Origin of the sequence: Shewanella sp. SM55 (assembly GCF_025654025.1) — a bacterium.
GTDB lineage: Bacteria > Pseudomonadota > Gammaproteobacteria > Enterobacterales > Shewanellaceae > Shewanella > Shewanella oncorhynchi.
Genome location: NZ_JAKKRS010000002.1, coordinates 287,125 through 402,467, shown reverse-complemented (window position 1 = coordinate 402,467; position 115,343 = coordinate 287,125). Strand labels below are relative to the sequence as shown.

General features: G+C 45.5%; 108 protein-coding genes, 11 tRNA genes, 1 other RNA gene and 1 riboswitch (1 of these 121 running past the window's edge). Of the genes, 79 read left to right on the top strand and 41 right to left on the bottom strand.

Annotation, left to right across the window (positions count from 1 at the left end):
- Positions 1–365 precede the first annotated feature (365 nt).
- The 3 genes from L5L91_RS05085 to L5L91_RS05075 form a co-directional block, all read right to left on the bottom strand.
- On the bottom strand, positions 366–2,078 hold the full coding sequence (locus L5L91_RS05085) for an FAD-dependent oxidoreductase (RefSeq protein WP_263235807.1): 1,713 nt from the start codon (positions 2,076–2,078) through the stop codon (positions 366–368).
- 32 nt (positions 2,079–2,110) lie between these two features.
- A complete protein-coding gene (locus tag L5L91_RS05080; protein WP_263235805.1) occupies positions 2,111–2,953 on the bottom strand; it encodes a PRC-barrel domain-containing protein in 843 nt (280 codons plus the stop codon).
- 290 nt (positions 2,954–3,243) lie between these two features.
- On the bottom strand, positions 3,244–3,699 hold the full coding sequence (locus tag L5L91_RS05075; protein WP_317630163.1) for an OsmC family peroxiredoxin: 456 nt from the start codon (positions 3,697–3,699) through the stop codon (positions 3,244–3,246).
- Between the two features lie 1,374 nt (positions 3,700–5,073).
- On the opposite strand from L5L91_RS05075, the gene L5L91_RS05070 reads away from it, so the two are divergent.
- Both L5L91_RS05070 and L5L91_RS05065 read left to right on the top strand, forming a co-directional pair.
- Positions 5,074–6,048, top strand: coding sequence for a DUF1852 domain-containing protein (locus L5L91_RS05070; protein WP_263235803.1), 975 nt, complete (start codon positions 5,074–5,076; stop codon positions 6,046–6,048).
- A gap of 55 nt (positions 6,049–6,103) precedes the next feature.
- On the top strand, positions 6,104–7,168 hold the full coding sequence (locus tag L5L91_RS05065) for a methionine synthase (protein WP_263181213.1): 1,065 nt from the start codon (positions 6,104–6,106) through the stop codon (positions 7,166–7,168).
- A 180-nt stretch (positions 7,169–7,348) separates the two neighbouring features.
- Here the strand turns inward: L5L91_RS05065 and L5L91_RS05060 are convergent, their stop codons facing one another.
- Positions 7,349–9,055: an amidase gene (locus tag L5L91_RS05060; protein ID WP_263235802.1), complete on the bottom strand. Its 1,707-nt coding sequence runs from the start codon at positions 9,053–9,055 to the stop codon at positions 7,349–7,351.
- A 73-nt stretch (positions 9,056–9,128) separates the two neighbouring features.
- A complete protein-coding gene (aguA, locus tag L5L91_RS05055) occupies positions 9,129–10,241 on the bottom strand; it encodes an agmatine deiminase (RefSeq protein WP_263235801.1) in 1,113 nt (370 codons plus the stop codon).
- 542 nt (positions 10,242–10,783) lie between these two features.
- Here aguA and mazG point away from each other — a divergent pair.
- The 11 genes from mazG to rpoS all read left to right on the top strand — a co-directional run bounded on the left by mazG (position 10,784) and on the right by rpoS (position 21,257).
- Positions 10,784–11,680 carry a nucleoside triphosphate pyrophosphohydrolase gene (gene mazG / locus L5L91_RS05050; protein WP_263235800.1) on the top strand — a complete coding sequence of 299 codons (897 nt, stop codon included), beginning with the start codon at positions 10,784–10,786 and terminating at the stop codon, positions 11,678–11,680.
- A 116-nt stretch (positions 11,681–11,796) separates the two neighbouring features.
- A complete protein-coding gene (locus L5L91_RS05045) occupies positions 11,797–13,434 on the top strand; it encodes a CTP synthase (RefSeq protein WP_012587102.1) in 1,638 nt (545 codons plus the stop codon).
- 229 nt (positions 13,435–13,663) lie between these two features.
- Positions 13,664–14,959, top strand: a complete 1,296-nt coding sequence (gene eno / locus L5L91_RS05040) for a phosphopyruvate hydratase (protein WP_105251763.1) — start codon at positions 13,664–13,666, stop codon at positions 14,957–14,959.
- Between the two features lie 99 nt (positions 14,960–15,058).
- Positions 15,059–15,358 carry a cell division protein FtsB gene (gene ftsB, locus L5L91_RS05035; protein ID WP_105253074.1) on the top strand — a complete coding sequence of 100 codons (300 nt, stop codon included), beginning with the start codon at positions 15,059–15,061 and terminating at the stop codon, positions 15,356–15,358.
- 12 nt (positions 15,359–15,370) lie between these two features.
- Positions 15,371–16,162, top strand: coding sequence for a 2-C-methyl-D-erythritol 4-phosphate cytidylyltransferase (gene ispD, locus L5L91_RS05030; RefSeq protein WP_212601489.1), 792 nt, complete (start codon positions 15,371–15,373; stop codon positions 16,160–16,162).
- 37 nt (positions 16,163–16,199) lie between these two features.
- Positions 16,200–16,685 (top strand): 2-C-methyl-D-erythritol 2,4-cyclodiphosphate synthase, encoded by a 486-nt coding sequence (ispF, locus tag L5L91_RS05025; RefSeq protein WP_263162037.1) that lies wholly within the window; start codon positions 16,200–16,202, stop codon positions 16,683–16,685.
- Between the two features lie 20 nt (positions 16,686–16,705).
- On the top strand, positions 16,706–17,821 hold the full coding sequence (gene truD / locus L5L91_RS05020) for a tRNA pseudouridine(13) synthase TruD (RefSeq protein WP_263162039.1): 1,116 nt from the start codon (positions 16,706–16,708) through the stop codon (positions 17,819–17,821).
- Complete coding sequence (gene surE, locus L5L91_RS05015) at positions 17,818–18,567, top strand: 5'/3'-nucleotidase SurE (protein WP_105251808.1); 750 nt, start codon at positions 17,818–17,820, stop codon at positions 18,565–18,567. The genes truD and surE overlap by 4 nt, the downstream gene beginning before the upstream one ends.
- Entirely contained in the window at positions 18,564–19,199 is a 636-nt protein-coding gene (locus L5L91_RS05010; RefSeq protein ID WP_028761363.1) for a protein-L-isoaspartate(D-aspartate) O-methyltransferase, read from the top strand. The genes surE and L5L91_RS05010 overlap by 4 nt, the downstream gene beginning before the upstream one ends.
- Before the next feature lie 100 nt (positions 19,200–19,299).
- Complete coding sequence (locus L5L91_RS05005; RefSeq protein ID WP_263235798.1) at positions 19,300–20,196, top strand: peptidoglycan DD-metalloendopeptidase family protein; 897 nt, start codon at positions 19,300–19,302, stop codon at positions 20,194–20,196.
- Between the two features lie 80 nt (positions 20,197–20,276).
- Positions 20,277–21,257 (top strand): RNA polymerase sigma factor RpoS, encoded by a 981-nt coding sequence (gene rpoS, locus L5L91_RS05000; RefSeq protein WP_028761361.1) that lies wholly within the window; start codon positions 20,277–20,279, stop codon positions 21,255–21,257.
- A 132-nt stretch (positions 21,258–21,389) separates the two neighbouring features.
- On the opposite strand, the gene mutS is transcribed toward rpoS, so the two are convergent.
- Positions 21,390–23,960: a DNA mismatch repair protein MutS gene (gene mutS / locus L5L91_RS04995; RefSeq protein ID WP_263162043.1), complete on the bottom strand. Its 2,571-nt coding sequence runs from the start codon at positions 23,958–23,960 to the stop codon at positions 21,390–21,392.
- A gap of 402 nt (positions 23,961–24,362) precedes the next feature.
- Here mutS and recA point away from each other — a divergent pair, with 402 nt between their 5' ends.
- The 12 genes from recA to L5L91_RS04935 all read left to right on the top strand — a co-directional run bounded on the left by recA (position 24,363) and on the right by L5L91_RS04935 (position 31,530).
- Positions 24,363–25,430 carry a recombinase RecA gene (gene recA, locus L5L91_RS04990; protein ID WP_198572895.1) on the top strand — a complete coding sequence of 356 codons (1,068 nt, stop codon included), beginning with the start codon at positions 24,363–24,365 and terminating at the stop codon, positions 25,428–25,430.
- A 17-nt stretch (positions 25,431–25,447) separates the two neighbouring features.
- On the top strand, positions 25,448–25,918 hold the full coding sequence (locus tag L5L91_RS04985) for a regulatory protein RecX (protein WP_411568902.1): 471 nt from the start codon (positions 25,448–25,450) through the stop codon (positions 25,916–25,918).
- 321 nt (positions 25,919–26,239) lie between these two features.
- Positions 26,240–28,864, top strand: coding sequence for an alanine--tRNA ligase (gene alaS / locus L5L91_RS04980; RefSeq protein WP_263162048.1), 2,625 nt, complete (start codon positions 26,240–26,242; stop codon positions 28,862–28,864).
- A 9-nt stretch (positions 28,865–28,873) separates the two neighbouring features.
- Positions 28,874–30,130: an aspartate kinase gene (locus L5L91_RS04975; RefSeq protein ID WP_006082603.1), complete on the top strand. Its 1,257-nt coding sequence runs from the start codon at positions 28,874–28,876 to the stop codon at positions 30,128–30,130.
- Between the two features lie 118 nt (positions 30,131–30,248).
- A complete protein-coding gene (gene csrA, locus L5L91_RS04970; RefSeq protein WP_006082602.1) occupies positions 30,249–30,446 on the top strand; it encodes a carbon storage regulator CsrA in 198 nt (65 codons plus the stop codon).
- Positions 30,447–30,651: 205 nt separating this feature from the next.
- A tRNA-Ser gene (locus L5L91_RS04965) sits at positions 30,652–30,743 on the top strand.
- 22 nt (positions 30,744–30,765) lie between these two features.
- Positions 30,766–30,842, top strand: a tRNA-Arg gene (locus L5L91_RS04960).
- A gap of 44 nt (positions 30,843–30,886) precedes the next feature.
- Positions 30,887–30,963: transfer RNA gene (locus L5L91_RS04955), tRNA-Arg, on the top strand.
- A gap of 49 nt (positions 30,964–31,012) precedes the next feature.
- Positions 31,013–31,089 (top strand) — tRNA-Arg (locus L5L91_RS04950).
- Between the two features lie 49 nt (positions 31,090–31,138).
- Positions 31,139–31,215, top strand: a tRNA-Arg gene (locus L5L91_RS04945).
- 45 nt (positions 31,216–31,260) lie between these two features.
- Positions 31,261–31,352, top strand: a tRNA-Ser gene (locus L5L91_RS04940).
- A gap of 101 nt (positions 31,353–31,453) precedes the next feature.
- A tRNA-Arg gene (locus L5L91_RS04935) sits at positions 31,454–31,530 on the top strand.
- 604 nt (positions 31,531–32,134) lie between these two features.
- Here the strand turns inward: L5L91_RS04935 and L5L91_RS04930 are convergent.
- From L5L91_RS04930 to pepA, 3 genes are all read right to left on the bottom strand, one after another.
- A complete protein-coding gene (locus L5L91_RS04930) occupies positions 32,135–35,011 on the bottom strand; it encodes a valine--tRNA ligase (protein WP_263162050.1) in 2,877 nt (958 codons plus the stop codon).
- A gap of 20 nt (positions 35,012–35,031) precedes the next feature.
- Positions 35,032–35,535, bottom strand: a complete 504-nt coding sequence (locus L5L91_RS04925; protein WP_263140268.1) for a DNA polymerase III subunit chi — start codon at positions 35,533–35,535, stop codon at positions 35,032–35,034.
- A 343-nt stretch (positions 35,536–35,878) separates the two neighbouring features.
- Positions 35,879–37,387 (bottom strand): leucyl aminopeptidase, encoded by a 1,509-nt coding sequence (gene pepA / locus L5L91_RS04920; RefSeq protein WP_006082597.1) that lies wholly within the window; start codon positions 37,385–37,387, stop codon positions 35,879–35,881.
- 243 nt (positions 37,388–37,630) lie between these two features.
- Between pepA and lptF the strand changes: the two genes are divergently transcribed.
- Both lptF and lptG read left to right on the top strand, forming a co-directional pair.
- A complete protein-coding gene (lptF, locus tag L5L91_RS04915; RefSeq protein ID WP_113939369.1) occupies positions 37,631–38,743 on the top strand; it encodes an LPS export ABC transporter permease LptF in 1,113 nt (370 codons plus the stop codon).
- On the top strand, positions 38,740–39,798 hold the full coding sequence (gene lptG, locus L5L91_RS04910; protein ID WP_105251819.1) for an LPS export ABC transporter permease LptG: 1,059 nt from the start codon (positions 38,740–38,742) through the stop codon (positions 39,796–39,798). Before lptF ends, lptG begins: the two co-directional genes overlap by 4 nt.
- A gap of 107 nt (positions 39,799–39,905) precedes the next feature.
- On the opposite strand, the gene L5L91_RS04905 is transcribed toward lptG, so the two are convergent.
- From L5L91_RS04905 to L5L91_RS04885, 5 genes are all read right to left on the bottom strand, one after another.
- A complete protein-coding gene (locus tag L5L91_RS04905) occupies positions 39,906–40,415 on the bottom strand; it encodes an RDD family protein (protein WP_131523600.1) in 510 nt (169 codons plus the stop codon).
- 59 nt (positions 40,416–40,474) lie between these two features.
- Complete coding sequence (locus L5L91_RS04900) at positions 40,475–40,732, bottom strand: DUF2960 domain-containing protein (RefSeq protein WP_006082593.1); 258 nt, start codon at positions 40,730–40,732, stop codon at positions 40,475–40,477.
- A 29-nt stretch (positions 40,733–40,761) separates the two neighbouring features.
- Positions 40,762–41,112, bottom strand: coding sequence for a DMT family protein (locus tag L5L91_RS04895; RefSeq protein WP_006082592.1), 351 nt, complete (start codon positions 41,110–41,112; stop codon positions 40,762–40,764).
- Complete coding sequence (locus tag L5L91_RS04890; RefSeq protein WP_113939489.1) at positions 41,109–41,606, bottom strand: GNAT family N-acetyltransferase; 498 nt, start codon at positions 41,604–41,606, stop codon at positions 41,109–41,111. The genes L5L91_RS04895 and L5L91_RS04890 overlap by 4 nt, the downstream gene beginning before the upstream one ends.
- 443 nt (positions 41,607–42,049) lie before the next feature.
- On the bottom strand, positions 42,050–43,555 hold the full coding sequence (locus L5L91_RS04885) for a carboxypeptidase M32 (RefSeq protein ID WP_263162056.1): 1,506 nt from the start codon (positions 43,553–43,555) through the stop codon (positions 42,050–42,052).
- A gap of 439 nt (positions 43,556–43,994) precedes the next feature.
- Between L5L91_RS04885 and L5L91_RS04880 the strand changes: the two genes are divergently transcribed.
- A complete protein-coding gene (locus tag L5L91_RS04880) occupies positions 43,995–44,630 on the top strand; it encodes a YqiJ family protein (protein WP_028761348.1) in 636 nt (211 codons plus the stop codon).
- Positions 44,631–44,666: 36 nt separating this feature from the next.
- Positions 44,667–46,445, top strand: coding sequence for a flotillin family protein (locus tag L5L91_RS04875; protein WP_263148861.1), 1,779 nt, complete (start codon positions 44,667–44,669; stop codon positions 46,443–46,445).
- Positions 46,446–46,600: 155 nt separating this feature from the next.
- Here L5L91_RS04875 and L5L91_RS04870 read toward each other — a convergent pair whose 3' ends face one another.
- Positions 46,601–48,970 (bottom strand): OmcA/MtrC family decaheme c-type cytochrome, encoded by a 2,370-nt coding sequence (locus L5L91_RS04870; RefSeq protein WP_263235796.1) that lies wholly within the window; start codon positions 48,968–48,970, stop codon positions 46,601–46,603.
- Between the two features lie 355 nt (positions 48,971–49,325).
- Here L5L91_RS04870 and L5L91_RS04865 point away from each other — a divergent pair, with 355 nt between their 5' ends.
- The 3 genes from L5L91_RS04865 to L5L91_RS04855 are packed head-to-tail and all read left to right on the top strand — an operon-like array spanning position 49,326 to position 52,650.
- Complete coding sequence (locus tag L5L91_RS04865) at positions 49,326–49,970, top strand: 4Fe-4S dicluster domain-containing protein (RefSeq protein ID WP_105251824.1); 645 nt, start codon at positions 49,326–49,328, stop codon at positions 49,968–49,970.
- A gap of 16 nt (positions 49,971–49,986) precedes the next feature.
- Positions 49,987–52,110: an aldehyde ferredoxin oxidoreductase gene (locus tag L5L91_RS04860; RefSeq protein WP_263148864.1), complete on the top strand. Its 2,124-nt coding sequence runs from the start codon at positions 49,987–49,989 to the stop codon at positions 52,108–52,110.
- A gap of 18 nt (positions 52,111–52,128) precedes the next feature.
- Positions 52,129–52,650, top strand: coding sequence for a hypothetical protein (locus L5L91_RS04855; RefSeq protein ID WP_028761343.1), 522 nt, complete (start codon positions 52,129–52,131; stop codon positions 52,648–52,650).
- A gap of 80 nt (positions 52,651–52,730) precedes the next feature.
- Here L5L91_RS04855 and L5L91_RS04850 read toward each other — a convergent pair whose 3' ends face one another.
- The 3 genes from L5L91_RS04850 to L5L91_RS04840 all read right to left on the bottom strand — a co-directional run bounded on the left by L5L91_RS04850 (position 52,731) and on the right by L5L91_RS04840 (position 55,321).
- Entirely contained in the window at positions 52,731–53,483 is a 753-nt protein-coding gene (locus L5L91_RS04850) for a substrate-binding periplasmic protein (RefSeq protein ID WP_113939376.1), read from the bottom strand.
- A 422-nt stretch (positions 53,484–53,905) separates the two neighbouring features.
- The gene (locus tag L5L91_RS04845) at positions 53,906–54,541 is read right to left on the bottom strand and encodes a DUF2913 family protein (RefSeq protein ID WP_263148865.1); all 636 of its coding nucleotides are present in this window, start codon (positions 54,539–54,541) and stop codon (positions 53,906–53,908) included.
- 132 nt (positions 54,542–54,673) lie between these two features.
- Positions 54,674–55,321: a peroxiredoxin-like family protein gene (locus L5L91_RS04840; protein ID WP_219254075.1), complete on the bottom strand. Its 648-nt coding sequence runs from the start codon at positions 55,319–55,321 to the stop codon at positions 54,674–54,676.
- 361 nt (positions 55,322–55,682) lie between these two features.
- Between L5L91_RS04840 and L5L91_RS04835 the strand changes: the two genes are divergently transcribed.
- Entirely contained in the window at positions 55,683–56,573 is an 891-nt protein-coding gene (locus L5L91_RS04835) for a hypothetical protein (protein ID WP_263162065.1), read from the top strand.
- Positions 56,574–56,774: 201 nt separating this feature from the next.
- Here the strand turns inward: L5L91_RS04835 and L5L91_RS04830 are convergent, their stop codons facing one another.
- Together L5L91_RS04830 and L5L91_RS04825 are read right to left on the bottom strand one after the other, a co-directional pair.
- The gene (locus L5L91_RS04830; protein WP_028761337.1) at positions 56,775–58,076 is read right to left on the bottom strand and encodes a DEAD/DEAH box helicase; all 1,302 of its coding nucleotides are present in this window, start codon (positions 58,074–58,076) and stop codon (positions 56,775–56,777) included.
- A 361-nt stretch (positions 58,077–58,437) separates the two neighbouring features.
- A complete protein-coding gene (locus tag L5L91_RS04825; protein ID WP_113939382.1) occupies positions 58,438–60,006 on the bottom strand; it encodes a methyl-accepting chemotaxis protein in 1,569 nt (522 codons plus the stop codon).
- Between the two features lie 531 nt (positions 60,007–60,537).
- Between L5L91_RS04825 and L5L91_RS04820 the strand changes: the two genes are divergently transcribed.
- The gene (locus tag L5L91_RS04820) at positions 60,538–61,803 is read left to right on the top strand and encodes an HD-GYP domain-containing protein (RefSeq protein WP_168822982.1); all 1,266 of its coding nucleotides are present in this window, start codon (positions 60,538–60,540) and stop codon (positions 61,801–61,803) included.
- Positions 61,804–61,976: 173 nt separating this feature from the next.
- Here L5L91_RS04820 and L5L91_RS04815 read toward each other — a convergent pair whose 3' ends face one another.
- Positions 61,977–63,764 (bottom strand): aminopeptidase P family protein, encoded by a 1,788-nt coding sequence (locus tag L5L91_RS04815; protein WP_263185719.1) that lies wholly within the window; start codon positions 63,762–63,764, stop codon positions 61,977–61,979.
- A 393-nt stretch (positions 63,765–64,157) separates the two neighbouring features.
- On the opposite strand from L5L91_RS04815, the gene L5L91_RS04810 reads away from it, so the two are divergent.
- A complete protein-coding gene (locus L5L91_RS04810) occupies positions 64,158–64,943 on the top strand; it encodes an ROK family protein (protein ID WP_028761333.1) in 786 nt (261 codons plus the stop codon).
- A gap of 349 nt (positions 64,944–65,292) precedes the next feature.
- Positions 65,293–65,381, top strand: a riboswitch (cyclic di-GMP riboswitch).
- A gap of 113 nt (positions 65,382–65,494) precedes the next feature.
- Positions 65,495–68,101, top strand: coding sequence for a glycosyl hydrolase family 18 protein (locus L5L91_RS04805; protein WP_263235794.1), 2,607 nt, complete (start codon positions 65,495–65,497; stop codon positions 68,099–68,101).
- 132 nt (positions 68,102–68,233) lie between these two features.
- On the opposite strand, the gene L5L91_RS04800 is transcribed toward L5L91_RS04805, so the two are convergent.
- Positions 68,234–68,704, bottom strand: coding sequence for an FKBP-type peptidyl-prolyl cis-trans isomerase (locus L5L91_RS04800; RefSeq protein WP_173497559.1), 471 nt, complete (start codon positions 68,702–68,704; stop codon positions 68,234–68,236).
- A 250-nt stretch (positions 68,705–68,954) separates the two neighbouring features.
- Between L5L91_RS04800 and L5L91_RS04795 the strand changes: the two genes are divergently transcribed.
- The gene (locus tag L5L91_RS04795; RefSeq protein ID WP_263235793.1) at positions 68,955–70,310 is read left to right on the top strand and encodes a short-chain fatty acid transporter; all 1,356 of its coding nucleotides are present in this window, start codon (positions 68,955–68,957) and stop codon (positions 70,308–70,310) included.
- Between the two features lie 74 nt (positions 70,311–70,384).
- Here the strand turns inward: L5L91_RS04795 and L5L91_RS04790 are convergent, their stop codons facing one another.
- From L5L91_RS04790 to L5L91_RS04770, 5 genes are all read right to left on the bottom strand, one after another.
- Positions 70,385–70,852, bottom strand: a complete 468-nt coding sequence (locus L5L91_RS04790; protein WP_263235792.1) for an Sbal_3080 family lipoprotein — start codon at positions 70,850–70,852, stop codon at positions 70,385–70,387.
- A gap of 82 nt (positions 70,853–70,934) precedes the next feature.
- The gene (locus tag L5L91_RS04785) at positions 70,935–71,441 is read right to left on the bottom strand and encodes a DUF1294 domain-containing protein (RefSeq protein ID WP_263162080.1); all 507 of its coding nucleotides are present in this window, start codon (positions 71,439–71,441) and stop codon (positions 70,935–70,937) included.
- Positions 71,442–71,470: 29 nt separating this feature from the next.
- Positions 71,471–72,676: a DUF418 domain-containing protein gene (locus L5L91_RS04780; protein WP_263149049.1), complete on the bottom strand. Its 1,206-nt coding sequence runs from the start codon at positions 72,674–72,676 to the stop codon at positions 71,471–71,473.
- Positions 72,677–72,875: 199 nt separating this feature from the next.
- Complete coding sequence (locus L5L91_RS04775; RefSeq protein WP_028761325.1) at positions 72,876–73,313, bottom strand: nucleoside deaminase; 438 nt, start codon at positions 73,311–73,313, stop codon at positions 72,876–72,878.
- Between the two features lie 65 nt (positions 73,314–73,378).
- Entirely contained in the window at positions 73,379–74,296 is a 918-nt protein-coding gene (locus L5L91_RS04770) for a LysR family transcriptional regulator (protein ID WP_263162083.1), read from the bottom strand.
- 135 nt (positions 74,297–74,431) lie between these two features.
- On the opposite strand from L5L91_RS04770, the gene xapA reads away from it, so the two are divergent.
- Positions 74,432–75,259 carry a xanthosine phosphorylase gene (gene xapA / locus L5L91_RS04765; RefSeq protein ID WP_263235791.1) on the top strand — a complete coding sequence of 276 codons (828 nt, stop codon included), beginning with the start codon at positions 74,432–74,434 and terminating at the stop codon, positions 75,257–75,259.
- A gap of 212 nt (positions 75,260–75,471) precedes the next feature.
- Here the strand turns inward: xapA and L5L91_RS04760 are convergent, their stop codons facing one another.
- The gene (locus L5L91_RS04760; RefSeq protein WP_198573750.1) at positions 75,472–75,972 is read right to left on the bottom strand and encodes a hotdog fold domain-containing protein; all 501 of its coding nucleotides are present in this window, start codon (positions 75,970–75,972) and stop codon (positions 75,472–75,474) included.
- Positions 75,973–76,196: 224 nt separating this feature from the next.
- On the opposite strand from L5L91_RS04760, the gene L5L91_RS04755 reads away from it, so the two are divergent.
- Positions 76,197–77,111 carry a DUF368 domain-containing protein gene (locus tag L5L91_RS04755; protein WP_028761321.1) on the top strand — a complete coding sequence of 305 codons (915 nt, stop codon included), beginning with the start codon at positions 76,197–76,199 and terminating at the stop codon, positions 77,109–77,111.
- 227 nt (positions 77,112–77,338) lie between these two features.
- Positions 77,339–78,913, top strand: a complete 1,575-nt coding sequence (locus tag L5L91_RS04750) for a hypothetical protein (RefSeq protein WP_173497566.1) — start codon at positions 77,339–77,341, stop codon at positions 78,911–78,913.
- Between the two features lie 92 nt (positions 78,914–79,005).
- On the opposite strand, the gene L5L91_RS04745 is transcribed toward L5L91_RS04750, so the two are convergent.
- The 3 genes from L5L91_RS04745 to L5L91_RS04735 are packed head-to-tail and all read right to left on the bottom strand — an operon-like array spanning position 79,006 to position 81,398.
- Entirely contained in the window at positions 79,006–79,665 is a 660-nt protein-coding gene (locus L5L91_RS04745; RefSeq protein WP_113939392.1) for a transcriptional regulator, read from the bottom strand.
- A 50-nt stretch (positions 79,666–79,715) separates the two neighbouring features.
- Positions 79,716–80,990, bottom strand: a complete 1,275-nt coding sequence (locus L5L91_RS04740; protein WP_105251844.1) for a serine dehydratase subunit alpha family protein — start codon at positions 80,988–80,990, stop codon at positions 79,716–79,718.
- A gap of 24 nt (positions 80,991–81,014) precedes the next feature.
- Entirely contained in the window at positions 81,015–81,398 is a 384-nt protein-coding gene (locus L5L91_RS04735; RefSeq protein WP_131523623.1) for a RidA family protein, read from the bottom strand.
- 256 nt (positions 81,399–81,654) lie between these two features.
- On the opposite strand from L5L91_RS04735, the gene L5L91_RS04730 reads away from it, so the two are divergent.
- Entirely contained in the window at positions 81,655–82,926 is a 1,272-nt protein-coding gene (locus L5L91_RS04730) for an amino acid permease (RefSeq protein ID WP_028761316.1), read from the top strand.
- A 112-nt stretch (positions 82,927–83,038) separates the two neighbouring features.
- On the opposite strand, the gene L5L91_RS04725 is transcribed toward L5L91_RS04730, so the two are convergent.
- Genes L5L91_RS04725 through L5L91_RS04715 form a run of 3 tightly spaced genes read right to left on the bottom strand, consistent with a single transcriptional unit; the run spans position 83,039 to position 86,199 of the window.
- Positions 83,039–84,658, bottom strand: a complete 1,620-nt coding sequence (locus L5L91_RS04725; protein WP_168823013.1) for a methyl-accepting chemotaxis protein — start codon at positions 84,656–84,658, stop codon at positions 83,039–83,041.
- A 44-nt stretch (positions 84,659–84,702) separates the two neighbouring features.
- On the bottom strand, positions 84,703–85,113 hold the full coding sequence (locus L5L91_RS04720; RefSeq protein ID WP_105251847.1) for a phosphate ABC transporter substrate-binding protein: 411 nt from the start codon (positions 85,111–85,113) through the stop codon (positions 84,703–84,705).
- A 9-nt stretch (positions 85,114–85,122) separates the two neighbouring features.
- Positions 85,123–86,199 carry a porin gene (locus L5L91_RS04715; RefSeq protein ID WP_263162092.1) on the bottom strand — a complete coding sequence of 359 codons (1,077 nt, stop codon included), beginning with the start codon at positions 86,197–86,199 and terminating at the stop codon, positions 85,123–85,125.
- A gap of 575 nt (positions 86,200–86,774) precedes the next feature.
- Between L5L91_RS04715 and L5L91_RS04710 the strand changes: the two genes are divergently transcribed.
- Genes L5L91_RS04710 through L5L91_RS04700 form a run of 3 tightly spaced genes read left to right on the top strand, consistent with a single transcriptional unit; the run spans position 86,775 to position 88,532 of the window.
- Positions 86,775–87,917 carry a transglutaminase-like domain-containing protein gene (locus L5L91_RS04710; protein WP_263235790.1) on the top strand — a complete coding sequence of 381 codons (1,143 nt, stop codon included), beginning with the start codon at positions 86,775–86,777 and terminating at the stop codon, positions 87,915–87,917.
- Positions 87,918–87,933: 16 nt separating this feature from the next.
- Positions 87,934–88,251, top strand: a complete 318-nt coding sequence (locus L5L91_RS04705) for a mercuric transporter MerT family protein (protein WP_317630165.1) — start codon at positions 87,934–87,936, stop codon at positions 88,249–88,251.
- Complete coding sequence (locus L5L91_RS04700; RefSeq protein ID WP_028761311.1) at positions 88,248–88,532, top strand: heavy-metal-associated domain-containing protein; 285 nt, start codon at positions 88,248–88,250, stop codon at positions 88,530–88,532. The genes L5L91_RS04705 and L5L91_RS04700 overlap by 4 nt, the downstream gene beginning before the upstream one ends.
- 153 nt (positions 88,533–88,685) lie before the next feature.
- Here L5L91_RS04700 and L5L91_RS04695 read toward each other — a convergent pair whose 3' ends face one another.
- Positions 88,686–89,210: a hypothetical protein gene (locus L5L91_RS04695; RefSeq protein ID WP_263235788.1), complete on the bottom strand. Its 525-nt coding sequence runs from the start codon at positions 89,208–89,210 to the stop codon at positions 88,686–88,688.
- Positions 89,211–89,483: 273 nt separating this feature from the next.
- Here L5L91_RS04695 and L5L91_RS04690 point away from each other — a divergent pair, with 273 nt between their 5' ends.
- From L5L91_RS04690 to L5L91_RS04635, 12 genes are all read left to right on the top strand, one after another.
- Positions 89,484–90,437 (top strand): YbgA family protein, encoded by a 954-nt coding sequence (locus tag L5L91_RS04690; RefSeq protein ID WP_198573745.1) that lies wholly within the window; start codon positions 89,484–89,486, stop codon positions 90,435–90,437.
- Between the two features lie 60 nt (positions 90,438–90,497).
- A complete protein-coding gene (locus L5L91_RS04685; RefSeq protein ID WP_198573744.1) occupies positions 90,498–91,529 on the top strand; it encodes a MerR family transcriptional regulator in 1,032 nt (343 codons plus the stop codon).
- Entirely contained in the window at positions 91,516–93,018 is a 1,503-nt protein-coding gene (gene phrB / locus L5L91_RS04680) for a deoxyribodipyrimidine photo-lyase (protein ID WP_263235786.1), read from the top strand. Before L5L91_RS04685 ends, phrB begins: the two co-directional genes overlap by 14 nt.
- Positions 93,019–93,041: 23 nt before the next feature.
- Entirely contained in the window at positions 93,042–93,488 is a 447-nt protein-coding gene (locus tag L5L91_RS04675) for a nuclear transport factor 2 family protein (protein WP_173243599.1), read from the top strand.
- Positions 93,488–94,288: an SDR family NAD(P)-dependent oxidoreductase gene (locus L5L91_RS04670; protein WP_173497571.1), complete on the top strand. Its 801-nt coding sequence runs from the start codon at positions 93,488–93,490 to the stop codon at positions 94,286–94,288. Before L5L91_RS04675 ends, L5L91_RS04670 begins: the two co-directional genes overlap by 1 nt.
- Positions 94,285–95,535, top strand: a complete 1,251-nt coding sequence (locus L5L91_RS04665) for an NAD(P)/FAD-dependent oxidoreductase (protein ID WP_263235785.1) — start codon at positions 94,285–94,287, stop codon at positions 95,533–95,535. Before L5L91_RS04670 ends, L5L91_RS04665 begins: the two co-directional genes overlap by 4 nt.
- Positions 95,532–96,356: a DUF1365 domain-containing protein gene (locus L5L91_RS04660; RefSeq protein ID WP_263162101.1), complete on the top strand. Its 825-nt coding sequence runs from the start codon at positions 95,532–95,534 to the stop codon at positions 96,354–96,356. Before L5L91_RS04665 ends, L5L91_RS04660 begins: the two co-directional genes overlap by 4 nt.
- A 1-nt stretch (position 96,357) precedes the next feature.
- The gene (locus L5L91_RS04655) at positions 96,358–97,632 is read left to right on the top strand and encodes an SAM-dependent methyltransferase (protein WP_263162105.1); all 1,275 of its coding nucleotides are present in this window, start codon (positions 96,358–96,360) and stop codon (positions 97,630–97,632) included.
- Between the two features lie 91 nt (positions 97,633–97,723).
- Positions 97,724–98,305, top strand: coding sequence for a DUF2878 domain-containing protein (locus L5L91_RS04650; RefSeq protein WP_263235784.1), 582 nt, complete (start codon positions 97,724–97,726; stop codon positions 98,303–98,305).
- Between the two features lie 94 nt (positions 98,306–98,399).
- Positions 98,400–99,014 carry a chalcone isomerase family protein gene (locus L5L91_RS04645; RefSeq protein WP_263235782.1) on the top strand — a complete coding sequence of 205 codons (615 nt, stop codon included), beginning with the start codon at positions 98,400–98,402 and terminating at the stop codon, positions 99,012–99,014.
- Positions 99,002–99,547, top strand: coding sequence for a DUF3833 domain-containing protein (locus L5L91_RS04640; RefSeq protein WP_263162114.1), 546 nt, complete (start codon positions 99,002–99,004; stop codon positions 99,545–99,547). Before L5L91_RS04645 ends, L5L91_RS04640 begins: the two co-directional genes overlap by 13 nt.
- A gap of 282 nt (positions 99,548–99,829) precedes the next feature.
- Positions 99,830–100,057 carry a hypothetical protein gene (locus L5L91_RS04635; protein ID WP_131523646.1) on the top strand — a complete coding sequence of 76 codons (228 nt, stop codon included), beginning with the start codon at positions 99,830–99,832 and terminating at the stop codon, positions 100,055–100,057.
- Positions 100,058–100,140: 83 nt separating this feature from the next.
- Here L5L91_RS04635 and L5L91_RS04630 read toward each other — a convergent pair whose 3' ends face one another.
- Positions 100,141–100,485 carry a DUF3634 family protein gene (locus tag L5L91_RS04630; protein ID WP_105251862.1) on the bottom strand — a complete coding sequence of 115 codons (345 nt, stop codon included), beginning with the start codon at positions 100,483–100,485 and terminating at the stop codon, positions 100,141–100,143.
- A 153-nt stretch (positions 100,486–100,638) separates the two neighbouring features.
- Here L5L91_RS04630 and L5L91_RS04625 point away from each other — a divergent pair, with 153 nt between their 5' ends.
- Positions 100,639–100,824 (top strand): hypothetical protein, encoded by a 186-nt coding sequence (locus tag L5L91_RS04625; protein ID WP_105251863.1) that lies wholly within the window; start codon positions 100,639–100,641, stop codon positions 100,822–100,824.
- Positions 100,825–101,261: 437 nt separating this feature from the next.
- On the opposite strand, the gene L5L91_RS04620 is transcribed toward L5L91_RS04625, so the two are convergent.
- The 4 genes from L5L91_RS04620 to L5L91_RS04605 form a co-directional block, all read right to left on the bottom strand.
- Positions 101,262–101,337 (bottom strand) — tRNA-Thr (locus L5L91_RS04620).
- A 34-nt stretch (positions 101,338–101,371) separates the two neighbouring features.
- Positions 101,372–101,447: transfer RNA gene (locus L5L91_RS04615), tRNA-Phe, on the bottom strand.
- Positions 101,448–102,151: 704 nt separating this feature from the next.
- Positions 102,152–102,227 (bottom strand) — tRNA-Thr (locus L5L91_RS04610).
- Positions 102,228–102,261: 34 nt separating this feature from the next.
- Positions 102,262–102,337, bottom strand: a tRNA-Phe gene (locus tag L5L91_RS04605).
- A gap of 389 nt (positions 102,338–102,726) precedes the next feature.
- Here L5L91_RS04605 and L5L91_RS04600 point away from each other — a divergent pair.
- Both L5L91_RS04600 and L5L91_RS04595 read left to right on the top strand, forming a co-directional pair.
- The gene (locus L5L91_RS04600) at positions 102,727–103,278 is read left to right on the top strand and encodes a cytochrome b (RefSeq protein WP_263235781.1); all 552 of its coding nucleotides are present in this window, start codon (positions 102,727–102,729) and stop codon (positions 103,276–103,278) included.
- A gap of 4 nt (positions 103,279–103,282) precedes the next feature.
- Positions 103,283–103,858 carry a YceI family protein gene (locus L5L91_RS04595; RefSeq protein WP_028761297.1) on the top strand — a complete coding sequence of 192 codons (576 nt, stop codon included), beginning with the start codon at positions 103,283–103,285 and terminating at the stop codon, positions 103,856–103,858.
- Positions 103,859–104,122: 264 nt separating this feature from the next.
- On the opposite strand, the gene L5L91_RS04590 is transcribed toward L5L91_RS04595, so the two are convergent.
- Entirely contained in the window at positions 104,123–104,845 is a 723-nt protein-coding gene (locus L5L91_RS04590) for a helix-turn-helix transcriptional regulator (protein ID WP_263235780.1), read from the bottom strand.
- A 186-nt stretch (positions 104,846–105,031) separates the two neighbouring features.
- On the opposite strand from L5L91_RS04590, the gene L5L91_RS04585 reads away from it, so the two are divergent.
- From L5L91_RS04585 to L5L91_RS04490, 20 genes are all read left to right on the top strand, one after another.
- The gene (locus L5L91_RS04585) at positions 105,032–105,259 is read left to right on the top strand and encodes a Mu phage regulator Ner (protein WP_011070967.1); all 228 of its coding nucleotides are present in this window, start codon (positions 105,032–105,034) and stop codon (positions 105,257–105,259) included.
- The gene (locus L5L91_RS04580) at positions 105,252–107,411 is read left to right on the top strand and encodes a DNA-binding protein (protein WP_263235779.1); all 2,160 of its coding nucleotides are present in this window, start codon (positions 105,252–105,254) and stop codon (positions 107,409–107,411) included. The genes L5L91_RS04585 and L5L91_RS04580 overlap by 8 nt, the downstream gene beginning before the upstream one ends.
- Positions 107,412–107,481: 70 nt before the next feature.
- Complete coding sequence (locus L5L91_RS04575) at positions 107,482–108,201, top strand: AAA family ATPase (RefSeq protein ID WP_173497580.1); 720 nt, start codon at positions 107,482–107,484, stop codon at positions 108,199–108,201.
- Between the two features lie 55 nt (positions 108,202–108,256).
- Positions 108,257–108,823: a hypothetical protein gene (locus tag L5L91_RS04570; protein WP_212600758.1), complete on the top strand. Its 567-nt coding sequence runs from the start codon at positions 108,257–108,259 to the stop codon at positions 108,821–108,823.
- The gene (locus L5L91_RS04565; RefSeq protein ID WP_212600757.1) at positions 108,810–109,304 is read left to right on the top strand and encodes a helix-turn-helix domain-containing protein; all 495 of its coding nucleotides are present in this window, start codon (positions 108,810–108,812) and stop codon (positions 109,302–109,304) included. The genes L5L91_RS04570 and L5L91_RS04565 overlap by 14 nt, the downstream gene beginning before the upstream one ends.
- Positions 109,304–109,522 (top strand): hypothetical protein, encoded by a 219-nt coding sequence (locus tag L5L91_RS04560; RefSeq protein ID WP_263235776.1) that lies wholly within the window; start codon positions 109,304–109,306, stop codon positions 109,520–109,522. Before L5L91_RS04565 ends, L5L91_RS04560 begins: the two co-directional genes overlap by 1 nt.
- Before the next feature lies 1 nt (position 109,523).
- Positions 109,524–110,159: a DUF3164 family protein gene (locus L5L91_RS04555; protein ID WP_263235774.1), complete on the top strand. Its 636-nt coding sequence runs from the start codon at positions 109,524–109,526 to the stop codon at positions 110,157–110,159.
- A gap of 19 nt (positions 110,160–110,178) precedes the next feature.
- The gene (locus L5L91_RS04550; protein WP_263235773.1) at positions 110,179–110,487 is read left to right on the top strand and encodes a hypothetical protein; all 309 of its coding nucleotides are present in this window, start codon (positions 110,179–110,181) and stop codon (positions 110,485–110,487) included.
- A gap of 2 nt (positions 110,488–110,489) precedes the next feature.
- Positions 110,490–110,562: hammerhead ribozyme type II (locus L5L91_RS04545), an RNA gene on the top strand.
- Positions 110,563–110,577: 15 nt separating this feature from the next.
- Positions 110,578–110,799 carry a hypothetical protein gene (locus tag L5L91_RS04540; RefSeq protein ID WP_263235771.1) on the top strand — a complete coding sequence of 74 codons (222 nt, stop codon included), beginning with the start codon at positions 110,578–110,580 and terminating at the stop codon, positions 110,797–110,799.
- A complete protein-coding gene (locus L5L91_RS04535; protein WP_263235770.1) occupies positions 110,793–111,428 on the top strand; it encodes a gp16 family protein in 636 nt (211 codons plus the stop codon). The genes L5L91_RS04540 and L5L91_RS04535 overlap by 7 nt, the downstream gene beginning before the upstream one ends.
- Positions 111,421–111,876 (top strand): Mor transcription activator family protein, encoded by a 456-nt coding sequence (locus tag L5L91_RS04530; protein ID WP_219233598.1) that lies wholly within the window; start codon positions 111,421–111,423, stop codon positions 111,874–111,876. The genes L5L91_RS04535 and L5L91_RS04530 overlap by 8 nt, the downstream gene beginning before the upstream one ends.
- Positions 111,877–111,928: 52 nt before the next feature.
- Positions 111,929–112,459, top strand: coding sequence for a hypothetical protein (locus L5L91_RS04525; protein WP_263235769.1), 531 nt, complete (start codon positions 111,929–111,931; stop codon positions 112,457–112,459).
- A gap of 47 nt (positions 112,460–112,506) precedes the next feature.
- Positions 112,507–112,938, top strand: coding sequence for a hypothetical protein (locus L5L91_RS04520; protein ID WP_263176018.1), 432 nt, complete (start codon positions 112,507–112,509; stop codon positions 112,936–112,938).
- Positions 112,939–112,967: 29 nt separating this feature from the next.
- Positions 112,968–113,381, top strand: coding sequence for a hypothetical protein (locus L5L91_RS04515; protein WP_263235768.1), 414 nt, complete (start codon positions 112,968–112,970; stop codon positions 113,379–113,381).
- Between the two features lie 97 nt (positions 113,382–113,478).
- Positions 113,479–113,775, top strand: a complete 297-nt coding sequence (locus L5L91_RS04510) for a hypothetical protein (protein WP_263235767.1) — start codon at positions 113,479–113,481, stop codon at positions 113,773–113,775.
- Positions 113,765–114,346, top strand: a complete 582-nt coding sequence (locus L5L91_RS04505; protein ID WP_263235765.1) for a lysozyme — start codon at positions 113,765–113,767, stop codon at positions 114,344–114,346. The genes L5L91_RS04510 and L5L91_RS04505 overlap by 11 nt, the downstream gene beginning before the upstream one ends.
- Positions 114,343–114,912 carry a hypothetical protein gene (locus tag L5L91_RS04500; RefSeq protein ID WP_263235764.1) on the top strand — a complete coding sequence of 190 codons (570 nt, stop codon included), beginning with the start codon at positions 114,343–114,345 and terminating at the stop codon, positions 114,910–114,912. Before L5L91_RS04505 ends, L5L91_RS04500 begins: the two co-directional genes overlap by 4 nt.
- A gap of 96 nt (positions 114,913–115,008) precedes the next feature.
- A complete protein-coding gene (locus tag L5L91_RS04495) occupies positions 115,009–115,233 on the top strand; it encodes a hypothetical protein (RefSeq protein WP_263235763.1) in 225 nt (74 codons plus the stop codon).
- On the top strand, positions 115,230–115,343 hold the beginning of the coding sequence (locus tag L5L91_RS04490; protein ID WP_263235762.1) for a DUF2730 domain-containing protein. Its footprint extends 222 nt past the window's final position; only the first 114 of its 336 coding nucleotides appear in the window; it begins with the start codon at positions 115,230–115,232; the stop codon falls past the right edge of the window. The genes L5L91_RS04495 and L5L91_RS04490 overlap by 4 nt, the downstream gene beginning before the upstream one ends.

Sequence of the window (115,343 nt, the reverse complement as noted above, 5' to 3'; positions counted from 1 at the left end):
TGCATGACTTGTTAGTTCAGCTGCGGTGTTCTTAGTGTTAGCCTGACATCACCCATACAGGTGTGCCATGGCATTCACTCTCCGACACTGTGGATAGAAGCCTAGTGATTCTAAGCTTATGAACGAGCTATGGAGGGCGAATATTTCGAGTGAACCAAAGTAATTAAGAAAGGGACTCCTTGCACCCACTTGATTTTGGAGATGACGCATAGATCGTCATGTCCACAAGCAGAAAAAGGTGATGAGGATGGCCCAATCCACGTCAGGAATCGCTGTTGGGCAATTCACTTCTACCTTGTCAGCCAGCATTCTCCTCATGGTCATTCATACACCCTGCTTTATTTGTCTTTTACATAAGCAAGGCTTTATCCGGCAATCCCAAAGGCGATGGCGCTCACAGATAACAAAACTATTAATACCAAGCCAACATCCAACACGTTAGGCAGTTTGAAGTAATAAAGCACATCATCAATTTTCCCAAGGATGGTCAACACCAGAAAGTTCGACTGTGGAATGACCTGAAGTTGCGGCTCAAAAACCTTTACCGCAAGCTTGCCACTCTCGACCGCGGCCTCAATGCTCCACACATCCGCCGTCGTTTGGGTGTGAGCGCCTGCTAGAACAAGGTTGGATATTGATGTCTTTTGTTGTGGCATATATTGCTGGGTGTGGGTCGAATTCACCCATTTGGGCTGCGCCGATGTTATGCCTTCGGGAGAAAACGCCCATTCATGCCAAACTTTGATTTTTACAATGGAAAAATCTTGCCAGCTTTTGCCGCCGTTAGCCTTTTTCACCAGTTCATCTAGGGCATCACACTGCTTTAATTGAAATAACACTTCATCAAGGAATTGCTCCTCAGTGCATTGTTCCAAACAAAGGCCATGAACTGGGCCTAGGGTTGTTGAAACATAAGCGGTGACAGTCCACAGTGATTGGATCTCTTCTCCCAGATAACTCGACTCTCCCCACGCTTGTTCCTGAGCAAAAAGTGTCAGGTTAAAAGCGGAGTCTGAAATAACCAGCGCGCATCGCTTTCGCGGCCAAGACATTTTTTCTTTGAAGCCAATTCTAAAGGACACTTGGGTATGCGGCCCCTGTTGTACCAAGGATTTAAAAAGATTGAGTTGCGGTTGATTTTGAAGAAGCGGGGTTCTGTCTAGAATATCTGCCGCAGAAAAGGGATTCAGTGCGAGGACATAGATATCGGCCTGAACGGTTTCGCCATTGTCCAGTTCTGCTGCTGTTATGCGGTTATTTTCAAAACTCAAACGATGAAGTGGGGTCTGCCAATAAAACTCAACCTGCTTTTGCTTCAGGTCATCGACCCACTTATCAAACCAAACCTCACTGCTGGGCCCGTTCAGAAGCAGCCATCCCGTACGGGCCTTGTGTTCCCATGACCCGCCTTCACTGTCTGCTTGATGACGATAGCAATACTTAGTGACCAATTGCTTACGGAAAAAATGCGCCACATGATGGAAAGAAACATGACACCAGTCAGAGCCCACCCAAGGGCCAAAAGTGGAACTCCAGGTACTCAGTGTTGAAGCTGCTAAATAAGGTCGCCAAGCTTCTTTAGCGTTGATGTTGCTGTACTTTTGGCTACTTCGCGTATTTGAACACCATGCTTTTCCCATCAGCCAACACCAAAGCCATTTTTCTTTGGTCGTCATACTAAACAGGTTCTCCAAATCGACATTGCTGGAGTGAGAGTCACCAAAGTGAGCCGAACCTGAGTTAGGCGCCAAGCCGAATACGACTGGCCGAGAAAGAATGTTGTCATAGAGACTGGAATGCTCATCAAAGGGGATCTCCTTGATGAGTTCGAAAAAATTGTTATACCAAGGGCCCATTCCATGCCAAGAGTATTCAGAAGGCATACCCTGATCTTCTTTTCTTCTGGCACTTCTAAAAAAACCACCTGCATCCGCATTCGCCTCGAATATCTTCACTTTATACCCAAGTTTTGCAAATTCATGCGCTGCCGTTAGCCCGGCAATACCACTACCAAAAATAGCGACACTTTTCGCTTCTGTAGATGATTCTGTGGATTTAGAGATAGCTTCAACTAACATTTAGCACCTCTTAACATGATCGTCGTTTGTGTCTAACGTGCTTTTAGGGGGGATTTTATGCTTTCATGTTTCTTGTCATCCAGCCAATAACTGGGGCGACCATAATGATGGTAAATATGCATTTCTGTCTTACGGTCCACTGGCACCGTTGGGTTATACGGCGGAGCGTCTTTCACTGCCTGTCGTGTCAGATTGACAGACGCCTTGGCATCGGGCCAACTCACATCTTCGATCCAATCAGCAGGAATCAGCACTTGATGACCTAGCCACCAGTTACTCGTATTCACTATCAGGTATCGAATGGCCCAAGTTTCTTCATCGATAAGCAGGTCCTGTATGTGGCCAATGTCACCATCGGTCGCATGAATGCGGTAGTCGATTACTGCCTGACAACTACGCAGATGAATGTCGTCATCTTGGTGTTGCTCGGCTTTAGTTTGTGCATTAGTCTTAGCCACTTCTGGATGTTCGACATCAGGTGGAGACGCTAAGCCGACATAGCCCGTTAACATCATATTCGGATACACACCCCCGCCCCACATCCCGTCACCGCCCCAATAATAGGGATAGCCGTAGTACTCAAGTAAGCGAATTTCTTGCTGTCGAGAGACAGGTTTTTGGGTGCTGATGTCGGGGCTGTTCTCGACTTGAACTTTTGTGATAGAGACGGGCAGCAGTTTGTCCACCCAATTAGCTTGGCCTATCGAGATAGGCGAAATCAGTACTTTTCTACTGGAAAGCCAAGTGCCAGTGTCAACAACGAGATAGCGAATGCACCAAGTTTCGTCATCGAAATAGACATCTTTAACATGACCAATGTTGCCATCTGTAGCACTGATGACATAGTCCTCCATATTCTTAACTGTGCGTAACATAAGCACTGTCTCCTTCGAATGTTTGTTTTCCTAGAGGGTCGATATACCTATGTAGTATGCAAAAGCGGCGACGCTGTCCGTACGCTATCTAACGTCAGTATCATTTTTATGGAAGTGACGAACTGCCAGATGCCTAAGTCGCCGAGTTCGCAGCCAAATCCAAACTATTAGTGGGTGCGTGAACACACTGACCGCCAATTAAAAAATGAATTTTAGCGGCAGATCTGGCGGCTGGTGTTAGTACAGCTTAGCCACATAGCGCTGGCTGATACCGTGTCTCAGGAGATGAGTTATTTCAGTGTCGCTTGCAGGGTAATCTCTTCAACACCAGCAAGGGCCTTCGATACTGGGCAGTCACACTTTGCCGCAGCCGCAATCTCTTGGAATTTCGCTTCGTCGATGCCCGCAACCTCTGCGCTCATCGTCAACGCGATGCGGTCTATAACAAAACCTTCGCCTTGTTTAGCGAGACGCACACTTGCCTTGGTATCGATATTGGCGGTGATAAACCCTGCCTTGTCGCAGGCGAATGAAAACGCCATCGTAAAACACGCGGCATGGGCGGCAGCTAGTATCTCTTCAGGGTTCGTGCCACGACGGTCATCCTCGAAGCGGCTACCGAAGCCGTAAGGATATTGCTTCAGTGCACCGGTCTCGGTACTTATTTTACCTTGGCCTTTCTTACCTTGACCTTGCCATTGGATAGTTGCGATTTTTTCAATCATGGTGTGTCTCCTAAATATCAAAATTGCTCAAGAAGGGTTTCATTTTCGACGCTAATGATTGGGCAAATTGAGACGACTTATATTGCCAACCTATGCCAGTCTGGACTTGACCATAGGTATCCGTCTGTACGGTATGCAACAGTAGATCAGGCCACCCATTTTAAATTAGCGACCTAATGTACTTTCGGTTTGCCTACAACCTGTTCTGGCTAAAGTGGTTTGAATGAGAGTCATCAAAAGTAGCTGGACTGCATCTGAGGCAAAAAACGTGCTAATTCATTTAAAAATGGTGTATTTCAGACATGCTAACTCCCACCCATTATACGAATGGGCAGTGACTGGGGTGATCGCTATTTAAGGTTGGGTGTCTATGTTCTTTAGTCTCAACTTCCTAGCTATAGTCCAGCAAGATCCATAAACGGTGATTCATCAAACACACTGAGCGACTTTAGTAGGCTTAGTTTTTACGCCAACGTTCCATTTTATCAACTAGTCCAGAATACCGAACTGATACAATGTAAATTGATGGCAATATGAAAATAATTACACAGCCGAGTTCGACTATTGCCTTTTTAAGTTCAGAAAATTCGAGAACATAAGTGGTATCCCATAACTTCTGCATAAAAAACACTGCGAACAATGCAAGAGGAATTGTAAGGAAATAGTGCATAACTAAACTAAATGTGCTTTTTGTCTTTGCAATGATTTTTATTTGGATACGACAATGAATTTCTACAATCAGCGTAGAAATCATAGTAAAAATGAACATCATAATTATAAGATTAATCATAGCTACTTATACTCATAACTTTAAAATGTGAGACTAAAACGAAGCAAAATTTGCGGACGCTCAGGCTTAATGTGTGTAGTTCATTTACGGACACTTGGTATCATTACTAATTTTAGGTCAACTAGTGAACACTCGACGAAGCTATCTTTCTGTCTCGAAATACACTATGGGCAAGTGTGCAAGCGGCAATATTACGAACTGGCTCTAGGGAGGGCTAACTCGAAAATAGATAAATATATGACTGTCGCTGCTTTTCTACTTTTTACTTTCCTGCTTTCCTGCTTTCCTGCTTTCCTGCTTTCCTGCTTTTCCCAATCCCTAGTTCAGGTTAATCAACAACGCCATGTTAATTGATCATGAATATGGCTCATGTTCTATGTGAAATAAAACCGTTTTTGTTCATGTGCCGAACCACGTATAAATGACTCCAAGCGAAATATTAGACAAGCTTGAAGTTGCACCCTAGCTGAGCCATCAGGACTTAAGTCATCGGCACTTAAGTTAAATAGAACCTCAGACAGAACACGAATAATGTCGGGTCTAGAAGCTAGAAGCGCAGGGCATAAACTCAGGTTTGAAATCAGGCAATGGGATACTGGATCACTATGAATAAGCATTTTACATTTACGATTAACAGCATTTGTCTTGATGAAAATTATCATCCCTCAGACAAGACGCGTATCACGACCAACTTTGCTAATTTGGCCAGAGGAAGTGATCGCCAAGCGAACTTACGCAACGCGTTAAAGATGATTGATAACAGTTTTAATGCCTTAGCGCACTGGGATAACCCTAAAGGCGATCGTTATACTGTCGAGCTTGAAATTATCTCCGTTAATTTGGATATTGACGGCAGTGGCCAAACCTTCCCATCGATTGAAGTATTGAAAACCAATATTATTGATCATAAAACCAATAAACGTATTGAAGGCATTGTCGGCAATAACTTTTCATCTTACGTACGCGATTATGACTTTAGTGTATTACTGGCAGAACATAATAAGGGCCAAGCCAAATTTAGTATTCCAGATGATTTTGGTGGACTACATGGCAAGCTATTTCAGTCTTTTGTTAATTCTGATGCTTACAAACAGAATTTTAATAAACCACCGGTTATCTGCCTCAGTGTGTCGGATAATAAAACCTACCATAGAATTGAGAATCAGCATCCCGTATTAGGGGTTGAATATCAGCCAAATGAATCGTCTTTAACTGAGCAATATTTCAAAAAAATGGGCTTACAGGTGCGCTATTTTATGCCACCAAATAGTGTGGCGCCTTTAGCTTTTTATTTCTTTGGTGATTTACTCAATGATTACACCCATCTTGAGTTGATAAGCACCATCAGCACTATGGGAACTTTTCAAAAAATCTATCGCCCTGAGATTTATAATGCCAATGCTGTTGCAGGGAAATGCTATCAACCTAATTTGAAAAATCTGGATCATTCACTGACTCAAATTGTTTATGATCGAGCTGAACGTAGCCAATTGGCGAATGAGCAAGGCAAATTTGCAGCGGAGCACTTTATCAAACCCTATCAAACGTTTTTTGAACAATGGTCTGCTAATTACCTTTAGTCGCTCTGCGCCTAATTGTCACGCTCATTAATTAATCCAATACGGCATCATTATTATGACAACACGACTTAATAAAACATCGCTTAACCAGACACTGTTACCGACTTCAACTGCGGGCAGTTTGCCTAAACCTTTATGGCTTGCAGAGCCTGAAACACTTTGGTCTCCATGGAAATTGCAAGGAGAGGAATTAATTACCGGTAAACACGATGCACTGCGTTTGTCATTACAGGATCAACAGCTAGCAGGGATTGATATTGTCAGTGATGGCGAGCAAACGCGGCAACATTTTGTCACTACCTTTATTGAGCACCTCAACGGCGTTGATTTTTCAAAACGTAAAATCGTTAAAATTCGTGATCGCTATGATGCGAGCGTGCCCACGGTTGTTGGCCCTGTGAGTCGCCAAAAGTCGGTGTTTGTTGAAGATGCCAAATTTTTACGCAAGCAAACTACGCAACCGATTAAATGGGCTCTGCCCGGCCCTATGACCATGATAGATACGCTTTTTGATGACCATTATAAAAGTCGCGAAAAGCTCGCTTGGGAATTTGCCAAAATTCTTAATGAGGAAGCCAAAGAATTAGAAGCTGCGGGTGTTGATATTATCCAATTTGATGAGCCTGCCTTTAATGTGTTTTTTGATGAGGTAAACGATTGGGGTATTGCGTGTTTAGAAAGAGCCATTGAAGGGCTTAAATGCGAAACGGCGGTGCATATTTGTTATGGTTACGGCATCAAAGCCAATACCGATTGGAAAAAAACCTTGGGCTCAGAGTGGCGCCAATATGAAGAAGTGTTTCCTAAACTGCAAAAGTCTAATATCGATATTATCTCGCTAGAATGTCACAACTCCCATGTGCCAATGGAGCTACTTGAACTCATTCGCGGTAAGAAAGTCATGGTCGGCGCGATTGATGTCGCCACCGACACGATTGAAACCGCAGAGGAAGTGGCTGACACCCTACGAAAAGCCCTTAAATTTGTCGATGCCGACAAGCTCTATCCTTGTACCAACTGTGGCATGACGCCTTTATCCCATCAAGTCGCAAGAGGCAAACTCAACGCCTTAAGTGCAGGCGCAGAGATCGTCAGAAAAGAACTCTTGGCATTAAGATAAGACGCGTTAAGTGTTGCTGTCTGTTTTACAGCAGCATGTTTTATAGCAGCATGAGTCTAGCTTTGTTGAAAAGGTATCGACGTCGGTATTAAAAAAACGGGATTGGCATTCTGATGCCAATCCCGTTTTCATTTTTAAGCTCATACATTTAGTGCTTGGGCTTATGCATTGTCTTAGCGCTTATTGGCCAAGCTTTGGTGTGCGCGGCGGGATCATGCGCCTGTCACCTGTCGACTCAAATGCACCTGCAAATTTAAGCAGGTTATTATCGTCATAGGCGCGGCCTGCAAAGGTCAAACCGACTGGCATACCAATATCGGCCATCACGCCCATAGGTACAGTCACAGTTGGTACCCCTAAGTGACGAATTGCGAGGTTACCGTTAGCGACCCAAACTCCGTTGCTCCAAGCGATATCGGCTGAAGCCGGATTCACATGGGCATCGGCAGGGCCCACATCTGCCACGGTTGGGAACAGCACGGCATCAAGCTTTAGCTCGTCCATCCAGTCTTCGAGATCTAGCTTACGCGTCTTCTCTAAGCCACGCAGACCATCGGGAATGCTGTCGATCTGGTCATAGGATTTAAGACCACGCTTAGCCATGTTGACGTACTCTTCCATGCCTGCCGCTAAGTCACCTTCACGGTTAGGCAGGGTGCCTAAGTCGTGTGGGAAAATCAGATAGCCGTTAACATTTTCAAGCTTGTTGAGTTTAGGGTCATTGTTAGCACGCAGGAATTCATCGAACGCCCAACCTGAGAGTTCCCATAATTCATCATGGAGGAATTGAGGCGAGACGATACCGCGGTTAAACACTGTCGGCGCACCTGGGCGGTCGCCTTCACAATTTGATACCAGCGGAAAATCAACTTCAATCACTTCGGCGCCGGCAGTTTCTAAGGCTTTGCGTGCCGCTTCCCATAGATCGATAACCGATTGGCGGGTATGAATACGTTGACCCGTTGGGCCACCGATACCTGGATTTTCGCTAGTGCCCGCCAATTCATCTTTATTGATGTACATGCGCGGCACGCCAAAACGCTTACCTTTGAGCATATCGGCGCTAGCGGCCAGCGCCAGATAAGATTCTGGGCGAACTGTCGATGCTTTAGGGATTTGGACCCAAGGTTGCAGACGCCAGAGATCGCCACGGGTGATAGGATCGTCGGCCACAATAACATCCAGCACTTCAAGCATATCGGCCATAGTGCGGGTATAAGGCACGACCACATCCATGGTCGGGGTTAACGGCCAGTTACCACGCACGGAAATCACGCCGCGAGACGGAGTATAGGCACATAAACCGTTATTGGACGCAGGACCTCGACCGCTCGACCAAGTTTCTTCGGCAAGACCGAAAGCCGAATAACTTGCCGCTGTACCTGTGCCCGCCCCATTAGAAGAGCCCGAAGCAAACGGTGCAGTAAGATAATCAGCATTGTACGGGCTTTCAGCGCGGCCATAGTGACCACGCTGCATGCCGCCATTGGCCATAGGTGGCATATTGGTTTTGCCTAGGCAAATGGCACCCGCGGCGCGTAGGCGCTCAACGGCAAAGGCATCGTACTGGGCCACTAAATCTTTAAATGCTGGGCTGCCAGACGCCGCCGTCAGTCCCTTCACCAAATAGCTATCCTTGGCGGTATACGTAATACCCTCAAGTGGGCTCAGTGTTTCACCACGGGCGCGGCGCGCATCTGACGCCTCGGCTTCTTTGAGCGCATTGGGATTGTGGACTACTAACGCATTAAGCTTGGTCTTTGTCGCAGGGCCGTCATAAGCCTCAACCCGTGCGAGATAAGACTTCACCAGCTCCACTGCGGTGGTGCGGCCTGATTCGAGTGCTGCACGCAGCTCGGCAATAGAAACTTCAGTGACTTCAAACATCTTATGCCCTCCCGCAGAAAGCCAATTGTGGTGTAATAACAGTGACATCAATCGTCATGCTGTTCTCCTTGGGTTACTTTCCAGCAGGGATTTGCTGAGTAATACAATGGATATTGCCGCCACCTAATAAAATCTCACGGGCTGGCACACCCACAATTTCATGCTCGGGGAAGATTTCCTGTAGTTTTTCGGCTGCGATATCATCGGTTGCAGGATCAAGCAACGGGAATACGATGCGATTATTGGTGATTAAAAAGTTCACATAAGAACCGGCTAAACGCTCACCCGCCGTGCGTGGCACGCCAGTGCCTTCAGCCACACCTTTTGATTCTTCTTCGGTGCAATACAGCGGCCCCGGTTGTGGCAACAGATGGATTTTTAACTTACGGCCTTTGGCATCTACGGTATTTTGCAACACCTCTAGCGCCGCTTTTGAGCGTGGATACTGGGGATCAGTCTCATCATCGGTCCAGTGCAGAATGACTTCACCAGGACGGGCGAAACAGCACATATTGTCGATATGACCATCGGTCTCATCCATGTACACGCCATCTTGCAACCAGATAAACTGCTTAACATTCAAATAGTCACGCAGTAAGTCTTCAATCTGTTCTTTTGTCAGTTCAGGGTTACGGTTGGCGTTGAGTAAACATTCTGCACTTGTCATACAGGTGCCTTCACCATCGACATGGATGGAGCCACCTTCGAGGATCAGCGGCGCGCTGTAACGGGCAAATCCATGTTGCTTAAGCATTTGCTGTGCGACTTGCTCGTCCTTATCCCATGGGAAGTACAAACCACCGTTATGGCCGCCCCAAGCATTAAAACCCCAGTCAACACCACGGCATTCGCCATTGTCATTCACAACTACGGTTGGCCCAGTATCGCGAGCCCAGCAATCGTTACTGTCCATTTCAACCAAGGTAACGTGGGATGGCATTACCGTTTTGGCTTCGGCTAAAAAGGCTTTAGGAACACCCATATACACGGGCGTTGCACCACCAATGGCATCGGCCACTTTAGCAAAGGTTGCTTGAGCATAAGCCCCAGCAGAGCGCCAATTATCGGGACGATATGGCCAAATCATCCATACGGCTTGCTGCGCCGCCCATTCGGCGGGCATATAAAAACCATCTTGTGATGGCTTAGTCGTTAACGGCGTGGCATCCACATTCGCGTTTGTCATGAATTTTGTCTCCAGTAATGCTCAAATCTATAAGGGAGTACGCCCCATTTTGGGCGACAGAATAGAAATACACCTAACATAATCAAATAAATCGAATGACCGTATTTATCACGCTGCGCTCATTACGAGCATTTATCACATGCATTCATCACATGTATAGTTAGGCCGAAATTGTTAGGTCTTCACTCAGTGAGTTTTAGCTTCATTGAAATATTGCTGCGTATCTTATCATTTAAGATGGCTTGCGCTAAATACTTGTATGCAGGACATAGATGAGAATTTGTTGGGTCGTTAAATCGTCGATTTATTGCTCTTTGGGTGAATTTCACCACTACATGGCGCGAATGCACTTTTAGTTAAAATAAGACCTATTAAATAAGAATCCTAAGATCTGATCTCAGCATCAAAATAGCGCTTTTATTTTACCTCGCTTATCATCGCGTTATTATAGCCTTTTACTAACAAGCACTGCTGAGGCGTATTCTTTTTGTTCATCCTCAGTATTTAGCCTGTTTTAGCATTTATCTTTAAAGGAGGTAAGCATGACTTCCCACACTGCGCCATTAACTTCATTTTCAACCACGGAACCTTCTACAACGGGATTTTCTATAACAGATGTTGAGCCGCTGCTTAACATTATGGAAAAACTGCGTGATCCGCACACGGGTTGCCCGTGGGATAAAGCACAAACCTTTCAAACCATAGTGCCTTTTACTTTAGAGGAAGCCTATGAAGTTGCCGATACCATAGAGCGTTTAGCCTGGGATGAGTTGCCCGATGAACTTGGGGATTTATTATTTCAAATCGTATTTTATTGTCAGCTCGGTAAAGAGCAGGGGCTGTTTGATTTTGCCACAGTGATTGAGAAAATCAGCGACAAGTTGACCCGCCGTCATCCCCATGTGTTTGGCGAACAAAATCCGCAAATAGGCGATAGTGCCCAAGCAATGAAAGCCAATTGGGAGGCGATAAAAGCGACTGAGCGTGAACAAAAGGCCCAGCAAGTGGCGGGTAAAACCCAAACTGATACAGTGGTTTCTGCGTTAGACAATATTCCGCGTACCCAACCTGCGCTGTCGCGCTCAATCAAAATTCAGCAAAGGGTGGCGCGAGTCGGTTTCGATTGGGCCGAACTTGAGCCCGTGGTCGCTAAAATCCACGAAGAAATCGATGAAGTCTTGCATGAAGTGAACCAAGACGAGCAAGACCAAGCGAAAGTGCAGTCCGAAATGGGCGATTTGCTGTTTGCCGTGGTGAATTTAGCTCGACATCTTAAGGTCGATCCAGAACAAGCGTTGCGCCAAGCCAATCTTAAATTTGAACGCCGTTTTCGCGGCGTTGAGCAGTTAGCCAGTGACAGCGGTAAAAGCATGGAAGAGCACACATTAATGGAGCTCGATGCCTATTGGGACCAAGTAAAAGCGACAGAGACGAGATAAACGGCAAATTATCCCGATTGGTGTTTGTCGAATCGCGCCGCCTTTGGTATACTACTGCCCCGTCCTAGTGCTTTCTTACAAGCACGTATTTTCAAACTCATTTTCTCAGGTTCAGCATGACTACAAGGTATATCTTCGTTACTGGTGGCGTTGTTTCATCACTAGGTAAAGGCATTGCAGCAGCATCATTAGCTGCAATTTTAGAGGCCCGCGGTCTCAATGTAACCATCATGAAACTGGACCCTTACATTAACGTTGATCCGGGTACCATGAGCCCAACCCAACATGGCGAAGTATTTGTTACTGAAGACGGTGCAGAAACAGATCTCGACTTGGGTCACTACGAGCGTTTCATCCGTACTAAGATGAATCGCCGTAATAACTTCACTACCGGTCGTATTTACGAAGAAGTATTACGTAAAGAACGTCGTGGCGATTATTTGGGCGCAACCATTCAGGTTATACCACACATCACTAATGCGATTAAAGAAAAAGTATTAGCAGGTGGCGAAGGCCATGATGTCGCTATCGTCGAAATCGGCGGTACTGTGGGTGATATCGAATCCTTGCCGTTCCTAGAGTCTATCCGTCAGCTCGGTGTTGAGCTGGGTCGTGATCGTACTCTGTTCATGCATTTAACCTTAGTGCCTTTCTTAGGTGCTGCAGGCGAAGTGAAAACTAAGCCAACTCAACACTCAGTGAAAGAGCTGCGTTCTATCGGTATTGCACCAGATGTGCTGGTTTGCCGTGGTGATCGTGCGATTCCTGCTAATGAAAAAGCCAAAATTTCGCTGTTCTGTAACGTCGAAGAGCGTGCGGTTATTTCATTAAAAGATGTTGATAGTATTTATAAAATTCCAGCTTTGTTACGTTCACAAGGTTTGGATGACTTAGTGGTTAAGCGTTTCGGTTTAGAATGCCGTGAAGCGGATCTGTCTGAGTGGGAAAATGTGATTTATCAAGAAGCTAATCCAAACGGCGAAGTCGTTATTGGTATGGTGGGTAAATACATTGAACTGCCAGATGCCTATAAGTCAGTCAACGAAGCATTAAAACACGCAGGCCTTAAAAACCGCGTATCAGTGACCATCAAGTATATTGATTCACAAACCGTAGAAGCTAAAGGCGAAGAAGTCTTACAGGGCTTAGACGGTATCTTAGTACCAGGCGGTTTTGGCGAGCGTGGTGTTGAAGGTAAGATACTGGCGGCAAAATTTGCCCGTGAAAACAATTTACCGTATTTCGGTATTTGTTTAGGTATGCAAGTTGCCTTGATTGAATTTGCGCGTAATGTTGCAGGTATGGCTGATGCACATTCAACTGAATTCAATAAAGAAACACCGTTCCCAGTGGTGGGTTTGATCACTGAATGGATTGACGAAGAAGGTAATGTTGAGCAGCGCCATGAGGCGTCTGACTTAGGTGGCACTATGCGTTTAGGCGCTCAATTGTGTCATTTACTCGAGGGTTCAAAAGCGGCTCAAGCCTACAAAGGCAACAGCTGTGTAGAACGTCACCGTCACCGTTACGAAGTGAACAACAAATACAGAGAGCGTTTAGAGCAAGCTGGCATGATCTTCAGCGGTTTGTCTTCTGATCGTAAACTGGTGGAAATGATCGAATTAAAAGATCACCCATGGTTTGTTGCAGGTCAATTCCATCCTGAATTCACCTCAACTCCGCGCGATGGTCACCCATTGTTCGAAGGGTTTATTGCTGCGGCAAGTGCGCATCAAAAACGTGATCTGAAGTAAGAATATTTGAGGCCGGACCCGCGACAGTGGGGCCGGCCTTTTGTTACACTCATCAGACTTGAAACATAAGAACTTAATACCTCTGGGTATAAACAGCATGCGTACTAGTTGCATCTGTATGGACGCAAACCGTAAATGGAATTTTGTTATTTTCCGCGGTATGTGACTTCCATTTATTCCCATAGGTATTGGTTTTTTCTTTTATCTTTAAACTTAAATCGAGGGTGTTATGGCTAAGATTATTAACGTGATTGGTCGCGAGATTATGGATTCTCGTGGTAACCCAACTGTTGAAGCCGAAGTGCATTTAGAAGGTGGTTTTGTGGGTATGGCTGCGGCGCCTTCTGGCGCATCTACCGGTAGCCGCGAAGCGTTAGAATTACGTGATGGCGATAAGAGCCGTTATTTAGGCAAAGGCGTATTAACCGCTGTTGCTAACGTAAACGGTGTCATCCGCGCTGCATTATTAGGCAAAGATGCGACGGCACAAGCTGAGCTTGATCAAATCATGATCGACTTAGATGGCACAGAAAACAAAGACAAGTTAGGCGCAAACGCGATTCTGGCTGTGTCTTTAGCGGCTGCTAAAGCAGCTGCAGCATCTAAAGGTATTCCTTTATACGCGCATATCGCTGAATTAAACGGTACACCAGGCCAATATTCTATGCCTGTGCCTATGATGAACATCTTAAACGGTGGCGAGCACGCGGATAACAACGTTGATATCCAAGAATTCATGGTGCAACCTGTTGGCGCGAAAACTTTCCGTGAAGCACTGCGCATGGGCGCTGAAATTTTCCATACGCTGAAAAAAGTATTGCACGACAAAGGCCTAAGCACTTCTGTGGGTGACGAAGGTGGTTTTGCACCTAACTTAGCGTCAAACGCTGATGCGTTAGCCATTATCAAAGAAGCGGTTGAACTGGCTGGTTACAAGTTAGGTACTGATGTGACGTTAGCGCTGGATTGCGCTGCATCTGAATTCTACAAAGACGGCAAATACGATTTAGCGGGCGAAGGCAAAGTCTTCGACTCGAATGGTTTCTCTGATTTCTTAAAATCATTGGCTGACCAATACCCAATCGTGTCTATCGAAGATGGCTTAGACGAATCAGATTGGGATGGTTGGGCTTACCAAACTCAAATCATGGGCGACAAGATCCAATTAGTGGGCGACGATTTATTCGTTACTAACACTAAAATCTTAACCCGTGGTATTGAAAACGGTATTGCTAACTCAATCCTTATCAAGTTTAACCAAATTGGTTCATTGACTGAGACTTTAGCGGCTATTCGTATGGCGAAAGAAGCGGGTTATACCGCCGTGATTTCACACCGTAGTGGTGAGACTGAAGATTCAACCATTGCTGACTTAGCCGTGGGTACTGCTGCTGGTCAAATCAAAACCGGTTCACTGTGTCGTTCTGACCGTGTCGCTAAATACAACCAATTGCTGCGCATCGAAGAGCAATTAGGTGAAAAAGCCCCATACCGTGGTTTGAAAGAGATCAAAGGTCAGGCGTAATTTAATATTTGATGTAAAAAGGCCACCACTTGGTGGCCTTTTTTGTTGTACTATCTGCTGTATATTTTTTTAATCCAAGATACTGACGCTAATTCCTCCATGAAATTTTTTGTCATTGCACTCATAGTGCTACTCGGTGTACTGCAATTCCGTCTTTGGTCGGGAGGTAATAGTCTTCCTGAATATTTCGTTCTGCAAAAACAAATTGCCGCCCAGCAAGAAGGTAACGCCAAACTCAATGAGCGTAACCAAGTGCTGAAGGAAGAAATCATCGATCTGAAAAGTGGTACAGAAGCCATCGAAGAGCGCGCACGTAACGAACTTGGCATGGTTAAAGAAGGCGAGACCTTCTATCGCGTCGTGGGTGGTGAGCGCTCGGTATCGAGTCCATCTCAGTAATATGGAGTTAGGATGACAGAGCTAGGACATTTAGATCTTGGATTAAATGAACAATCCAATCCCGATAGCCAATCTGATCTGGTAACACAAATTGAATTGCAGCGCCAAGCTGAGCATGTCACTCAAGCTGTGGTTGCCATCGTTCCAGCTGCGGGCATAGGTAGCCGTATGGGCGCCGACAGACCTAAGCAATATCTTGAGGTGTGCGGCCAGAGTATTCTTGCTCATACCTTAGATAAGCTCTTGTCCCATCCGCACATTTCTCAAGTGATCGTCGCCTTACATTCGAACGATACTATCTTCGATACCTTGCCACAGGCCGTGCACCCCAAATTGATTACAGTATTAGGTGGCGGTGAGCGCGCTGATTCTGTGTTGGCGGCGCTGCAAATTGCGCCCGAGCACAGTTGGGCCTTAGTGCATGATGCGGCAAGACCTTGTTTAACCGCGACAGATATCGACAAGTTACTCGCATCCAGAGTGCAATTTCCCCAAGGTGCTATTTTGGCAATGCCTGTACGCGATACCATGAAGCGCGCGAATAAACAGGGTGAAATCAGTGCCACTGTGTGTCGCGATAATTTATGGCATGCATTGACGCCGCAGTTATTTCCAGCGCAGCAATTAAAAAATTACCTCAATGCGGCTCTGGCTGCAGGTGCGGTAGTCACAGATGAGGCTTCGGCGATGGAATGGGCGGGGATATCACCCGGACTCGTTTCGGGCCGTGCTGATAATATAAAAGTAACGCATCCCGACGATTTAGGGCTAGCCGAACTGTTTTTGATGCGTGCCGTTAAATAGTCATAATCAAAGTAAAATAATACGTTAGGAATATTAAATGAAAATCCGTATCGGCCATGGTTTCGATGTGCATAAATTTGGTGCGGCGCGGCCATTGATCCTTTGTGGCGTGGAAGTACCCTATGAAACAGGCCTAGTCGCACATTCAGATGGTGATGTGGTACTGCATGCGATTTCCGATGCCATCCTCGGTGCTTTAGCGCTCGGTGACATAGGAAAACATTTCCCCGATACCGATGCCGCCTATAAGGGTGCCGATAGCCGCGTATTGCTGCGTCATTGCTATGCTTTAGCGAGGGAGAAAGGCTTTTTGCTCGGCAATCTTGACGTCACTATCATAGCCCAAGCTCCTAAAATGGCACCGCACATAGAGGCAATGCGCCAGATATTAGCCGCTGATTTAACCGCGGAACTTGACGATATTAATGTCAAAGCGACCACGACTGAACAACTTGGATTTACCGGGCGTAAAGAAGGTATTGCGGTAGAAGCCGTGGTACTTATGGCCCGCAAACACGATTAACTTAAGAGTAAAAAAGTCCCATGAGCGAATTACATTATCTGTATGGTAAGCCTTTAGGTACAGCAGATCTAAGAACCCAAAATAGCGATTTTATCGTGAAAGAGATTTTGCCTTTTAGCCCGACGGGTGAAGGTGAACATCATATGCTGCATGTACGCAAAGAAGGGCTAAATACAGTACAAGTCGCTGAAATGATCGCTAAGTTTGCTAAGGTGCATCCAAAGGAAGTGACCTACGCTGGGCAAAAAGATAAAAATGCCATCACAGAACAATGGTTCGGTGTGCGTATTCCTGGTAAAGAAACGCCTACTTGGAAGGAGCTCAATAGCGATCGTTTGACCATATTGTCGAGCAGCCGCCACAGCAAGAAACTGCGAATTGGTGCCTTAGTCGGTAACCGCTTTATTCTTACCCTGAGAAATGTCACCCAAGTGGAAGACATTATCAGTCGTATCGAAAAGGTCGCTCAAGTGGGCGTGCCCAATTACTTTGGTGAGCAGCGCTTTGGTCACGATGGCAAAAACTTAGTCTTTGGTCGCCAAATGATGGCGGGTAAAAAAGTCAAAGACAGAAATAAGCGCAGCATGTATTTGTCTGCCGTGCGCTCAAATCTGTTTAACACTGTGGTGTCATATCGTTTAGCCAACCATGGCACTAAGCCTTTAGCGGGTGATTGTGTGATGTTAGCGGGCAGCAAAAGCTTCTTCGTGACGCCTGAATGGGATCTCATCGTATTGAAGCGTTTGATTGAAAAAGACATTCAACTTTCTGCACCATTGTGGGGGCGCGGCATGATGTTACCCCAAGGTGAAGCTGCTGCGGTGGAAACCTTAGCTATGAGTGAGTTAGCTGACGATTGCTATGGTTTAGAGCACGCCGGATTAGAGCAAGAACGCCGTCCGTTATTGCTTGAGCCCCAAGGCCTTAAATACGAACAAACCGCCGATGGCTTAGTGCTGGAGTTTGTGTTGCCTGCGGGCAGTTTTGCAACATCGTTATTGAGAGAGTTGGTTAATTATCAAGATGTTAAAGAGCAGCAATGGCAAGCGACATTGGTGCAGGAGCCTGCGCTTGAGGTAATTAACGCTAACGTAGTGGCTAACACTGATACTGTTAAGACTGAAGCAGAGTCATGATCCGTATCCTTGTTAGCAATGACGATGGGATTAATGCTCCAGGTATCAAAGCCTTATCTGAGGCTTTGGCTGAAATAGCGACTGTGCTGACTGTTGGGCCGGATCGAAATTGCTCTGGTGCGAGCAACTCATTAACCTTGACTAATCCATTAAGAATTAATAGGTTAGATAATGGCTATATTTCCGTTCACGGTACACCGACAGATTGCGTTCATTTGGCTATCCGAGAATTATGTGATGGCGAACCTGATATGGTGGTGTCTGGCATCAATGCGGGGGCAAATATGGGTGATGACACCTTATATTCGGGGACAGTTGCCGCCGCGATGGAAGGACGCTTTTTAGGTTTTCCTGCAATAGCGATTTCGCTTAATGGCCGTAAATTCGAACATTATCAATCGGCTGCTGTTTATGCTCGGCGGATAGTTCAAGGTTTGTTGGCCCAGCCTTTGGCAAAAGATCAGATCTTAAATGTGAATGTGCCTGACTTGCCACTTGATCAAATTAAAGGCATCAAAGTGACTCGCCTCGGCGCTCGTCATAAGGCCGAAGGCATAGTGCGAACGCAAGATCCTGCCGGACGTGAAATCTTCTGGCTTGGTCCACCGGGACAAGAGCAGGATGCCACAGAGGGCACTGATTTTCATGCTATTGCCAATGGCTATGTTTCAATTACGCCCTTGACGGTTGATTTAACCGCCTACGGACAACTAACGGCATTGCAAAATTGGGTAGATAAAATATGACTCGAGTTGCCTTAACATCGGCGGTGAATTTAGCTAAAAAGCTTCAAGATGCGGGGATCCGTAATCAAGCCGTGTTAAAGGCGATATCGCATACGCCGCGAGAAATGTTTCTTGATAATGCGCTAGCCCATAAAGCCTATGAAAATACGGCTCTGCCAATTGGACAAGGGCAAACCATTTCGCAGCCTTATATCGTTGCCCGTATGAGCGAACTCTTACTGCACAAGATGCCACAGCGAGTGTTAGAAGTGGGGACTGGATCGGGCTATCAGGCAGCCATTTTGGCTCAATTGGTGCCTCAGCTTTGTACTATTGAACGGATCAAAGGTTTACAAATTCAAGCAAGACAGCGTTTAAAACGATTAGATTTGCATAATGTGTCGTTTAAATATGGTGATGGTTGGTTGGGATGGGCTAATCGTAGTCCGTTCGATGCCATTATGGTGACTGCGGCGGCGGCGACTATACCAGAAGCTTTGCTGTCTCAGTTGGCTGATGGAGGGGTGTTAGTCTTACCTGTGGGAGAGGATACTCAGCAATTGATGCGTATTACGCGCACTGCTGACCGCTTTAGTTCTGAAACCATTGAAACGGTTAAATTTGTACCTTTAATTAATGGAGAGTTAGCTTAACCTTGTGTTGTGCTACTGTGTTAAGCGAAGTGCTTGTTTTGCACAGAAGGCGTCATTTTCTCATCATAAACAGTAATACAACCTTACCAAGGAGTTTTTATTGTTGAATGCGGGTTTACTCTTAAACCTTTGTTTTATATTTCTGCTTGTAGGCTGTAGCTTTCAGGCCAGCAGACCCGCACCCGTCGAAAATATTTCCCATAGCTACTCTAAAAATAGCAAAGGCCACATTAAATCGAATTCATATAAAGTTAAAAAAGGCGACACTCTCTACTCAATTTCTTGGGCTGCAGGGAAAGACTTTTCTGAAATAGCTAAACTTAATCAATTAGATAACCCTTATACAATTTACCCTGGACAGATTTTATATTTAACTAATGCTAAATCTAGTAACCAATCAAAATCTACGACTTTAGATGGAAATATAACGGGTAATTCAGATGCAAACTCAAGTAAAAGTGATAAAAAACAATTAGATGATAAGCTTTATCAGTCTAATGCTAAGTCAAGTAACGATATGAAAAAAACACTTGATCAGAAAGCTAAGCCCGCGTACATTGTAACAAGTTCCCAACAAAATATTAACCAACCAATGGTTCCACCCACCTCAACACTGCCAGCCAGTGTGAGTCAGTGGCAGTGGCCAGTAAGAGGGAAGTTAATCGGAACTTATTCTGCCAATGAGCAGGGAAATAAAGGTATTAAGATCGCGGGAAATCGGGGAGATATCATCAAAGCTGCTGCAGATGGGCGGGTGGTATACGCAGGAAGTGCTCTTAGGGGTTACGGTAATTTAGTGATTATTAAACATAGTGACGATTACCTTAGTGCTTATGCTCATACGGACAAGATCTTAGTCAAAGAAAAGCAACATGTCCTCGCAGGGCAGACTGTTGCAAAAATGGGCAATACAGGTGCCAATCGGGTAATGTTACATTTTGAAATTCGTTACCATGGACAGTCTGTAAACCCACTTACTTATTTACCTAAACAATGATTGTTTGGGGCCTTGTTGGCAAATGGAGGATAGGAAATTGCACTAATTCAGCAGTTTAATTAGGTTTGGGAGATTTGATCATGAGCCGCATAAATAGCACTGCCGCAGAAGCACTAGTAGATTTTTCCGTAGAAACCGTAGACTTTGATCTTGAAAAAGAAGAAGTTGCCACCGATCTAGTCCAAGAGCTAGGAATAGAACAACAGGTCCAAGATGACCTGCAAAAAAATCTTGATGCCACTCAACTTTATCTAGGTGAGATTGGTTTTTCCCCACTGCTTAGCGCAGAAGAAGAAGTTTACTTTTCCCGTAAGGCCTTAAAAGGTTGTGCAAAATCCCGTAATCGCATGATCGAAAGTAATTTACGTCTCGTCGTAAAAATTGCACGTCGTTACAATAACCGCGGCTTAGCACTGCTCGATCTTATCGAAGAGGGTAATTTAGGTCTAATTCGTGCCGTAGAAAAGTTTGACCCAGAAAGGGGGTTCCGTTTTTCAACCTATGCGACTTGGTGGATCAGACAGACGATTGAACGCGCTATCATGAATCAAACTCGTACTATTCGTTTGCCGATTCATGTTGTTAAAGAACTCAACGTATACTTGCGCACAGCCCGCGAATTAGCACAAAAACTGGATCATGAACCTACAGCGGAAGAAATTGCTGAAAAACTGCAAGTTTCTAGCTCTGATGTGAGCCGCATGCTTAAGCTGAATGAAAAAATTACCTCTGTTGATACGCCTTTGGGGGGCGATAACGAGAAAGCATTATTAGATGTACTGGCCGATGATGATAGTGTTGGCCCTGACTATAAAGTGCAAGATGAAGACATCTCTAACTCGGTGGTGAAATGGCTTAACGAGTTGAACACAAAACAAAGAGAAGTATTAGCCCGTCGTTTTGGTTTGTTAGGTTATGAACCTTCTACGCTTGAAGATGTGGGGGCTGAAATTGGTTTAACCCGTGAACGTGTTCGTCAAATCCAAGTGGAAGCATTAAAACGCTTACGTGATTTATTGGGTTCTCAAGGTTTATCTGTTGAAGCTTTATTTAGAAACTAATATCGGTCTTCTGGTGTCTTTCAGAGAAGCTATCCAGAAAATGTACTTAGTGTGAGATCACGTCATAAAGTAAAACGCCCACTATAGAGTGGGCGTTGTTATTTTTAGGCTTTTATTTAGATCACCTGATGTCTAGCTCAAGCGTTTTAGTTCATAGAGCAAATCAAGCGCCTGTTTTGGCGTTAAGTTATCGGGATTAATGCTACTTAATTTAGTCAAAGCTGGATTTTCAACCGGTTCAGGTAAAGCGAGTAAGCTTTGAATGGGCGTCCTCGTTCCTTCTGGTTGGTGATCGCGACTCTCCAATTGCTGCAATTTATGTTTCGCTGCTTTAATCACTTTGTTTGGCACGCCGGCAAGCGCCGCAACTTGTAAGCCGTAGCTTTTACTGGCGGCGCCTTCTTGTACTGCATGCATAAAGGCGATGGTATCATCGTGCTCTATGGCATCAAGGTGCACATTGTAAACACCTGCCATTAAGTCAGGTAATTGAGTTAGCTCAAAATAATGGGTGGCGAATAGGGTCATAGCCCCGACTTGCTGGGCTAAATACTCTGCTGCCGACCAAGCTAGCGATAAACCATCATAGGTGGATGTTCCACGGCCGATTTCATCCATTAACACTAAACTACTGGCAGTGGCATTGTGCAGAATGTTGGCAGTTTCAGTCATTTCTACCATAAAGGTTGAGCGGCCAGAGGCCAGATCGTCTGCTGCGCCAATACGGGTAAAGATACGATCAATCGGGCCAATCAGGGCGCGATCTGCTGGAACAAAACAACCAATATGGGCCATCAGTGTAATCAAGGCGACTTGACGCATATAGGTCGATTTACCGCCCATGTTAGGTCCAGTCACAATCAACATACGTCTTTGATTATGTAAGATTACTGGGTTAGCGATAAACGGCGTTTGGCTAACACGCTCCACCACTGGATGGCGACCTGCGTCTATTTGTACGCCGATATCTTGGCTCAGCTCTGGACAAGTATAGCCTAAGGTCTCGGCACGCTCGGCAAAGTTACTCAGTACATCAAGTTCAGCCGCAGCTCTAGCAAAGGCTTGTAACTCATGCAATTTGGGCAGAATAAGATCGAACAACTGTTCCCATAACTGCTTTTCGAGTGCCAGCGCTTTACCTTGGCTCGAGAGGACTTTTTCTTCGTATTCCTTAAGTTCGGGCGTGATATAACGCTCCATATTCTTAAGTGTTTGGCGTCGTTGATAATTGAGCGGTACTTGTGAGGATTGCAGACGGCTCACTTCGATGTAATAGCCGTGTACGCGGTTATAGCCAACTTTAAGTGTATTGATGCCAGTACGTTCTTTTTCTCTGGCTTCAAGTTGTACTAAGTAATCACTCGCTCCTTCGCTCAGGCCGCGCCATTCATCTAGTTCGCTGTTGTAGCCTTCACGGATCACTCCGCCATCGCGGATAAGCATGGGAGGATTATCGACTATCGCGCGCTCAAGTAGGGCTTGCTCAGCGGGGAACTCGCCTAAGTGTTGACGCAATTGAGTCGTGTGCGGCGCGCTCAGTGTACTTAAACTCTGTTGTAATTCAGGCAATAAGCCCAGAGCTTGACGTAAACGGGCAAAGTCTCTTGGGCGAGCGGTACGCAGCGCGAGTCTTGCCATGATACGTTCGATATCGCCAAGTGCCTTTAACTGCTCATGCAAATCTTCGTGGGCTGCGGTATCGAGGAGTTCAGTCACCGCCTGTTGGCGCGCCTTGATTTGCTTAGGATCTCGCAGAGGCTGATGGATCCAGCGTTGTAACATACGACTGCCCATAGGCGTTGCCGTGTTATCTAATACTGCGGCTAAGGTATTATCGCGGCCACCGGCAAGGTTTTGAGTTAATTCTAAATTACGGCGAGTTGCCGCATCGAGTACTATGCTATCGGTTTGATTGAAGCGGATAATGGCATTGATATGAGGCAGTGCCGTGCGCTGTGTGTCTTTGACATATTGCATCAAGCAACCCGCAGCCTGCAGTGATAAACGTGCATCTGCGATGCCAAAACCATGTAAGTCTTTCGTGCCAAACTGGGCCAGTAGTAACTTGATACTCGTATCGTAATCAAATTCCCACTCGGGGCGACGGCGTTTGCCTTTAAAACCGTTAAGTAGCCCAAGTTCACCAAAGTCTTCACTGTAGAGAATTTCAACGGGATTAGTGCGTTGCAATTCCGCTTCTAATGACTCTCGGGTGTCGAGCTCTGCAATCACAAAACGTCCGGATGAAACATCTAATGTGGCATAACCAAAACCGACTTTACCTTGATAAACCGCGGCTAACAGATTGTCTTGGCGTTCTTGTAGCAACGCTTCGTCGGTTAAGGTGCCAGGTGTGACAATTCGCACCACTTTACGTTCTACGGGCCCTTTAGATGTCGCGGGATCGCCAATCTGTTCGCAAATCGCAACTGATTGACCAATTTGAACTAATTTTGCAAGATAGCCTTCCACAGCATGGTAAGGAAGTCCCGCCATCGGAATAGGATCGCCACCACTTTTACCGCGCGCAGTGAGTGAAATGCCTAACAGCTCAGAAGCGCGTTTAGCATCGTCATAAAACAACTCGTAGAAGTCACCCATGCGATAAAACAGCAACATATCGTGATGTTCTGCTTTCATCGTCAAGTACTGACGCATCATAGGAGTATGTTTTTCTAAATCATCGGTATCAATTACATTCATTAAATCGTTATCGTCCGTTGTGACTGCCTAAAGGCGATACAGTTTGTGTGGTTAAGGGTGATTAAGCGCTATGGAAGCGGAAGACTGCTGTACAATTTTCAGCTAAAAAGACCACGCAAAATTTGTTGCGCCAATCTTAGCAATAATTTAGCGAAAATTGAGCCCTTAACGATGGATATTGATCAAAGGGAGCTATTATCTGATTTGATCTTCGCTAAAACCTTGGCCATATTAAAAATCCTATCAGCTAAAAATAATTCAGTCACAGGTCTTGATACTGTATGATTGTACAGTATACTAGTCAGCAGAATTAAGACAAAAAGCGCGGCTTTTTGAATTACCCGTTTGTAAATTGAATATCACTTTTGACAGCTTAATGCTTGTCTTGATGAGGGAACAGGAATGAAGGTCGATCCAAATAAAGAGAAAGCACTTGCTGCGGTATTGATCCAAATTGAGAAACAATTTGGTAAAGGCTCCATCATGAAGCTGGGCGAAGATCGCTCTATGGATGTTGAGACCATTTCTACCGGTTCTCTGTCTCTGGACGTTGCTTTAGGTGCTGGCGGTTTGCCAATGGGTCGTATCGTTGAGATCTATGGTCCTGAATCATCAGGTAAAACAACACTGACTTTAGAAGTGATTGCGGCAGCGCAACGTGAAGGCAAAACCTGTGCCTTTATCGATGCAGAGCATGCACTAGACCCTATTTATGCTAAAAAATTGGGCGTAGATATTGATAACCTGCTGTGTTCGCAACCGGATACCGGCGAGCAAGCGCTTGAGATTTGTGATGCTTTAACTCGTTCAGGCGCTGTTGACGTTATCGTAGTCGACTCCGTGGCGGCATTAACGCCTAAAGCTGAAATCGAAGGCGAAATTGGTGATTCTCACATGGGCCTAGCGGCGCGTATGATGAGCCAAGCCATGCGTAAACTTGCGGGTAACTTAAAGCAATCTAACACCTTACTTATCTTCATCAACCAAATCCGGATGAAGATTGGTGTGATGTTCGGTAACCCAGAAACTACAACCGGTGGTAACGCGCTGAAGTTTTATGCTTCTGTTCGTTTAGACATTCGCCGCACTGGTGCCATTAAAGACGGCGATGAAGTGGTCGGTAACGAAACTCGCGTTAAAGTGGTGAAAAACAAGGTTGCAGCGCCGTTTAAGCAGGCTGAGTTCCAAATCCTTTATGGCCAAGGTATTAACCGTACTGGTGAGTTAGTAGACTTAGGCGTAGCCCATAAGTTGATTGAAAAAGCGGGCGCTTGGTACAGCTATAAAGGTGATAAAATCGGCCAAGGTCGTGCTAATGCTGGCAAATATCTGACTGAAAACCCAGCTATTGCTGCTGAAATTGACAAGACGCTACGTGAGTTGCTTTTGAGCAATCCTAGTGCCTTGGCTGCCAAAGCTGATGATAGCATTGAGGATAATATTGATTTAGAGACAGGCGAAGTATTCTGAGTCAGTCAGCCCATCAAATTGCGGTCGCGCTGTTAGCGCGCCGCGATTATTCCCGTTTACAAATCCGCGATAAATTGCTCGAAAAAGGTGTCGAACTTAACGATATCGAACCTGTACTCGATGCTTGCGAATCCTCCGGTTTTATTAATGATGCTCGTTATGCCGAACTGTTAGTGCGTAGCCACATCAGTCGAGGTCACGGTGCAATACGCATCCGCCAAGCAATCGCACAGAAAGGCTTATCTAAAGATTGTATTGAAGCCGCTTTGGTTAATTGTGATTGTGACTGGTTTGAGCTAGCAAAAGATAAAGCCACCAAAAAGTATGGCGTTCCCCGTGTGACAGAAGTGAAGGGCTCTAAAGCTCGGGATCTCATCGCAAAGGAAAAGGCCAAACGAGTGCGTTTTTTAATGGGCCAAGGCTTTAGCTACGATCAAATCACTTACGCACTAGATTCAGATCCCAATGATCTCGATGAAGATTATTAAATTTGAAGCTAATACTGTAAAAGCTCATCTAAATATCATCAATGAGTCTTGTCCATTTCGTACTTCACATTAGACTCAAGCTTGCTTAAATATTGTCCATTCCGCGATAAACTTACGCCGTCTTTATTTGTGCTTTATCCTATCGTTTTGCTTCTAGTGACTCAGGTGTGGGCGATTCACGCTAAAATATTAAATTCCTGATGTGTATATCACCAATCAAGACTGGTCGTCCTTCCTTAGTCTGCTTATAATGCTGGGCAAATAGAAATACGGCTAGCCTAAGGCGTAGCTGGTAATGCTTACCCAATTCAGGATGATTTCATGTATCAAACTACAGCAGAGCTCAGAAGCGCTTTCCTCGAATTTTTCCGCAGCAATGGTCATCAAGTTGTGGACAGTAGTTCATTAGTGCCAGGCAACGATCCCACACTTTTATTTACCAATGCAGGCATGAACCAGTTCAAGGACGTGTTTCTTGGCATGGACAAACGCAATTATACGCGTGCGACCACTGCTCAACGTTGTGTACGCGCCGGTGGTAAACATAACGATTTGGATAACGTTGGCTACACAGCACGTCATCACACCTTTTTCGAAATGCTAGGTAACTTCAGTTTTGGAGATTATTTCAAAGAAGAAGCGATTCGTTTGGGTTGGACTTTTTTAACTGAAACGTTAAAGCTGCCGAAGGAACGTCTGTGCGTCACTATTTATCAGACAGATGATGAAGCCTTTGAAATCTGGAATAAAAAAATTGGTGTCGCTGCCGAGAACATCATACGTATCGGTGACAATAAAGGTGCTGCCTTTGCGTCAGATAACTTCTGGCAAATGGGTGATACCGGTCCTTGTGGTCCATGTACTGAGATTTTTTATGACCATGGTGATCATATTTGGGGCGGACGTCCAGGCAGTCCTGAAGAAGATGGCGACCGTTTCATCGAAATCTGGAACATCGTTTTCATGCAGTACAACCGTCAAGCATCGGGTGAAATGTTACCTTTGCCTAAGCCCTCGGTTGATACAGGCATGGGGATTGAGCGTATTGCTGCGATTATGCAGGGCGTACATTCTAACTACGAAATCGATATTTTCCGTACTTTGATTGCTAAAGCCGCAGAGGTCATTGGTGTTAGTGACTTATCTGAAAAGTCGCTGCGAGTCATTGCCGATCATATCCGTTCATGTGCATTTTTAATTGCCGATGGCGTTATGCCGTCGAACGAAGGCCGTGGTTATGTGCTGCGCCGTATTATTCGCCGCGCAGTTCGCCATGGTAACAAGTTAGGTGCGACCGAAGCTTTCTTCTACAAGCTGGTTCCGTCTTTGATTGCGGTGATGGGCGATGCAGCAAAAGGGTTAGCTGAGACTCAAGCGATTGTTGAAAAAGCACTGAAAGCGGAAGAAGAGCAATTTGCTCGTACGCTTGAACGTGGTTTAGGCATTTTAGATACTGCCTTAAACGAGTTGAAAGGTGACACCTTAGACGGTGAAACCGTATTTAAGCTGTATGACACCTATGGCTTCCCAATGGATTTGACCGCTGATGTCTGCCGTGAGCGCAACATCATTGTCGATGAAGCAGGTTTTGAAGTCGCCATGGCTGAGCAACGTAGCCGCGCACAAGCTGCCGGTAACTTTGGTGCAGATTATAACGCTGCGCTGAAAATTGATGCTGAAACTGCATTTAGTGGTTACACCGAATTAGCGGGTCAAGCTAAGGTCACCGCGATTTATCAAAATGGTGAGTCAGTGACGGCGATCAAAGCGGGTGATGAAGCCGTTGTCGTGCTCGATGTAACCCCTTTCTACGCGGAATCTGGCGGTCAAGTAGGCGATAAGGGCCAATTGGTTGCGAACGGTATTGAGTTTACGGTAAACGATACGCAAAAGTATGGTCAAGCAACGGGCCATCAAGGTGTTTTGGCTACTGGTAGCTTGAGTGTTGGCCAAGTTGTTGAAGCGAAAGTGGACAAAAAACTGCGTCACCGTACTCAGTTAAACCATTCTGTTACGCATTTACTGCATGCCGCACTGCGTCAAGTGCTCGGTACTCATGTTTCGCAAAAAGGTTCTTTGGTTGATCCTGAGCGTTTACGTTTTGACTTCTCCCATTTCGAAGGTGTAAAAGCTGCTGAATTAAAAGAAGTTGAAGAATTAGTTAACACTCAAATTCGTCGTAACCATGAGCTAAAAACCGCTGAAATGGGCATAGATGAAGCTAAAGAGAAAGGCGCTATGGCACTCTTTGGTGAGAAATATGATTCACAAGTGCGTGTTGTGACTATGGGCGATTTCTCTATCGAATTGTGTGGCGGTACACATGTCGGTCGCACTGGCGATATCGGCTTATTTAAAATCACCTCTGAAGCGGGTATTGCAGCGGGTGTACGTCGCATCGAAGCCGTGACTGGTGCTGCAGCTATGGCTTATGTGGCGCAGCAACAAGCTGAACTGGAAGAAGCTGCAGCCTTATTGAAAGGCGATGCCAACTCAGTGGTGGCTAAGTTAAAAGCGCAGCTCGATAAGATGAAGCAACTCGAAAAAGAAATGGCGCAGCTGAAAGATAAGCTCGCGGCGGCAGCGAGTGCAGACTTAGTGGGCGATGCCGTTGTAGTTAATGGTGTTAACGTACTGATCAAAAAATTAGACGGCGTTGAGGCAAGTTCACTACGCGGCTTGCAAGATGAATTAAAACAGAAATTGAAATCGGCCATTATCGTGCTTGGCACTGCGCAGGAAGGGAAAGTTAACCTGATCGCGGGTGTGAGTAACGATCTGATCGGTAAAGTCAAAGCGGGTGAGCTCGTCGCTATGGTCGCTGCACAAGTGGGCGGTAAAGGCGGTGGTCGTCCTGATATGGCTCAAGCGGGCGGTAGCCAGCCAGAAAATCTGGATGCGGCATTGGCTCAAGTATTACCTTGGATTACTGAGCGTCTAGCTTAAGAGGTTGCTGTGCCCCAAAAACGAAAGCTTAGTGGTAGCAAGCTTTTTGTGAAAAAGTTCGGCGGCACTTCGGTGGGTTCTATTGAACGTATCGAAGCGGTCGCTGAGCAGATTACAAAGTCAGCTCACAATGGTGAGCAGCAAGTCTTAGTTTTATCCGCGATGGCGGGTGAGACGAATCGCCTGTTTGCACTTGCAGCACAAATTAATCCGCGCGCCTCGGCGCGCGAGTTAGACATGCTAGTATCGACGGGTGAGCAAGTGAGTATTGCTTTGATGTCGATGGCGCTACAACGTCGCGGCATAAAAGCAAAATCCCTTACGGGCGATCAAGTGCAAATTCATACAAATAGTCAATTTGGCCGCGCCAGCATTGAGCGAGTTGATACTGAATATTTGCAGTCTTTGCTTGCCGATGGTGTTGTGCCGATCGTTGCAGGGTTTCAGGGCATCGATCCTCAAGGCGAAGTGACCACCTTAGGACGCGGTGGTTCAGATACCACTGCAGTAGCCTTAGCGGCAGCGTTAGAAGCCGATGAATGCCAGATTTTTACCGATGTGGCTGGGGTATTTACCACAGATCCGAATATTGATAGCAGTGCACGTCGCCTCGATGTGATTGGGTTTGATGTGATGCTCGAAATGGCAAAGCTCGGCGCTAAAGTATTGCATCCCGATTCTGTTGAATACGCCGAGCGTTTTCGCGTACCGCTGCGAGTATTGTCGAGCTTTGAAGCTGGGCAGGGGACGTTAATCCAGTTTGGCGACGAGTCGGAATTAACGATTGCCTCGTTAGTGCAAGGTATCGCGATTAATAAGGCACTGGCAACGCTGACGATTGAAGGGCTGTTTACCACCAGTGAACGCTATCAAGCGTTGTTAGGCTGCTTAACTCGATTGGAAATCGATGTGGAATTTATTTCTCCATTGAGGATCCATGAGGATGATCCTTCGGGTCGCGTCAGTTTTATGCTCGCTGAGGCTAAGGTCGATACTCTACTTAATGAGCTCGAAGGCTTAAGTGAAAGCCTCGCACTCGGGCCATTGATTATCGAACGTCAACGTGCAAAAGTATCTTTAGTTGGCAAAGGTTTACAGGCAAAAATGGGATTATTGACTAAGATGTTAGAAGTCTTGGGTAATGAAACTATTCATGCTAAGTTACTCACGACGTCAGAGAGTAAATTATCAACCGTTATCGATGAAAGGGACTTACACAAGGCGGTTCGGGCGTTACATCACGCTTTCGAGCTAAATAAGGTGTAATTAAATAACCGTTTGAGTATTGAATACTATTAATTTGTACTAAGCTGACCTTATAATAAGCCCATCTACCGGATGAGTGCCGTGTGTAAGCTGAATTAAGAAATAAAGGAGCTATCGAATGCTGATTTTGACTCGTCGTGTTGGCGAAACACTGATGATTGGTGATGAAGTCACAGTTACAGTGCTAGGGGTAAAAGGCAATCAAGTGCGTATTGGTGTGAATGCACCAAAAGAGGTTTCTGTTCATCGCGAAGAAATCTACCAACGCATTCAATCTGAAAAATCAGGTACACCATCGGAAGGTGGTAACTTTTAGTACCTTGTTTTGGCAAGCGTACTACGGCAACAGAAGAGTCAGTTTTTTAACTGGCTTTTTTATTTTTCAGACCGAAAGATTGGCGTAAATCAATACATTGGCTTGATATAACAGCAATGTGATTAAAAACAGTTCAAATGGAATCTGTTTCGGAAAAAGGGTTTGACTTATTTTCGTCAAACAGTAATATGTGCGCCAAGAAAACGGAGAGGTGGCCGAGTGGCCGAAGGCGCTCCCCTGCTAAGGGAGTATGGGCTTTAACTCCCATCGAGGGTTCGAATCCCTCCTTCTCCGCCATTTCTTAAAGATAGAAAACAGTGCGCGTGTAGCTCAGCTGGATAGAGTACCTGGCTACGAACCAGGCGGTCGGAGGTTCGACTCCTTCCACGCGCACCATTTTTTATTAGTGTTTGATGTAAAAGTAAATTTAGATACAAGTCGCGCGTGTAGCTCAGCTGGATAGAGTACCTGGCTACGAACCAGGCGGTCGGAGGTTCGACTCCTTCCACGCGCACCAATTTAAATTAATATGATTTAAATCGTATTAATGTTTTACCGTTTAACATGCGCGTGTAGCTCAGCTGGATAGAGTACCTGGCTACGAACCAGGCGGTCGGAGGTTCGACTCCTTCCACGCGCACCAATTTAAATTAATATGATTTAGGTCGTATTAGTGTTTTACCGTTTAACATGCGCGTGTAGCTCAGCTGGATAGAGTACCTGGCTACGAACCAGGCGGTCGGAGGTTCGACTCCTTCCACGCGCACCAATATAGTTAACGAGATACGTCTTGTTGATTTAAAGCGTTAAACGCGGAGAGGTGGCCGAGTGGCCGAAGGCGCTCCCCTGCTAAGGGAGTATGGGCTTTAACTCCCATCGAGGGTTCGAATCCCTCCTTCTCCGCCATTCTATTCTTTTAGTCGAGAAGAATAGAATAAATTTGCTAGATAAAAGTGCTTATCCTAGACTCAATCTTAATTGAATCTTAGAAGTACAAAAACGAGTTTGCGCGTGTAGCTCAGCTGGATAGAGTACCTGGCTACGAACCAGGCGGTCGGAGGTTCGACTCCTTCCACGCGCACCATATAGATAAGCCCTGCAAGCAATTGCAGGGCTTTTTTATTTTTTAATCTGTAATGGTTTAACTCATTATATTTTTACCCGCTTAGGTTTAACCTTAACTTTGCATCATCATCTTTTGCTTTACCTTAGCTATCTTCGGTGTCGCTATCTTTAGCCATTTCGTTTTAAACACTTCTCTTTCTTAGGTTCAACTCACTGAAGAATCTGCTTTTGCCTGTGTTGAGAGTCTATGACGACATTGGATACCCATGTCAGTCTCTCAGTGCTGTCTCTAGAGGTATTAGCTGTTCTTTAGTCTATATAGTGGTGTTTACTTATGTCGACAGTGATCGGCTACGTGTGAGCTCATGAGCGATAGATCACGGGGAATGATGAGGATGAATGATGAGGATGAATGGTGAGGTGGTTTCAATACTGTGCCGTAGGTTAAATGGCAGTGTTTAGAATTGACTCGGGTTCAATGCGGCATCTGGCCCAAGAGCGTAGATTAAGGCTCATAATTGCTCATAGATTGCAGCGATCTAGATACAAGAAGGGCAGCCAAGTGGCTGCCCTTCATTCAGTTAGAACCAATCATAACAAGTGAATCAGAGTAAATGAGAAGCTTAAGCTTCTAACTTAGCGAACTCAGATTTTTGCTCGTTGAGCTTGTCCATATCACGCTTGAGATCGGCCATCTTGGTGCGCTCTTTGTCGATAACGTCGGCAGGGGCTTTTGCCACGAAACCTTGGTTCGACAATTTGCCTTCGATGCGAGCGATCTCTTGGCCGAGCTTTTCAAGCTGTTTGTCGATACGGGCCATTTCGGCGGCGACATCGATTAAGCCTGCCATAGGGATCAGCAGCTCCATTTCGCCAATCAAACCTGTAGTCGACATAGGCGCAGTTTCGCCATCGGCTAAAATAGTCATGCTTTCTAAGCGGGCAAGCGTAGTGAAGAAGGTTTGGTTTGCTTCTACACGGGCTTTATCCTGCGCGCTAACACCACGAAGTAGGGCATTTAGCGGCTTAGATGGGGCAATGTTCAGTTCGGCGCGAATGTTACGAACTGCGACAATCACTTGCTTAACCCATTCTAAATCGGCCATTGCTGCGCTATCGACTTTAGCGGCATCAAATGTTGGGAACGGTGCCAGCATGATGGTATCACCAGCGACACCAGCTAACGGTTTAACGCGCTGCCAGATGGTTTCAGTGATATACGGCATCATAGGATGCATCAGGCGTTGCATCGCTTCGAGCACTGTCACTAAGGTGTGACGGGTGCCGCGCATTTGCGTTTCGCTGCCGTTTTGCAATACCGGTTTGGTTAACTCTAAGTACCAGTCACAGAACTGGTTCCAAGTGAACTCATACAGGGTATTGGCCGCTAAGTCGAAACGGTAGGCTGCCATGTGATCGTCAAAGGTCTTAACGGTTTGATTGAACAAGCCGATAATCCAGCGGTCGGCTAACGACAGCTCCATCTCGCCACCTTTGTGCTCTGGTGAGCCAGGGCCGCAATCTTGATCTTCTGTGTTCATCAGCACGTAGCGTGAGGCGTTCCACAACTTGTTACAGAAGCTACGGTAACCGTCTAAGCGCTTCATATCCCAGTTGATGTCACGACCCGTTGATGCCATGGCCGCAAGCGTAAAGCGCAGTGCATCTGTGCCGTGGGCTTCGATACCGTCGGCAAACTCTTTGCGAGTGCTCTTTTCAATCTTGGCGGCCAGTTGTGGCTGCATCATATTACCGGTACGTTTTTCAACTAAATCTTCAAGGCAGATACCGTCGATCATGTCTAATGGATCGAGTACGTTGCCCTTAGATTTTGACATCTTGTTACCCGCTTCATCGCGGATAAGACCGGTTACGTAGACGGTTTTGAACGGGACTTGTGGTTTACCGTCTTCATCTTTGATGAAGTGCATGGTCATCATGATCATACGGGCAACCCAGAAGAAGATGATGTCAAAACCTGTCACCAACACGTCGGTTGGGTGGAAGGTTTTTAAATCTTCTAAATTGTCAGGCCAACCTAAGGTTGAGAAGGTCCACAGGGCTGAGCTGAACCAAGTGTCCAGTACGTCTTCGTCTTGGCGTAATGTCATTGAGTCGGCAATATTGTGCTTAGCACGTACCTCGGCTTCGTTGCGGCCGACATAGACTTTGCCGTTTTCGTCGTACCAAGCTGGGATGCGGTGACCCCACCACAATTGGCGCGAAATACACCAGTCTTGAATGTCGCGCATCCACGAGAAGTACATGTTCTCATATTGCTGTGGTACAAATTTAATGCTGCCATTTTCAACGGCTTCGATAGCGGTTTTCGCCATTGGCGCAACAGCTACATACCATTGGTCGGTCAGCATCGGCTCGATAACCACACCGGAGCGATCACCGTAAGGCACTTTCAAGGCGTGAGGCGCGATTTTTTCGAGCAGCCCTAAAGTGTCAAATTCAGCGACGATAGCATCGCGGGCTTTAAAACGGTCAAGTCCGGCAAAGCGTTCAGGCAGGCTGCCATCGAGCGTTTTGTTAAAGGTACCGTCAGAGTTCACCACTTCGGCGCTTGCACGAATGGCGGCATCTAAGGTCAGCACGTTGAACATGGGTAGGTTGTGACGTTTACCGACTTCATAGTCGTTAAAGTCATGGGCCGGGGTGATCTTCACGCAACCTGTACCAAAGGACATGTCGACGTAATCGTCGGCCACGATAGGAATGCGGCGGTTAACAATCGGCAACAGAATAAACTTACCGACCAGCGCTTGATAGCGTTCATCATCGGGATGCACTGCAACCGCACTGTCGCCGAGCATGGTTTCTGGGCGCGTGGTAGCGACTTCTAAATAGTCTTTACCATCGGCCGTCAGTTCACCGTCGGCCAGTGGATAACGCAGGTGCCACATATGGCCCTGTTTTTCTTTGCTTTCCACTTCTAAATCAGAGATAGCCGTGTGCAGCTTTGGATCCCAGTTGACCAAACGCTTACCGCGATAAATCAACTCGTCTTCGTACAGACGTACAAACACTTCTTGCACGGCCTTGGACAAGCCTTCGTCCATAGTGAAACGCTCGCGGTCCCAATCAACAGAAGCGCCCATACGACGTAGCTGCTTAGTGATAGTGCCGCCCGATTGCGCTTTCCATTCCCACACTTTATCCATAAAGGCATCGCGACCTAGGTCATGGCGATTTTTGCCTTCTTCGGCTTCAAGCTTACGCTCAACCAACATTTGGGTGGCGATACCCGCATGGTCAGTACCGACTTGCCATAGGGTATTTTTGCCTTTCATCCGTTGGTAACGGGTTAAGGTATCCATAATGGTGTCTTGGAAGGCGTGGCCCATGTGCAAGCTGCCCGTCACGTTAGGTGGCGGGATCATAATGCAATAATTGCCTTTGGATTCATCGCCGTGTGGCTTGAAGTAACCTTGCTCTTCCCAGTTTTGGTAAAGCGTTTGCTCGATGGACTGCGGATCGTATGTTTTTTCCATGGGAACGTGTCTGTCTCAAACTAATTAAGTGGATGTGTTGCTAAGTCTTGGGTCTGTAAATTGACCCCTAAGCCGCGATACTGTCGATAACGTTCGCGAGCGACCGCTTTATGCTGATCGTCATTGGCAACAAAATCGATAATGTGGCCAAAGTTTACCGCAAATGGGGGCGCTTGGTCTGCAAGATTAATCAGAACTTGGCGACTTTTGTTGGCGCCGAGGCGATCAAAACCGATTTCAACCGGCGATCCCGTCATCGGGCCTTCACCTTTGAGGTTATGGGGTACAAAGGCACTTGGCTCAAACTGCCATAAAAGTTCATCAATTGCATGGGCTTGCTGTTTATCTTGGCAATGGATATAGACCCATTGTTGCTTCACAAAAGCCTGCTGCGCCAGTTGGCATGCCAGAAGATGCATCTCGCAAAGTGCAGGGTTCGCATTCGCGGTTGCAACAGGGGAATCAGCCTTGGTTTTGGCAGGCGATGCCACTGGCGGCATAAGATAAAACAGCACTTGAGTCATGATTTCAATGCCTTGCTTCACTTGTTTTAGTGGCGAACGAGAGCAGCAGTTTACACTAAAAGTCAGTATGGGTTAATGCTTAGGGCAAACCTTACGGTGAGGTTTTATCTATCACTGTCTGGCGGGACTTAATGGGATGCTTTAAAACCGTTGGAGATGAAGAGGGTAGAACTATAACTCTTTGAAAAATGATTCTAAAACCATTAGTTGTTCAGTTTTTTTATTTTCTTAATTTATTCAGGAAATCGATTTTCTGATTAAATTAAGAAAATAAAAAAGGCGAAGATTTTCATCTTCGCCTTTCATTTATCGAGCCTTTAACACACTAAGGCCGGATAGTTGGTTATTCGCCGAGTTCGACGCCAGCACGATTGATCAGGAACTGAGTCAATAGTGGCACTGGACGGCCCGTAGAACCTTTGTTAGCACCGCTATTCCAAGCTGTGCCTGCAACGTCTAAGTGAGCCCAGTTGTACTTTTTAGCAAAGCGCGAAAGGAAACATGCTGCTGTGATAGCTCCAGCAGGACGGCCACCTAAGTTGGTCATGTCAGCAAATGGGCTGTCGAGCATATCTTGATACTCATCCCACAATGGCATGCGCCATGCGCGGTCACCACTTTGCTCACCGGCACTTAATAGCTCGTGTGCCAGAGGGTTATGGGATGAGAACAGACCCGATGCGTGTTTACCAAGGGCAATCACACACGCACCAGTCAGGGTTGCAGTATCGATAACTAATTCAGGATCGAAACGCTCAACATAGGTTAATACGTCACATAGGACTAGACGGCCTTCCGCATCGGTATTTAACACTTCAACGGTTTGACCTGACATAGTGGTCAGAATGTCACCTGGACGGTAAGCATTACCCGATGGCATGTTTTCACAGCCAGCCAGAATACCCACAACGTTGATAGGTAACTTCATATCACAGATGGCTTTCATGGTGCCGATAACACCTGCTGCGCCGCCCATGTCGTACTTCATTTCGTCCATGGCTTCGCCAGGCTTCAATGAAATACCACCCGAGTCGAAGGTTAACCCTTTACCGACTAATACGATGGGTTTTTCTGTGCTATCGACAGCGCCCTTGTATTCCATCACAGTCATGATGGATTCATTGGCACTGGCGCGACCGACTGCAAGGTATGAGTTCATGCCCAGTTTGGCCATTTGCTCTTCACCGATAGTGGTGACATGCAGAGTGTCGTGTATTTCAGCCATTTGGCGAGCTTGAGAAGCTAAATAGGCTGGATTACAGATGTTCGGTGGCATGTTTGCTACATCGCGACATAAATGCATGCCAGCAGATACTGCCATACCATGCTCGATGGCGCGCTCACCTAAGGTTAATTCACGGCGAGTCGGGACATTGAATACTAATTTACGCAGTGGACGGCGAGTTTCACCTTTGCGGGTCTTCAGGGCATCAAAGCTATAAAGACTGCTATTAGTGGTTTCAACCGCTTGACGTACTTTCCAATACGTATCGCGTCCTTTCACGTGCAGTTCAGTTAAGAAGCAAACGGCTTCCATTGAACCCGTTTCGTTAAGGGTGTTGATTGTCTTAGTGATGATTTGTTTGTATTGGCGTTCGTCTAATTCTCGTTCTTTGCCACAACCTACTAATAATACACGTTCACTCAATACGTTAGGAACATGGTGCAGCAATAACATCTGGCCAGGTTTACCTTCCAGATCGCCGCGACGCAGTAGGTTACTGATATAACCTTCGCTAATTTTATCTAATTGCTCCGCGATACCCGACAGACGACGGGGTTCATAAACACCGACCACGATACAGGCTGAGCGTTGTTTTTCGGGGCTACCGCTCTTTACGCTAAACTCCATGAGCACTCCTAGATTCTTAAAGACAAATTTTTATATTTATTGGATAATGTCTGCTTGTCCCGAAAAGGGCCTAAGTTATTACTCCAAAGGTGATTTATTCTCGGCGCTTGAGTCACGCATTTCGTGACGTTAAGTTTACCAAGAACCCCTGAAGCTGGTCAGAAAACTATCAAAAGTAAACAGTTTACATGAAAGTTAGTCTGTTACCAGCAAAAAGATAAGTTTAGAGACCGGATCCTGCCTGTGATTGTATTTAAATACCTTATTCGAGAAGTTTTAAAGGCACAAATTGCGGTACTTTTAGTGCTGTTAACTATTTTTATTAGCCAGCATTTCGTGCGTATACTGGCCGATGCCTCCGACGGCGATTTTCCCGCCTCTTTAATCATGACTCTGATTGGGCTTAACTTGCCTTATCTGGTGATCTTAGTGCTGCCGCTAAGTTTGTTCTTGGGTATTTTACTGGCCCACGGCCGTATGTATTCCGAAAATGAAATGGTCATTCTCCACGGTGTTGGGGTTAGTGAGTGGTATGTCACCCGCGTGACGCTGATCCTCGCCGTGATCAATATGCTGTTTACTGGCTATTTATCCCTTTATGTTGCCCCCTGGGCAGAAGAACAGCAAAACCAAGTGCTCGAAAAAGCCCAGTCCGAAGCGGGTCTTGCTGCCTTAATCCAAGGGCGTTTTCAGGCGAGTCCCAATGGTCGCGCGGTATTATTTGTTGAGCGTATTGGTAAAGATAACGAGTTAGATAAAGTGTTTGTAGCCCAGTTGCCAGATCCTGATGATGAAACTGGCGTGACCAATGTCGTGGTGGCTAAAGGTGGACGAGTACAGGAAGATAGTTCAGGTGCTCAACAATTGAACTTGAATGACGGCGTGCGTTATCAAGGCAGCCCGAAGGCAAAGGACTACCAAATGATCGAATTTGGTGGTTATAAAATGCAAATTAAAGAGCAGCAAGTTGATGAGCGTCGCCGTAAGTTATCTGCACTGCCCGTTGATGAACTCGTGAAAATTGAAGGTGCTGAAGCCGCGGCTGAATTCCATTGGCGTCTTGCTATCCCACTCGCGATTCCAATTATGACACTGATTGCTGTGCCGTTAGCGCGGGTGAATGTGCGCCAAGGTAAGTTTGCTAAGATGTTCCCGGCAGTTCTTTTGTACCTTGGCTATTTTGGACTAATGGTCGCGGGACGTAAGGCATTGCAAGATGGGATTATTCCACTGTATTTAGGTATGTGGTGGATCCATGTTTCTGCGCTCTTGATGGGGTTATTCTTGCTCGGCAAAGATAGGCCTATTTTCAGTCGTATATCGTCCTTGTTTGCCAATAAGAAGGTGGCAGCATGAAGATATTAGACCTTTATATCGCCAGAATATTGTTAAGCACTTCAGCGCTTTGTTTGCTGGTGTTGACTGGTTTATCAGGGATTATCAAATGGGTTGATCAGCTGCGTTTAGTTGGCCGTGGCACCTACAGCATGATGGATGCTGGCATCTATGTTTTATTTTTAGTGCCACGGGATATTGAAATGTTTTTCCCTATGGCCGTCTTGCTAGGCGCTTTGATTGGTATGGGAATGTTGGCATCGAATTCCGAACTTGTGGTGATGCAAGCTTCTGGCATGTCACGTTTGCAGATCACTATGTCGGCGATGAAAACTGCTGTGCCTTTGATGTTATTGGTGATGGTTTTAGGGGAGTGGGGCGCACCGATTGCTGAGCAAAAAGCGAATGAGTTACAAGCTGTTAAACTCTCTGGCGGGAGTTTAATTAAGTCCCATCGTGGAATTTGGGCAAAGGATGGTGATTTGTTCGTTAATATTGGTGAAGTTGAAAACATCAATAAACTCAGCAATATCACGCTTTATAAATTCAATAGCGAACTTAAGCTCACCAACGTGGTTCACGCAGACCGAGCGGTATTTTCCCAAGATCGCTGGCGTTTATTTGACGTTAAACGTACTGATTTAAGCTATGAAAAAGTCGTGCTTGAGTATCTTGAAGAAGACCAATGGCAGTCGAGTTTAACGCCAGATAAGCTCAGTGTGGTTTCGATTAAACCCGAGGCGTTATCTATACGTGGTCTGGTCGGTTATCTTGATTACCTTAAAACTAACAGTCAAGATCCCAGCCGTTATGAGCTTGCTTTATGGCGCAAGGTGATGCAACCCGTGACGGTCGCAGTGATGATGTTAGTGGCACTGTCGTTTGTATTTGGTCCGCTGCGGACTGTGACTATGGGCGCGCGCGTATTACTTGGGGTCGTAGCAGGTTTTAGCTTTTATATCAGTAATGAGATTTTTGGCCCCATGAGTATAGTGTATGAGCTACCCGCTTATGTGGGGGCTGTTGCGCCAAGCTTGTTGTTTACTGGCGTTGCCTTCTACTTTATCCGGCGATGATACGTAGCTTATTACTCCTTACTCCGGATTCCGTCAATTAAAAATAGCCCATAAAAAACGACGCTGTTGCGTCGTTTTTTGTATTTCGGATTTACTTAAGAATAAACTTATGCCCCATGCCAGTTACGCATTTGGTTGGCTTCTTTAGACAGCACGACCACTTCTGAGCGAGTCATCATATCCTGCAGTGCGCGTTTATCATCATTGATTAAAATCCATAAATTGCCAATGCCGAGCAGTGACCAAATGATGCGAGCATAGGCAGTGATCAGGCTTAAGTTTTGGCCATTAGGATGTTGAATTTTAAGCCGCCAAGCGCGCATCCCTAAGGTTTGACCGCCCTTACTCCAGAATAATGCGTAGAAAGTGCCGACACACAAGGCAAGCCAGAGTTGATAAATTCCCTGATAAACCGGCGTGCCATTGAGTGCATCTGAGACATGTTCAAAGCCATTCATGCCAGCCAGTCCTGAAGCGGTGAGGCCGTAGAAAATCCCAAAGCCCATTGCGCCCGCAACCATATAGACGGCCACGGCTAACATCGAATCGTAAATTGCAGCGCCTAGGCGGCGGAAGAATCCTGCGCGGGGAAAGTTAGCATGTTCGGTATTGAGCATTACAGTGTCCTGTTATTGAAGTGCTTACAGCTAATACAAAAAACAATTAATACATTAGCCTAGGCTTCAGGTTCTTCATCTCTGACAAAGTGGATATTGCTAAAACCAAAGCGGGCAAACTCTACTTTCCTGAATTCTTTTTCAGCCTTGGCACCTTTACGAGATGTCATGGCGACTTGTTGTTCCATAGCCAAAAATTTGGTCAGATCTATGCCCTCGGCTTCGGCCACAGCTTCATATAAATCATGGTGTTTGTCGTAGCTAAAGGCGATAGTTTTAGTCTTACCTTTGAAGGTATAAGTGACTTGACGGGCCATGGGGGAGCTCTCCTGAAATAAGTCTGAAATTAATTAAATTCACTTCTAAAAATAAAATACACAGCACCTAAGATGCACAGTCCTGCCCACAGATAATCGAGCTTCAATGGTTCTTTCATATAGAAATAGGCAAAGGGGACAAACAAACTTAAGGTGATGACTTCTTGTAAAATTTTTAACTGGCCGACATTCATTACTGTGTAGCCGATACGGTTAGCAGGCACTTGCAGCAAGTATTCAAATAGGGCGATACCCCAGCTCACTAAGGCCGCAATAATCCAAGGTTTTGAGCCTAGCGTTTTCAAATGCCCGTACCAAGCAAAGGTCATAAAAATATTACTTAAGCAAAGTAAACCGATAGTGGTTAGGGTTGGATTCATTTTTCATCTCTATGATTAAATTTATAAATCATATACATAGCATCGTCAGTATAGCTGCCAAGGCATTTATCGATTGCCTTAGGTTTAAAACCCATTTTAAGCCAATAGCTGTCGGCACCTTGTACGGCTACGAGGGATAAGGAATTGAGATTATAGCGATCAGCCAGTAGTGTTAGGCGGGTCAGCGCCTTAGCGCCAGCGCCTAAACCTTGGGCTTTGGCTGAAATCGCAATATCGTGTAGGTATAAGGTATCAGCCTTGGGTAAATGGGTGATGGGCTGATATAGCGCGGGCGGCATATTGGCGGTCCATGGGTGAGCCAAGCAATAACCGACAACCGACTTATCCACTTCGAACACAAAACAGGACTGAGGTGATACCTGCCATTTACTTTGCAGTACGTGCAGTGGCTCAGGATCCAGTTGTGAGTAACACTCGTCTTGGATCGCTAAAATGGCATCCCAATCCTCTGGGGTGATTGCACGCAGTAACATGGCCGACATTTATCCTGTTTCAAGAGTCCTGTTGAAGGAACTCCGTGGAAAGAGTCCTGATTCAAATAAGCTCGGCATTATAACCTCAAGCAGCGTTAAAATGCAGGCTCCAGCGGTAATATAAAGCGCTTTAAAACCCGTATAAACTGAGCTTTCAGTGCTTGTATACCCAAACAACCTGAAGATGCAGGATTCAGCGGTAATTTAACGCACTTTAGGCAAGGCGGTTATTTGCAGACCTAGTGGGCTAAGTTAAAAATAACCAACGCAGCATAAAGTGCGTTAAAACCCGCCGGGACGGAGCGCCTAGGGCACTTCACTTCCGTGTTGCATCAATTCAAAAGGTGGCCGACATTCTGTCATTGATGCGCCTTGAATTGATGCACCCTAGGCGCTCTGAAACTCGACTCTTCAGGTAGCTTGGGTATAAGCATTAGCAGCGGTTAAATACCCAGATATCGTTGGCGCAGGTGACGCTCAAGATATTGACCATTTAGGGTTTCGCCCGTTGCTTGGCGTATCAGTTCATCGGTTGTGAGCAAAGATCCCTTAGACCAAATGTGTTCACTCAACCATTGGAATACAGAGTTCAACTTGCCTGCATCGATCAGGGTTTCAATTGGCCCTAAGGCTTTTTCCATCGCAAAACGGCATTGGGCGGCATACATGGCGCCTAAGGTATAGCTGGGAAAATACCCTAGTTCACCAACGGCCCAATGGATATCCTGCATGCAACCGTCTCGGTAGTTGCCATCGGTATTAATCCCCAGTAGTTGTTGCATCTGCGTCGACCAAAAATCAGGTAAATCATCTACGGTTAAGCTGCCGTCGATAAAGGCTTTTTCTGCCTCAAAGCGCAGTAAAATGTGGCAAGGATAGGTGACTTCATCAGCATCTACACGGATAAGTCCCGGCGCTACGCGGGTGTAATGCTGTGCTAATTCTTGGGCGCTAAAATGACAATGAAGATGTTGCGCAATTTTAGGCTGCAATTGGCGTAAAAATGCCGGATTTGCCCCGAGTTGCATTTCGCAGAATAGACTCTGGCTCTCGTGGATACCCATAGAACGCGCCAGTCCCGCAGGTTGTCCGCGCCACGCTTGAGGTAAACCTTGCTCGTATCTGGCATGGCCTGTTTCATGAACTATGCCCATGATTGCACTACTGAAATCAGCCTCATTGTAGCGAGTCGTTATCCGTACATCGCTTGGCACGCCGCCACAGAATGGATGGCTGCTGATATCCAGCCTACCGTGATTAAAGTCAAACCCCAGAAAATCCATTACGTCTCGGCCAAGGGCTTGCTGCGCGCTAACATCGAAGGGACCATTTAGCGTTAACTTAGGCTCGTTTGCCTGTTTAGCCAGCACTTCTTGGATGAGTGCCGGTAGCCAATCTTTCAGTCCGCCAAAGGTTTGCTCCAGCTTTGCCGAGGTCATTCCCGGCTCAAATTTATTGAGCAGGGCATCATAGGGGGAAATATTCTGGGCTTCGCCGCGGATCTGCGCTTCTTCCTTAGCAAGTGCAATTACGGCTTTAAGGTTTGGTTTAAAGCCTTGCCAGTCATTATTTTTACGTTGTTCACGCCACGCATTCTCACATTGATAGGCCATTTTAGTTTTGGCTTGCACGAGATCGCCGGGCACTAAATTTGCCTGTTGATATTGGTACTGCATTTCCCGCAGGTTAGCTTGTTGTTCCGTTGTGAGAGATTCGTCCGTCGCGCCGTGTAAGTGTTCAGCTAATATGGTTGAGGTTTTGAGTGTGTGGATATGTCGCGCCAGTTCAGCCATTGCATCGCCGCGATCGCTATTACCGCCCATAGGCATCATGGCTGCTTGATCCCAGTCACCAAGAGCGCTGAAATGTTCAAAGTGAGAAATTTTTTGAAAATGTGCTGTCAGTTTATCGTAACTTGGTGTTGGTACTTTGCTCTTGGGTGAGTCCATGGAATTTCCCTTCTGGCGCATCAAATTCTGCGCGAATAAATAACAATAACAGGATGATAATACAATGACGTCAACAGTATACTCAAACAACCTGAAGATGCAGGACTCAGTGGGCTGATATTAACGCTATAGTAACGCACTTGAGGCAAGGCCATTTATTGCTCCTGAATAAATGGCATCCACGCCATATATGGCGATTACGGCTATTTGCAGCGCTAGCGGGCTAAGTTAAAAAGAGAGTTGCAGTGTTAAAGTGGTTTTCGATAGGGTACTCGTAGCGAAGATGGCCACGCGATTTTGGCGCAGCAGAGTGATAGTCAAAATCTATTTTAGGGACAATTTTTAGTTTGGAAATTGTGCTTGCCTTGCTATTCTGTTGTGGTTAAGTCGATAATTACAGTGAAATAAATGGAATGCTGTATTGTTAAAGGAGATGACTATGTGGGCGTTTTTAGTTGAACAGCCTAATTTACCTTACACCATAGCTTTTGCCTGCGTACTGGCCCTTGGTGTGTTTGAAGTCTTCGCATTATTCATAGGTTTAAGCATGTTAAGTGCGTTAGACCAATGGGTGCCTGCTGATGTGGAATATGATGCTGATGTGGGCGCGGGTGGACTCACGGGCATTGCCGGTTGGCTGTGTCTAAATAGACTCCCATTACTTATTTGGTTTGTGCTTGCGCTGACCAGTTTTGCGATTGCGGGTTATATCGTCAATTTTATCAGTGTTAGTCTTGCCGGTTTTTTATTGCCGCAACTGTTTACTTTACCTATTGCTATTGTCGCCAGTGCATTTTCTTGCCGTTATTTTGGCCGAGTGCTTGCTGATCATTTACCTAAAAATGAATCGAGTGCGATCTCGCTAGATGATCTTAGCGGCTATGTCGGCACTATTACTTTAGGTTGCGCAATTAAAGGCATGCCCTCTGAAGCCGTCGTTCGTGATAAACATCAACAAAAACATTACGTTTTAGTCGAGCCCGAAACTTCGGATATCGAGTTTGCCTCAGGCACTCAAGTCGTGCTGCTTAAGCGAGAAGGCCGAGTCTGGTCTGCTACGCGTTTTGATAATTAATCTTCCCAAGCCATAAATCAATTGAAAGGAAATCAAATGGATGTGTTAACAAACGTAGGTTCATCCGGTAGTTTTATTTTGCTCGTTGCGGGTATGGTGCTACTCGGCCTGATTGTGATCGGGTTAATTTTCGCCAAGCTATATAAACGTGCAACCAAAGAAATGGCCTTTGTGCGTACCGGCTTTGGTGGTGAGAAAATCATTAAAGATGGCGGCGCTATTGTGTTGCCTGTATTACATGAAACCATCTCGGTAAACATGAACACTCTGCGTATCGAAGTGGAGAAAACCCAGAAAGATGCGCTAATCACTAAGGACAGAATGCGTGTCGATGTGAAGGCCGATTTTTACTTGCGTGTAGCCCCACATTCCGATGGTATTTCAATGGCAGCTCAAACCTTAGGCACGCGTACAAACCGTGTTGAAGAGCTTAAAAAGCTGATGGAGTCTAAGTTTGTTGACGTGCTGCGTGCCGTGGCCGCCGAAATGACCATGACAGAAATGCATGAGCAGCGTGCCGATTTTGTGCAACGGGTGCAAAATAACGTCGCCAACGATCTGGAGAAAAACGGTCTCGAACTCGAATCGGTTTCATTAACGGGTTTCGATCAAACTGATTTGCAGTTTTTTAATGAAAACAACGCATTTGACGCCGAAGGTCGTGCGCGTCTGGCGAAGATTATCGAAGAGAAACGCAAAGAAACCAACGATATTCAGCAGGAAAACCGCATTAAGATCGAGCAGCGTAACCTCGAAGCTGAAAAGGAATCCTTAGAGATTGAAAAGTCGGAAGAAGAAGCGCGCCTGATCCAGCAACAGTCGTTAGAATTTAAACGCGCCGATCAAAAAGCGGAGATTATTAAGCAGAAAGAAAACAAGGCCCGTGAAGAACGCGAAGCCGAGATTGCCAAAGAGCGCGCCATTGAAACCGCTGAAATCGAAAAGACCAAAGATATCGAAACCCGTGAGATTGAAAAGTATAAGTCGATTGAGCAATCGCGCATTCAACAGCAAAGGGATATCGAAGTTTCTGAGCAGGAAAAACGCATTGCGGTTGCGGCCAAATCTGAAGAAGAATCAGCAGCTCGTGCCCGTGCAGCTGAAGCCGAAAAACTGAAAGTTGAAAAAGAAGAAGCGGTAATCACAGCGCGCCAAGTGGCAGAAGCTAATCGTCGCAAAGAGATTGAAGTGATTGATGCTCGTAAGGAAGCTGAGCGTGATGCTGTCGGCGTAACAGTGCAGGCCGAAGCTGAGAAACGTGCCGCTGAAGACAGATCGAGTGCTATTCTGATTGAAGCGCGCGCCAGTGCCGATGCGAAAAAACTGCAGGCTGAAGCGGATGAAAAAGTTTATGCCGTTGAAGCCGCAGGTAAACAAGCACTTTATGAAGCTGAAAACGTCTTAAGTGATGAGCAGATCGCCCTGCAAAAATCCCTCGCCATTTTGAAGGCCTTGCCTGAAATTGTGGCACAAGCCGTTAAGCCGTTAGAAAACATCGAAGGTATTAAGATTCTTCAAGGTTATGGTGCAGGTCATCAATTTGCTGCGGGTGGCGAAGGTGCTCACCATCAAGGTGGTATCGCAGAGCAAGTGACCAGTGCAGCGTTAAACTATCGCGCCAATGCGCCTGTTATCGATGCCATGCTCAGGGAGTTAGGATTAGTGAATGGTGACTCTGGAACCTTGAATGATTTATTGAACGGTAATAACACATTAACCGCCGAAGCCTTAAGTGGTGTTACCTTGTCGAACTCTAGACCTAAGGACTATAGCCAAACGCAGGCAGTAGAGAGCCAAAGTGTGCTCAAGCCTTAATCTCAACGACATTAAACTAAGTCAAATCAAGTAAAGCGCTCGCCGTTGCTCTTTTGAGCCTTGTGCGGATAAAGTATTGATAAATAATACGAATGAAATAAAAACGCTCACCATTATGGTGAGCGTTTTTTTTGCATTAAATCAAATCTAACGGCTTATTTGTGTACCTTGTCGACCCCCGATGAGCGACCTTCGGCATGACAGGTTGCGCATGACTCCTGTCCTGATTGGTAAATTCGACCACCGCTGGCATCACTTTGGTAAACTCCGCCAAAGCTGCGTGCATGGACGATTAAACTATCGATAAGCGTGTGACAAGCCGTGCAGGTTGCTAAGGTTGGTGAGTACTCGGCAATTTGCCCTATGTTGGCTGCATCGGGTGTCGCAACTAACAGGGATTGTTGTGCACTTAGCCCCTCGAGACTGAGCTGTCCTGCGCTATGGCAAACACTACAGTTATTTTTTGCATTAGGGTAAGTGAGTTCGGGACGTGGGTTATCAAAACCCACTACAGTGCGGGTTCCCGCATGCAGTGAATGCACCATTTCCCTGTAGCTCAAAGTATTGTTGATGGTGCGATAGGGCTTGATTTGGCTGGCCCCAGGAGTATGCATCACATTGGCATTGAGATACATAATCGCATCATTACTGTGGCAACTTTGACATTGCCCATCGGTCAGTGCGGTTGCTGTTTGCGGTGCATGACAGGTGCCACAGCTGCTATTGGGTTCAAAAATTCCTTTCATTTGATGCGCCGACAGAACTCTATCTTCTAATCCTTGATCATGACATTGGCGACAGGCCTGTTCATCGACCTTAGCTTTTGCTGTAACAGCTTGACCTTGCAGGCTTAGCGAATTAATGGCACTGAGACTCACCTCTTGATTTGCGATATTACAGTTAACGGCAAAGCCGGTATTTTTATCGGCACAGAGCACCAGTTTACTGTAGAGTTTTGACTGACTCAGATCGCCAAAATCGGCAGTCGTTAGGTTAGATATAGTGACGGTTAGCTGATTGGGCGCGGTAATTTTTAAGGCGACGTCGCTGGTGTTTGCTAATAAATCCCACACTTTACGCTGGCCGTTATTGATTGGCATGTTCGCGCTATTTGTTTCACCAGTGGCAATCAACCAGAAGGATTTTATCATAGGTTGACTGGCGGGCAGTTGCTCCATTTGCTGCACTTGCAATGTCACCGCAAGGGTCTTAGCTTCAACGCTTAGCTGCGAACTCAGTAACTTAACTTGGTAATCGCTCACCAGCTTAGTGGCTGTTTTCACGGCGGCATTGTGGAAAAGCCCGACACCTTCAGGATTAGTGCTATCAGGGTGGCAGCCGCTACAACCCAGTGCCCATGGGTTGGCAAAAATTTCCCTGTTGTGGAATAAACCCGCTACAGTGCCATTCCAATCTGCGGGGATTTGCGCTTTGTGACAGTCAAGACACGCGGTTTTACTGGGGATATTACTATTGCCACTTTGCGCCGTTGCGCCGGGAATATGGCATTGCTGACATTGGGTCATATCACCGGGAAAGGTCACATTGGCGTAGTCATATAGCTGTCCCTTGTAACCTACAATTTGATATTTGGCTTGGTGGATCTGGTGTGTCAATGTCGCCATATCAAGGCTATTACCCGTTTCAGGATCGCCAGAGTAAGTCGTGTGACAGACAACGCAGCCCTCAAAGGCAAAACGTTTATTGCCGTGCATCAAAAGGCGAGTATCGGTATTGGCTAAGTCTTGGTTATGGCATCGAAAACAGGCTTGTTCCGGCGCGATCACTTTACGGCCCATATCCGCCGCGACTGTCTGTCCTGTGGCGGGCACAAAATCGTACACGCTGTTGATCAACTGAGTGTCGATTGGGCTGTTTGCTAACGGTTTTAACTCTAGGTAAATCCTGTGGGTGAGCTCAGGCGAGTACTGGGTATCTATCCCCGTAAATTGGGAGTAACCCGTGAGTGGTTTACTCAAAGTGTAACGGTATTGGCCCGCGCCTAAGGAGGTTAGACAAGCCGTTTTACAGCTGCTTTCAATGCCTGCTTGCCACTGAGTCTGTGCATTCGCTTGGGCATTTGTGGCGGGTTCTACTTGATTATTGATGTAACTGGTCCATTGCAACGCAGCATCTGTCGCGCTTGCTGCAGAGTTAGTGACTTCAGCGCCAGTTGTTACCATAGCATTAGCCGCGGCTTGGGTGATTTGATAGTGCTCCTGCGGCGGTGCTAATTTGGCAATACCGACACCTAAGGTATCTAGCTCCTTCAGGTTTTCTAGCCCTGTGACCGCAATACCATTGGCATTGCTGAGGAAGAAATCGACCTGAACATGGGTTTGCGCATCGATAACCACATTTTCTATTGTCGCTTTGAGTGTATCCGCTTGTTCAATGCTGATACTCACAATCCCTGGTGGACCTTCTTTCCCATCGTCACCATCGGAACAGGCTGTCATCAGACAGACTGCGACTGCCATTGGCGTAAAGATTTTCCATTGAGAACGGGTATTCGTTTTCATCATTTTCCATTCCTTTTTAATTAGATTCTGTCGGGACTCTAATCGGAATGTATGCGGTATAGATATTAACTTAGTTATGAGTCGAGTTGCACTTAATTAACAAAATTTAAAAGTTATTTGTTAATTATATTAAGGTAATTTGAAGTGAGGCATTATTTAAATTTGCTAGATGTTTAATTGTTAATTCTTGAAAACGTTACTCTGATGTATGTCGTGTAACTTGATCTAATAATGCCCCAATATGGGTAATTGTGACGCAGGTTAAAAATCAAAGACATAATTACTTTAGCATAAATTGTCGGGAATCAAAGTGTATGCATATTTTAATTATATTGCTTTGACTAATAAAGGATCAAATATGATTACCAGAAGAGGAATGCTTAAAGGCGGTATGGGCGTTGCTGTCGGTACAGTTTATAGCGGAACATTAATAAGTTTTCTGACCGGTTGTGGCAGTGACAGTAATAGCCAAGAGATAGTAGAAGTCATGCCTGGTGGACTCATGGTGGTGAACCCTACGGTTTGTGTTAGCTGTAGACGCTGTGAAATTGCCTGTGGTTGGAACCATGAAGGGGATAGCAGTCCGACACTTGCCCGAGTTAAAGTAGAAAGAAATATGAACTATGGCCCACATGGTGTGCAATTTGACTATGAAATACAACGAGGAGAGTGCGGCGATAAAACCGTTGTTCCTTCCACTTGTCGCCACTGCGAAGTTTGCACTGAAGTTTGTCCACAGCAAGCTATTTCAACGAACGAACAAACTGGCGCCAAAGTGATTGATGAAGAACGTTGTGTCGGATGTGGTTATTGTGCAGATAAGTGTCCTCAGCAAGTCATTAAAGTTGTTCGCAGTAAAATGAAAGCCGTCAAATGTGATTTATGTAACGGTAAACCTGCCTGCGCGCAAGTTTGTCCTACAGGTGCAATTAAATTTTATAACTGGGAAGAGGCTGAAGCTGCATTAGAACAATATGAAAAATATACCGGCTTAGTTTCTTAAATTCAGGAGAAATAATATGAGTGATAAAATAGGTGGTTGGGCGGGTAAAGTCCTCAGAGTTAATTTAACAACTAATCATATATGGTATGAGCCAATCAATAAATATTATGACTATATCGGTGGTATGGGGATTGGTTATAAAATATTGTGGGATGATCATAAGGATAATATTACAGCAATCGACCCAGATAATATTATCGTCTTTTCTGCGGGGCCATTAACGGGTTCAGGCGTTATTTGTACTGGACGAACAACCATTACTTCCCGTAGTCCCGTCATTGAAAAACATCTGATTGCCGATGGTCACTTTGGTGGGCATTTTTCACCCGCAATGAAATTTGCGGGTTTCGATGCGATTGCAATAGAAGGCAAAGCGAGCAGTCCTGTGTGGCTTAAAATTGTGGATGATAAGGTCACGATTGAACCTGCTGACGCCCTATGGGGTAAAGGTATATTTGATACCCACGCCATGATCGCGCAAATGATGGGACCTAATGCACAAGTCGCTGCGATTGGCCAAGCGGGTGAAAACCAAGTGCCTCTTTCTGTCATTATGACTCAGGGCGGGCACTCAGCAGGTGGTCATGGCTCGGTAATGGGGTCAAAAAATTGTAAAGGGATCGGCATTATCGGCACTGGCGCCGTTAAAATCGCCGCCAATAATGAAAAGATGCGTGCCTTAGATGACCATATTTTAGGTATTATCGGTGCCAACAATAATGGTGTCGTTCCTTCAACGCCGCAATCTTGGGCTGAGTACTCAGCCCCCATCAGCCGCTGGAAATCTCGGCCCGGTTTGAAGTGGGGCGCTGCCGATCAAGAAATCGATTTAGGCGAAGTGCCATGGAATGAACGCAATCGTATTGGGTTTCGAACTTCGATGGCAGAAAGCTACATTGGTGTGGAATACGCCAATAAGTGGATGAAGCGTACGGGAGGCTGTCATTCATGCCCTATACGTTGCTTCTGCGAGCTAAAAGTCCCTGAATTGAAAAGCAAATACGGTCGTAAAACCGAACATATATCTAACGTCTGTATGGGATTCCTCGTACCACAGTATTTAATGGGCACCAAAAATGGTACAGAAGCACATGCGATGGCGGGCGCTTTAGGGGCTCATATTCTCGATGACTATGGTATTTGGTGTAACTATGGCTCCATTTCTCATCTATTTAAATTCCTAAAAACAAAGGATATGTTTAAGCATTTATTACCTGAAGATGAATTTAATAGTATTCCTTGGGCGCTCTGGGATAACCAAGATCCCGCTTTCTTACTTGATTTTTATCGCCGAGTGGCGTTTAAAGAAGGTGAAATTTCCCATATGGCCGACGGCTTATATGATTTGATCAAGCGTTGGGGGTTAGATGGAACCAATCCTAAGTTAGGTCATTGGGATATTCATAAAGAAAGTGCCACTAAGGTATTCAACAAGAAAACCAATGCTGCCGTGCACCATGCCAGTGAAACCGCGGGTCAGGTGGGTACGTTAATCAACGTCGTCTTTAATCGTGATGCTCAGTGCCATTCCCACATCAACATAGTTAACAGTGGTTTGCCACACGATATGACAGTGGCGATTGCCGAGAAAAAATGGGGTGAAGGTGCATTCGATAAGGTGAATTGGTATACCCCAATCAATGCGGCTAAGATCCGTTTTGCAAAATGGTCGCTGGTGAAAAACGTATTACATGACTCTCTGACACTGTGTAACTGGATGTTCCCATTGTTGGCATCACCGGATAAAAATCGCAACTATGAAGGCGATAGCACTATTGAATCGCAGATGTTCAGTTTAGTGACTGGGATTGAAACCACAGAAACGGAATTGGACTTTAAGGCGGAAAGAGTGCTGCATTTACACCGTGCCTTAACCGTATTGCAAATGAATGAAAGCAATATGCGCGAAGAGCATGATGTGCTCAGTGACTGGGTTTATGATTTGAATCCAGATAAAAACTTCGGTCAAGAGGGCACCATCAAGATGGACCGCGCAGACATGCAAACGGCGCTGGACATGTTCTATGAAGCCTTTGGTTGGGATATTCAAACCGGTGCGCCAACTCGGGCCACGCTCGACAAGTTTAGCCTAGGTTTTGTTGCCGATAGATTGGCGGCGCGAGGCCTGTTACCCAGTTGAACACTATAGTTGGACACTATGATTGAACTTGTCGGTTATATCAGGGTATTTAGCCAACACGGACGCTTAGTCACGGCGGAGCAAATCGCCGCCGTGGCAGGGCTCGAGTGGGATAGTGAGCAAACGGTTAACAGTTATATTCGCCTAATCCTCAATGAGGCTTACAAGGATGTGCAGATGCGTTTGTCGGATAAGCGGTATTTCTTCTATTCCGACAGAAGCATAGTTGAACGTTACGCTGAGCAATGGTTAGCATTGGAGCGGGGTGAAGCGTTTGAGGCCATTATTGCCCAGATCCGTCGCAATAGCTGCCGCCATACTGAGGTCTATCTGGAGAGTGTACTGACGTTTGCCCCCTATCTTTATGATGAGCCTACATTAGCCAATGTGCGTGAGCAATTGCCGCAACAGCTTGGGGCCGAGGATATCCATTATGCAGTGGACAATCAGGGGAAAGGTTATTACTACTCGACTCTGGGATTGAGTCACAGTTATGCGGCCGTACTCGCTAATTATGATCCTTGTGAATGGTCAAACTGAGATTCTGCTACCTTATTGATATTGATTAAGCGCCTTCGGGCGCTTTTTTATCGCAAATATCTCATATAGCTAGCGTGAAATTAGCTTGCCAGCGTTTGAGTGTACTTTTTGATGATTTCGTCAATTTTACCATTGGCCTTCAGTGTCGCTATGGCTTGATTGATGGCAGGAAGCAAATCGGCATGTTCTTTTCGCAACCTAAACACTAAGTCACCATCAGAATGCACTGCCGCCAGTGCAACTGGGATCCGCAACTGAGTCGACCAATACAACGCCGGGTAATTACCAGCAATAACGGCATTGACTCTGTGTTTATCTAAGGCTTTGATCAGCTCCTGCTCTGAGGTAAAGTCTGCGCGGATAAAATCTTTATCGTCGTGATATAAATAACCGCGCACTGTACCTATTTCTTGGCCTTTTATCTGGCTGATATCTTTATATTTACTGACATTCTCTGGTAATGTGACCACATATTCAGTGATTTGCATTATGGGGGCCGATTTGACAAACAGCGGCCCTAAATCCTGCTTTTCAAACCAACTGGGGCTGACGATATCAAAGTCGAGTTGACCGGTTTCTAGCGCATTATTGGTGCGCTTGGGCGGCAGGGCGAGGATTTCACCTTTGATTTCAGCCATAGATAAAATCATCGGAATAAGCTCAGTGATCATCCCCGGCGCCTCGGCTTGATCACCGATAAAATACGGATACCAAGAATAGGAGCCAGTGATATTGTATTTGAGCTGTTCCGCAAAGGCGTGCTGTTGAGTCAAGCAAAGGGTGAACAAGGCAAATCGAACTAAGTGTTTATACTGCAAACATCGCTTAACCATATTGCTTTTATCCTTGTTATCTCTGCTTTAGCCAAGGCCTATCCGATGGCCATTCTACCTAAACTATGTGAATGAATTGTTTATTGGATCACAATCAGTCACATCCGCCATATTCAAGCTATTTTCTGCTTTTCGCTGTTATACCAATCACATTAAATATCTAATCAGTTCAGAGCCTCACAGGCATCTCAATCCAAGGCGCATTGACGCAGAAATGGTTATTCCCTTTTAAGTCAATGCAACACCGGAGTGGGATGCCTGTGTGGCTCCCGAAGGGCGGCTGATGTTCACTACATGGCAACGCGCTTTATACTGCGTTTAAGGCTTTCGGCAGAGCACCACTATGCCGAAAGCCTTCGCCTTATCTAAAGCGCGTTGAACTCCCGCTGAATGAACAGATATTTAATACGATTGGTATTACCTTAAGCCAATAGCTGACACAAAGCTGGTTGCTGATTATTAGGGAAAATTTGATAGGTTTTATGGTGCTTAATCAAGCTAGTTTTTTTATTGCCTTGACTGAGCAATAACCCATGGGACAGGGCGATACGCGTTAGTGTCTGTTCATCGGCGCGGACATATAAGTTGATTGGCTTGATCAGCTGATTGTCTTTAATATGTTGATTAAATTCTTTGGCATCAATCACTAAGCTAGATTGACCATCACCATCGAGTTTCAGCTTGGCACTGATTTCAGTGTCAGTAAAGACTAACCAATCGGCTTGTTTTAAGGTTTCTATCATGGCATTTAATGCCGTGCCTAAAGCGGGCTCAGATGTCTCAATTGATTGATATTGATACACTATCCTTTCTAGTAAACGCTTGAGTTCGGCGCCCGCACCTTGGCTGCGAGCCAAACGTATCCAAGCCGTGAGATCGTCGGCTACCAGTTTAGAAAAGCGTTTTTCCTTTAAGGACTCGACCATCCAATTACACAAAAAATGACTTTCCTGCGCAGAGGTGCGCTGGGCTTTCTTGGTCTGTGCTGAAGCGGTTAAATCGGCAAGACCCGCAAGGGCGAGTTCGAGCACAGCTTGGTTATAGGTTTGAGAATTCATTATGACTCCGCCGCGGGCTGAAGTGATGTTATCTATTTGAACTTGGACGATATTGATTGCGGCGGAGCTAGTTTAGCAAAGCGGCCGCTAAATCGATAACGATTCTTAACGGCTGCTTTGATGAGGGATGGATTATTCTGGTGCACCGACGAGGCTGGCAGCCGTCAGAATCAATTTAGGTGCGGGTCTCACCTTATAGTTGGGATTCACATATTGGAAGTGGATTAATCCTTGAGTATCAGCAATATAAATTGCCGGCACTGGCAGAACTAAGCGTTTATCGCCTTCGGGCGTTGTCCACAGTGGGTTATCCAGTTTTAAGCGACTCAGATAAGTATCAGTGACTTGTTTGCTAGTGTAAAAGGCAAGACCAAAGGCTTGCGATGCCTGCATTTTTTCATCGGAAAGTAGCTGATATTTGAGTTCGTTTTTAGCGGCCGATGCCTTTAGCTGTGCGGGTGTATCAGTGGAAATCCCCACCAGTTGAAAGCCCATGTCGATAAGTTTAGGTTCGATGGCTTTTAGTTGCCCCATTTGGTTGTTGCAAAAGGGGCACCAGCCGCCACGGTAAAAAAAGAAAATGGTTGGTTTTTGTGCGGTTAATTTTGCTAAATCAACGCTTTGGCCATTCATATCTTGTAAGGTAATTGCGGGAATTTGTTCGCCATTGAGCAGTGGGCTAACCGAATATTCATCCTTAGCGATAGGTTGAGCTAGCGTGGTAAAACTGCCAAGCAGTAGGCTGGTGGTCAATAAAAAGCGCTGTAGTAGGGACGGCATAAGTAATCTCTCTTAGTTATGGGTTATTCTATCAATTCAAGCGATTGGCTCTGGTTTGTACGCTTGTTGGGTCGTGAATGGGGATGACAGCTATAAGAACGGCGAATGCTGCAATTTATTGCAGTGTGTATCCAGATATCGTGGTGTTTTTAAAGCAATGATTGCTCAATCACCCAAAAGCTCGTTTTAGTCTCATATGAGTCAATGGTGTGAGCCGATAACATGGGCTAATTGAGTAAGCTAATCGAGTCTGCTAATTAACTGAGATAAGGTGGGGCGCTGAACGCGAAAGTGATAGTATTGCCACAGCCTTGAAAGGTTGAAGTGATGTTTGGTAATTTTTTCAATAGGAAAGTGGTAAATGGATAAGGGATTATTTAAGGCGTTAAAGAAAGTCTATTATAAAAAGTCGTACCGCAAAGACGAGCATGGTTATCAACAAAGAATCGATAATGGCGATGTGTTTGATGTCGATACGGGAACTTATATCTACTCCTATCAAGGCCTATCTGATGCTGAAATCGCATTGATTGAACAGAGTGGCTATCCGGTCAACGACCGAGTTAAGCTGAGTCATGATGATGTGGTGCTCGGCTATAAAGCGATACTAAAGCAGCCGAATCTTGCGCTGGAGAATTTACTGGCGGCCTATTTATGTGGTTTTTCAAGCTTCCCTCGCGGTCGTCAACCCATTCTCAGTTATTTGTTTGCTAAGGCGCTACCAGAACATTCGATGGCAACCGATAGTGACATTTGTCCTGTGTGTTCCATCAAGCGCGTTAACTGGATTGAGCAGGGACAAGAAATCTTTTCCTGTTACGCTGGCAGTGTGTGGAACGAGCGCTGGGCGCACAATCTCATAGAATTACAAGAGTTTTGTACGCTATCGCCTTGTAAACCCAGTATAGAGGATGTGGCCATCTTCAGTGCATTAATTGAAGCTATCCGTCAGGCTCCTTTAGATGAAACACCCGGAAAACTCGAGCAAAGGGTGAAGAAAGCCAAGATTATTCCTCAATTTAAAAAGTACAGTTTCCGTGGCCAACTGACGGTGTTAGCTGAGCTTGGCATCATGCCAAATTCCTATGTTACGCCGCTTTATGAAGCATTTACGCCATTTGAAGCGATCTGCAATATCAAATACTCGGGCAGTATCCGCTCTGACATCATCTTACCGCTAGCGGGTTGGCGCGGCGAAAATCCCATTGATGAGCAAAGGCTTAAACAGTTATTTGGTGGTTTTTTCGAATAAGTGATCGGCCTCAGTTATGTAGGCTAAGTATTGACTTCGTCACAGAGTTCGGACTGAGATAAGCCATCTTTGAGAGCGAGTCACTCTTATAGCCTATGGTTTATAGCTCATTAATTCGGCTCAATAAAAAAGCGTCCCTTGGGACGCTTTTTGCTTTAATAACGAGACTGATAGGCGAGGTGCATTGCCTATGTTAGTTGTTTATTTCAGCTTTTTCGCTTTGCTCGGTGCTTGACCCACCTTCATTTTTACGCGGCGGCCCTGCATGTTTTTCTCAGCAGCAACTTGAGCGCCGACGTTGTCGGTTCTTTGTTGCTTTTTGGCAAAACTGCGGCGGGTTTGCAATTGCTTTAATAGCAATTCGCGGCTGCCAACTTCATAACCTGGCACAGTGACGCGGCGAATCTGTTGACCAATCAATTTTTCGATATCGGCTAAGGTGCGCTCTTCTTCGCGGCTCACAAATGAAATGGCTACGCCAGTTTTACCTGCACGGCCTGTACGACCGATACGGTGTACATAATCTTCGGCGAGGAAAGGTAAGTCATAGTTGACTACGTATTCAAGGCTTGGAATATCCAGACCACGGGCGGCGACTTCGGTGGCAACCAGCACCCGAACATCACCCGCCACAAACTCACGCAGTGCGCGGCGACGACTGCCTTGGCCTTTTTCACCGTGGACCACTTCAGATGGGATACCATCTAAGTTTAATTCTTTGACTAGCGTATCGGCGGCTTCACGGGTCGCAGTAAATACCAATACCTGTTGCCAGTTTTTCTTGCCGATAAGCTCAGAAAGCAGTTCGCGTTTACGGCGTTGTTCAACCGGATAAACTACTTGGCTAACGGTGTCGGCTGTAGTGTTTTGTTTATCAACGCTGATTACTTGCGGTTTAACCATCATGTCGTTGGCGAGTTTTTTCACCGCACTTGAGAAAGTGGCCGAGAATAACAAGTTTTGACGTTTCTTATTTACCGCTTGAAGGATTTTTTGGATATCGGCGCTAAAGCCCATGTCGAGCATGCGATCGGCTTCGTCTAGCACTAAAAAGTCGACGTTCGACAGGCTTAAGTTACAGGCGGTAAGGTGCTCAAGTAAACGACCAGGGGTGGCAACAATCACATCGGCGCCGCGTTTCAGCTTTTGCGCTTGAGTCTCAATCTTTACGCCACCGTAAATGGTTAATACGCTAAAGTTTAAGTATTTGCAGTAAGCCGTAACGTTGTCAGCCACTTGAGCTGCAAGCTCACGGGTCGGCGTAAGGATCAATACGCGGGCATTCGACTTTAGCGTTTCGCTTGGCTTTTCAACCATCTTTTGCAGGATCGGCAGCGCGAAAGCGGCGGTTTTACCCGTACCGGTTTGGGCACTGGCTAAGACATCTTGGCCGCGGCGGATAGCAGGTATCGCTTGCTGCTGAATAGGCGTCATTTGTTGATAACCGCAATCTGAGATAGCGCGCAAAATCTCGGGGGAAAAACTAAAAGATTCAAATCTCATTTTGGATTCCTATCGTTCACTTATTCAAACATTCAAGCGCCACTAGCCTCTTTATCACTCGTCTAAAGGAGAGAGGTGTACCGGCTGGCTCATTCTTCCACACAGATTTTATAAGAAAAATGGCGGGCGCGGAGTATAGCAAAAATTTCGGTTAAAACCTGTACTTTTTAGTGTTTTGGCATTTTATCTGCATCATTTCATCAGGAGGGGATAAAAGGCTTGGTACTGGTTCAGGTGGGCTAGGTCTTATTGATCTATACAAGGGTTGAGTAAAATATGGACTCAACAATACGGATTAAAGCTCGCTATATTAGAAAATACCGCAACCTAGGCTGCGGTATTTTGGATCTTGCATTTATGTTTAACCGAAGGTGCGCCTCAGGCCAAGGGCTTTTTCGGCATTGTGTTTAAGAAGATGGGCGGCATCACCAATCAGATGGGTTGCAGCTAAGTTCTCGGCGCTGGCATGGGTGATGGAGTGAATATTACTGGCGATCTCATTGACCACTTGACGCTGTTGATCGGCTGCCACTGCATTTTGTTGGGCAAAGGTGTGGATGTCACTCACTTCTTGGTAAATGGTGTTTACATTGTCGGCGGACAGCTGAATATCGCTGGCACAACGCTCCGCATGTTGACGGCTTTGTTCCATTTCTTTGGCCCATGCGTTGAGCATAGTGAACATCTTATCGACACTCTTAGAAATACTGTTCGTTGATAGCTGGGTTCTGCTCGATAGCGCGCGAACCTCATCGGCAACCACGGCAAATCCACGGCCTTGTTCACCCGCACGGGCAGCTTCAATCGCGGCATTGAGGGCGAGGAGATTCGTTTGCTCGGCAATAGAGTCAATTTCGCCCATCGCATTAGCGACTTGCTCGGCTTCTTTATTTAATTGATGGGCATTGTTGGTGGCATCGGCAACAGACTTTGCCAGTTGCTCCATTTTTTGAGTGTTGGCCTTCATGTTAGCACTGCTTTTAAGGCAGAGATCATAGGCGGTATTGATGCTGGTGGAGGTGAGATGGGTATTCTGCGCCACTTCTGTGATGGTTGAACTCATTTCTTCCATCGCGCCAGAGAGCTGTTCTAGCTGATTTTTCTCTTGATCTAGGCTGACATAGGTTTGCTCGGTCGCGACCACTAATTGATCGGCAATTGCATGTAATTGATTGGCTTGATCTTGGGTGCGCCCCAGTACGCCATTCATTTTGGCCTGTAGCATGATGAGCTGGAAATCGAGGATAGAAGAGGTATCTGCACCCGAGTAAATGTAACGACTGATAGAGTCATATTTGTTTTGCATTTCAATCAGTTTAGCGGGAATACGAAAAGCCTCATCGTAGAAAATGGCGAGGTTTAAACTCATCAGAATCGCCCCTGCGATAATTACGCCCCAGCCCCAAAAGTAGCCAGCGATCAGTAAACCTGTGGAGGCTACAACCGCAGATACGATACGTTTTTGCATTAAACTTAAAGGTTTAGGAATGGATTTGTCTAATTTGAGTCTTTGGTAAATCTCATTAGCTTTCGTGACGTAGGCGGCTTGAGGCTGAATGCGCACCGATTGGTAACCGATAATAGTGCCGTTTTCAAACAAGGGCGAAACAAAGGCATCAACCCAATAGAAGCCACCATTCTTACAGCGGTTCTTGACTATGCCGCGCCAAGATTGGCCTGACTTAAGTTTTTCCCACATTTCTTTAAAGGCGGCGCTCGGCATATCCGGATGGCGCACCATATTATGGGCACTGCCAATTAATTCTTGATCGCTATAGCCTGATACTTCGGCAAAGCGGGCATTGACGTAAGTGATGATACCGCGAGTATCAGTGGTGGAAATGAGTTCATCTTGTGGTGTTAAGCGGATTTCTTGATCTGATCTCTGTGTATTAACTATTTTATTCGCTGAGGCGTTACTCTGGCTCATTTAGTGTGTCCATTCAGGGCCGATGTGGTTCATTAGGGTTCAGGACGCGGTGTTAGGCGCGAATTTTCTTGTGCTGACTCTCATCGGAGTAAGCTTGTTATGTGATAAGAGTATCATTTTTGTGTGGGTATAGGAGAGCGGTTTCTCATGGCTGACAGGTGAAAATCAATCGTTCGTCGTATTTATAAGCTATTGCAATATATAAAGTTTTTAAGTAGCGAGAATGTGGAGTTAAACGAGCGTTTATCCTGTTAAATCGTTAATTCTAGTATTTTGTATAGGGTTATTCTTTTATGTCTTGAGTGGGTATTTGTCATTCATCTTAAATATAAATTATGTTCGATGATATTGGACTAATGTCGTTGATTCGGCTTGATATCGCAGTATTCATGGAGCGCTTTATTGGCCTTAGTCTATTCTTTAATGGGCAACAAAAGATGGTTTATTTTTCCTTGCTTCAGTGGTGTATCTTGATTTTGCTCTTCTAGTTTATTAGCTCACAGCGGGAATGCTACATAAGAGGAACTTCCCATGGCGATATCACTTAGGCGTGGTGTAACTAAATTAGCCACAGCGTCCTTGGGAACAGCGGCGGCACTGCCACATTGGCGACGTTTGATCTTTGAACGTTTATTTGGCTTTCTAGCGATTCTCTGCGTGCCTGTATATATCACTAGTGTGTATTTATGCGTCATCGCCGATCTCTGGTTTATGGTGGTATTTGATACGCTGGCTTATCTGTTTTTACTGCTTTTACTGTATTTTCCTAAGCTTGCTGATAGTACGCGTTTTGGCTGTGGCTGCTTGCTGGGTTTTGCTATCGGCATCGGTTTTTTAATTGCGATTGGCCCTTCGGGAGCTGGTTTTTTCTGGTTATTTATTTTCCCGCCGTTAGTCGGTATTTTTTTAGGAAATCGAGCCAGCTTATATGCCCAGTGTTTGAATGGGCTAAGTTTGGTATTGATTGGTTTTGCCTATCATTTTAATTGGCTCAATTGGCCTGAAACCCAAGGTTATAGTGTCGGTATTTGGGCCGTTGTCGTGGTCAATTTTATCGTGACCAATGCCATGTTGACGTTAACTATTACTTATTTATTAGGTAAGTTGGCTGACGCACTCGATTCAACCTTAGCATCACGCCAAGCTACCGTATTAGGCTTAGCTAAACTCGCCGAATACAGAGATAACGAAACAGGCGCGCATTTGCTACGTATGCGGCAGTATTCGAAAATGCTCGCGTCGCAGCGACTACTGGCCGCCAATCCTCCTGCAGAATTGAACGAAGATTATATTCAAGACATTAGTTTGTCGGCCATTTTGCACGATATAGGTAAAGTCGGTATCGCCGATGCGATTCTGCTCAAACCGGGTAAATTAACGCCGCAGGAGTTTGAGCAAATTAAAGCTCATCCTGTGATCGGGGGACAAGTGCTACGCAGTTTGTTGGAATATGCGCCCCAATGTACTTTTATTCAGATGGGCCGCGATATTGCTTCGGGTCACCATGAAAAGTGGGATGGTAGTGGTTACCCCCTTGGTTTGAAAGGTGAAGATATTCCGCTTTCGGCGAGGATAGTGGCCCTAGTTGATGTTTATGACGCGCTGACTTCTCCCCGATGTTATAAGCGGCCCTTTAGCCATCAAGAGGCTATCGACTTAATTATTGAAGGCAAAGGTCAGCATTTCGACCCTGAATTAGTCGATTGTTTTATTGAAATTCATCAGGACTTTGAAGTGTTGTCTAAAGCATCGCTGGATGATGCTTATCAGCCGATGGCACAACCTACTATGGTTTAGCGACTCATGTTTTTAAATCGTGTTTTGAAATCATGGTTTTGAAATAAGACGTGGGGTTTAAAACACACAGATAGCGCTAAAAAAACGCCCAATGCTAATTGCCTTGGGCGTTCTATTTTATAGTGTGTAAGTGACAAAAATAACGACTTAAATCGCTACTTATCAGCGGAGTGCTAAATTGCTTTAGTCACTTGAGTTAACCAAGCCAATTCATCCCCTGACATCAACGGAGAAAGTGTATTGAATACTTGCTGATGATAAGCATTAAACCAGTCTATTTCCCCTTGCGTTAACAGGCTCTTATCAATAAGGCGCGCATCCATAGGGATCATAGTCAACGCATCGAATTCATACATTTCACGCTCAGCCCCTTTAAGTGCTTCGCAGTGCTGAACGACGACGAGGTTTTCTAGGCGAATACCGAAATCGTCGGCGCGGTAGTAACCCGGCTCGTTGGAAAGCACCATGCCGGGCATCAATGCGATACCGTTGACATTTTTACCTATGCGCTGCGGACCTTCGTGCACACTTAAAAAGTGACCCACACCATGGCCTGTGCCGTGATCGTAATCAAAACCATGTTGCCATAGATATTGGCGGGCGAAGGCGTCGAGCTGCTGGCCTGAAGTACCTTTTGGGAAGCGAGCTTGGTCTAGCGCGATATGACCTTTTAGCACCAGCGTGACCATTTTTTTATGCTCATCGGTCACTTCACCTATCGCAATGGTACGGGTCACATCTGTCGTGCCGTCAATATACTGAGCGCCAGAATCCACTAAGTAGATGCTGTCCATTGTCATCATGGCTGGTGTGCCATTGTTGTGATTGTAATGGCACATAGCGGCATTAGGACCGGCAGCTGAAATCGTGTCGAAACTTGGCTCGCGGTAACGCTCATCTTCTAGGCGAAAGCTTTCCAATTTATCCGCAAGGGTGCCTTCATCGTGCATGCGATTGGCCGCCACTTCGGCATCGAGCCATGCAAGGAATCGACTCACTGCGACGCCATCGCGGATATGACAGGCACGCATGCCAGCCAGTTCTGCGGCGTTTTTCTGCGCTTTAGGTAAAGCGACAGGATCGATTCCAGCTATCAATTTTGCTCCTGCCTCACGGGCAATGTTTTGTGCCCAAGCGTTTGCAGAATTCGGATCGGCCAGTAGTTTTACATCCTGCATGCTGGCGAGTGTATCGGCAAGAGATGCCTCGCCCTTAAAGCTTACGCCAGCGCCAACATGCTCCTCAATGCCCTCTGGGAGTTTGCTTAAATCGGTGAAAATCTGCATATCACCATTGGCGTGGAGCAGGGCACAGCCGAGTACAACGGGTAGTCGCGGTACATCATTGCCGCGAATGTTGAGTAGCCAGCAGAAAGAATCTAAGGCGGCGATTAAGGCAACATCACCACCGGCTTTTTTTACTAAGGCACCAATTTCAATGCGTTTTTGCAGGCTGGTTTTACCTGCACTCTCGTTGCTAAACAAAGTGATAGGCGCGTTCGACTGTGCTGGCCGATTCTGCCAATGCAAATCGATGGGGTTTTGTTCAACTGCAACTAATTCGATTTGGGATTTATTTAAGGTTGCTTTGGCATTGTCATACCAAGCTAAGGTGTGTAAGCGCGCATCGAAACCAACGCGAGACCCTGCTGGTAGCGTGTCACATAACCACTCAATTTGTGGTGTATCGGTTAGGCTTTCATAACTGAAAAGTGTGGCATCGACTTGCAAACGAACTTGAACCGTATAGCGGCCATCGGTAAATATTGCGGCTTTATCTTTCAATACGATAGCCATACCCGCCGAACCGGTAAAGTTGGTTGCCCAGTACAAACGTTCGTTATGTGCCGGCACATATTCGCCCAGATATTCGTCGGCACGGGGAATAATAAAAGCATCGAGATTAGCAGATGTTAATTCGTTACGAATAGCACCGAGACGGTTAGCGATTGATTGTGACATAAGGGCTCCAATTAAGACTGGCATGCTATGCGAGTCGGTAGGCGAAGATCGCCTAAGGATGAGTAGGTTTATGTTGATTTGAGTTTTAACCGGCTCGGATTATCGCAAGTCTAGCGCGCTAGATGCAAGGGTAGCGAATAAAGGATTTTGTATACAATCGTGAATTTGTGCAGGTAAGACGCTTGAGGTTATGGGATTTGTTGTTAATTTATTTATGTGATTTTGAGCATGAAAAGTGAATTAAATAAAAGGTTGGTCATGTTTTAATTAGGACTTGTTCCTTAAAAATTAGCAACTTAAGTTTTATTCAATCGCTAACATTTGGACCCTATGTTAACATTTGCCATCTCTACTCGGGGTCAGAGTGGAGCACATGTATCAGTGGAGTAAGCGATGCAAATACTAACAATAGATGTGGGCGGTACCAAAGCCCTGTTCGAACTTCAGCTCGCGGGACATACAGAACAATATAAAATCCCCACAGGTGAAGGTTTTAAAATTGAAGAGTTAAATAATCAAATTGCGGCGTTTGAACGTGATTATGATTTACAGCATTACCAACTAGCGATTGCCGTACCTGGACTGGTACAAAATAATCGTTTGGTTTCTTGTAAATCTTTACCTGGACTCAATGGATTGAGCTTCGATACAGTCAAAACCCAGGGTGAGCTTAAGTTTATCTGCAACGATATCGATGCGGGTATGCAAGCGACTTGTGATGCCAAATATGCCTGTGAATTATTGGTCATGTGCGGCACTGGGATCGGTATGTCTATTGCCTTTAATGGGCAAGTCTTTACGGGAGCGACTGGCGTGGCGGGGGAGTTGGGGCCTTGTCGCGTGATGACAGAATCTGGCGAGTTTAGTTTAGAGCAACTGGCCAGTGGCGATTCAGTACGCAGCCGCAAAATCTCCACTCAGGATGATTTATATCGCGCGGGCAGTTATCTCGGCATGGGATTAGCGTGGGCGGTTAATTTATTTAATCCCAATCGAATTTGGCTTGCTGGCGGTATGATGAATAGCGCTCCTTACTACAAAGGCTGTCTCGAAAGCTTAAAGCAAATGGCATTGAGCGCGCCCTTAGCTGAGATGAAAATCAATCGTGTCGATGATATGGAAACCTTGGTTTGCCGCGGTTTATCTGTGATGCTCGCAAGGGACTATCCCCGTGCATAAGGATAATAAATGCCCCGCGCATAAGGATCATAATGTTGCTCGACAATGGTTTGCGCCATGAATGTTTAGTGATTGAGTTTTAGCTGTATAAGCGACGTAAATTGTGAAATATAAAGCAGGACTTGTGATACCTTTGGCATATCGAGTCCTGTTTTTTTATTTTTAAAGTATTCAGATAATCCTCATTATCCAAAGTAAATATTAGCGATAGTTTAATTTGCATAATTCCTTTCTTATCAGATGGCTAGTTCTATTTACGATTTTAGCCAATAACGCAGTTGATAATATTTTGTTGCAATTTTATTTCACTTACGCTTATTCTGATATTTGCAATGACAACGTTGTCATTGCGTGTAAAAGGCAAACCAGTTGAAAAACTGGGACGCAAAGCCTCCGGTCTAAGGGTTCGTCTGTACCTATGATAGCGGGGATACCACAGGTTTTTCTTCGTGCAGTTGTCAGTCGTTTTGCATGGTTTTAAGAGAGTGCTGTTTCCTGTCTACGCTTTGTTTGCCTTATTGATTCATATAAAAATTCAATAGGGATATCTCATGTTCAAGACTCAAATTTCAACATCAGCCTTGCTAGTGGCATCAGCGCTGGCATCTACCATCAGTGCCAGCGTTTTTGCAGCGGCGCCCGGTAAACCGACTTTAGGTTGGGGCGAAACTAAGTTCGCTATTATTGAAGTGAATCAAGCGGCTACCGCTTACAATCAATTAGTTACGGTGAAAGATGCCGCCGATGTATCCGTCAGTTGGAACCTTTGGAGTGGCGATGTGGGCAATAGCGCCCAAGTGTTACTCAACGGCAATGTAGTTTGGGAAGGCCCATCTGGCGCGTCGGGAACCGCTAACTTTAAGGTGAACAAGGGCGGCCGTTATCAGATGCAAGTACAACTGTGTAACAGTGATGGCTGTACGGCGAGCGATGCTAAACAAATCCTGGTGGCTGATACCGACGGTAGCCATTTAGTGCCACTCAATGCTCCCCTAAAAGAAAACAACCGTCCCTATGCTAATAAATCAGGCAAAGTGGTGGGAGGTTACTTTGTCGAATGGGGCGTATACGGTCGTAAATTCCCGGTCGATAAGATACCTGCGCAAAACTTAACCCATATTTTATATGGCTTTACCCCAATTTGTGGTGGTGATGGCATCAATGATAGCTTGAAAGAAATCGAAGGCAGTTTCGAAGCGTTGCAACGTGCCTGTAGTGGTCGTGGTGATTTTAAAGTTGCGATTCACGATCCTTGGGCGGCGATTCAAATACCGCAGGCGGGAGTCAGTGAGCATTCAGATCCTTACAAAGGTAACTTCGGTCAATTGATGGCACTTAAGCAAGCACATCCAGATTTGAAGATTTTACCTTCGGTCGGTGGTTGGACCCTCTCGGATCCCTTCTTTTTCTTCGGTGATAAAACCAAGCGCGATATCTTTGTCGCTTCGGTGAAAGAGTTTCTACAGACATGGAAATTCTTCGATGGCGTAGATATCGACTGGGAATTTCCAGGGGGGAATGGCGCTAACCCAAATTTAGGTAATGCCAATGACGGTGAAACCTATGTGACTCTCATGCGTGAACTGCGGGCAATGCTTGATGAACTAAGCGCCGAAACGGGTCGTACCTATGAGCTGACCTCTGCTATTAGCGCAGGTGACGATAAAATTCAAAAAGTCGATTATCAGGCTGCTCAGCAGTACATGGATTACATCTTCTTGATGAGTTACGACTTTAATGGTGGTTGGACTAATACTGAACTCGGCCATCAAACCAATCTGTATGAAGCGAGTTGGGATCCCAATACCCGTTACACCACAGCTAATGGCGTTAATGCGCTGTTAGGCCAAGGTGTGACCCCAGGGAAAATTGTGGTCGGTGCCGCTATGTACGGCCGCGGCTGGACAGGTGTGAATGGCTACAGTGGTAATAATCCTTTTACAGGGACGGCAACGGGCAAAGTGAAAGGTACTTGGGAAGCTGGTGTGGTGGATTATCGTCAGATAGCGAATGACTACATGGGAAGCGGTTGGGCTTACAGTTACGACGAAACAGCTGAGGCGCCATCTTTGTTTAAGGCATCTACTGGCGATTTAATCACTTTCGATGATGCTCGTTCAGTTAAAGCCAAGGGGCAATATGTGCTTTCTAATCAACTTGGTGGGCTTTTTGCGTGGGAGCTTGATGCCGATAATGGCGACATTCTGAATGCCATGCACGAAGGTTTAGGTCATGGTGAAGGCACCACTCCGCCAGTGAATAAAGCGCCCATTGCCAATGCGGGCGCGGATGTGAATGTCACCGGTCCCGCCGATGTGACGCTCAATGGTAGCGGTTCGCGCGATCCTGAAAACGCTGCCTTAAGCTATCTCTGGACTCAAGTCTCTGGGCCAAGTGTTGCCATCGCAAATGCGGATATGGCGAATGCGACTATTCAACTGGGAGCAACCCAAACCGATGTCGCCTATGATTTTAGCCTTAAAGTCACGGATCCTGAAGGGTTATCTGCCACAGATTCAGTGACAGTAACCAACAAGGCTGATACGCCTAATCAAGCACCTGTAGTGACTCTGGCTCCGACTGCGACAGTTGAAGCGGGTAAAACCGTCAGTATAGTAGCGAGTGCCTCCGATGCAGATGGTGATGCCTTAACCTACGCTTGGACTGTGCCCGCAGGCGTGTCGGCAACCGGGCAAAATAGTGCCACGTTAGTAGTTACTGGCCCCAATGTTACCGAAGCGACCCGCTATGGTTTGAGCGTGCTGGTTTCCGATGGTGCCTTAGATGCAAGCGCATCGACGAATCTGACTGTGACGCCAAAAGTGGTAGGTGGTGGGTGCGATGCAACCGATCCCAATGCCGGTAACTATCCTGCTTGGCAAACCAGTGTGGTGTATAACACGGGCGATACTGTGAGTCATAGTCAGTTGGTATGGAAAGCAAAGTATTGGACGCAGGGTAATACGCCATCTCGCATCGCAGACCAATGGCAGCTACTCAGCCAAGTTGATCTCGGTTGGGATGCGGGTGTGGTGTATAACGGCGGTCAAACTACTCGCTATAACGGTCGTGTTTGGAAGGCGAGTTACTGGACTAAAGGTGATGTACCGGGTGTTGCAGCAGTATGGGTTGATATTGGCGCGGCAACCTGCCAGTAATCATCCAAAATTTTGATATTATTGGTTAAAAAATAAAGCCCTGCGAAGATTCAGGGCTTTTTTCTTTATTAAGCGAAAGGTTTTTTTATGAATACAGCCGAATGCGTTAAGACAGACTCATTGAAGACTGATTTAATTAATCTTAAGCAGTTCCACATCAAAAATTAACACAGAACCACCACCAATCTTGCCCGTGCTACGGTTACCGTAGGCGAGTTCACTGGGAATAAAAAACCGCATTTTATCGCCAACAACCATCAGTTGTACGCCCTCAGTCCAACCTTTAATTACCCTATTAAGCGGAAATGCGATGGGTTCGCCGCGATCAACCGAACTGTCAAACACAGTACCGTCAATCAAAGTGCCATGATAATGGACTGTCACTGTATCGCTGGCTTTAGGATGAACTGTGCCATCGCCCTGAGTTAATACTTGATATTGCAAACCTGAAGCTGTGGTAATCACACCTTCTTTGGTTTTGTTTTGTGTTAAAAACTCATTGCCTAAACGGATATTTTCTTGGGCGGCTTTTTGGCCATTCATCGAGGTAAAGAAGTAAAAAATCACCCCAGCAATCACCACAACGGCAAGTAACATTTTCATATAAAGAGCACCTTAGTTAATTTTTGCCATATTATCAGTTTTTTAGCATCAGATGCTATCGGCACTCGCGTGTGCGTTGAGCGGGATATCTGGTGCTACCAGTTCAAACCGTTAAAAACTCCCTCAAGACTTTATCCTGCTTTAGAGATCGCTTAATCTGTGGGCTTAAGACTCAATAAAAATTCAATAAAAACAAATAAGAACTAGGGCGTGTTGACGTTTTAGTTCAGATAATAAACAAGGAAAGTCTATGTTAAACAAAGCGGCAAAACCTCTGGTCAAACTCGTCGACCGATATCTACCCGATCCTTATATTTTCGTGCTTTTACTTACCTTAGTCGTATTAATTGCTGCTGTGGTCGCTGAACATAAAACCCCGCTGGAAGTCATCAATTATTGGGGTGATGGCTTTTGGACGCTGTTAAGTTTTTCGATGCAGATGCTGTTAGTGCTGGTGGCAGGATTTATGTTGGCAAGCTCGCCGCCGATTAAAAAGCTGCTCGATGCCATTGCTGGATTGGCTAAGTCGGCACCACAAGCCATTATTTTAGTGACTTTGGTGTCACTGGTCGCCAGTTGGATTAACTGGGGTTTTGGGCTAGTGGTGGGCGCGTTATTTGCCAAAGCCTTAGCTCGCAAAGTAAAAGTGGATTATCGGCTGCTGGTCGCCAGCGCCTATTCCGGCTTTGTGGTTTGGCATGGTGGGCTTGCGGGTTCGATCCCATTAACCATAGCGACGGTGGGGCATTTCTCTGAATCGCAAATCGGTATCATCCCCACCAGTGACACCATTTTCGCGAGTTATAATTTATTGTTAGTGGCAATTCTGTTTGTGGTTATGCCCTTAGTAAATCGCTTTATGTTGCCAGAAGAAAAAGACAGTGTTTATGTCGACCCAAGCGCCCTTGATGACAAAGGCGCTGAACTTGATGCTTCGGCGTTAGAGCTTAACTCTGCAAATGTGAGCGAGCGTCAGCCTGAAAGCCGTCCTGCGGATAAGTTAGAAAATAGTCGTTTACTCGGCTGGAGTGTAGGTGGCGCTGGGCTTGTATATTTAGGTTATTACTTTTGGGTGCAGGGCGGCAGCTTAAATCTCAATTTAGTGAATTTCTTATTTCTGTTCCTCGCCATACTGTTACATCAAACACCACGCAGTTTATTAACCAGCTTGAATGAGGCCATTAAGGGCGGCGCAGGGATTGTTATCCAATTTCCCTTTTATGCGGGCATTATGGCTGTGATGGTGCAATCGGGTTTAGCTCAAAGTATTTCGGAAGGTTTTGTGGCCATCGCTAGCGCCGAGAGCCTGCCATTTTGGAGCTTTATCAGTGCAGGAATTGTGAATATTTTTGTGCCATCGGGAGGTGGCCAATGGGCGGTGCAGGCACCGATTATGTTACCCGCCGCACAGGCTTTAGGTGCTGATGTCGCTCGGGTCGCAATGGCCGTTGCTTGGGGAGATGCGTGGACTAACTTGATTCAACCTTTCTGGGCACTGCCTGTGCTGGCGATTGCAGGCTTAAAAGCGCGGGATATTATGGGCTTTTGTTTAATGCAATTGATGATCACTGGCGTGATTATCAGTATCGCGTTGAGCTGGTTTTAAAGATAATAAACAGTGCAAAACTAAACAGGGTAATTCAATGATTACCCTGTTTTTTAGTTAAGGTTTCAATGATATTAATCGCTTGAACCATTTACTTTTTTTGTTGCTTCATCAGCGGTGATTTGATCAAATAGAGCTGACATCATATAGCTAATACGATTCGCAGCATTACCAAACTTACTCGGGTTCGCAGTATAGGGTACTTGAAACTTAACACTGCCAACTCTTTGGCCATTCTGAAATGCGTTAATTTCAGCGCTTTTTAAATATAATGCCAAGTCCCAAGTCCAATTACCTTCATATTCTAATGTGAGTTTATTTAAATCATGTTTAGAACCATCAGGCTGCACTGTGTAGGTGTAATTATTTGCTTTTAGCCATGTCTCCATTGTTTCTTGGAAGCCGTCACGTGTTTCTTTATCCTTAATAATGACTATTTCTACATTGTTAGTATTTGTTTCTATTGGTTTTGCTGTATAGCGAGGTGCGGCACAACCCGATAGTATTGCAACACCCAAAACTGCAACTAAAAATTTTTTCATAATTTAACCTTTTGTTTTTATATTAAAATAAGTTAAAGCGTTTTAGTGACAAACTTTTGATTTTCATAGAATCCATTGCTTGCTAGATAAACATATCTACGGCGCCAGTTTTTATGCCATAACCCAGCACGGCTAAGTTGGCGACAACGGTGAGCCAAAAGACGTTTCTAAATGAGGCTTTAATGGACTTGTGTCTTAACAGGTTTTGGGCAAATAGAGCGCCGGGCCAACCGCCCATGAGAGCGAGCAGATGTAATGTGCTTTCTTTAGTGCGCCATTTATTACGTTTAGCGGCGGATTTATCGATGGCATAGGCGATAAAGGTGAGCAGGCTTAGCGTGAGGTATATACCCGCAATCCCGACTGGCAGCATATGTTGCTGCGCTGCGCCGATTAAGCCAGCAAGAAAAATTACCACCAATAACAGCGGCATAAGGCTTGAGCCTGAAGCTGCTGTATTGGATTTTTGAGTGCGGCTACTTTGGGCGCGATTGTTCTGTGTGCGACCGCTTTGTGCTCGACTCTTTTGCGGGCGATTGGTTTGAGGTGAAGCGCTGTTGCCCGTTTTGGTAGTTTTTTTGTTTGTCATTATCTGGTATCAATCTCGTGTCAGTGTTTTTAAGCTTGCTTGTGTTCTTGTGATGCCGTGTATTTTTTTAACACGAGGTGGCGCCACAGTTTCTCCAGCGGCCCTTGCTTGAAATAGCGTAAGTACAGGCTGGCTAACAGTAATTGCACTACTGAATAAACCAGCGCCATGGCCATGTATCCCCATCTATCTAAGCTCAATAGCAATTCGGGAGCTAAGTGTCTAAACACTAACACGCCAATGATGGATTGCAGAATATAGAGACTAAACGCGAGTTTGCCTACATTTTGCAACGAAGTCAGTATATTAGGATTATTCTGGCAAACCTTAACTATAATGTGGATGTAAATCAGCGCCATAGGAATAGCACTTAGCATGATTAACACATCTGAAAACGCAACGAGAATAGTATTTTTCGTTAAACTTAAGATGGTATCAAGCAGTGATAGCGTTACGCTTGCTAGCACTAACTTTACCAGTACCGATTTACTAAAACCTTGCTCAAAAGTCCCTTGTTGATACAAAGCCATTCCGAGCAACATCAAGCCAGCCGTAAACCACATTATGGTAAAAGGGATCACCAGTGCCATATAGCCAACTTGCATCAATTGCAGTAATAGTTGGTCGGCATAGCCAGAGGTCCATGCACTGTATTGCTCTGCAAATAGACTCGATTCTCGAGTGAAAGGTTCATCGCTGCCCGTAAGGCTAACCAGCGTAATGATAACTAAGGCGCTTAAAATAAAAATATTCGCTTTGCGCTTAAGGGCTTCAACACTTAAATCTTTGTAACACAAAGCTAAAAATCCGCTGATGCCATAGGTGAATAAAATATCACCTGACCAAATAAAAATGCCGTGGAGTAGGCCAAATACAATTAACCATTTTAAACGTGATCGCAGTAGGGAATAAGCTTCTAGGCCTTTGGCGCTAAATCGCTGATATTGAATAAAAAGCCCGACACCAAACAAGATGGAAAACAGACTGATAAAGCGTGCCTCGATGAAAAAGTTACTGAACACTTTGATAATGTGATCCGACAGCGGCTGTGTTTCATGGGGCGCATAGCCAAAAAAAGTAATGCCCATAAAATAGATATTCATAAAAAATATCCCCAACACGGCTAAGCCGCGAATAGCATCGAGGTTGGCATTACGCTGTGCGGGTATCGTCATTACAACAGGCTGCGTGGAGTCTGATCTTGACCAAGGGTCTTTAGGTAAGTTTGCTGACACGTTAGCTGAGTTCCTTTCGCTAGTAGACATGTTCCACTTTTCACTGGAATTTGGGAGGGCTAGCCTAGCAGGCGCTAGCCTCCAATGAAATACAGCCAACACAAAAAGTAAAATACAGGAAAGGTAGAAAGTGAATTAGCGCCAATGTAAAAAGTGAAATACAAAAATGCAGAAACGGATTGAGAAGACTGTCGAACCATTACTCGCCGATATCTTCGTTCCAGAGTGTGGGATTACTGGCGATAAAGTCCTGCATCAATTGTTTGCACTCGGCATTATCGACCACAGTGACATCCACGCCGCGGGATTTTACATAGGCTTCTGGCCCTTGGAAGGTAGCGTTTTCACCGACGATGACTTTTGGTATGCCATAAAGTAATACTGCGCCGCTGCACATATCGCAGGGCGATAGGGTGGAATACAAGGTCGCCCTTTGGTACTCGGCGGCGCTAAATCGGCCGGCATTTTCGAGACAATCCATTTCGGCATGCAGTACTGAACTGCCTTTTTGTACCCGTTTATTGTGGCCGCGCCCGACGATTTTGCCATCGATCACTAATACCGAACCAATGGGGATGCCGCCCTCGGCGAGTCCTTGCTTAGCTTCTTCAATGGCTGCCGCTAAAAATTCATCCATCTTGATATCCTTAAAATATGAACCCTGAGTATTGAACTCAGCATAGCACTCGTTTGGGAGACAATCTAAATGGTTTTGATTTGTTGCTTCAATAAGTCCCTCAGGCTATCGAGAATTGGCAGCGAAGCCATTTCTGGCCGATAAATCAGGCAGATATCGGCGGAGATGGTTTGTTTTAACTTAATAAACTTTACCCTAGGCCAAGGTTGTGAAGCATAACTTTGCGGCACTATGGATACCCTGTTATCGCCAGCGATGATAGCCATCAAGCTATTGGGCTCGACCATTTCCTGTACTAATTGCGGCATAAATCCTGCGGCCTGACAGCTGGCGATAATCAAATCGCTAGAGGCGGAATTGGCACGGCTGAGTAAGGTAAAAGGCTCATCTTTGAGTTCACTCAAGTCGATGCTTTTACGTCTGGCTAAGGGATGCTTACTTGCCAGTGCTAACACCATAGGTTCGCTGGTGATGGTTTCGGCGAGAAGGTGCGGCAAATTTAAGGTGTCGGCGTAGCGCACTAGGCCAAAATCGATTTCTTGATGTGCTAAGGCGACTTTTTGAGTTTCAGGTGATAACTCTTGAAATATCAGCTCATTATCAGGGCGTTGCTTGCGAAAGCTTTTCAGTATGTCACCAAATCCCATCCAAAACAGCGAGCTCATGATGCCAATCCGAATATGGTTTCTATCGAGTCGCCCAAGCTGAGCCACTTGTTCCAATGAGGTATTCACCAGCTCGAATATTTGTTCGCACTTCTCTCTTAACAATTGGCCATAGGGCGTGAGCTCGACCTGACGAGTGCTGCGGGTGAACAGCTCAACGCCAAGGAGCGATTCTAACTCTTTGATTTGTGCGCTCAGCGGAGATTTCGATAGATGCAGTTGTTCGGCGGCAGCGGTAAAGTTTTTCACTTCAGCCACTCGATGAAAATACCGCAGCATCTTCAAGGTGACGAGTTCTGATGCGTTTATCGTGCTCATTTTAGGCTCACTATTTTCAGCTATTGTCCTTTTTATCAGCACAATAGTGCGGTTAATCGCGATTATTTGCAATCCTAAGCCCGCTTATACTGAGGGTCGCTTACTCTTTCATTCTTTTGCTATGAGGTACCTTGTATGAGCCATGATCCTGTTATTAATGCCCTTGCGACGATTCGAGCCTGTAAACCGAATTTCTCTCCCCGTGCTGCTATGATTTTGGGCTCAGGGCTTGGCGCGTTTGCCGATAATTTAGATAACAAAGTAGTGATCCCCTATGAAGAGTTAGACGGTTTTCCTGTGAGTACCGTCGTCGGCCACTCTGGAGAGCTTGTGCTCGGCAGCTTACATGGCATCGATATAGTGTGCATGAAAGGCCGCGGGCATTTTTACGAGCACCAAAGTATGAAGGTGATGACGACGCCTGTGCGTACTTTCAAACGTTTAGGGTGTGAATTGTTACTCGTGACTAACGCTGCGGGGTCATTACGGCCAGAGCGGATCGGCGTGGGATCATTAGTTATTTTCAGCGATCACATCAACACTATGCCGGGTACGCCCATGACGGGCGCGAATGATGATAGCTACGGCCCACGCTTTTTTAGCCTAGCCAATGCTTATGATAAAGACCTGAGATCAGAAGCCTTAAGTGTCGCAAAAGCCGCCGGCATTGAAGTGAATCAAGGGGTCTTTGTGTCTTACTCTGGCCCGTGTTTTGAAACCGCGGCTGAAATCCGCATGATGCAAATCATCGGTGGCGATGTAGTGGGAATGTCCGTGGTGCCAGAGGTGATTTCGGCGGTGCATTGTGGTTTGCCCGTGTTGGCTGTGTGCGCCATTACCAATATGGCAGAAGGGTTGGGGGACGTGCAGTTATCCCATGAACAAACCTTAAAATGTGCCAAGCTTGCTGAAGCCGACTTTATCCGTTTAATTGAGCGTTTTACTGCAAGCCATTTTGCTTAATATTTTGCATAACTGTGCTGCTATATTGCGATAGGGCTGCGATTTTAAAAGCTCGTATCTAACAGTTCGTACTTAAACGTGAGCGAGCAAGGCGCCGCACAATTCAGTTCTCCGAATGTTTTTGCGAAATACGGCGGGAGGTTAAAAAGTAAAGGGAGCGAAGCTCCCTTTTTTAAATGCTGACATTAAGTGTAAGTCTTGATTCAAAGCGTTTATTTTTGCGGTTTTTCTGAAATCCACAATTTGATATGTCCTTTCACCACAACCACTCCTTGGGTGTCGTAGGCGGTAACGGGGACCAGCATATCGCCAGGAGTCCATTGCTCTGGGGTCACTTCGGCGACACATAAAATATCGCTGCCTGCTTTAGCCGTATAATCCAAACTCATGCCCTTAGGTATCCAACGTAAATGTTTTGGAATAGAGGCTTCGGCCATCACGCCCATGGCCATTTCTAGACCATTACAAATCGCAATCACATGCACAGTTTTTATATGATTATGAACGGCATGGCGTTTTTTAATTAAACAGGCGCAATGATTAAGGCGTAATTCAGTGATCAGTGGTTTGATGGTGCCGAAATAGGGCGCCATGCGTGAAACCATGATTGAAAACAGTTTTTGGCCGAAGGGATAACGGCGAGTTTTGTGGTAGAGCGCGAGCACTTTATTAGGTTTTTGTTCTGCAGTGCTAGAAGAGTCTGTCTGGCTCATGGTCATCCTTAATAATGGTGCAAAGGGGTGTTGTTATCTTGAGCCTGTTCCAAGTTGAGCTTGGGTTGCTCTGGTCGGATGAGTGTAACATTAGGATAACAACAAATACCAGTCGGCTTAATTAAGTAAACTTCATTTCGCGGTTTTAAGTGTAACACCGTATAATTGCGGCCAATTTGTCGTGTAGCGGCAATGGCATGTTGATTTAACTACAAGGACTCACAGTGAAATATTTGCTGACGTATTTTAAGGGAATGGCCATGGGCGCTGCTGATGTTGTGCCTGGCGTTTCGGGCGGCACCATAGCGTTTATTACCGGTATTCTCGATACTTTGCTCGATAGTGTAAAACGCATTAATCCTTCCCTTTGGGGCGTAATCAAGTCGCAGGGCATAAAAGGGGCATTTGCCCATATTAATGGTGGCTTTTTAGTGAGTCTGCTGGCGGGGATCCTGACCAGTATTTTTACCTTTGCGAAGCTGATTTCTTGGTTGTTGGCGGTACATCCCATCCCGATCTGGTCGTTCTTTTTTGGGCTTATTCTTATCTCTGTCGTGCATATGCTTAAGCAAGTGAGTGGTTTCACTGTAGCACGTTTAGGTTTATTTGCGCTTGGTGTGCTGGCTGCATGGGCGATTACTGTGCTGAATCCGGTCGCGGTAGAAGCCAGTTACATGAATATCTTTTTCGGCGGCGCGATTGCGATTTGCGCTATGGTATTGCCAGGAATTTCAGGCAGTTTCATCTTATTATTGTTAGGGTTATATCCTGTGGTCCTCGCTGCCGCTAAAAATATTCAGCTGGATATTTTGGCCTGTTTTGCTGCTGGTGCCGTGATGGGATTATTGACGTTCAGCCATTTATTGTCGGCGCTGCTGCGTAAATACCATGATGCCACTATCGTGTTTCTAACCGGATTAATGTTAGGTACCTTAGGTAAAATTTGGCCATGGAAAGAAATCTTAACTTGGCGGACCAACTCCCACGGCGAACAAGTACCTTTGCTGGAGCAAAATATTTCCCCGCTTAATTTTGAGCAAGTAACGGGTCAGCCTTCACAACTGATGTTAGCCATTGTGTGTATGTTAGCGGCGATTGCACTGGTTTGGGGGTTAGAGAAAGTGGGCAAAAGAGATTAGCCCTTTGTTACCTCAACATCATATTCAATAAAAGCAGCGAGATACGCTGCTTTTATTTTTTTGCTCATATGCTCATCTTACTTGAATCAGGTCAGCTTTCGACTTTAGGGCAATGTCATTTTAGCCCTGTTTTGGTTACAATCACAGTTCACATTTAGCGTACTCAGTCGACGTTATGTTCCAGTTTAAACTCAGTGAGAGTTTGCAGTTACGATAAGGATATACTTGTGGATAAAAAACAGGTCTCGTGGGGCGGTGTAGCGCTGGCGATTTTTGCTTTGGGTCATGTGGTTAACTTACTCATAGATAAACAGGATTCTGATATATCGCCCGAATTAAAACAGCAAATTTCTGACACGATCTTGGCTCACAGATCACCATCCACCGCGAATAATTCATTAACGTCCATCCCGAGCAATCTTGAGGTGGCCGACGATTCTACCAAAATCCCTATGCCTGCCCAGTTAGCCCAAGTGAGTCAAATCTACAGTAATCTCAGTGCATTTGCGGCACTCAAGCAAGACGGTACTGTGGTGGCATGGGGCGATGCTGAATGTGGTGGCGATATCAATAATGCCGCAGAGCCTCTGGTCAATGTAAAAGAGTTATATGCGGCGGAGAATACCTGTGGTTTTGCGGCCTTAACCCGTGATGACAAACTTATCCCTTGGGGGATGGGGATGAAGCAAGTGCTGACAGGCGTTCGTTCTTTTGTGTTGGCAGAAGGGCTTTATGCGGCCATCAAACAAGATGGTAGTGTAGTCAGTTGGTCTAATCTGGATTCAACACCAGCCGAACTGCTCTCGGGTCAATATGCTGCGCCTGCGATGACCAATATTGATTTTGTGTTGATTAATAAAGGTGCCTTTGCTGCTTTAAAGCTGGGGGGAGCAGTAGTGACTTGGGGCGATGCCGCTTATGGTGGCGATAGTCGCCACGTGGCCTCTGAGCTTAACCATGTTGATCTGCTCTATGCCAACAATAATGCTTTTACCGCGAGGACGGCGACGGGAAAATTAGTGTCTTGGGGCGGGGTCAGCGATGATCAAAAAGGCCGCGAACAACTGGCAAAACTCAGCCAATTAGCGCCTGCAGTGAAAGTTGTCAACACGGATCATGGGTTTGCGGCGCTGCTGGCGGATGGCAGCGTATATACCTGGGGTGAGGGCGAATTGACTGAGCATCACGTCGCGTTTCCAGCTCGTTTATCTACTACAAAACGCGCCAATAAAGTGATTGATATTTATGCAAATCGTGGCGCATTTGCCGCCTTAACCATCAGTCGTCAACTGCACGTATGGGGCAGTAAATTCAATGGTGCCGATACATCAGTCCTACAGGATAAGTTGCAAAAAGTGCACAAGGTTTATCCCTTTGAGGAGGGGTTTGTCGCGCTACGCAAGGATAATACGGCCATTGCTTGGGAAGGTTGGGACTTGGTAGACAAGCAACCACGTTATCAAGAAGTCACTCAGGTGAGCAAAGTGGTGACCTATGAGCGGGAGTTTGCCTTTTTAAAACAGGATGGCACTGTGGTTGATGGCCACTCTGGACCCAAAACTGAAATTACCCAAGCAACGGATATTTTCCCGACAGGCTTAGGGTTTACGGTTAAACGCCAAGATGGTTCGATTGCGGTGTGGATGGGAGGCGAGGCTGCGTTAACATTAGATAAACAAGCCGTTGATTTGAGCCAAATGCGCGACATTCGCAGCAATTTGCTCGATGCCATTGCCTTAATGGCCGATGGCACAGTACAGGCATGGAATATGATGGGCTTTAGCGGACAAGCTGCGCAATAACAAGCACAATCACAAGTGCAAAAACAATAAAACCAAAGGGCTAAGGTTATTTACACCTTAGCCCTTTCTATTTAGGCGAGTTTTTTCTCGCTTTAAGCTTGATTGGCTTTGATTTCCCGCAGATAGCGATAAATCGAATGCACCGAAATCCCCAATCGAGTTGCAGCTACTTGGGCACTGTCCTTGAGTTCGAAAATCCCTAACTCGTGGAGTTGATTGACGATTTCGCGACTCTTTTGTGAAGGTGAAATCGCGGGATTCGCGCGAACCTCATGGTTCACACTGTCGATAGTGCTATGGAGCGCTTCATCAATATTGCGGGCAAACACTTCGGGCGAGCTGGTAAGTTCGCTGCCAAGGAGTTGCTCTGGCATCATAGTGCGCAGAACTGATTGCAGTGGTGCATCCATGTCGCTGTTAATACACAGTAACCCTATGGGTTGATTTTTACTGTTACGGATCACAGTCGTAATTGATCTTAGCGTCTTACCATTGGCACATTTAGTCAGGTAAGAGTTGGAAATATCCTGACCGGTTTTGAGCTTGAGCAAGGCAAGGTTGGTTATTGGAGCACCCACTTCACGGCCTGTGACATGGCCATTGGCAATTTTGACCACAGACGGATGTTTCGCATCTAGGCTGTGCAATACCACTTCTGTGTGTTGACCATACATGGCAGCGATGCCATCGACGATATTTTCGATGGATTTCAGAATATCCAGATCACTTTGCGTTAAATCTTGCAGTTTCACAATTTCAACCTTTAGTTATTAACCCGCAAATATTCAGCGGGTTAAAATCATTATGCCGACATAATATCGATAATAGTGACATCTGTGGATGACATGCCATTGAGGATCATTTTGCCAATGTTTTTAATGGTTTTCTCTACATCGGTAGCAATAATACCTTGGCCTGAGACATTGTGACTACTGAGCGCCATCAAAAATGAGCGCACGGCCGCACTGGATGAAGTGCTAACCTTCATGGCGCAGGACGCTTTAGCGCCGTCACACACCATGCCAGAGCTGTCGCTGATCACGTTTTGAATCGCGAAACAGGATTGTTCGAACGAGCCACCGGCTAAATACACCATGGCCATAGAAGCGGCTGCGCTGGTGACTGTATTGCCACAAAATGCCGACAGTGGTGGATAATGGGACTTGATATAAATCGCCCCTAGATGGCTCATAATCAAGGCGCGGGCGAGTTTTTCTTCCGAAACCTTATAACATTGTGCCGTCAATACCACAGGAATAGTTGCCGCTATGCCTTGATTACCACTGCCAAGATTACTCATGGCGGGCAAGTTTGCCCCGCCCATGCGAGCATCGGATGCAGCAGCAGTTAACATGACAATTTTATTCAGTAAGTCTTCACCGATAATGCCCGCGGCTATGCCGCTTTTCATGGTGCGGCCGACTTCCAGCCCATAGGGATTCGCCATGCCTTCATCGGATAATTTGCCGTTTAGCTCAGAGGCTTCGAGAATGAATTTGATCTCTTCGAAGGGGACTTCTTGGGCGAAGCGATAAATGGACTCGATAGTGATATCCACGCCTTCACAGATGGAACCAGTGGCTTTAGCTTGCGTGCTATCGACACTGAAGACGGATTCGCCGTTGAGGCGCTTCTCGGCGATCAGTGTATGGCCGCCGCAGATTTTCACTAGGGCTTCGCGGTCGCCTTTTTTCGCGATGACACAACAATAGATAAATTCTGCTGTTTCGGTGCGCTCGACCGTCACTTTGCCCGCATCAATAAGGGCCTGTGCTCTGGCGACTTGTTCTGGCGTGATCACGGCCAATACTTCTAAGCCCGCATCAGGATTACCCGCAATGGCGCCTGCTGCAGCGGCAATTGCCAGACCGATTTTGCCTGTGCCAGGCACAAACACGCCCATAGAGTTTTTATAAAGATTGTCAGACACTTGTACTGCTATTGAATCGGGTTCAACACCCAGCAAGGCGCGGGCGACGGCGGCGGCGTAAGCGGCGGCGATGGGCTCTGTGCAGCCTAATGCGGGCTTAACCACTTGTTTAATGATTTGAATATACTGCTGCCATTGGGGTTTCATGAGCTTACAACCTTATGTTAATACTTAGATTTTAACGTGTGCTATCGCTTCAACTTCTACTTTAACGCCCAGCGGAAGGTCCTTCACTGCAAAACAGCTACGAGCTGGGCAGTCGGTTTTAAAATAGGTTTTATACACTTCGTTAAAGGCGGCAAAGTCACTGATCTCTGCAAGATAACAAGTGGTTTTAAGAACCGTTTCTAAGCTGCCACCACCCGCTTCGAGCACGTATTTGAGATTCTCTAATGATTGAATCGATTGCTCAGTAATCCCACCGTCAACTACGCTGCCTTTCTTTTTACAAACAGGGAGTTGGCCAGAGGTAAAAATGAGGTTGCCATAGGCTGTGCCATGGGAATAAGGGCCAATGGCCGCGGGAGCACGTTCTGCGTGAATAATGGTTTTCATTGTCTCTCCAACTTGCAAATAAAATTGAATGCCTAGGTCGGCGTATGTGCAACATTATTTGTATTTTTATGTTTTATTGCAATTATTTTTTAATGAATTTCATTTGTCACTGCGGTTTGTGCGCTATTTATCTCGTTTTCAGTCAAGTTGTGAGCTTTAACTCTTTGTTCAACAAAAGTTGAGTATTTTGATTGCTGAGTTTGTTTTGTTCAAATATATTTGCACAAAATAATACCAACTAGGTAAAGGTGAAATGATGGATGCAACAATTACTGCTGCACAGTGGAAAGCAGATACCCGCTTCGATAGTACGGATTGGGGCTGGATTATCATGAGTATAGGAATGGCGATTGGCGCGGGGATCGTATTCTTGCCTGTGCAGGTCGGTTTGATGGGGTTATGGGTTTTCTTACTGTCTGGCATTATTGGCTATCCTGCCATGTATATGTTCCAACGGTTGTTTATCAATACCTTAGCAGAATCTCCAGAATGTAAGGATTACCCGAGTGTGATTTCGGGTTACTTAGGTAAAAACTGGGGTATGTTGTTGGGTGGTTTGTATTTCATCATGCTGGTCATTTGGGTGTTCGTTTATTCAACGGCCATTACAAACGACAGTGCTTCATTTTTGCAAAGTTTTGGGGTCACTAAAGCGTTATTGTCAGAAAATCCTTTCTATGGTTTAGCCTTGATCTGCGGCTTAGTTGCTTTAGCCTCCCGCGGTGAGAATCTTTTGTTTAAGATCTCTACTTTTATGGTACTGACTAAGTTGGGCGTTGTCGCCGTGCTAGGGTTATTGATGGTGGATAAATGGGATATCAATAATATCGGCGCTATCCCAGCCACGGGAGATTGGTTAAAAGATGCGGTCGTTATGCTGCCCTTTACGCTAACATCGATTCTGTTTATTCAAAGTTTAAGCCCTATGGTGATTTCATACCGTTCGCGGGAAAAATCCCTTGCGGTAGCGCGCTTTAAAGCGATGCGCGCAATGAATATTGCCTTTGGAGTCTTGTTTGTCGTGGTGTTTTTCTATGCAGTGTCATTCACGCTGGCAATGGGTCATGATCAAGCCGTGCGTGCATCGGAAGAAAATATCTCGGCTCTTGCTATGGTTGCCCAAGGTATGCAGGGACAAACACTGAAATTGCTGAGTTTAACCTTGAATATTTTTGCGGTGATGACGGCTTACTTTGGCGTATATCTTGGTTTTAGGGAAGCTTGCCAAGGATTGACCATGAACATGCTGCGCCGTTATATGCCTGAAGATCGTATCAACAAAAAGCTTGTGGGTTACGGCATTATGATTTTTACCATTCTATTATCTTGGGGCGCGATTGTGTTGAATGCGCCAGTGCTGAGCTTTACGTCGATTTGTAGTCCAATTTTTGGTTTAGTCGGTTGTTTGATCCCCGCTTATTTAGTGTACCAAGTACCTGCATTACATAAGTACAAGGGCGTGTCGCTGTATATCATTATTATCACAGGCTTATTGCTGTGCGTATCCCCCTTCTTAGCGTTTAGTTAACACGGATAAAGTGGTACAAAAAGATAAGCTTTAAGGAATTAAAAACCGGTATTAAGTGTAAACTCAATACCGGTTTTCTATGTTGAGCAATCATTTCGATAATGCTCTATGGTCAAAGTTTGAATTGAGATGTGGCGTTTTTCAGTTCATCGGCAAAATCGACTAATCCCTCAGAAACATTGCGAACCTGCGACAGAATTTGCAATGTCTGTTCAAATGAAGCATTCATATTGACGACGTTATCGACCACTTGAGAAGCAACCGAGGCTTGCTCTTCCGTTGCCGAGGCAATGTGAGTATTCATACTATTGATACTGACAATCTGCTGTTGAATTGATTTCAGTGCACTCCCTGTATTTTGAGCATTGGTTTCATTTTCCGATGACTTCGACATCGCCACATTCATGGTATTGACCGAGGAAATGGCCGCCGTTTTAAGGTTTTGTAACACATGGCGAATTTCAGTGGTTGCATCGGCTGTTTTAGAGGCAAGGGCGCGGACCTCATCAGCGACTACGGCAAAGCCTCGTCCTTGCTCACCCGCGCGGGCGGCTTCGATGGCGGCATTAAGTGCCAACAGGTTGGTTTGCTCGGCAATAGAGGTAATCACATTTAAGATAGAGGTGACATTTTCAGTATCTCTAGCGAGCTCGTTGATCGAGTTAGAAGCCGCCTGAATTCCTGTATTTAATTGCTGTGAAATATCGATTGTGCGCTGAACGACTGTCATACCTTGCATCGCTTCTTTCTCCGCGACCTGTGCTGCACTGGCGGCTTGGCGGGCATTTTGCGAGATTTCGATGACAGAGTGACGCATGTCTTCCATTGAGACTTGTACTGCGCTGGCATCATGGCTTTGCCGCTGGGTGGCATGCGTCGCATCTTCCATGCGCTGTTTGAGTGAGCGCGAGCTATCAAGTAAGGGATCGGTAACATTCACCACCCTTCGAATAGAATCTCCGAGCAAGCGAAGAAATCGATTGAAGTTACTTGATACTTGGCCGAGTTCATCGCTACCAGATACTTTGAGCTGATGACTAAGATCGCCTTTGCCATCGGCCAGCTCACTCAGTGACTGGGCGACATTACGCGCAGATGAGCTGATAGCGCGTGCTATGGCAATAGTGACAATCAACATCACGATCAGCAAAGCGATGCCGATGGAGAGGGTGAGCCACAAACTTTGCGCAGATCTGTCGCCAGCTTCTTTTATCGATTGTTTAAATTCGAGTACTTTGCTTTGTTTGTAATCTTGTATTTCATTAAGTACAGCTTCATAGGCTTGGGATTTTTCTTGGCTGATCTGGCCAATGTTTGCCATATCAATCGTACCCGCCAACATGCCTTTAGCCAGCTTAATCGTCATGTCGTTATAGCGGGTTAATTTAGCGGATAGATTGCTGAGTTTATTGGCTTGTGAGGGATCGACACTATCTAATTGTTGTAGGTTTTTACGTAAAGATTCATACATAGTACCTGCATTTGTTAACAGGTCTTCGTCGGCAAAAGAAACCGATTGAGTATAAAGTTCATCGAGTCGTTGGATAAAAAACACGTTTTGATTGGCGAGTTCAACTCTTTGGTAAACTTGCTGCTCCATATAATTAAGTGTGGTGCGATTTTTATTTATGGAGATGACACTAATGCTTAAGTTTAAAGCGAAAATGATGACTGCTAAAATAAATATCGCGATAACTTTTTTAAAAATAGAAATATCATTAAAGAAATTCATCCCTTGCCCCCAAGTTGTGCCGAGCTTGAGCTCGGCACTCCAATCTAAAACTCGGCAATAACTTTTACCGAATCATTGGCCTCACTACTATCAATATAGCCAATAATATTGGGGTTCGATGCAACTAATTTTATCATCTCCGCCCCACTAGTGACTTCCTTGGGTGGCGTTCCTTTGCCTGTAAATACTTTTTGTGACCAATATGACTTAAGTTGGCTGGATGACTTGCCCAGCACTTTAGTATCAAAGGTTTCCCTTAAGGGCATAGCACTGTCAAGATTGACCGGCACGGCTTGCGCTCCACCAGGAAAGGTCTTTGTTTTCCCTAGAAAAATATTTTCAATAACCTTTTGGTCGACAGTGTCTGCATTACTGGGATGAACGATGACAACCACACCCGCAAATAGTGGCATTGAGACTAAGCTGAGTAGGATTAAGCAAAGTAACTTATTCATTTCTCTCTCCTAAAATACTAAGTCAATGCCAAGACTGATGGATTTCGAATCCCCTGCGACTTTCATACCTGGGCCACCGTCATCTTTAACGTCATCATACTGAATTTTAAAGGCCGCCGAAGGATGGAAATCCCAACGTATACCTGCAGAACTTGTATGGTGAACTTCACCGCCTTCACCATCATTGAAGTCTGAATAGGAAATGTAAGGCATCACTGAATCGATACGATAGCCGAACGAGAGAAGATAAGTATCTAGATTACTCCCATCGAGATCTAAGCGGTTAAGCTCAGATAAAAAAAGGAAATTCTCATAATCTATATTAACGGATAGGCCATAAAACTTACCCGTACGTTGGTTGCTACCATTCCATTCCTGCTGAATACCACCAATATAACGTTCGTTAGTGTATTGCATATGCGTGAGGCGAATATCTAACCAATCTTTGTTGAATTGAACAACAATACCGCCTATATCCTTCCATACTTCTCGGGTATTTTCGAGGAAGAAAAAATCAGATAAAAGCTTATTAGGTTCGCTATCTTCGCTACCGTAATAGACTTGTCCAGACATAGTCCAGTCGCCAATTAAATAGTTATATAAGGCGCTGACACCTGTGTAGTTAAATATTTGCCATGTGTAATTATCTGCGGGTGGACGTATCCAAGGATAAGCATATCCAACATCAAAAAAGTCACTGTAATAGTAGAGCGGTAAGCGTTTTTTACCTCCTTGTACTGTCCAATGCTCATTGATCTCATAGGACAGATAAGCCCATTCAAAACTTGCCGAAAAGTCATCAGCCCCCCGGGAAACAACCTGTGCAGTGGCAGATAAACCTTCGAGCAAATCCGCTGAGAATTGAATACCAAATAAGGTATCGGGTTTGAAACTAATATCTTCATCATAGGCGCCAACGAGTGGATAGTCGGCGAGAAAGGTGGGGCCTAAATCAAACTCTGCAACGCCCGAACCTTCGAGAACTTGACCTGCAACAACTGAGGCAAAACCTGAAATGTTGACTTCTGCATAAGCGGTAGAGCTGAGCAAAAGTGAGCAAAGACCTAATGAAAGCTTATGTTTCATAAAAAAGCCCTTTAAGTGAGTATATTCGTTTTTAAGCCTAGAACAGGTATAAACATACGCAAACTTTTATTAAACATTTTTGCAACATGGTGGTCTAACTCCCATTTTGAAAGATAAGTTTGATATCTTATGAGTAAAAAGCGTTAGGTAATATTTGCCAAAGAATATTACTGATTTTGCTAAATGAGAGACTCAAAGCTTGAGTGAAAAGTGGTGAGATAATTATTTTTATTAACAATATTAGCCAAAGCTAAATATGGTTGTTATTTAGCCTTTAGATTATAAAAATAACGCAATTGATACTTTTTTATTAAACTAAAATTGGGCTTTTTACATAAAAATGCTCTAAATCTATCATTGATTATGCTTGTTAAGTCAACGTCGATATTTATTCCATTTTCATGTGTATGCCAACGCTGTAGCATATTTTACTGAGTCTTTTTCTCCGATGTAGTGGTTTTATACTGTATGGTTAGCAGCTTGATTGCTGCACAGTGCTATAGCACCTATAATCTTGCTCTCTTATGTTGAGTTTCTCTTCTTCCTAAACATGATCCAATAAAAGGAATGTCATAATGCAAAGACGCAATTTTTTAAAAAGTGCGGCTATTTTGTCGACTGCGGGTTTTATCACGCCAGTACTGGCATCTTCCTCTAAATCGAGTGTCGTTGAACATGGCTCAAGCGATGGACGCCGCCGTTTTACCTTAATCAATACTTACCATTTTATTGCCCCAGAAGGGTCTGAGGGTGTGGTTAAGTTGTGGATCCCTTTGCCCGAAGACACGCAATTCCAATTGGTGAGTCAGCTGAATTTTACGGGTAGTTTTAAAGACGCCTATATCAGCTCAAACAACAGTTATGGCGCCAAAACCCTGTTTGCGACTTGGCCCGATGCCAAAGCGAACATGACAATAACGGTTGAGCTTGATATTGAAACGATAGATTGGGAACCCGTTAAAAGCGGTGCCTTAACCCATTACCGCACCCCAGAGCAGATACATTATCCTGCAGATGTTGAACGTTATTTGCTGCCGACTAAACACATGCCGCTTAATGGTATTGTGAAGCAAACAGCAGATAAGATCGTTGGTAGCGAGACTGAACCACTGAAGCAAGCACGACTGATTTATCTTTGGGTTAGCGCTAATATGTTTCGCGATAATAGCGTGATTGGCTGTGGTACGGGTGATGTAGCAAGTATCCTCGAAAGTGGCAAGTTAGGCGGTAAGTGTACTGATATTAACTCAGTATTTGTGGCGCTAATGCGCGCAGTGGGGATCCCTGCCCGTGAGATGTTTGGGATTCGCTTAGGTCAGGCGATCAAGATGGGCGAATACTCTAAAAAGGCCTTTGGTAGTGCCGATGACAAAGGGGTTGCCGATGTCAGTGGTGGTCAACATTGTCGCGCTATGTTCTATTTAGCGGGTTATGGTTGGTTGCCAGCCGATCCTGCTGATGTGACAAAAATGCGTTTGACGGAGAAAAAGGAACACAACGATCCCGCAGTTCAGGCCGTGAATGATTACCTCTTTGGCAATTGGGAAATGAACTGGGTTGGCTTTAACTATGGCCGTGACTTTGATTTATTCCCTACAGCCGAACAGACACCACTGAATAATTTTGGCTACCCGTATGCCGAAGTTGATGGCGATCCCGTGAACTATTATGAGCCTAAAGTGTTTGCCTATGACTACCAGTCAACCGAACAACGCTAAGGGACTCTTAGCGACTATGGTCGCCGCAGTGGTTGCTGCGGTTGCTTCAAGCCTATGCTGTATTGCACCGCTTATTTATCTGGTGTTCGGGGTGTCGGCCGCAAGTCTGTCGGGGATTGAGCAACTGAGCTGGCTGCAAGTGCCCATGTTGATACTGTCGTCTGGGCTGATTCTGATGGGATTTTGGCGGCTCTATTTTGCTAAAAAGCCACTGTGTACCGCGACGTTGAGTCGTACTCAGATGCAGTGGCTGTACTGGTTAACTGTACTTGTTGTGCTGGTATTTCAGTCATATCCTTTTGTATTACCTTGGTTATTAGAGGTGCTTGAATGAAGTTAGTGTTATTTCTCGCCTTAAGTCTGTGTTCAGCGTCGAGCTGGGCGGCAAACGTGCTGGTCACCTTAGATGTTAAGGGCATGACTTGTCCGCTGTGTGTCACTGTCGTGAATAAAGCGCTGCGTAAAACCGATGGGGTGATTAAGGCCAAGGCTTCGTTAAAAACTGAGCAAGCCTTAGTGACAGTGCCAGAGGATTTTAATCTAGATAGTTTGCTTAAGGCCGTCGACGAAACTGGGTATAAGGGCAGTATTAATAAGGTAGAAAAACAATCCTAAGCGTTGGTGTCTTTAGTAACGGATTGAGCGACATTATAAAATATCAGTCTAGCTTCAAATGATTAGACTGATATTTCACCGAGAAAATACACTCTGTATCCCACCAGTTACTTCCTTCACTGCCTATTTTTTCCTTTGCGGGTCATTTCTCGGTTAGCTGTAATACACCTCGGGCTCGATACGACGTTGCCGCTCTTCATTTTTCTCCGATGATTCTTTAATCAGATCCAATTTTTGCGCTTGCAGTAATTCTAGTTGCTTGGCTTTTTGTTCTTCAGATAAAGTTTTATCGGCGGCAACCTTCGCCATTTCTTCCTCTATCTTATTAATTTTATCCCTATCGACTCCTGTACGGTTATCTAAAATAGCCTGCATGGCTTTGTCCAACCTGTTGATGCTTTTGTCTGGTTCAGGCGTGCCTGCAATGGCTTGCACATTACCCGTGTAGCCTTGTTTAGCGTTAGGGGCCAGATGGCTATAGGTATCGGCAGTCGTTACCGATGCTGCAGAGGAGAGCGTTACAGTATCTTGGCTTATTGATGACGTTAGATTCGCCGACATCATTGAATTTGCACGAGTTCCTAGGCCATTTGTGCTCGGCTCGACTTGCTTGAGTGGCACATTGGCATAACTTTTCGCAAAGGTATTGGTATAACTATTAGGGTTAATTGTGCTCATATCCGACTCCTTTATGTATGAATCTGTCCCTTGGCCACCTGCGGTTTAAAATGTTGAGCGGTTAACTAATGGGTGTTGCTGGACGTTTCAATATTATCTGATGACAACTTTGCAATTTGAATTAGCAAGTTATAGGCCAAGTTAGGTTTATTTGTGGTTGATTTATCAGGAGTCACTGTTAAACGATACTTTTAAAAAATATTTATACAAAAACTTGATCCTTGTACAACTATGGTCCGTAATTAAAGACATAGTGATACAAGGAGTCGACTTATGTACAAGTTTAACCCGCAGCGAATTCAGATTGGGATCAGCGCTTGTCTATTAGGGGAGAAGGTTCGTTTTGATGGTGGACATAAAAATTCGACCTATTGTAATCAAGAGATTAAGCAATTTTTCGATTATGTGCCTATCTGTCCAGAAATAGCGATTGGCTTAGGTGCGCCCCGTAAAAGTATCCGACTAGTCCGTGATGGGGAAACCATCTTAGTTCAGAGTGGTGACGGTAGCTTAGATGTGACCGATAAGCTCAATGAATACAGCGAAAACAAGGTTGAAGAGCTCGATTTCCTCGGAGGATACTTACTTTGCGCTAAGTCGCCAACCTGCGGCATGGAGCGGGTAACAGAGTATAAAATTGGCACTAACAATGGTTCTAAGTCTGGCATTGGTGTATTTGCTCGCAAGTTGATGGAACGGTATCCACTATTGCCCGTGGAAGAAGAAGGCCGCTTGCATGACATGGTGCTGCGGGAGAACTTTTTCACCCGCGTTTATGCCTATCACGATTGGCACCTGATGAAACATGAAGGGCTGACTAAGCATAAGTTAGTGAAGTTTCATTCCCGCTATAAATACCTATTAATGGCACACAGCCCGACATGGTATCGCGAGCTTGGGCCGATAGTGGCCAATATTGAGGATCTTGAGCAAAGCGCGACCCGCTACTTTGAAGGCTTTATGACGGCGCTGAAAATTAATGCGACCCGTAAAAATCATACCAGTACGCTGCAGCATATTCAGGGTTACTTTAAAAAGCATTTGAGCAAAGAGCAAAAGATAGAACTGTCTGAAGCGATTATGAAATATCGCCAAGGTCTATTGCCGTTATTAGTACCTATCACGCTCATTAACCATTATTTACGCGAATTTCCAACACCTTATATTGAAGAGCAAGTGTACTTAAACCCTCATCCTGAGGCGTTAAAGCTGCGCTATGCCTATTAACGTTTATCTAATCGCATTCAGTTGATTTTAGCTTTTGATTTAGTGAGTTATTACTGAAATATGAAACAAACTATAGAGAACACGGCCCACACAGAACCCAATGGTGAGATATTACTCCCCATCGGTGAAGTGTCGGCCTTAACGGGCGTGAATGCCGTGACCTTAAGGGCATGGCAGCGCCGTTTTGGTTTAGTGATCCCTGCACGTACACCCAAGGGACACAGATTATATACGAGCGAAAATATCCAAGAAATCCATGAGATTAATGCATGGCTAGCTAAAGGTGTTGCGATCAGTAAGGTTAAACCTTTGCTGATGAGTGCTGCTAAATCTTCATTTACAGAAATAGTTCAAACTCAAGCCATTGATTTATGGTGCGAGCAAGTCACTGCGCTCAATACGGCATTATTCGATTTCAATCAGCACAAATTACAGCAGATATTAGATGATGCATTTGGCTTATATCCTTTCCAATTGGTGAAAGAAAAGTTGCTACAACCTTGGCTTAATCAACTCGAGGACTTAGTGAATGAGCGGCTTGATGCCGAGTTAATTATTGCTTGGTTAAAGAGCGAGTTACTTAACCGAGTGGGTGGACGTCATGCCTTTAATGGACAGGCCGTGACGGCGAGAATCGCTGTGGTGAGTCTATCCCGTGGGGTACATACCTCGCTTAATTCCACCCGCACTAACATTTTGTTTTCTCTACTTCTATCGCTCGAGTTAGCGTCGCTGCGGGTATCGGTTATTGATCTTGGCGAGCAAGCCATGGGCAGTTTACCTTTGCTGCGAGGCAGGCTTAACGTCGATGCACTTTTGCTTATTCCCGACTCAAATCATTCGGGTTCTGAACAGACTGAAATGCTGACTGTATTGGAACAAATGACTTTCCCATGCTGGTTTATGGGTCCTTTTGCGCCAACGTTAAGCTCTTTATCTGCTTTTTTGGCGTCTTCGACGACGGACTTGATTGGAAAAATGTCATCTCGTTTAGCGGGGAAGGTGAATAGAAGCCTTAAGTACAGTGGAAAGATGAATACCGTGAATCAAAGCGAGCAGATAAATAGCGAGAAAAACAATGACATTAGCTAACGATTCAATGCCAATAGATTCAATTCCAATAAAAGTGCAGGGCAATAATGCGCTGATGTGGTTTCGCCAAGATTTACGCCTTGCCGATAATCAGGCATTAACCGCCGCTTGCGATTGGGCGCGGGAGAATGGCGTGGCACTTAAGGCCATTTACATTGCTACGCCAGCTCAGTGGCAGCGCCATGACGTTGCGCCCATTCAGTTGGATTTTATCGAACGTCATATCAATTTACTTGCCCAAGGACTGGCGAGTCTTGGTATTGGATTCGAGTTAATTCAGTTAGATACCTTTGCTGATGTACCTGAGTTTATCGGTCACTATTGCCAGCAACTGGGGATTGGTCGAGTGTTTGCTGGTCGCGAGCCTGAGATTAACGAGCAACAGCGCGACCAAGCCTGTATTCAATCGGGGATTCCTCTGGTGTTAACCGATGAGCATTGTTTGCTTAAGCCGGGCACTGTGCTGAATTTGTCCGGCGACATGTACAAGGTTTTCACTCCTTTTAGCCGTAAGTGGCGAGAAATTGCCGCCCGCTATGCCATTTTGCCGCTTCCTGTTCCGGCGCCACTTGGACCTGTGTTGGCCGAGCCAAAGCCGCTTTTGTTTAACAATGTCACTAAAGTGTCGAGTGAACTTTGGGCTGCGGGAGAAGGGCAGGCAAAGCGTTTGCTCTCGGCATTTATTCAGCAGAAAGTGCAGGATTATAAGCAAGATAGGGATTTCCCCGCCATTGATGGTACTAGCTCAATTTCACCTTATCTTGCCATTGGTGTGGTGAGCCCAAGACAATGCGTTGCCGCGCTACTGCATCAATTCCCTGAGGTGATTGTCGACGACACTAGCCCTGCTCGTACTTGGTTAAATGAGCTTACTTGGCGTGAGTTTTACCGTCATTTGCTGGTGGCATTTCCCGATTTATCTAAGAATCACAATTTCAATCGTCAAGCCGACCATGTGCAGTGGCGTAATAACCCGCAGGAGTTTGCTGCTTGGTGTGAAGGTCGTACTGGCTATCCGATTGTGGATGCGGCTATGCGCCAACTCAATCAAACGGGTTGGATGCACAATCGGCTGCGTATGGTGGTGGCGAGTTTCCTGACTAAACATCTGCTGATTGACTGGCGCTGGGGCGAGCGCTATTTCCGCCAAAAACTGATTGATGGTGACTTAGCCGCGAATAATGGCGGCTGGCAGTGGTCTGCGGGTTGTGGCTGCGATGCTCAGCCTTATTTCCGTATTTTTAATCCTATAAGCCAGAGTGAAAAGTTTGATCCAGATGGCAGCTTTATCCGTAAGTATTTACCAGAGCTCGCATCTTGGGGAATTAAGCAATTACATCAACCCAGTACAGCGCAGACACCGTCCTTGTTTGAACCGCCGTTATTCAACACTAAAACGGCTTATCCAAGTGCGATTGTCGAGCACAGTGCAGCAAGAGCAAGGGCATTAACCGTATTAGGCGTATTGAAAAAGGCCACGGCCCAATAAATAGGATCAGGAGCAATAACAAGATGATAAACCAAGCGACGACTGAGACTAATACGCTTGTTGATGATTTTATTCAGCTTTATCAAGCTTTGAATAAAGATAACTTGCATCTGTTAGGTCGGGTTTACGACGACAGTATTAGTTTTACCGATCCTATGCATCAAATCACAGGGCTAGCGTCGTTAACTCAGTACTTCGCGAAGTTATATAAGAATGTTAAGCATATTCAGTTTGAGATCAAAGAAGTGCAGCAGGATGCGAACCAAGCCGCGCTGTTTTGGCAGATGCAATATTGCCACCCTAAGTTGAATAAAGGCGAACTTATCCGTGTTGACGGCATGAGTCAACTTAAGTTCGACGACAAGATTTATTTTCACAGGGATTACTTCGACTTAGGGCAAATGTTGTACGAGCATTTGCCTTGCATGGGCGGGCTTATCCGTTTGCTCAAAGATAGGGCGGCAAAATAATGAGCGCTGTTAAGCCATTGAAAATAAATACCGTGCTGATTACGGGTGCAAGCTCAGGCATTGGGCTGCGACTGGCTCAGGATTATTTAGCCTTAGGTTGGCATGTCATTGCCTGTGGCCGATCGCAAGAAAGGTTAGAGTCGTTAGCCTTGAATGAACTAGTCGGTGCTACGTTGTTTATCTTCGATATATCCCAGCGCGACCAAGTTCAACAAGCTGGCCAAAATGTAGCTGAGCTATTGGCGAAAACAGATTCTCAGCTCGATTTGGTCATTTTGAATGCGGGCAGTTGTGAATATATTGATGATGCTAAGGCTTTCGATGATGTGTTGTTCGAGCGCGTTATCCATACCAATCTAATTGCAATGGGATATTGCCTCGGGGCATTTTTACCTTTAATGCCAAGGGGTTCACGTATTGGCTTAATGAGTTCCAGCGCTATTTATTTACCTTTCCCTCGCGCTGAAGCTTACGGCGCCTCTAAAGCCGGCGTGCAGTATTTAGCCTCGAGTCTTGCGCTCGATCTTGCCAAGAACGACATAGGCGTGAGCTTGATTTGCCCTGGTTTTGTGGCGACACCACTGACCGCAAAAAATGATTTTTCTATGCCAATGCAAGTGAGTGTACAAACCGCTTCTAAGGCGATACGTAATGGGCTGAAAGGTGGCAAGCGCGAGATCCATTTTCCGCGACGCTTTACTTATCTATTGAAGTTGATGTCGTTTTTACCTGCCTTTGTGTGGCAAAAAATGATTGCAAACGATACTCAAGCCAAGCCGCTAAAGGACAATAGTTTATGAAAAATATCGCCATCATCGGCACCGGCATTTCTGGATTAACCTGTGGCCATCTATTAAGTGAGTCGCACAGGGTTACAGTGTTTGAGGCCAATGACTATATCGGCGGCCACACGGCGACAGTCGATGTGGAGCATCAAGGGCAAACCTACGCTATAGACACAGGTTTCATCGTGTTTAATGACAGAACATATCCACGATTTGAACGTTTATTGGCTCGCCTTAATGTCACCATATTACCGACTGAGATGAGTTTTAGCGTGCACAATGCGCTGACTGGGCTTGAATACAACGGCCACAATTTAGGTAGTTTGTTTGCCCAAAAGCGTAACCTCCTGAATCCACGCTTTTGGGCCTTTTTAAAAGAAATTTTGCGCTTCAATAAAGGCTGTAAGGCACTCTATCAACAGGATATTTATCCCGAAGGTAACTTAGGTGATTATTTAGACAATGAACACTTCTCACCATTTTTCGCTGAGCATTACATTTTGCCCATGGGCGCAGCGATTTGGTCTTCGAGCATAGAAGATATGCGCGCGTTTTCGTTGAAGTTTTTTATTCGTTTCTTCCAGCACCATGGTTTATTAAATGTCAGTGATAGACCCCAGTGGTATGTGCTAAAGGGGGGCTCGCGTAGCTATATTCCTGATCTTATTGCGCCCTTTAAAGACAATATCCGCCTTAACTCACCCGTGACAGGTATTGAGCGCCATGGCAATGGGGTGAAGTTACAAGTTCACGGTGAATGGTTGGAATTTGATGAGGTGATTTTAGCCTGTCATAGTGACCAAGCACTGCGGATGTTAAACGATCCTACGCCAACAGAACTCGCCATTTTAGGCGACCTCAGCTACCAGAATAACGATGTGGTGCTGCACATGGATACACGTATTTTACCGAAGCGAAAAGCCGCTTGGGCGAGTTGGAATTATAGGTTAGATGGTAACCTAAAACGTCCAGCGTCAGTGACTTATAACATGAACATACTGCAACAGTTGCCAGCCAATGCGCCGACCTTTTGTGTCACCTTGAATCAGTCAGAGTTGATTGATGAGGCGAAAGTGATACGCCGCTTCAATTATGCCCACCCAGTGTTTAACGAAGCCAGTCTTAAGGCTCAGGGCCGCCGTGAGGAAATATCCGGGCAAAATCATACCCATTTTGCTGGCGCCTATTGGCACAATGGTTTCCATGAAGATGGCGTTCGCAGTGCACTTGATGTGTGTGCCCATTTTGGTGTCAGCCTATGACAGGTTTAAATGTGACAGGTCTAAATATGACAGAGCTCAATAGCGGTATTTATTACGGCACTGTATCCCACAGCCGTTTTACGCCGATTAAACATAGTTTTAGTTATGCCATGGCGCTGTTGGCGATTGATTTAGATGAAGTCGATAAGATCAGTGCCATGGGGCGAGTTTTTGCCAGCCAGCGCCACGCTTTACTGAGATTCAATCCTAAAGACTATTTAACTTCTTTTACGACTACATCCAATGACAGCGGTGAAGTGGCTGTTGTCGATCCGAGCGCAGCTGCACTCAAGAGTCGCGTATTGACTCAAGTGGCAGCGTTAGGCGCAGATAAACTGTGCGATCGAGTTTTGTTTGTGGGTCAGATCCGTCATTTTGGCGTGTATTTTAGCCCAGTAAATTTCTACTTTTGTTATCAAGATCAAACGCCTTTATACATGTTGGCCGAGGTGAGTAACACGCCTTGGGATCAGCGCCATTGCTATTTAGTCGATTTAGCCGCGCCCAAACCTTCTGACAAAGTGTTTCACGTGTCTCCCTTTATGACTCTCGATATGCGTTATCTCTGGCATGTGTCTGCGCCGAGTGAAGACTTAAACATCGGTATTGAAAACAAATCGATCCAAGAGAATGGCAAAAAACTGTTTAATGCCAATTTAGTGATGAAACGCCAACCGATCACGGCGGCTAATTTACGGACGCTTTTGTTTCGCTTCCCTTTTATGACTCTCAAGATTTTCTTCGGGATTTATTGGCAAGCGCTAAAACTCTTTTTTAAACGTGTGCCCTTTGTGCCGCATCCAGCTCAGATGGAGAAATAACATGGAAAATACGGCTTCGCAAACCTCAGTCACCACAGGGAAACTGCCCGACAGTATTGCGCGTAAAGTATTGCTTAAGGCGCTGGAAAGTCTCCCACATGGCTGCTTGACCTTGGTTGAGGGCGACAAGAGTTATCGTTTTGGTGAGAGTCATACCGACTTGCACGCTACGCTTGTGGTTAAACACCCGAGTTTTTATCGTCAAATCATGCTTTCTGGCTCCATTGGTGCGGGTGAAGGTTATATTCAAGGCCATTGGACGAGCCCTGATCTCACCAAAGTCGTACAACTGTTTGCCCGTAATTTAGCCTTACTCGATAAGATTGAAGCCAAATTCTCTTGGTTAACTGGCACGATAAACCGTGTGAAGCATGTGCTGAATCGCAATTCTCAAGAGGGCTCAAAGCGGAATATTCTCGCCCACTATGATTTGGGTAATGCTATGTATGAGCAATTCCTCGACCGTGAAATGTTGTATTCGAGCGCGCTTTATCCCCATGAGGAAGCCAGTTTGCAGGAAGCGCAGTTGTTTAAGCTGATGACTATTTGTGAGCGGCTGGATTTACAGCCGGGTCAAACCTTGCTTGAGATTGGTACTGGCTGGGGCGCGCTGGCTATATATGCGGCTAAGCATTATGGCGTGCACGTGACAACAACAACGATTTCAGATGCGCAATACGCCTATACCAAAGCCCGTGTCGAACGCGAAGGGCTAAGCGATAAAGTGACGCTGCTGACTGAGGACTATCGCAATCTCACTGGGGAATACGACAGGGTTGTTTCTATCGAGATGATTGAAGCTGTGGGGCATGAGTATTTACCAGGCTTCTTTAAAAAGCTGGAAACATTGTTAAAACCTAATGGGCGCATGCTGCTACAGGCGATAACGATTGCCGATCAACGTTACGACAGTTATCGCAAAAGTGTGGATTTTATTCAGCGTTATATTTTCCCCGGAGGCTGCTTACCCTCAGTGAGCCAAATGGTCGGTCACATTGCCAAACAGACGGACATGGTGGTCTGGTCGCTCAATGATATGGGGCTCGATTACGCTAAAACCTTAAAACATTGGCATGAGAATTTTGATCATGCGATAGGCGAAATCCAAGCTTTAGGTTATGGCGATGATTTTATTCGGATGTGGAAATTTTACCTAAGTTATTGTGAAGGTGGATTTTTAGAACGTACCACAAGCACTGTGCATTTAGTGGCTGTGCGTCCGGACTATCGCATTGCTAGCCATCATCTCCCAAGCAATAGCCCTAATGCGACGTAATTTGTTTTGATTAAGCAGTCACTTTAGTGGAAATAACCATTTTCGTTGGAATGAGCCGCTTTGTTTGCAGCAAGATAAAAGTGAGGCAAAGATGAAGTCCATGTTAGCTAACTCTCGGGTTCCTTTTAAACATCAGGGCTTTATTCTCTATAACGCCTTGAGTTTTCAGGCTGTGTGGTGGGCTAGCGTACTTTGGCTTAACACCTCACTGTTGTTAACTATCCCTTTGTTATTAGCTCACTTTATCCTGCTAGCTTCATTAGGTAAGCACGAGTATCGCAAAGTGGATTTGCTATTGATGCTAAAGGTTGCAGCCTTAGGAATAGGCGTAGATACAGTACTCTCTGTTTTAGGGGTGTTTGAGTTTGCTCTTTTCCCTTGGTGGCTTGGTTGCCTGTGGCTGCATTTTGCTTTGACCCTGAATCATAGTTTGGCCTTTATGCGACCTTTACCGCTGATATTTCAGGCGTTACTCGGGGGCATTTTTGGCGGGTTAAGCTATTTGGCTGGCGCACAATTTAATGCCGTGAGTTTGCCCTATGGTAATGTCATTTCTGCTGTGGTGTTATTTTTGGTTTGGCTAGTCTTGCTGCCATTTTTAATCCAACTTGCTAATCCCTATGGATTTAATCGAAGCACTAAAGCGCGTTCTTTTACTGTGTTTGGGCGTTAATTATTGAGTTGTAGGAATTGATCGCGGTTAAGTCATTATGCCGTTTTTAGTTAAGTACCTGTTGTAAGACATCATGCAGTAAAAGGGGGATCCCATGTCGTCAGTTCGTAATCGTAGCCCAAATTTTGGTTTTTCATTTTTGAATTCAAGCTGCTTAAGTCTATTGGCCCTTAGTTTATTGGCCGCACCTTTAAAAGCGTTAGAGGCGAAAACGCCTGATTTTGAAAACATTACTATCGAACTGAATGATGCCGCCGATGTGACGCAGACTTTTCAGGAAGTGGGCCGCGGAGAAATGGATTGGCTGTGGTTTAGTTTGTATAAGGCGAGACTGATGACGGTAAATGGCCGTTATCAACAGGGGCAATATCCTCTGCTGCTAGATATTGAATATTATCGAGATATTGAGTCAGAGGATTTGCTCGAAGCGACAAAAGATCAATGGCAGCATCTAGCGTTTGCCGAAAATGATATCCAACGTTGGTTGGGTTTATTAAATGCGACTTGGCCCGATGTGAAGCAGGGCGACCATTTAAGTTTTAAGGTGATAGATGGACAAACGAGTCAGTTTTTCTTTAATCATCAACCACTCGACATTATCAATGATGCTAATTTTGCTGAGGCATTTTTAGCGATTTGGTTATCGAAAGACACTAGCCGTCCGAGTTTACGGGCGCAATTACTCGGAGAAAAACCATGCGATTGTTGAAACGGCTTGTCGGCCGAAAGTTATTTTTAGGTTTAATAATGATAGGGCTGTTGTCGAGTTGTTCATCGGTGGAAGTGACTGATTATAAAGATACTCATCCGACATTGGTTTTGGAGTCATTTTTTAATGGACCATTAAAAGCCTCTGGGGTCGTACAAGATTTTAGTGGCAAAGTAATCCGCAAATTCAATGTCATTATGGAAGCCAGTTGGCAGGGAAGTGATGGGGTCATTAATGAATGGTTTGTGTATGATGATGGTGAAACTCAAACTCGTGTGTGGCGCATCAAGGCACTAGGGGAAGGGCGATACTCAGGAACTGCAGGTGACATTATCGGGACTGCCGATGGCCAATCTAGCGGCAGTGCGCTACGTTGGAAATACGATATGTTATTACCCGTGGATGGCGAGGAATATCAAGTTCATTTCGACGATTGGATGTTCTTAGTGAATGATAATACTATTATAAATCAGAGCGATATTATTAAGTTTGGCATCACAGTTGCTAAAGTCACTTTAGTTATTCAAAAATAGTCTCAGCAATTTTTAGTTAAGTTGGCTTACCCCAGTTTGTCTTGGATTCACTCTGTTGATTAAGGCTTAAATGTTGATTAAGACTTAAATTGGCTTAAACAGAATAGCTTGGCTAATAACCCCCTTTTTTCTGCATTAAAGTGTTGAAGTCAAACCAAAGTTGCAGCTAGGCATTTTTGCTAGTGGCATAAGTGATATATGGGGGTAAGGTTATTGCAACCCATTGTTAAAATTTAATTAATCTGAGCTTAAGTCTAAGTCTAAATAGATAGGGGGTAGTCGATGAATAAACACGTTGTTTTATGGGGAGTATTTTTTAGTCTGTCGTTAACTGCTTGTTCATCTTTTGACTTTAAGTTTGAGGATCATTCTGAGAAACAAGTCGATCCTCATCAACCCGCAAGCGATCCTATGGTGCAAGATAATGAACGTCGTATTCGAGATGCGAGAAAAGACGGTCAGTTAGAATCCGATTTTCTAAAACCTAGGTATCCAGTTAAGTTTAAATAAGAAAATGTGTTAGGAACTCACTGCAACCTCAATACTTAACTATCAATAGCAAGTATTAAGGTTGCTAGGGGAGAGGCGAAGAACTAACCCGCTTGACGACTGTTATCTATCGATTTTTTGTCATAATATTCAAACGGAAACAGATTACGAATCCTTTGCTTTACATTGTCACTCACGTTGGCAGAAATGTGTAAGCGTACATCTCCTGATTTTTCAGCCCTAACAGTACAAGTCAGTTTTTCGGTTTTAGCGATTTGGCGGCATTCCCGTTCGAATCGTTCGGGGATCTTGCCCTTATGCTGAGTCATACGGCCATCTTTAAAATGCATTTCAAAAATAGTCAGACCTTTCTTGCCACCAAATATCAGTTTGTAAACGAGAAATATACCAATAGCGACAAAAATGAGTTTGAAAATATCGGCTGTCATAACGCCTCCTATCTTATGTTTATAGAACCAAGATACTCCCGAGTTAGTTGTTTTAACAGTGCGCTAACGCGCAATTTTGAATTGGCAATAAAATGATTCCAGCCTAGACTTAACTGGCTAAGGAAAAGTAACCCCTCAGTTAAGGAAAACGCCATGTACTTATCAAATGCAGATCGTTGGTCATTATTGTGTAAGAAGCAAATCGATGTTATCGAAAAACTTGCTACACATTTCCCCGAGAGAAAAGCACATCTAAGTGAGCTCACTCAAGGGTGGCGCCATGTTCAACATCAAGTTCAAGCAGGTGATAGGCCTATGCCACTCGAGCTCATCAAATAAGCACGATTGAGTCATTTGGAACTAGATAGTTTGTATAAGAACGCAAAGCCACTCAATAATGAGTGGCTTTTTTATGTGGCGAATATAAAACTATCATTTATAGGGGTAAAGGATTAAGTGATTGTCTGTTGCATGAAGTCAATAAATTATCTTAACGCTCGATTTGAACGTTTATTGTGCCAGTATTGAGGGCGCTATCAGTTATGACTGAGGGAAGTTCGTTGTGTTTTGCTTTGAAACACTTCAAATTTCAGATACAACGAAGCCACTCATTGAGTGGCTTTTTTGTTTATATGGTGCCGGCACCAAGAGTCGAACTCGGGACCTGCTGAAATTATCGAGAGTAAGTCAGTTGCGCTTTGTACTGAACACTTCAAATTTCAGATACAAAAAACAGATACAAAAAAGCCACTCATTGAGTGGCTTTTTTGTTTATATGGTGCCGGCACCAAGAGTCGAACTCGGGACCTACTGATTACAAGTCAGTTGCTCTACCAACTGAGCTATGCCGGCTTAAATCTTTACTGCAATTTTTACTACACAATAATGGTGCCCGAACCCGGAATCGAACCAGGGACACGAGGATTTTCAATCCTCTGCTCTACCGACTGAGCTATTCGGGCAACTAAACTAAGCGTTAGTTAACTACTTTGAACTAAGTCGTGAAGACCTTGTTCGCTCAAAGTGCGCGTATAATATAGTGCTCGCTTTAGCTGTGCAAGCCCTTTTTAAGTGACTGATTAACTATTAAACAAAATGCGCTTATTTATTTGATTCTTTCGTTTTCCCCTTATTTTACCGCTGAAAGTTTCAGCACTTTAACGCCAGTAGGTGTTCCTTTTGGCTGTTTATCCTAGCTTCCTCATTCATTTATCTTCTATTTTGGAGGAAAAATTAAGGTTTAAGCTCATCTGTTGCAAGCAAGGGGCTGTGGGGCGCAGTGGGTATTTTTGAGCTTTGATTGATGGCTGGCTGATATTTATGGGGTGTAACTAAGCGGAGTAACTAAGAGTAAGCGAGTGGCTTCATTGTTTTATATAGTGCCAGCGGCACCAAGAGTCTAACTCGGGACATACTGATATTATCAAGAGTAAGTCAGTTGCGATTGGCCACAGACTTTGTGAGTTTTTATTCAAATTTCAGATACAAAAAAGCCACTCATTGAGTGGCTTCATTGTTTTATATGGTGCCGGCACCAAGAGTCGAACTCGGAACCTACTGGTATTATCAAGAGTAAGTCAGTTGCGATTGACCACAGACTTTGTGAGTTATTATTCAAATTTCAGATACAAAAAAACCACTCATTGAGTGGTTTCATTGTTTTATATGGTGCCGGCACCAAGAGTCGAACTCGGGACCTACTGATTACAAGTCAGTTGCTCTACCAACTGAGCTATGCCGGCTTAAATCTTTACTGCAATTTTTACTACAGAATAATGGTGCCCGAACCCGGAATCGAACCAGGGACACGAGGATTTTCAATCCTCTGCTCTACCGACTGAGCTATTCGGGCAACTAAACTAAGCGTTAGTTAACTACTTTGAACTCGTTGGCTAAGCCGTATCGTTCGAAGTGCGGCTATATTAGCTAGGGTGTTTGATCTCTGCAAGTGCTTTTTCCTGATAAATCACTCGTTCGGCTGTTTAATGCACATCTTGGGTGTTTTTTATCTCTTATTTTGCGAATTCAGCTCAATTTCATTCGTTGGCTGTATTTTTCAAGTCAGAGGGATACTGATGTTTACTATAGCTTTGTGCTCACAGAGCATGATTTTTGGCTTACTTCCTAAAATTTAGAAAGATATAAGCGATTTTTACTGATTTTAGTTTTTAAATTTAGATTTATGATAATGAATATTATTTCATGGATAGCATGAAGAAAACGCGAGTACGGAGTCGCAGTATGTTTCGAAATAGTCAGTTTGCTTATGGAATTACCGCCATTGTGACCCATTGGTTGAGTGCGTTCGTCGTGATTGGGTTATTTGCAGTCGGTGTGTGGATGGTGGAGTTAACCTACTACAGTACTTGGTACAAGACTGCGCCGCATCTACATAAAAGTATTGGGATTCTGTTATTGGCGGCGACAATATTTCGTTTGGTATGGCGCTTAGTTAATCCCAAGCCTGTACCTGAGGCGAGCCATAAACCGTGGGAAAAGACGGCCGCACATTTGGCGCATTTTATTATTTATATCTTGCTCTTTGTCATCATGACTGCTGGCATTTTAATCTCAACCGCAGATGGCCGTGGTATCTGGGTGTTTGATTGGTTTGAACTACCAGGATTGGGACTTTTGTTTGAAAACCAAGCTGATATCGCGGGTGATGTTCACCAGTATGCGGCTTACTGCTTGATCGCGCTGGTCGTTATTCACGCGGCGGGCGCATTAAAACATCACTTTATCGATAAAGACACTACCCTACTTAGAATAATTAAATTTAAACGAGGATAATACAATGAAAAAGCAACTGTTAAGCGCACTGATTGGTGTATCTCTATTGGCTCCTGTGGCGGCTTCAGCTGCTGACTATGTGATTGATCATGAAGGCGCTCACGCTTCTATTACATTTAAAGTGAATCACTTAGGTTATAGCTATGTGGTGGGGCGTTTTAATGATTTTAGCGGCGATTTTAGCTACGATGCGGCTAAACCAACTGCGATGAAAGTGAATGTCACAGTGAATACATTAAGTGTCGATTCAAACCATGCTGAGCGTGACAAACATATTCGCGGTGAAGATTTCCTTAATACTGGCAAATTCGCTAAAGCGACCTTTGCATCTACTTCGGTGGAAGATAAAGGAAATGGCGATTTAGTGATTAACGGTAACTTAACTTTAAATGGTGTGACTAAACCATTAGCGATCAAGGCCCATGCTGTGGGTGAAGGTCAGGATCCTTGGGGTGGCTACCGTGCCGGTTTTACGGGCACAACCACCTTTGCGATGAAAGATTTCGGTATCAAGATGGATTTAGGTCCAGCATCTAGCCATGTTGAGTTAGATCTAGTGGTTGAAGGTGTGCGTAAGTAACTCTTTATTCTGCCATTAGATAAACAAAAAGCGCCGAAAGGCGCTTTTTTGTAAGCTTTATACTTAGGGCCGACTAACTACCTGTAACCGACCTAGTGATGTGAGAAATCGAGATTAGACGGGAATGGCTGAAATCAAGTGAGCAATTCCCTTTGTTGATGCGGGTTTGACTGGGGTTTAACGAGGCTTTAAAAGATTCTCTAGCTAAATGAGAAATTGAGGTGGCGTGCATTCATAATTAACTGCACGCCGTCTATATGAGAATTACTTAACGTCCTTACCTATCCAAACAACCTTGCCTATCACACTCAATAGACCTAGTTCAGTTACAGGTATTCGCTGCTCTCTATACTCTTTATTGTCGCTAATGATCGTGATGCTGCCATCGATATGGACTTGAACACGTTTAGCAAACAAATCATCCCCAATGCGCAGGACAAAAATACTGCCATCAGAAAGATTTGCGTCAGTGATATCCACCAGGATCGAGTCACCAGAATGGATCGTAGGTTCCATTGAGTCACCCTTCGCGAAAACCACCCGCAGGTTTTCAGGCTGTAACCCTCGGTAACGCAACCATTTCGATCTAAAGGCTAGTTTGCGCCTTACTCGTTCATTATCCCACTGTGCACCATGGCCCGTACTGACTTGAGTATGGTAGCCATCGATAAGTGCATATTCTTCTGAAAACTCTTCAGTCTTACAAATCAAACTTTCAAATGCCGCTGTTTCGCCTGGGAATTTTGGACCTTCACCAGTACATAGCCATTCGAGATTGACATTATAGCGGCGAGCAATACGAACCATCTTATCAAACGAGGGCATAGTCGACTGAGTAAACCATTTACGAACACCGCCTTCTGAGGTGTCGATAGCATTCGCAAATGCTCTGAGGCTTTCGTCGCCCATCAGTTCTTTAAGACGCTCTCCAAAGCTTTCTATTCCAGCTGACGGAAAAGAAAGTGCACTTTCTTTTTTAGTGTTCACTTTAAATTTAAATAAAGCGCTTTTCTATCAACGCCTTACCCTCTGTGGCCAATGGGCCGTTAAATAATTCAAAAGAAAGTTACTAAAAGACGTTGAAATGCGTCTTTTAGTATCGTATCGTTCTTATATCGCGCACTTGGCAAGTTGCGCAATGCGCGAGTAATCATGTTAACACGGAAAAATACCATGAAAATAGAGAATGCCAATCACATCCATGCAGCGCTAAGAGCGCAAGGGCTAACTAGCCGTGCATGGGCTGTCTCTAAAGGCTTCAATCCGAGAACCGTTCAGGACTGCATCAAGATGTTTGCACCCTGTAAACAGCGTAAACCAAAACGCGCTTTATCTCGCAAGATAATTGAAGAAATCAGCAAAACCATTGGCTGCGACTTGTTGAGGGAAGAACATGAATAAAGCATGGTTCAGCCCTCAAGAGCTTCTGCAATTACCTGGCATGCCCACAACCGTTCAGGGTATCAGGTTTAAAGCAAAGACAGAAAGCTGGGAGTCCAGAAAGAAAGAGGGTAGCAAAGGATTTGAATACCATCTTGGTAGCCTTCCTCCTATCACTCAGGCGCATCTACGTCAGCAAGCCGTAAAAAATACGACAAGCCGAGAAGTCGCAGCAGCACGCCAATTGATAACTACGCCAGCAAGTCAGCTCGTTAAAAAAACGGATTTACAACAGCAATTTTTAACTCTGCCTAAAGCGAAGCAACAAGTTGCTATGGAGCGTCTGCAGTTACTCAATGACATGGCGAATTTCATCGCTCCCTTTGTTGAAGTCGGTCGCCGCACTGAAGGTGTCATGGTATTTGCTAAGCAGTGCAATCAATCAAAAGCCACCCTATATCGCTGGCAAAAAGCCTATGACGAAAAAGGATTAATGGGCTTGGTTGATACTCGGGGCGGTGCGCAAGTCAGCGTGATGGAAGAGCAAAAAAACCTGCAACAATTCTTAATTGCTTTAGTCACGGGCAAGCCGCATTTGCTCGAAAAATACAAAGTCCAACAGCAAGAAGCACAAAAGAAAGCCGCAGAACATGGCTGGATTGTCCCTTCAATTGGCTCAATCCGTCGTTGGATACGTCGCTGGCATAGCGACAACATCGCCGCGTTTACCGCGCTAACCAATCCCGATGCGTACAATAATTCGCACCGTCCACTCTACGGCACCATGTACCCATGGCTCAGTGGCCCTAATCAAGTTTGGGAGTTCGACAGCACACCAACGGATGTCATGCTCAATGCCCACGGCAAACTACGTCGTTATGCCGTTGTGGCAGCGGTTGATGTTTATACCCGCCGCCCCATGGTCTTAGTCACCCCAACTTCTAACGCCGAAGGCATCTGCCTATTACTGCGTCGCTGCCTAATCAACTGGGGCATGCTGGAAGCCGATGGGGTTGCGCGTACCGACAACGGTTCTGACTACGTCAGCTTAAGAGTAAGTGGCATTTTCGATATCTTAGGTATCGACCAATCCCGCACCCGTCCATTTAGTGGATGGGAAAAGCCCTTTATCGAGCGTTTCTTTGGCACATTAAGTCGCGCCCTATTTGAGTTATTGCCTGCTTATATTGGCCATAACGTCAGTGATCGTCAGCAAATCGAATCAGCAAAAACCTTTGCCCAACGTATCGGAGGCAAAAACAAGGCCGCCAATAAAGAAGAAGCCTTATCAGTTGCAATGACGCCAGAAGCACTGCAAAAGATGATCGATGACTGGATTCAATATGACTACATGCACCAGGTGCATGAAGGGTTTAAAGGCGCGTTAAAAGGTAAAACGCCCTTTACTGTCATGAGTGAAAGCACCTATGTCGCTAACCGTGTAGCTAATCCCCATGCACTCGACTTATTACTTAATCATGTCGGCGATGCCACGGTTATTCGCGGTAGCGTGAGTGCAGGCAATATCCGCTATACCGCCCCCGAACTCCAAGAAAGTATCTGGGACAGAAAGCGGGTTCGCGTATTCCTCGATCCATCCGATGTTGGCCGCGCCACTTTATATGCCCTAGATGATTGGCAGCAATGCGTCGATGCGGTGAATTTAGACCTGATTGGCCGCGATATCGATCCGGCAGCTTTCCGCAAAGCACGCAATGAAGACAAAAAAGTGCTAGCCAGTTTCCGCCGTGCAGCAAGGGAGCTACAAGAAAAATTTGGCATCGATACCTTAGCTGCCGAAGGCTTGGCCAAAGCCGCAGCTGAGCGTGGCAGCTTAACCATTTTTACCCCTAAACCTAATACCACCGATAACCCTGCACTGGCGGCACTTGCACAAGCAAACGGCCAAGGCAGTAGTGAAAGTGATAAGCAACTCGCCAGCTTAAGCCACCAAGCTCAAGCCATTAGCGAGGTTGCTCAAAGAGTTAACCACAATCACGCCACAGTTATGCGTACCGAACATGAAAAAGCCGAAGAGTTAACGCTTGCAACGCTTGAGCGTGAGCTAAGTGAGCGTGAACAGCTATGGCTTAAAGAATACCGCCTCAAATACCGCATGTTTGCCGCAAGGCTCGACAGGCAATTAGAGGCTGTAAAAAAAGCCGCCAAGTAGGATTGGCGGCTTTTGGAAAGGACGAGGAAGTCCTATTTAACACTATGTATACCACCACGGAGTATAGATTATGAAACACAAAATTGTCGAAGTTAAAAATGTATTGGCATGCCTAGAACTGATGGAGAACCTACAGGGGCGCTCATCCATTACCCCAGGCATTGGTTTAATCCATGGCCCATCAGGATTTGGTAAAACCACCACACTTTGCTGGCTTATCAACCAACTAGGGGCAATGAACGCCGTTTATGTGCGTTGCTATGCAACCGACACTCCATCCTCATTTCTCGCTCGAATTATGGAGGAGTTGGGCTCTGAAATACTTTATCCGATGCGTAAAAGCGTCGACTTTATTGTTGACCGTATGAATGAGCGCCAACTGCCACTGTTTATCGACGAAGCTGACCACATTGTTAGTCAAAACAAAATCATGGAAACCATTCGCGATCTCTATGACGCCACCGAACAACCTGTAGTGCTAGTCGGCATGGAAGAAATCGCCCGCCGTATCAGTCACCGCAAGCAGCTTTTCAACCGTGTGAGCGAGTGGGTGGAGTTCCAGCCAGCCGACTTATCCGACGTTCACAACTTTGCTACTGAGCTTTTAGATGACCGAGTTACCGTGGCCGATGATCTGTTGGAGCATATTCGCAAACGCAGCGGCGGTGAGGTACGCCGTATCCTGACTGCGCTAGAGAAGATTGAGCGCAGCGCAATCGCTAATGACATGGATATTGTCACCCTCGACAACTGGGGCGACCAGCCATTGTTTTTAGAATTTAGGCGTTAACCAAACCCACGCCACTTAGAGCAAATAAGGGTTAGGTCATTTTTAGGGATAGGTCATGACGAACAAAACCGAAATGGCATGGGCATGGGCCCAAGCTCAAAAGAGTTTCACCAGGGATGAGTTAGCAGCGGCCATCGAACTACCGCTTGATCAGTGCTCGAGCATTATTGAAGCACTTAAAAAACAAGGCTGTATAAAACCTACTGCATACCCTACACCAGAGCGTTTCAAAGGGGGCTTTACCCCTAAGCGTTACAAACCATGCAAGCAGGCTGAATACAAACATCGTGGTTCAGGGAGGGCGCAGAAACACCGCGCAGGCACTGGGCAACAGTGTGTTTGGCAATCTATGCGTTTGTTGCGCAACTTTTCATACCCAGATCTGGTGGCCACTGCTGAAGTCAGCATGAGCACCGCCAGAGTTTATACCAACTTTCTTATCAAGTTTGGCTATGTGCGTATGGTACGAGGTCGCTCTGACCATCTGCCAACTGCAGAGCGAACAGGCGTTTATGCCGTATATCGCTTGATTAAAGATACAGGTCCCATCGCACCGAAGCGTCGATATAAAGTGCTTTTCGACGCCAATTTAAACAAGGAGATCCACTATGAAGTGGCTTGAAGTGATGGCCGAACAGGTCGAACTACATGGACAAAGAGCGGTGGCGGAAAAGCTAAAAATTTCCCGCACCACTGTTAGCCAAGTTCTCAACCACAAATATCCTGGTGATATGGATCGCATCCAAAAGCTAGTTGAAGGGGCATACATGAACCGCACAGTACATTGCCCTGTGCTGGGGGATATTCCCCTAAATGAGTGCCTTGATCACCAGCGCAATATCCGCACCACTGGCAGTCCTATTCGCATCAAGTTGTACCGCGCTTGTCGTTCAGGCTGTCCTAGCAGCAGTTTGGATATGGCTCAGATTTTTAGCGTGCAGTCTAGCCTCCAAGCCCGCCGTAACGAATATGACGCCGAAGGAGCAATTCGTCGCTTACAACTGCAAGCGGGGGAGGATAAATCGGTACTGATTAACTTACTCAAAGATGAGCTTAAACACCTTGGAACCAAGTTTAATCGAGTGATGAAGGAACAAAACTGATGAGACACCACAACCCAAAATTCGATGTGATTAGCGCCCTAAGACTGCGCGGCATGACAGTGATCCACTCAGGCGTGAAAGTCGTGCAAATCGACAAGCCAACCGCTGATTTTCGCCGCATGGCCGTGGACATTATCGAGAACATTAAAGGCATTCGTTGCCGTTGTATGGCGGTGCAATTTCATGGCGTTACAGTGCGCTGGAATGAGGACAAATAAGATGAACACACAAGTACAAACCCACAGCCAAACCGCTATTCCGCAGGGCTACCGCAAAAACGCGGTAGGCGATTTGGTACATGAAGACCGTATTAAGGCCGTGGACAAACTGCGCGATGAAGTGGTGCTGGCTATTGTCGGTTCAGCCAAAGAACTGCGTGAACAGATGCTTAATTTCAAACTGATGACGATGGCGCAAATTGATGGCTTTGCCGAACTATCGGCCAGTGAATATGGCGTTAAGGTCGGTGGCAGTAAGGGCAATATTTTGCTTACTAGCTTTGATGGCAAGTACCAAGTGCGCCGTGCAGTGGGTGAACACCGCGTATTTGATGAACGCATTCAAACCGCTAAAACCTTGATTGATGATTGCATTAAAAGCTGGAGCGGTGGCGCGGATACTCGCTTGATGGCCATGGTTGAGCATGCCTTTCGGGTAAACCAACAAGGTCGTATCGACGTTAACCAAGTGCTCAGTCTGCGCCAGCTGGATATCGACGATGCCAACTGGAAACGGGCCATGGACGCCATAGCCGACGCGATTCAGATCACAGGCACTAGTCAGTACCTGCGCCTATATGAGCGTCAGCCTAATGGCAAATACACCCAACTACCACTGGATATCAGCACCCTTTAGGGTGGGCAAGGAGCACATCATGACACTCAGCACACAATCGGGCATTCAACACCTATTCGATGACAACCAAGCCGCACTCGATCGTGTGGCGTTTCAATTACGCCAAGCGACCTTACTTGAAGCCAGCTTTGACAATCTGCGCAGCGAGCTAAGTGGCCTAGCTGCTGAAAGGCCGCATTACTGCTTGATGATGTGCGCCGCGCTGCTCAATGCGCTTAGGGAGTTAAGTCAAGAGTTTGCGGGCGAGCGCCGCGCTGTGATCGCCTTTTTTATGGAGAAGTCACTCAATAATTTAGAACTGCTAGAGCCAAAGCCAGCAATGCTTTAACCCTGCGAAACCCGCTCCATAGCATGGAGCGAGGTCTGTCTAATGTAGTGATTAGGCACTGATGAGCAGCTAACCAAAGAGCAAAGATGAATGACACCCTACGCTAAACGCTTACTCAAATATGCCATGGATTATTGCCCCATTCGTCATGTACGTAAGGGGAAAACCAAAGCCGAACTACGCAATGATCGCGAGCAATGGGCTGTTAACTTTTTAAATGCAGCAACACCGAATTGGCAGCAGCTTAAGAGTCAACCTAAAGCCATCAAGATAGTATCCAGTGCGACAACCGATGAGGATGACGAATGTTAGAAACTAATCAAAAAGCCCCTGTGCAGACTAATGCGCAGGCGCACCCAGTCGCTCAACACAAGAAGCGTCTGATCACTTTAATCAATGTGGCTAAGGGAACATTGAAGCTCGATGAAGCCATCTACCGCGCCATGCTGAAAAATGCCACGGGTAAAGATTCCTTGCGGGCAATGAACTTGCCAGAGCTTGAACAGACGCTAGAAGTGTTTAAACAAAAGGGCTTTAAACCTACTGTAACCAACAATAAAACAGCGGTTAAACGCCGTTTAAGTCCTGCTGCGGGTAAAAGCAAATTGGCCAGCATAGATAAAATACGTGCCATTTGGATCACCATGGGCCACCACTTAGTTATCCAGGATAACAGTGAATCGGCGCTCGATGCCTATGTGCGTCGTATGACGCTACGCAGCCGCATCGCTAACAACCAAACCCAGGGCGTGGATGCCACCGCTTGGATGACCGAACCGCAAGCATACAAAGTGCTTGAAAGCCTGAAAAACTGGCATAAGCGCGTGTTGATTGATCGCATTATTGCTCGTGGTGAACGGCTAAAGATGAATGAAGCAGGTACACGTCCCGCAAACTATGAAGTGATCGTCGCGCAATACGAGGGGCATGGCCATGAGTAAGCACATCCTAAACGCGGTTAGCATTCCCGAAAACCAATTGGATTTATTGTCCACCAGTGCCGCCGAGCTGGAACAAGCCCTCGAAACCTTAGCCACGCTTAAGCCCGATGAGCGTGAGGACTTCATTCGTCGCTGGCCTTCAACCTTGCAAAGCCTATGCGACGTGATGCGCCAAACCCTAAAGCAATACGATATTGATAATGCCGATAATGTGAGCGAAGCCTTAGCCACTAGTCTAAGCGCCTACCTAGGCGGGCGGGATATCTACATCCCCAATGGCGAACGCCTTAAGGATGCGTTGCGGGATATCCGAATTTGGCGCGAGTTTAAGGGCAATAACCTAGAGCAGTTAAGCCGTGACTATGGGCTCACCGAACGCCGGATCAGCCAGATAGTGGCAGAGCAAAGAGCAGCATTTGTGGCAAGGAAGCAGAGGAGGTTGTTTTAAATATAATTTTTGTGTAATAGTCTAAAAAAATAAAATTGTTAATATGGATATTATGAAAAAAAAACTAAGTCGTTACGCATTAAAAAAATGGCTAGTTAGTACGACTGGCATTGTTCTAACGTCGGTAGCATTTGTTCAGGACATCAATACGATAAAAATAAATATCACAAACCCCAAAGTTTTGGCGCAGATGATTGAAAACCCAAAGCTTGAATTTCCTAAAGGTCATTATCTGGTTGAATATAAACTCTCAAATAACATCGCTGACGATGCTGTACCTGTAAGAAGAAAAACAATTTGGGCAATGAGTATTGAAGCGAATACTAGAAAGGGGATTAAGCTAGGTGATTTCAGTAGGTTATACGAAGAGCTAGAAGGTTATCAATACTGTGTGAAAAGTTTAGATACTAATCCGGCGTACAAGATATTAGGTCTATTAATAGAGCAACCTGACTCTCCGTTGGAACTTGCGTCCTTACTAGAAATTTTAAAAAAACTAGCCATTTTTAGCTCAATTGAAGATGGTTCCGGTTTTATGCATCTAGGGAACTCAGTAATTGGGAAAATCCCACTACCTCGATAAATGATATAATTTAAAATGGAATTGTTAAACAGTTAGGACGTTGAAACATGATTAAATGGATATTACTCACTAGTTTTGTGGCACTGCATAGTACAAATGTAAATGCTGAAATTTATAAGTGCACCATTGATGGTGTTGAGTCCTACAGCCAAGATCCATGTGCCGATAATGCGCAACTGATCACCGTCACTCCACCCGCTAAACTACATTCTGGTGAGCAACTCAATGAAGATGAGCTGGTGCAACAATGTATCGATAGACTCAAAATTGTAGGTGACTTTAAAGACCCTGATTCGATAAAAGTTATGGGCCATTTTTTTGAATGGCTCGAAGATGATAGTGGCCCCCGTCGAGTTTTACAGTTAAGGATAAATGCAAAGAACAGTTACGGAGGTTATAGTGGTGCTGACTTTCACCCATGTTTTTTAAACCACAGTGGAACTAAGTTAAGTGATAATCAATATCTCATTAAGAGATAACCATAAAATTCAATACTTAAGGATGATGTATGACGCCTATCTCTTTGATTGCTGCAACTAAAATTTATAATAAAATCCTGGGCAAACATGATGAATTATTCAGTGAGTTTAATGATTGGTTGTTTACAAAAGGAATGTCGCATAATCCAAATTCATTTTTAGTGATCTTTAATAAACATGTTGAAATGTCTATCACGCCTTTCTATATCGATGGGTTGGTTGGCAAGGTAGAGTTTAATTTATTAGAATCGCTAGATGGTACAGATAAAAAGTCTAAATCATTGCTATTTAATGTTTTTATCAATAGTGAGGGGGAGTATGGGTTTGCAAGTTCAAATGAGAGCCGTATTGATTTTTCAGATGAATTTGATGAGCATGAAAGAGATATCTTTATGCCTGTATTAAAAGCTTTTTTCACACACTACAAAATTGAAACTCGTTAGTTACTATCTGAATTCTGGCTAATCCCGAAACCTTTCCAATCCGCTCCAAACCCTTAAGCCGAGACAATGAACCCATGTTCACTGTCTCGGTTTTTTTATGGCCTTTGTCACCCACAATAACTTTCGTAGCGGCGTTAACAGTATGCCGATTGCGAATGCGCAGCCCAAACGCATACAAAACCGAGTCTATCGCCAGTGCGCTAAGGACGGTTTTAATGCCCGCATCAAGGCGGAGTTAGCAGGCGATGTGCCCGCCACCGTACCCGTGTATAGCCACAGTCTCACTCGTCAAAGCTACTTTGAACAAGGCTGGCATGCCGTCACTCACCTCCATGTTTTAAAAGCCCGCGATCAACGCAAGGCACAAGCTATGGCGGTACCTAATGAACAGTAAACTCAAAGCGATTTTACTGGCCGCTGGCTTAAGTTCGGCGGCCATCACTGGCGCACAGCTTACCGATAAATGGGAAGGCAATAGCCTGAGCGTCTATATCGATGCGGTTGGCGTGCTGACCGCCTGCCGTGGCCATACGAGCAAAGACTTAAAGCTTGATCAAACCTTCACCGAGCAGCAATGCATGGAGATTTTTGCCAAGGATATCGCTCGCGCTGATAAGCAGTTGCTGCAACTCACGGCCCCTGTAGCACTTACTGATGGCGAGCATGCGGCCTATCTGTCGTTTATGCATTGGGCGGGCTATGGCAATTTTGCCAGCTCAACCCTGCGTAAAAAGCTGCTTGTAGGGGATCGTGTGGGTGCCTGCAAGGAGCTAACGCAGGCCTGTTCCACCAATCCTCAAACGGGTGATCGCGTCTGCAATGGTTGGACCTATGGCACCCGCCTAGGTGTCAAGGTGCGACTGAATGGGCTGATTAAACGCCGCGCCGAAGAGCAAGCGCTATGCCTTAAACAGCTGGGCTTAAGCGAACAGGGCTTCTCGCAATCAGCTGGGGGCGCGCAATGAATCCCTCTCAAATCATTAGCACTGTGCAGTGGCTATTTTTGTCACTGGCATTAGTCACCATTGGGCTGATGTACCACCAACAGCAGAGCACTAAGAGCCAGCTCACCCAAGCGTTAACTGACAATGCTGCCCTAAAACAGAGCGCAGACACCCTAGCGGTATGGCTGCAAGACGCCAATCTTGAACGCATTGCCCTAAAAGACGAAGGCGAAACCCTCGCCCTACAGGTGCAAACCGTTGAGCAGCAAAAGGCCGCGTTAGCCAACCGCAATCAAGATCTTAACCATCAACTCACCCAGTTACTTGAGGACGCCCAGGATGAACAAACACAAGCATGGCGTGTGGCTAGTGTGCCTAACGATGTTGTGCGCGTGTTCGACAACGCCGCCCGCTGTGCGTTACGTGCCCACTTACAAGACAGCGTATGTGTTGCCGCCCGAAGCACTGATGCGCGAGTGCAACGTCACTCAGGTACCGCCACAGGTATTGCAGTGCCTGCAAACCCAGAAGGAACAGTGCCTATCCAACCCAAAGTCAGCGGGGATAATGCTCTCGTTACTCACTGACCTTGGGCAATGCAACCTCGACTGGCAAGCCCTGCACGATTGGCGGCAACGCCATCAAACAGACCAAACAAAATAAGACAAATATTAGGGATAGGCATGGACGAAACCGATTGGGCTAGCAATATGGAAACCCGCGAGCGAGCTGCCTGTGTTGATGCAGTTCGGGATGCTGCCAGGCACAAACAACACAGCACTGGCAATGGCATCTGTATTGATTGCTTAGAGCCAAATGAGCCACAGCGGCTTAACGAGTTGCGCTGTATTAGTTGCCAACAGGATGAAGATAAGCGCCAAAAGCAGCGCTATGGGACGCGTTTATGATCGAATCGTTATTTGAATTTTTCGGCAAGTACTGGGGCTTTATTGGCAGCGTGATTAGCGTTTTCTGCGCTTTGTTAATGGCGTGGTTTAGCACGCGATTTACCCCACGG

Bases quoted from the DNA above. Each gene is read 5' to 3' on its own strand.
- L5L91_RS05060 (WP_263235802.1), bottom strand. From the start codon at position 9,055: ATGTTTGAAGTCACTGAAGTTTCTATTGCCGAGCTGCGTGCAGCACTC.
- L5L91_RS04685 (WP_198573744.1), top strand. From the start codon at position 90,498: ATGAAACAAACTATAGAGAACACGGCCCACACAGAACCCAATGGTGAG.
- L5L91_RS04815 (WP_263185719.1), bottom strand. From the start codon at position 63,764: ATGTCACAATCAATCGCTAACCGTCTCGGTGCTATTCGTAACGAATTA.
- L5L91_RS04890 (WP_113939489.1), bottom strand. From the start codon at position 41,606: ATGTTACTGCGTGCAATCACCCCAGAGGATTGGGATGCCATTTTAGCG.
- ispD (WP_212601489.1), top strand. From the start codon at position 15,371: ATGACAGAGCTAGGACATTTAGATCTTGGATTAAATGAACAATCCAAT.
- L5L91_RS04585 (WP_011070967.1), top strand. From the start codon at position 105,032: ATGAAAATAGAGAATGCCAATCACATCCATGCAGCGCTAAGAGCGCAA.
- L5L91_RS05080 (WP_263235805.1), bottom strand. From the start codon at position 2,953: ATGTTACGCACAGTTAAGAATATGGAGGACTATGTCATCAGTGCTACA.
- L5L91_RS04580 (WP_263235779.1), top strand. From the start codon at position 105,252: ATGAATAAAGCATGGTTCAGCCCTCAAGAGCTTCTGCAATTACCTGGC.
- L5L91_RS04540 (WP_263235771.1), top strand. From the start codon at position 110,578: ATGACACCCTACGCTAAACGCTTACTCAAATATGCCATGGATTATTGC.
- L5L91_RS04875 (WP_263148861.1), top strand. From the start codon at position 44,667: ATGGATGTGTTAACAAACGTAGGTTCATCCGGTAGTTTTATTTTGCTC.
- L5L91_RS04855 (WP_028761343.1), top strand. From the start codon at position 52,129: ATGATTGAACTTGTCGGTTATATCAGGGTATTTAGCCAACACGGACGC.
- L5L91_RS04530 (WP_219233598.1), top strand. From the start codon at position 111,421: ATGAGTAAGCACATCCTAAACGCGGTTAGCATTCCCGAAAACCAATTG.
- L5L91_RS04880 (WP_028761348.1), top strand. From the start codon at position 43,995: ATGTGGGCGTTTTTAGTTGAACAGCCTAATTTACCTTACACCATAGCT.
- L5L91_RS04725 (WP_168823013.1), bottom strand. From the start codon at position 84,658: ATGAATTTCTTTAATGATATTTCTATTTTTAAAAAAGTTATCGCGATA.
- L5L91_RS04695 (WP_263235788.1), bottom strand. From the start codon at position 89,210: ATGAGCACAATTAACCCTAATAGTTATACCAATACCTTTGCGAAAAGT.
- L5L91_RS04505 (WP_263235765.1), top strand. From the start codon at position 113,765: ATGAACAGTAAACTCAAAGCGATTTTACTGGCCGCTGGCTTAAGTTCG.
- L5L91_RS04825 (WP_113939382.1), bottom strand. From the start codon at position 60,006: ATGAGCCAGAGTAACGCCTCAGCGAATAAAATAGTTAATACACAGAGA.
- L5L91_RS04705 (WP_317630165.1), top strand. From the start codon at position 87,934: ATGGTCGCCGCAGTGGTTGCTGCGGTTGCTTCAAGCCTATGCTGTATT.
- L5L91_RS04795 (WP_263235793.1), top strand. From the start codon at position 68,955: ATGTTAAACAAAGCGGCAAAACCTCTGGTCAAACTCGTCGACCGATAT.
- L5L91_RS04655 (WP_263162105.1), top strand. From the start codon at position 96,358: ATGGAAAATACGGCTTCGCAAACCTCAGTCACCACAGGGAAACTGCCC.
- L5L91_RS04820 (WP_168822982.1), top strand. From the start codon at position 60,538: ATGGCGATATCACTTAGGCGTGGTGTAACTAAATTAGCCACAGCGTCC.
- L5L91_RS04845 (WP_263148865.1), bottom strand. From the start codon at position 54,541: ATGAATTCTCAAACCTATAACCAAGCTGTGCTCGAACTCGCCCTTGCG.
- surE (WP_105251808.1), top strand. From the start codon at position 17,818: ATGATCCGTATCCTTGTTAGCAATGACGATGGGATTAATGCTCCAGGT.
- recA (WP_198572895.1), top strand. From the start codon at position 24,363: ATGAAGGTCGATCCAAATAAAGAGAAAGCACTTGCTGCGGTATTGATC.
- L5L91_RS04770 (WP_263162083.1), bottom strand. From the start codon at position 74,296: ATGAGCACGATAAACGCATCAGAACTCGTCACCTTGAAGATGCTGCGG.
- truD (WP_263162039.1), top strand. From the start codon at position 16,706: ATGAGCGAATTACATTATCTGTATGGTAAGCCTTTAGGTACAGCAGAT.
- L5L91_RS04900 (WP_006082593.1), bottom strand. From the start codon at position 40,732: ATGGCCCGTCAAGTCACTTATACCTTCAAAGGTAAGACTAAAACTATC.
- L5L91_RS04600 (WP_263235781.1), top strand. From the start codon at position 102,727: ATGTTTCGAAATAGTCAGTTTGCTTATGGAATTACCGCCATTGTGACC.
- L5L91_RS04630 (WP_105251862.1), bottom strand. From the start codon at position 100,485: ATGACAGCCGATATTTTCAAACTCATTTTTGTCGCTATTGGTATATTT.
- L5L91_RS04555 (WP_263235774.1), top strand. From the start codon at position 109,524: ATGAACACACAAGTACAAACCCACAGCCAAACCGCTATTCCGCAGGGC.
- alaS (WP_263162048.1), top strand. From the start codon at position 26,240: ATGTATCAAACTACAGCAGAGCTCAGAAGCGCTTTCCTCGAATTTTTC.
- lptG (WP_105251819.1), top strand. From the start codon at position 38,740: ATGAAGATATTAGACCTTTATATCGCCAGAATATTGTTAAGCACTTCA.
- L5L91_RS04840 (WP_219254075.1), bottom strand. From the start codon at position 55,321: ATGCCGTCCCTACTACAGCGCTTTTTATTGACCACCAGCCTACTGCTT.
- L5L91_RS04830 (WP_028761337.1), bottom strand. From the start codon at position 58,076: ATGAGATTTGAATCTTTTAGTTTTTCCCCCGAGATTTTGCGCGCTATC.
- L5L91_RS04650 (WP_263235784.1), top strand. From the start codon at position 97,724: ATGAAGTCCATGTTAGCTAACTCTCGGGTTCCTTTTAAACATCAGGGC.
- L5L91_RS04740 (WP_105251844.1), bottom strand. From the start codon at position 80,990: ATGAAACCCCAATGGCAGCAGTATATTCAAATCATTAAACAAGTGGTT.
- L5L91_RS04730 (WP_028761316.1), top strand. From the start codon at position 81,655: ATGGATGCAACAATTACTGCTGCACAGTGGAAAGCAGATACCCGCTTC.
- L5L91_RS04515 (WP_263235768.1), top strand. From the start codon at position 112,968: ATGACGCCTATCTCTTTGATTGCTGCAACTAAAATTTATAATAAAATC.
- L5L91_RS04700 (WP_028761311.1), top strand. From the start codon at position 88,248: ATGAAGTTAGTGTTATTTCTCGCCTTAAGTCTGTGTTCAGCGTCGAGC.
- L5L91_RS04925 (WP_263140268.1), bottom strand. From the start codon at position 35,535: ATGACTCAAGTGCTGTTTTATCTTATGCCGCCAGTGGCATCGCCTGCC.
- L5L91_RS04670 (WP_173497571.1), top strand. From the start codon at position 93,488: ATGAGCGCTGTTAAGCCATTGAAAATAAATACCGTGCTGATTACGGGT.
- L5L91_RS04790 (WP_263235792.1), bottom strand. From the start codon at position 70,852: ATGAAAAAATTTTTAGTTGCAGTTTTGGGTGTTGCAATACTATCGGGT.
- L5L91_RS04850 (WP_113939376.1), bottom strand. From the start codon at position 53,483: ATGGTTAAGCGATGTTTGCAGTATAAACACTTAGTTCGATTTGCCTTG.
- rpoS (WP_028761361.1), top strand. From the start codon at position 20,277: ATGAGCCGCATAAATAGCACTGCCGCAGAAGCACTAGTAGATTTTTCC.
- L5L91_RS04535 (WP_263235770.1), top strand. From the start codon at position 110,793: ATGTTAGAAACTAATCAAAAAGCCCCTGTGCAGACTAATGCGCAGGCG.
- csrA (WP_006082602.1), top strand. From the start codon at position 30,249: ATGCTGATTTTGACTCGTCGTGTTGGCGAAACACTGATGATTGGTGAT.
- L5L91_RS04930 (WP_263162050.1), bottom strand. From the start codon at position 35,011: ATGGAAAAAACATACGATCCGCAGTCCATCGAGCAAACGCTTTACCAA.
- xapA (WP_263235791.1), top strand. From the start codon at position 74,432: ATGAGCCATGATCCTGTTATTAATGCCCTTGCGACGATTCGAGCCTGT.
- L5L91_RS05010 (WP_028761363.1), top strand. From the start codon at position 18,564: ATGACTCGAGTTGCCTTAACATCGGCGGTGAATTTAGCTAAAAAGCTT.
- aguA (WP_263235801.1), bottom strand. From the start codon at position 10,241: ATGACAAACGCGAATGTGGATGCCACGCCGTTAACGACTAAGCCATCA.
- eno (WP_105251763.1), top strand. From the start codon at position 13,664: ATGGCTAAGATTATTAACGTGATTGGTCGCGAGATTATGGATTCTCGT.
- L5L91_RS04665 (WP_263235785.1), top strand. From the start codon at position 94,285: ATGAAAAATATCGCCATCATCGGCACCGGCATTTCTGGATTAACCTGT.
- L5L91_RS04660 (WP_263162101.1), top strand. From the start codon at position 95,532: ATGACAGGTTTAAATGTGACAGGTCTAAATATGACAGAGCTCAATAGC.
- L5L91_RS05065 (WP_263181213.1), top strand. From the start codon at position 6,104: ATGACAACACGACTTAATAAAACATCGCTTAACCAGACACTGTTACCG.
- L5L91_RS04905 (WP_131523600.1), bottom strand. From the start codon at position 40,415: ATGCTCAATACCGAACATGCTAACTTTCCCCGCGCAGGATTCTTCCGC.
- L5L91_RS04710 (WP_263235790.1), top strand. From the start codon at position 86,775: ATGCAAAGACGCAATTTTTTAAAAAGTGCGGCTATTTTGTCGACTGCG.
- L5L91_RS04500 (WP_263235764.1), top strand. From the start codon at position 114,343: ATGAATCCCTCTCAAATCATTAGCACTGTGCAGTGGCTATTTTTGTCA.
- L5L91_RS04775 (WP_028761325.1), bottom strand. From the start codon at position 73,313: ATGGATGAATTTTTAGCGGCAGCCATTGAAGAAGCTAAGCAAGGACTC.
- L5L91_RS04835 (WP_263162065.1), top strand. From the start codon at position 55,683: ATGGATAAGGGATTATTTAAGGCGTTAAAGAAAGTCTATTATAAAAAG.
- L5L91_RS04510 (WP_263235767.1), top strand. From the start codon at position 113,479: ATGGCCTTTGTCACCCACAATAACTTTCGTAGCGGCGTTAACAGTATG.
- L5L91_RS04635 (WP_131523646.1), top strand. From the start codon at position 99,830: ATGAATAAACACGTTGTTTTATGGGGAGTATTTTTTAGTCTGTCGTTA.
- L5L91_RS04645 (WP_263235782.1), top strand. From the start codon at position 98,400: ATGTCGTCAGTTCGTAATCGTAGCCCAAATTTTGGTTTTTCATTTTTG.
- pepA (WP_006082597.1), bottom strand. From the start codon at position 37,387: ATGGAGTTTAGCGTAAAGAGCGGTAGCCCCGAAAAACAACGCTCAGCC.
- ftsB (WP_105253074.1), top strand. From the start codon at position 15,059: ATGAAATTTTTTGTCATTGCACTCATAGTGCTACTCGGTGTACTGCAA.
- L5L91_RS04525 (WP_263235769.1), top strand. From the start codon at position 111,929: ATGAAAAAAAAACTAAGTCGTTACGCATTAAAAAAATGGCTAGTTAGT.
- L5L91_RS04860 (WP_263148864.1), top strand. From the start codon at position 49,987: ATGAGTGATAAAATAGGTGGTTGGGCGGGTAAAGTCCTCAGAGTTAAT.
- L5L91_RS04565 (WP_212600757.1), top strand. From the start codon at position 108,810: ATGAAGTGGCTTGAAGTGATGGCCGAACAGGTCGAACTACATGGACAA.
- L5L91_RS04895 (WP_006082592.1), bottom strand. From the start codon at position 41,112: ATGAATCCAACCCTAACCACTATCGGTTTACTTTGCTTAAGTAATATT.
- L5L91_RS05070 (WP_263235803.1), top strand. From the start codon at position 5,074: ATGAATAAGCATTTTACATTTACGATTAACAGCATTTGTCTTGATGAA.
- L5L91_RS04760 (WP_198573750.1), bottom strand. From the start codon at position 75,972: ATGAGCCAGACAGACTCTTCTAGCACTGCAGAACAAAAACCTAATAAA.
- L5L91_RS04640 (WP_263162114.1), top strand. From the start codon at position 99,002: ATGCGATTGTTGAAACGGCTTGTCGGCCGAAAGTTATTTTTAGGTTTA.
- L5L91_RS04870 (WP_263235796.1), bottom strand. From the start codon at position 48,970: ATGATGAAAACGAATACCCGTTCTCAATGGAAAATCTTTACGCCAATG.
- L5L91_RS04810 (WP_028761333.1), top strand. From the start codon at position 64,158: ATGCAAATACTAACAATAGATGTGGGCGGTACCAAAGCCCTGTTCGAA.
- L5L91_RS04885 (WP_263162056.1), bottom strand. From the start codon at position 43,555: ATGGACTCACCCAAGAGCAAAGTACCAACACCAAGTTACGATAAACTG.
- phrB (WP_263235786.1), top strand. From the start codon at position 91,516: ATGACATTAGCTAACGATTCAATGCCAATAGATTCAATTCCAATAAAA.
- L5L91_RS04520 (WP_263176018.1), top strand. From the start codon at position 112,507: ATGATTAAATGGATATTACTCACTAGTTTTGTGGCACTGCATAGTACA.
- L5L91_RS04865 (WP_105251824.1), top strand. From the start codon at position 49,326: ATGATTACCAGAAGAGGAATGCTTAAAGGCGGTATGGGCGTTGCTGTC.
- ispF (WP_263162037.1), top strand. From the start codon at position 16,200: ATGAAAATCCGTATCGGCCATGGTTTCGATGTGCATAAATTTGGTGCG.
- L5L91_RS04805 (WP_263235794.1), top strand. From the start codon at position 65,495: ATGTTCAAGACTCAAATTTCAACATCAGCCTTGCTAGTGGCATCAGCG.
- L5L91_RS04560 (WP_263235776.1), top strand. From the start codon at position 109,304: ATGAGACACCACAACCCAAAATTCGATGTGATTAGCGCCCTAAGACTG.
- L5L91_RS04495 (WP_263235763.1), top strand. From the start codon at position 115,009: ATGGACGAAACCGATTGGGCTAGCAATATGGAAACCCGCGAGCGAGCT.
- mutS (WP_263162043.1), bottom strand. From the start codon at position 23,960: ATGAATGTAATTGATACCGATGATTTAGAAAAACATACTCCTATGATG.
- L5L91_RS04675 (WP_173243599.1), top strand. From the start codon at position 93,042: ATGATAAACCAAGCGACGACTGAGACTAATACGCTTGTTGATGATTTT.
- L5L91_RS04575 (WP_173497580.1), top strand. From the start codon at position 107,482: ATGAAACACAAAATTGTCGAAGTTAAAAATGTATTGGCATGCCTAGAA.
- L5L91_RS04715 (WP_263162092.1), bottom strand. From the start codon at position 86,199: ATGAAACATAAGCTTTCATTAGGTCTTTGCTCACTTTTGCTCAGCTCT.
- L5L91_RS04625 (WP_105251863.1), top strand. From the start codon at position 100,639: ATGTACTTATCAAATGCAGATCGTTGGTCATTATTGTGTAAGAAGCAA.
- L5L91_RS04785 (WP_263162080.1), bottom strand. From the start codon at position 71,441: ATGACAAACAAAAAAACTACCAAAACGGGCAACAGCGCTTCACCTCAA.
- L5L91_RS04550 (WP_263235773.1), top strand. From the start codon at position 110,179: ATGACACTCAGCACACAATCGGGCATTCAACACCTATTCGATGACAAC.
- mazG (WP_263235800.1), top strand. From the start codon at position 10,784: ATGACTTCCCACACTGCGCCATTAACTTCATTTTCAACCACGGAACCT.
- L5L91_RS04800 (WP_173497559.1), bottom strand. From the start codon at position 68,704: ATGAAAATGTTACTTGCCGTTGTGGTGATTGCTGGGGTGATTTTTTAC.
- L5L91_RS04595 (WP_028761297.1), top strand. From the start codon at position 103,283: ATGAAAAAGCAACTGTTAAGCGCACTGATTGGTGTATCTCTATTGGCT.
- L5L91_RS04690 (WP_198573745.1), top strand. From the start codon at position 89,484: ATGTACAAGTTTAACCCGCAGCGAATTCAGATTGGGATCAGCGCTTGT.
- L5L91_RS05085 (WP_263235807.1), bottom strand. From the start codon at position 2,078: ATGTTAGTTGAAGCTATCTCTAAATCCACAGAATCATCTACAGAAGCG.
- L5L91_RS04570 (WP_212600758.1), top strand. From the start codon at position 108,257: ATGACGAACAAAACCGAAATGGCATGGGCATGGGCCCAAGCTCAAAAG.
- L5L91_RS04735 (WP_131523623.1), bottom strand. From the start codon at position 81,398: ATGAAAACCATTATTCACGCAGAACGTGCTCCCGCGGCCATTGGCCCT.
- L5L91_RS05045 (WP_012587102.1), top strand. From the start codon at position 11,797: ATGACTACAAGGTATATCTTCGTTACTGGTGGCGTTGTTTCATCACTA.
- L5L91_RS04720 (WP_105251847.1), bottom strand. From the start codon at position 85,113: ATGAATAAGTTACTTTGCTTAATCCTACTCAGCTTAGTCTCAATGCCA.